The sequence below is a fragment of the Haemophilus sp. Marseille-P9675 genome (genome assembly GCF_916862695.1).
In the GTDB taxonomy this organism is placed as follows: Bacteria; Pseudomonadota; Gammaproteobacteria; order Enterobacterales; family Pasteurellaceae; genus Haemophilus; species Haemophilus haemolyticus_K.
The window spans coordinates 57,672-173,014 of record NZ_CAKASP010000002.1 but is presented as its reverse complement, the minus strand read 5'-3'; the positions used below and the strand labels follow the sequence as shown (position 1 = coordinate 173,014).

The window sequence follows — 115,343 nt, the reverse complement described above, 5'->3', positions numbered from 1 at the left end:
AGCTGAACGTCCTTTCGTTCTCGGTTTACCAACTGGTGGCACGCCATTAAAAACTTACCAAGAATTAATCGCACTTTGTAAAGCGGGAGAGGTGAGCTTTAAGCATGTAGTAACATTCAATATGGACGAATATGTGGGTTTACCAGAGGAACATCCTGAAAGTTATCATAGTTTTATGTATAACAATTTCTTCAATCATATCGATATTCAGCCAGAAAATATCAATATTCTTAACGGCAATACGGATGATCATGATGCGGAATGCCACCGTTATGAAAAAAAAATTAAATCTTACGGAAAAATTAATTTATTTATGGGCGGAGTAGGAAATGATGGCCATATCGCCTTTAATGAACCAGCGTCATCATTGAGCTCTCGCACTCGTATTAAAACGTTAACTCAAGACACGCTGATCGCAAATTCACGTTTCTTTGATAATGATGTGAATAAAGTGCCTAAATATGCTTTGACTATTGGTGTAGGCACATTATTAGATGCAGAAGAAGTGATGATCCTTGCAACTGGCCATCATAAGGCGCTTGCCGTTCAAGCAGCAGTCGAAGGTGGTGTGAACCATATGTGGACAGTGAGTGCACTTCAATTACATCGCCATTTTGTGTTAGTTTGTGATGAACCTGCACAGCAAGAATTGAAAGTAAAAACAGTTAAATATTTTACTGAATTAGAACAACGCGCCATTCATAGCGTGTTATAAGATCCTGCCGCTCAAAAGAGCGGTCATTTTTCTGATTATTTTATTTAAGGACAAAAAATGAGATATGCATTAACAAATTGTGTGATTTACACAAAATATGATGTTTTACGTGATTTTGCGGTAATTATTAACGGTGAAATTATTGAAGCGGTAGTTCCACAAGCTGAATTAGAAACAGGCATCAAAACCATTGATTTACAAGGTAATAATTTAACGGCGGGTTTTATTGATCTTCAATTAAATGGCTGCGGTGGCGTGATGTTTAACGACCAAACTAGCGTTGAAACCTTGGAAATTATGCAGGAAACTAACTTGAAATCAGGTTGTACCAGTTTCCTTCCTACTTTTATCACGGCACCAGATGAAAACATAAAAAGTGCGGTGAAAATTATGCGTGAATATTTAAACAAGCATAAAAACCAAGCACTTGGTTTACATATTGAAGGGCCGTTTATCAGTGTTGAGAAAAAAGGTGTACACCGTCCCGAATATATTCGTGAAATTACGCCTGAAATGAAAGATTTCCTCTGTGAAAATGGTGATGTCATTACAAAAATTACCATTGCCGCAGAAAACCCAACTATTAACTATACGCCTGATTTTGTGAAAGCGGGCATTATTGTCTCTGTAGGCCATTCTAATGCGACTTATGAAGTCGCTAAATCCGCATTCCACAAAGGCGCAACTTTTGCGACTCACTTGCATAATGCAATGTCGCCAATTAGTTCTGGACGTGCTATGGGCGTAGTAGGTGCAGTACTAGATTCTGATGTTTACACCGGTATTATCGTGGATGGTGTGCATATCAATTACGGCAATGTTCGCATTGATAAAAAAATCAAAGGTGACAAACTTTGTATTGTGACTGACTCTCTTGCTGCAGCAGGGGCTCCACCAGAATTGGAAACCTTCACATTCGTAGGAAAAACCATTTATATCCGAGATGGCCGCTGTTTTGATGCAAACGGTACGATTGCTGGAGCATCAATTACTATGATCGAATCTATTAAGAATGCAGTCGAGTTTGTAGAAATTCCGCTTGCTGAAGCAATTCGAATGAGTAACCTTTATCCTGCACGAGCAATTGGTGTGGATGATCGTTTAGGTTCGGTAGAAAAAGGAAAAATCGCAAATTTAGCCGTGTTTACGTCAGATTATAAAGTGACAGCAACTGTGCTTAATGGTGAATGGAAACCTAATTGATTTAAGGTGCGGTAAATTTTTCTGATCTTTTATAGCCCAACCAATCGGTTGGGTTATTTTTTGCTTTACTACTTTAATAAGAATAATTTTCATCTATAATATAAAACCAAGTTAATTACTAGGAGATAGATATGGCGAAAGATGAAGTAGGGCATAATTTTCTTGCACGTTTAGGTAAAACTCGTTTGCGTCCAGGCGGTAAAAAAGCGACAGACTGGTTAATTGCCAATGGCGATTTTGGCCAAGATAAAAAAGTGTTAGAGGTTGCCTGTAATATGGGAACGACAGCCATTGGATTGGCGAAGCAATTTGGTTGCCATATTGAAGGTGTTGATTTAGACGAACATGCGTTAGAAAAAGCACAAGCAAATATCGTCGCAAATGGCTTTCAAGACAAAATTCATGTGCAGCGTGCGAATGCGATGAAGTTGCCTTTTGCAGATGAAAGTTTTGATATTGTCATCAATGAAGCGATGCTCACGATGTTACCCGTGGAAGCTAAGAAAAAAGCCATTGCAGAATATTTTCGAGTGTTAAAACCAAATGGTTTATTGCTTACTCACGATGTTATGCTGGTGGGGAATGATCATCAAACGATTCTAGAAAATATGCGCAAAGCGATTAACGTGACGGTAACGCCATTAACGAAAGATGGCTGGAAAGGAATATTCCAAGAAAGTGGCTTTAGAAATGTTGATACTTTCTCTGGTGAGATGACTTTACTTTCACCAAAAGGGATGATTTATGATGAGGGCATTCTTGGGACGTTAAAAATCATCCGTAATGCTATGAAAGCAGAAAATCGTGAGCAATTTAAAAGAATGTTCAAAACCTTTAATGATCCTGAACATAAATTACATTTTATTGCTGTATGTAGTCAAAAATAATATAAAAAAAACAAAGGCCTACTTTTCTAGGCCTTTATCTTTTATTATTTAGCACAATTACATTCTGAATGGGCTGTTTTTTGTTCAAAACGTTCTGCAACGAAATCCCAGTTTACCACGTTCCAGAATTCTTTAATGTAGTCTGGACGACGGTTTTGGAATTTCAAGTAGTAAGCGTGTTCCCAAACGTCTAAACCTAAAAGTGGGAAACCTTCACAACCTGCCACTTCTTTACCCATTAATGGGTTATCTTGGTTTGCTGTTGATACCACGGCTAATTTACCTTCAGCAGTTAATACTAACCACGCCCAACCTGAACCAAAACGAGTTGCGGCTGCTTTTTCAAATTCAGCTTTAAATGTTTCTACAGAACCGAAATCACGTTCAATCGCATCTTTTAATGTACCTTGTAAAGTAGTACCTTTTTTCAAACTTTTCCAAAATAAACTGTGGTTTGTGTGACCGCCTGCATTATTGCGTAATGCACCACGTTTTTCTGCAGGGATTTTGTCAAGGTTAGAAACTAATTGACCTGGGCACATTTCCACTAACTCAGCGGGTAAACCTTCTAATGCAGCGTTTGCATTGTTTACATAAGCTTGATGGTGTTTGCTGTGGTGGATTTCCATTGTTTGCGCATCGAAATGTGGTTCTAATGCATCGTAGGCGTAGCCTAATTCAGGTAGAGTGTAAGCCATAATTTATTCCTTCTATGTAAAGACAAATTTCGTTGAGGGTTTTGGTCTATAACCAAAAGTGGGCAAATAATAGCAAAAATTTTGATTTAGATCATTAAATGTTTTTCCTTTTGCATTAATAGACGAATTTATTAAACCTTGTTTTAAATCAATAAACCTATCGATCTACTTCTAAAGAGTTATTTGTTTTGAGAGCTAAAATCTCGTCAAATATTTCTCTTGTGATAGAATACCGCCACTTTTTATTTTCCCTTTGCAATTATGTTTGAACCACACAAGTTATCTCTGCAAAATTTATCCTGCCAACGTGGTGAGCGAGTACTTTTTCGTGCTTTGACTTGCTATTTTAATAGCGGTGATTTTGTGCAAATTGAAGGGCATAACGGCATAGGTAAAACCAGTTTATTACGTATTCTTGCGGGTTTAGCTCAACCTTTAGAAGGCGAAGTGCGGTGGGATGCTGAAGCAATTTCTAAACAACGTGAACAGTATCATCAAAATTTGCTTTATTTAGGTCATCTTTCAGGCGTAAAACCAGAACTAACAGCATGGGAAAATTTGCAGTTTTATCAACGAATTAGCCAAGCGGAACAAAATACTGATATTTTGTGGGATTTGCTTGAGGAAGTGGGATTATTAGGTCGTGAAGATTTGCCTGCCGCACAACTTTCAGCAGGACAACAAAAGCGTATTGCATTAGGTCGCTTATGGCTGTCTCAAGCGCCCTTATGGATTTTAGATGAGCCGTTTACTGCGATTGATAAAAAAGGCGTGGAAATTCTAACCGCACTTTTTGATGAGCATGCTCAACGAGGTGGCATTGTGTTGTTAACCAGCCACCAAGAAGTACCAAGTTCTCATCTGCAAAAATTGAATTTAGCGGCTTATAAAGCGGAATAACTTAATGATTTTCTTAGAAATAATTAAACGTGAACTTCAAATTGCGATGCGCAAAAATGCGGAGATTTTAAATCCGCTATGGTTCTTTTTGCTTGTGATTACTTTGTTTCCGCTTGTTATTGGGCCAGATCCTAAATTACTTTCCCGTATCGCACCGGGTATTGCATGGGTAGCCGCATTGCTTTCAGCATTGCTTTCTTTTGAACGTTTGTTTCGTGATGATTTTATTGATGGCTCTCTTGAACAATTAATGTTAACCGCACAGCCTTTGCCGATGACTGCTTTGGCGAAAGTGGTTGCGCATTGGTTACTCACAGGCTTACCGCTTATTTTGCTATCGCCTATTGCCGCTTTATTGCTTTCTCTTGAGGTCAATATTTGGTGGGCATTGGTTTTGACATTGTTACTGGGCACTCCTGTATTGAGTTGTATCGGTGCAATTGGTGTGGCCTTAACAGTGGGATTGCGAAAAGGGGGCGTGTTGTTGAGTTTGCTTGTTGTTCCGTTGTTTATTCCTGTTTTAATTTTTGCCTCATCAGTATTAGAGGCGGCAGGCTTAAATGTGCCTTATGGCGGGCAACTGGCAATTTTAGGTGCTATGATGGTTGGCGCAGTAACACTTTCGCCTTTTGCCATCGCCGCGGCACTGCGAATTAGTTTAGATAATTAATTTCATTCTACCGTATAAAAGTGCGGTGGTTTTTCTCTTAAATTTTTAAGGATCTTTTTTATGTGGAAGTGGTTACATCCTTATGCAAAACCCGAAACTCAGTATCGTATCTGCGGTAAATTGAGTCCGCTATTTGCATTTTTAACACTTATTTTACTCGGTGTTGGCATTGTATGGGGCTTAGCATTCGCCCCAGCAGATTACCAACAGGGTAATAGTTTCCGAATTATGTATGTTCATGTGCCGACAGCGATTTGGTCAATGGGTGTGTACGGATCAATGGCGATTGCAGCTGTGGTTGCCCTTGTATGGCAAATTAAGCAAGCTCACCTCGCCATGATTGCAATGGCGCCAATTGGAGCATTGTTTACTTTCTTATCGCTTGTTACGGGCGCCATTTGGGGTAAACCAATGTGGGGCACTTGGTGGGTGTGGGATGCTCGCTTAACTGCAGAATTGATTTTATTCTTTCTTTATCTTGGTATCTTAGCGCTTTATTCTGCTTTTTCAGATCGTAACGTAGGGGCAAAAGCGGCTGGGATTTTATGCATTACAACGGTCGTGATTTTACCGATTATTCATTTTTCTGTGGAATGGTGGAACACGTTACATCAAGGTGCGAGTATCACTAAACTGGAAAAACCATCCATTGCAATTCCAATGTTGGTTCCATTAATTTTGTGTATTTTCGGTTTTTTAACCTTGTATATTTGGCTTACTTTAGTTCGCTATCGCGTGGAATTATTGAAAGAAGATGCGAAACGTCCTTGGGTTAAAGCATTGGCTCAAACACTGAAATAAAGTGCGGTTAGTTTTTTAGCGATTTTTAGAAGGAATATTTTATGTTTTTCCAGACTTGGAGTGATTTTTTTAATATGGGTGGCTACGGTTTTTACGTATGGTTATCCTATGCAGTAAGTTTAGTGGCAGTGATTGCCTTAATTGTTCAAAGTGTAAAACAACGCAAGACAGTGTTACAAAATGTATTGCGTGAGCAACAACGCGAAGAACGTTTACAACAAGCAAATAAAGGGAACACACTATGAATCCAAGACGTAAATCCAGATTTAAATTAGTCATTTTTGTTGTGCTCGGCATTGCTATTGCAAGTGGATTGATGCTGTATGCGTTACGTCAAAATATCGATTTGTTTTATACGCCATCTGAAGTGATTCAAGGTAAGGATAATAACCCGAATCAAAAACCTGAAGTGGGGCAACGTATTCGTGTTGGCGGTATGGTGGTTGAAGGCACAGTAGTGCGTGATCCAAAAAGCTTGAAAGTGCGGTTTGATTTAAATGATATTGGCCCTGCGATCACTGTTGAATATGAAGGCATTTTGCCGGATCTTTTCCGTGAAGGACAAGGTATTGTGGCTCAAGGTGTATTAACTCAGCCAACCGTTTTAACCGCGACAGAAGTATTGGCTAAACACGATGAAAATTATGTGCCACCAGAACTTGGTGAAAAAATGCAAAAAGTGCATAAACCAATGGGGATTGGTGATGCTGATTTAAAAGGCGAAAGCACACGTGATCGTCAAGAAAAAGAAGGCGCAAAATGATTGCTGAATTAGGAAATTATGCGCTGGCTTTAAGTTTAGCCGTATCGCTTATGTTGGCGATTTTCCCTTTGTGGGGGGCAGAAAAGGGCAATGTACAATTAATGGCATTAGCTCGCCCAATGACTTATGGTTTATTGGCAAGTTTAAGCATTGCTTTTGCTGCATTATTTTATTTATTCGCAGTAAATGATTTTAGTGTTCAGTATGTCGTGAATAACTCTAATACGGCTTTACCTATTTATTATCGTTTGTCTGCCGTCTGGGGTTCTCATGAAGGTTCTTTATTACTGTGGATTTGGTTACTCGCCGTTTGGTCATCTGCCGTTGCTTTGTTGAGTAAACATTTACCCCAAGAAGCGGTTGCTCGCGTACTTGGTATTATGGGGATTATTAGCGTAGGTTTTGTGTTGTTCGTCTTGTTCACTTCAAATCCTTTTACTCGTACTTTCCCAGATTTTCCAGTGGACGGAAAAGAGCTCAATCCAATGTTGCAAGATATAGGCTTGATTTTCCACCCTCCATTACTTTATATGGGCTATGTTGGTTTTTCTGTGGCATTTGCGTTTGCGATAGCATCCTTAATGACGGGAAAATTAGATTCAGCTTGGGCGCGTTGGTCACGTCCTTGGACACTTGCTGCTTGGGTATTTTTAACTTTAGGTATCGTACTTGGTTCTTGGTGGGCTTATTATGAGCTTGGCTGGGGCGGCTGGTGGTTCTGGGATCCTGTGGAAAACTCCTCGTTTATGCCATGGCTTGCTGGTACTGCATTGATTCACTCTCTTTCTGTGACAGAAAAACGTGGTTCTTTTAAAGCTTGGACGGTATTACTTGCGATTTTAGCCTTTTCACTTTGTCTGCTCGGCACGTTCTTAGTTCGTTCTGGCATTTTAGTTTCAGTTCACGCATTTGCATCGGATCCAACTCGTGGTTTGTATATTTTGGCTTACCTCGTTGTGGTGATTGGTGGTTCGCTAGCGCTCTATGCGTATAAAGGAAGTCAAATTCGTTCTCGTGATAATGCAGAACGCTATTCACGTGAAAGCATGTTGTTATTAAATAATATCTTATTAATGACCGCTCTTTGCGTTGTATTCTTAGGAACATTGTTACCACTCGTTCACAAACAACTTGGTTTAGGTTCTATTTCTATTGGTGCGCCATTCTTTGATCAAATGTTCTTAATTATTATGACACCATTTGCATTATTGCTTGGTATTGGACCTTTGGTGAAATGGCGTAGAGACCAATTTTCTGCAATTCGTACGCCTGTTGTTATCAGTGTATTTGTTATGGTGATTGCGGGTTTTGCGTTACCTTACTTCTTGCAAGATAAAGTTACAGTAAGTTCGGTGCTTGGTTCAATGATGACCGTGATTATCGCTCTACTAGCACTTTATGAATTGCAACAACGTGCGACGCATCGTGAACCATTCTTTGTGGGCGTACGCAAACTATCTCGTTCTCATTGGGGAATGATGTTAGCCCATCTGGGTGTAGCAATGACCGTATGGGGAATTGCATTTAGCCAAAACTTTAGCGTAGAACGTGATGTTCGAATGAAAGTCGGTGAGAGTGCGCAAATTGGTCGTTACGATTTTAAATTCGCAGGTGTGACGGATGTTAATGGTCCAAATTACATTGGTGGAAAAGCGCAAATTGATATTTCGAAAGATGGGCAACCAGAAGCAAGCTTATTTGCAGAAAAACGTTTTTACACAGTAAGTCGTATGTCTATGACGGAAGCCGCCATTGCTGGTGGTTTAACTCGTGATCTCTATGTGGCTCTCGGTGAAAAGATTGATGATAATTCTTGGGCGTTACGCTTATATTACAAGCCGTTTATTCGCTGGATTTGGATTGGCGGCTTGTTTATGGCGTTAGGTGGATTGTTGTGTATGTTCGATCGACGCTATCGATTTAACGCTTTATTGAAAAAATAATATGACGGCGCACCTTGATTAAGGTGTGCCTTAACTTTTAATTAGATTATGTGAACAATGCGGGCTTTTATAAAAGTCTACTTTGGTTTTTTATATTTAAAGTGCGGTAAAAAATGAAAAAAAAATTACTCGTTCCTCTTATTCTCTTTTTATCGATAACAATTGCATTTTTAGTGCAATTAAAACGTAATGCGCAAGGTGAAGATATTAAAGCATTAGAGTCTGCTTTGGTTGGAAAGCCTGTGCCAGCAAAAAATTTAACGGAGCTTTTTGAAAATAAAGCTTACACGAACGAATTGTTTCAACAAGGTAAGCCAGTTTTACTTAATGTGTGGGCGACGTGGTGTCCGACTTGTTATGCCGAACATCAATATTTAAACAAACTTGCTAAAGACGGTGTGCGAATTATCGGTTTAGATTATAAAGATGAATCACCTAAAGCAATGAAGTGGTTAAAAGATCTTGGCAATCCTTATAAAGTTGTTTTAAAAGATGAAAAAGGTTCTTTCGGTTTGGATTTAGGAGTATATGGGGCACCAGAAACTTTCATTGTAGATGGAAAAGGTGTGATTCATTATCGTTATGCTGGAGATGTAAACGAAAAAGTTTGGACTCAGACTTTAAAACCAATTTATGACAAACTTTCGGAGCAACAATAATGAAAAAAACATGGCTATTTTTGACCGCACTTTTGTTTAGCTCAGTGGCGTTTTCAGCTATTGACGCATTAAATTTTAGTTCTCCACAGCAAGAGAGTGATTACCACCAATTAACACAATCTTTGCGTTGCCCTCAATGTCAAAATAACAATATTGCGGATTCCAATGCGACTATCGCTGTGGATATGCGTGGCAAAGTATTTGAGCTTTTACAAGAAGGCAAATCGAAAAATGATGTAGTGGAGTATATGGTGGCGCGTTACGGCAATTTTGTAACCTATGATCCACCTATGACAGCGAGTACATTAGTGCTATGGATTGCGCCATTATTGCTTGTGTTGTTAGGCGTGGTATTTTTATTAAGACGTAAGCCAAAAGCTCAAAGTGCGGTGAAATCCCAAGATGTTTTAACTGATGAAGATAATGCGCGTTTGGCAGAATTATTAAACAAGGATAAATAGATGAATTTTGCATTAATTTTTATATTAACCACTTTAGTTGTGGCGTTAATTTGTTTTTATCCTTTATTGCGTCAATTCAAAGCGAAACATTGGCAAAAACGTGATGATTTAAATAAGGCGTTATATTTCTCGCGCTTGGAAGAAATTGAGCAAGATAATTCCCAAGGTTTAGTTGAAAATGTTGAGCAACTCAAACAAGAATTACAGAAGACCTTGCTTGATGATGTGCCGAGCAAGGTTCAAGAGAATGCGGATTATTCTGGCAAATCTTATGGAAAAGTGTGGTTTGTGTCTGGCGTGTTGGCGCTAGGAATTATCGCGGGCTCTTCTTATTTTATGGTGGGCTCTTGGCAAGCTGAATCGATGTTAGAGCAAACTTATGCGAAATTGCCATATTTCTATGAGCGAATGAAAGATGAAGATAAAAATCCATTTTCTGATGCAGAAATGCAGCAATTTTCTACCGCACTTCGAATCGATTTGCAGAAAAATCCAACTGATGCAAAAAAATGGTGGATGCTCGGTCAGATTGGGATGAATTTAGGTGATGTACGTTTAGCATTTGATAGTTATCAGAAGGCCAACAAGTTAGAACCAGATAATGTGCAATATAAATTAGGCTATGCTCGCGTGTTGATGTTCTCTGATGATGCGACTGATAAACTAAAAGGTGGCGATTTATTACGTGAAGTGATTCGTCAAGATCATACTAATGTTGAGGCCCTAAGTTTGCTCGCATTCCGTTATTTTGAAACGGAAGATTATAAAATGGCGGCAGTGACTTGGGCGATGATGCTGCGCTTAATGCCGAAAGATGATGAGAGGGTTCCATTAATTGAAAAAAGTATTCGTGCCGCGCGTGATGCTTTAGAAGCGCAGAACGAAGAAAAATCAAAAAGTATTACCCCTGAAAAATAACCTAGAGCATTGTAGTGCTTTCTGATATAGTGCGGTAAAAATGATTATTGATGATGAACCTATTTATTAGGTTTTCATTATGTTACTATCATAATTAATACGAACTAATTAGAATAGATAATTTATCGCTTGAAATGTTATTCTTTTTTAAGCCTGATGGTTTGACGTTAGAGCGATATCAATATAGTAAAGACTAAGGAAAAAATAAATATGAAGCATCAATCTTATATTTCGGTTCCGTTATTTTTTCTTATGGTTAGCAGCCTTGTTATTGCTCGGGTTTCTATTGCAAGTAATATTACTTATGTTGATTCGGCAGATCAAAAAAGCTTTTCGTCTGAAATTTCAGATAATGATGTACAGCTTTTGGGGCAGAGTATTGAATTAAAAGTTTATAAAATGGATGAGATGAGTTCATCTCAAACTATTTATGAATCTCCGGCTGGGATTTGTAAAGGGTTTAAGGCTAGAGGTGTAAATTATACAAATTCAACCCACAATTATCTTTCACCCAATGATAAAACAGAATATTATGGCAGCGTAACTGGCGCTACAATTTATGGTGGGAAGAATACGCAAAATTTAAGTTATGTACCCGTTTATTCTATTTCTGATAAAAAAGTATCTGAGCGTATTCAAATTATAGAAAATAAGAAATTGAAGGAAAAGGCTGTTAACAATGTATCAGAAGGGAAAGCGGTGTTAACAGAAGTAATTTGTAAATAGAGGTGGATATGAAAAAAAATATTTTAGTATTAGGTATAACATGTTTATTAGTTGCATGTTCTTCTGATAATAAGCCAGATAATGGCATTTATGATATGAAAACAGTTCAGGAATATAACGCCCGAGTGCAGAGTGGAAATACTGTTGTTGCCTCACAAAAAGCTCGGGTCTCTAAACAAGAAGAAACACCACTAAAAATGAATGCGAGTGATGAGAAAGCGAAAGTAAGAATTATTAGCCCTACTCTTCCTGTGGTCCCCGCTGTGGGTGTCGGTTATTATCATCATTATCATAATTGGTAATAGAAATTTGAGAATTTAGACAGCTATATTTTTATAGCTGTTTTTTTGATTGTAATAATTAGAAAGGACGATAATTTTATAGTAAAAAAAGCGAGCTTATGCTCGCTTTTTTATAATGAATCTAGCTCTTATAGACTCGTTACCGCAAATAACACCCAAACGGTATAAATTGTGGCTAAACCATAAAAGATAAATCCACCAGCTGGCACATGTATTTTAAGATCGTGCATACCGTGGTGAATACGATGTAAACCGCACCACATTGGGAAAATAGTAAGCACTAAAATAACTAATTTACCAATCCAAGAATAAGCAAAAGTAATTAAATTATGCGCATCGACTAAACCAAATGGTAATAACAAACCGATAATTAAAATAACGACAGGGAAAAAAATTGCACTCACTGTGCCGCCTGCACCGAACATTAACCATACTGGCGGTTCGCCGGAGCGTTTTGGATTTTGATCAACCATTTTTTCTCTCCCTTAGATATAAACTAAAACTAAAGCAATCACGCTAACTAATGCTGTTACCGCCCAAAGTGCATTTCTTACAACGCGGTGTGGTAAGCGTTCATTTTTCACAATGATATTCATTACTTTTGGTGTCATTAAGAAGTATGTCACCGTATGATAAAGCGTTGCGATAAGCGTAATAATATTTAAGAACACCACAATTGGGTTTCTTAAAAACTCAATAAAGCTCAAGATGCCTAAGCCTGGCATTGGATTGCTTGCGAGGCAAAGAACACCATAAAGCAATACAATACAAAACCATACAGCAAAGATTGAAGTCGCTTCACGTAGCATATAAGCTTTATAGAAGTCCAATTTTTGCCACCAAGTCGCTGTCATTGGACGGACATATTTTTTACGTTTACTAACTGTTACTGACATTCCTTCCCCCTTAGCTTTTTGGTTTTAGCATAGAGATAACATAATCTTTGGCACTTTCCACTTTTCCTTGGTTAATTGCAGAAGCAGGATCCACATGTTTTGGACAAACTTCTGAGCAATAGCCAACGAAAGTACAACTCCAAACCCCGTTTTTACCATTTAACAATGACATACGTTTTGCTTTACCATGGTCACGGTTATCAAGATTATAACGATGAGCCATCGTAATAGCTGCAGGACCTAAAAATTCAGGATTTAAACCAAATTGAGGGCAAGCGGCATAGCATAAACCACAGTTGATACACATTGAGAATTGACGATATTTCTCAAGCTGTGCAGGCGTTTGTTTAGTACGGCTTACTTGTAATTCTTTCGATGGATGTGGTTTACCATCTAATGCTGGTGCTTCGTTACCAATAATATAAGGTTTAATTGCCTCTAAACTTTCAATAAAGTGGCTTAAATCAACCACTAAGTCACGTTCAATTGGGAAGTTTGCTAACGGCTCAATACGCATATGGCCACTGTAATCACGTAAGAACGTTTTACAAGCCAATTTCGGTTTATTATTTACCATCATCCCGCAAGAACCACAAATCGCCATACGGCAAGACCAACGATAAGAAAGAGATGGCTCAAGTTTATCCTTAATATAACCTAACGCATCAAGCAATGAAGTTTGATTATCATAAGGTACTTGATAGGTACTTAGATGCGGCTCTTGATCGATTTCAGGATTGTAGCGTAATACTTCAACATTCATTACTGGTGAATTAGCCATTTGCTTGCTCCTTAGCTTTCGCAGCTGCTTCTTGAGCTTCTGCTTCCGCACCGTAAACACGTTTTGCAGGTTGAGATTTAGTAATTTTCACCGGACTGTATTCGATACGCGGCGCACCGTTTTCATTGTAGAAAGCAAGTGTGTGTTTTAAATAATTTACATCATCACGTTCAGTGTAATCTAAGCGTTGGTGAGCACCTCGAGATTCTTTACGTTCAATCGCTGAATTTGCAATAGATTGTGCAACATCTAGGATGTAGCCTAACTCAACTGTATAAAGTACATCTGTATTGAACACGCTTGAGTTATCTGCTACACGAATACGTTTGTAACGTTCTTTTAATTCTGCAATTTTATCTACTGCTTTTTGCATGCTTGCTTGGTCACGGTAAATACCACAGCCTTCTTCCATTACAGAACCCATTTCGTCACGGATTTCAGACCAAGATTCGTTACCTTCTTGTTTATGAAGGGCTTCTAAACGAGCGACAACATCTTTTGCTTGAGCATCAACCGCACTTTGATTTACAGATTGAGCCTCTACAGCACGTTGTGCCGCATATTCGCCAGCAACACGACCTAACACAACAAGTTCAGCTAAAGAGTTAGATCCTAAACGGTTTGCACCATGTAAACCTGAAGATGCACACTCACCTACAGCAAATAAACCTTTGATACGCGTTTCGCTGTTAAAGTCAACCTCAATACCACCCATCGTGTAGTGAACAACTGGACGAACTGGGATTGGCTCATTCACTGGATTTACACCTTCATAAGCACTTGCTAATTCACAAATGAATGGCAGACGCTCATGTAAATATTTTTCACCAAGATGACGTAAATCTAAATGCACAACATCTACGCCTTTCGCGGTTTTTAAGGTATTACCTTTTTTCCATTCTTGCCAGAATGCTTGAGAAACTTTATCGCGAGGACCAAGTTCCATATATTTATTTTGTGGTTTTCCAATTGGAGTTTCAGGTCCTAGACCGTAATCTTGAAGATAGCGATAGCCATCTTTATTCACTAAGATACCGCCTTCACCACGACAACCTTCAGTCATTAAGATGCCGGTATTCGGTAAACCTGTTGGGTGATATTGAACAAACTCCATATCACGAAGTGGTACACCATGACGATACGCCATAGATAAGCCGTCACCTGTTACAATACCGCCATTGGTATTGAATTTAAATGCACGACAACCACCGCCAGTTGCAATAACAACCGCATTTGCATTGATTTGAACAAGTGAACCTTCCATCATGTTCATCGCAACCATACCACGAGCATGGCCATCATCAACAAGAATATCTAATACGAAGTGTTCATCAAAACGTTGGATTTGTGGATATTGAATAGAAGTTTGGAAAAGCGTGTGTAATAAGTGGAAACCTGTTTTATCAGCGGCGAACCAAGTACGCTCAATTTTCATTCCACCAAAACGACGTACGTTTACATCGCCATCAGCTTTACGGCTCCAAGGACATCCCCAACGTTCTAATTGAGTCATTTCCACTGGTGAATGTTGTACGAAATATTCCACAACATCCTGTTCGCAAAGCCAGTCACCACCAGCCACAGTATCTTGGAAGTGTTTATCGTAAGAATCTTCTTCTTTGATAACTGCCGCTGCGCCACCTTCTGCTGCCACAGTATGGCTACGCATTGGGTACACTTTTGAAACTAATGCAATTTTTAAGTTAGGATTTGCTTCTGCTGCTGCAATCGCTGCACGTAAACCGCCACCACCAGCGCCAACAATCGCAATATCGACATTAACTGTTTGCACGATATCCTCCAATAAATGTAGAAAGTAAAAAATAGAAATCACCCTAAAAGGGTAATCTAGTAAGGCCATTCTGCCATTTTTTGTTACAAATTAATAACGTTTTTTATGTAGGAAAAGGGGAAAAAGTATGATTTTGTGATCTACCTCAAAAAAGCTTAGATTGAGTTGAGAAGGGCTCTCGTTTACAATGATGCAAATTTAAAAATGGGAATAAAAATGACCGCACTTACTCATTGGCAACCTTCTGCCGATATAAAAAATCTGCTTAAACGTGCAAAAATTATTGCTGAAATTCGTCAATTTTTTACAGAACGAGGCTTACTTGAAGTTGAGACGCCTGTTCTAAGTGAATTTGGCGTCACTGATTTGCACCTTTCCACATTTAGCACAGAATTTCTCGCGCCTTTTGGTGAACAATCCAAAACACTTTGGCTTTCTACAAGCCCTGAATATCATATGAAACGCTTGCTTGCTGCAGGCAGTGGACCAATATTCCAAATCAGTAAAGTGTTCCGTAATGAAGAAGCCGGTAATCGCCACAATCCAGAATTTACCATGTTGGAATGGTATCGACCGCACTTTAGTATGCATCGTTTAATTAATGAAGTGGATGATTTACTCCAACAAATTTTAGATTGCCCACCTGCAGAAAGTTTAAGCTACCAATTTGTTTTCCAAGAATATGTAGGTTTAGATCCCTTATCTGCAGAACGTTCAGAATTAATCGAAGCGGCGCGTAAACATAACTTTATGGCGGAAGATAATGAAGATCGCGATACTTTATTACAGTTTTTATTTAGTGAAGTCGTTGAACCTCAAATAGGAAAAGATCGACCTGTGGCGGTTTATCATTTCCCTTCAACGCAAGCCGCCCTAGCACAAGTGAGCCCAGAAGATCAGCGAGTTGCAGAACGCTTTGAGTTTTATTACAAAGGGTTAGAACTGGCAAATGGTTTCCATGAATTGACAGATGCACGAGAACAAAGACATCGTTTTGAATTAGATAATCAGCAAAGAAAGAAACATGGATTGCCAGTTCGAGACATTGACGAACGTTTTCTATCTGCATTGGAAGCTGGCTTACCAAATTCTTCTGGCGTTGCGCTAGGAGTCGATCGCCTGATTATGGTTGCGTTAGGTTGTGAAAAAATTAATGAAGTGATTTCTTTTGCCGTGGATAATGCCTAGACGAAAAGTGCGGTAAAGATTTACCGCACTTTTGATTTTTAGTTACTGATCCATAATGGCAATCGTATAGTAACAGCAAGCCCGCCTAGTGGGCTTTTTTCAGCCCAGACCTTTCCTTGATGCTCCTGAATAACATTAGACACAATCGCCAATCCTAGTCCTGTGCCGCCAGTCGTTCTAGTTCGAGTTTCATCAACTCGATAAAACGGTTTGAAGATTTTTTCAAATTCATCTGGATGGACTCCAGATCCGTTGTCATCTATACGGATCCTGAGAAATTCTTCTTCTTCTTCTTCTTCTTGGATAAAAATATGAAGTTCGATCTTATCCTTGGTGTATTTAAGCGCATTTGTCACAATGTTTTCAACCGCACTTTCTAGCAATCTAAAATTGCCGTTAAGTTGTAATTCATTTTTAGGTAAACGAATATTTGTGAGAAACGCTATACCACGTTGCTCAGCCTCAAATTTTGCATCCTTGATAATATCAGTCCAAAGCGTATTAGCATAAAAAATATCCCGTTCCATTTGGCTATTCATTTTCTGGCGTGAAAGTAGAAGCAATTCACTAATCATTTTATCCATGCGCCCAATTTCTCTTTCAATGCGTTTTACGCTATCTGTTTCACCACATTCATGACGAACAAGCGCTGTAGCTAGTTGTAAACGTGCTAGTGGTGTTTTAAGCTCATGTGAAATGGAAGACAGTAAAGATTGTTGATTGGAGATAAGATTGTCAATCGCCGTTGACATTCTATTAAAACTTCTTCCAACTTGTCGAAGTTCAAGAGGGCCTGATAGGGATAAGTTACGATCAATTTTAAAGTTCCCTAGGGCGACAGAATTTGCGGCTTCTTGTAAACGAGATATTGGGGTGACAATGGTTTTTGTGAACCACCAGAGTAATGGTGTAGTAATTAATAAGATTAAGAAACCAAGCATAGCTGGGTTATCAAATAAATAATTTAAAATTGCTTGTTGTGGATTTATATGATTGATGAAGAATAAAGCATATTCGTCAGGTTTATCACTAAGATAAATTTGGAATGGGCCAACAATTTGTAAATCATTGAAAGTTTTTCGTTTGGGATGAGAAAAATCATCAGAAACAACAGAGAATGCTAAAATTGCATCACGCTCTTCCGGTAATTCACCTAATATATTTTGGGTCTGTAAATTGACTAAAACAGGACGATATGGATTGTATTTATCTGTTGGCAATACGGGGGCCTCTACGAGTAGATTACTAAGTTGTTTATTCCGTATTGTATCCATGATTCTTTTCTGGTAGTTGATTACTTCAGATTCTTTTAAAGGCGTATAAATTCGAAGATCAAAATAAGGCATGATAACAATAAGTGTCATCATGGCAAAGAATGCTATCCAGAAAACTGAAAATGTACGTATGGCTAATTGGTTAATATTAAAAATCTTAGTGAGTTTCATTATTCTATGGCACTAAAAGATATCCACGTCCACGTAATGTTCTAAACCAAGGTAGATCATTCTCTCGGAGAGGGAGTTTTTTACGTAGATTTGACATATGCATATCAATGGAACGGTCAAAGGGAGTAAGAGGCTTGCCCAATACTTTCTCACTGAGTTCATCTCTGGTTGCGCTACCATTTGGAGATTGAATTAATTGGTAAAATAGTAAAAATTCTGTGCTAGTTAAATTTAAATCTTTACCTTGATAAATAGCTCGTTGAGAAATTGGATGTAATTCAATCCCGTGAAAGAATATTACTGAATTTTCATTTTCAGAATTTTTTGTAGATTTACCGTTTTCTGTTTTGAGGAGGACGCTACGGCGTAAAATAGCTTTTATACGGGCAACTAATTCACGATCATTAAATGGTTTAGGCAAGTAATCATCCGCACCCAATTCTAAACCAAGCACGCGATCGATATCGTCACCTCTTGCAGTAAGCATCATCACTGGCACATTAGAGACTTTACGAATTTCTTTTAATGTATCAAGACCATTTAGCTTAGGCATCATCACATCAAGTAAAACCAACTCATGGCCTTCATCCAGTTTTTGTAATGCCTCTAATCCATTATTTGCTGTTTGAACTTCAAATCCTTCCAGTTTCAGGAGTGCAGATAGTAATTCCGTTAATTCAATGTCATCATCAACGAGTAAGAGCTTTGACATAGGCGCTGTCCTTTTTATCAAACGTCTGTGTTTATACTGTCACTATAAGTGTAAGCTTATTTCCAGAATTGCCACCAGCTTGATTTTGGTTTCTCACCAGTTTGAATAATGGTGTTGTTTTCGCCTTGTTGCAAAACTTCTGGCAAAGGTTTATCAAGATTGGTTTCTGTCACCATACCACGTTGATCAAATTTTACAGTGAAAGTGTGTTGAACAGGTGTTTCATAAGCACGTTGTTGTAAGAACACATAGTACCAAGTCTGACTATTATAAGGATCGATTAATACTGGCGTACCCAACAAATATTGTACTTGTTGAGCTGTCATGCCTTCTTTAACTTGAGCAACTGTAGTCGCTTCTAAATAGTTGCCTTGCGGTACATCAATTCGATATACAACTTTTTCAACGGTGGAACAAGAAGCGACGCTTAATGCTAAAAAGGTTGCGCCTAAAAGTGTTTTAACTTGCATTTTCTTTACCTTATTTGTGCAAAAGTACTGTCAAATAATACCCAAGTTTGAGCATATTTCCAAATTAATTCTCTGATTTTAAAGCCTTTTGTAATTGATCTTTTAAATTCGGCGGTAAACCCTTGATAGTAAGCGTATCCGTCATTGGTTCCCATTGAATTCGAGTATTTAATAAATCGGCATCGAAACTAATACTCACCCCCTTTCCTGAACCAGTGAATTTCGTTAGGGATTTTAAAGTTGAACGTACTGGCGGAATGCTATCTTCCAAGCCATAATTCTGTTCTCCCGCAAAGGTAACAAAAGGCTGTTCGTTTAGAGTGGGTAAGGAATCAGAAAGTTCCTGCAATTCAATTTCATCACCGCCTGCAAGTTGAGCTTTGCAATATTCAAACACTTGTTTTTTCACCGCTTGAGTTTGCTCTTTGTTGAGTTCGCCTTGATCGCAGTAATCACTCACTGCTTGCAATAAACACTGATTTTGTACTTGTGGATTTAATCCTTCTTCGGCACCTAAAAAATCCATGAAAAAATCACTAATTTTTCGACCGACACGGCCTTTTATGAAAGTTAAATAACGATTAGAGTTTGCATTCACCTGCAAATCCGTCAAATTCACTCTTGCCGCAATATCAAACTGAGTAATATCAAGATATTCTGTACGGCGAATATCTAAATGCTCATCCACTAACATACTATGACGGCTATCAAGCAATGCAATAAACAAATAATCTGTTGCTAAGAAATTATATTGACATAAAATCAAAGTACCACTTTCTGCAAAGTTATATTTACCTAGCTCATCTGCAAGCAATTTTGTTGAGTATTGACTAAAACCTAAAAACTCAATTTCTTGTTCCAATAAACGATTTAAATGTTGTGCAAATATAGACTTTTCCTGAAACACACCAAAAGCCTTAGCTTTATTTTGATAGCCTTGATGAAGTTGCAACATCATTTGTTCTACTTCTGGCGTAATTGACAACAGCTCATCGCGTAATACGCTTTCCATTTTTATGCTGTCGCCATCCACATTTTTGACTAACTGATGCAAAACAATTTGATTAACGGTAATACTCATTTTTGTCACCTTTGAAAAATTTGCCGCAAATTATAACCGCACTTTTTAAGCAAGAAAAAAGAAATTATTTAGGTTCTACCAAATAATCGGGTATCATAAGCCAAATTTTTTGTTTTATTTTTAACATTATGGCTCAACATTCTAAATATTCTGATGCTCAATTAAGTGCGATTGTAAACGATATGATCGCAGTATTAGAAAAGCATAAAGCCCCTGTAGATCTATCCTTAATCGCACTGGGTAACATGGCGAGTAATTTATTAACCACCAGTGTGCCACAAACTCAACGTGAGGCATTAGCTCAAGCGTTTTCTAATTCCTTAATTAATGCGGTAAAAACACGTTAATATGAAATGGATTAAAAAAGGCACCTTCAGTGGCAAACAATACCGCGATGACGTTTCACGAAAAATCTCGTGGGGTCATTGGTTTGCCTTTTTTAATATTATTGTTGCTATTCTTATTGGCACTCGTTATGCCTTTATCATTGACTGGCCAGATACTCTCGCAGGAAAACTTTATTTCTTTGTGAGTTTGCTCGGGCATTTCAGTTTCAATGTTTTTGCGTTGTACTTACTCGTGGTCTTTCCACTGAGTTTCATTGTTAAAAACCACCGCACTTTTCGCGGATTAACCGTGATTTTTTCCACGATTTGTATAACCTTATTATTATTTGATACCGCCGTTTTCAATCGTTTTAATCTGCATTTATCCTCTGTTGTATGGAATTTGCTGGTCAATCCAGAAAATGGTGAAATGTCACGCGATTGGCAAATTTTCTTTGCACCAATGCCAATAATTTTACTGGCTCAAATGTTATTTTCTCGCTGGAGTTGGGAAAAATTACGCAGTCTTGAACGCCAAAAATGGCTAAAAAGTACTGGCATATTCTTAACCGCAACGTTCATTGCGACGCATTTAATTTATGCTTGGGCTGATGCTTATTTGTATCGTCCTATCACCATGCAACGTTCTAATTTCCCTTTATCTTATCCAATGACAGCTCGTTCTTTTTTAGAAAAACACGGTTTCTTGGATGGAGAAGAATATACGCAAAAATTGGAGCAAGAAGGTCGTTTAGATGCCTTAAAAATTGATTATCCGAAAAAAGAACTCACTTATGCACCAATTACGCATAAATCTAATATTCTGATCGTAACGGTTTCAGGTTTGCGCCATGATGCGATTTCTAGTGAAAAGATGCCAAAACTTGCTGAATTTGCGACAAGTTCAACAGAATTCACTAATCATTACAGCACAGGTAACAGTAACAACGCAGGCTTAATTGGGTTATTTTACGGGCTAAATGCAAATTACACCGATAGCGTTTTAAGCAATCATACCCAATCTGTTTTAATCGAAAAATTACGTGCTGAAAATTATCAATTGGGTTTATTTTCTGCTACGAATTTCAAAGATAGCGTCTTCCGCCAAGCATTATTTCGTGAAATAAAACTTCCATCAAATAAAACCAACAAACCCAATAATGAAAGTGCGGTAAAAAATCTCAATGATTTTATTAAAGCGCAAAAAACAGACTCCCCTTGGTTTGCTTATTTGGATTTAGCCTTGGAGGCTAAAAATCCATCAGATTATGACCGCACTTTGCAGGACATTGATTCTCTTTTAGCAAAAGCGTTAGAAAGTACACCGCTTGAAAATACATTAGTCATTATCACGTCAGAGCATGGTGTAACCTTTAATGAAATGAATGAAAAAGAGCGAGAAAACTACTTTGGGCGCGATGAAGTTCAAGTGCCATTGCTTGTATATTGGAAAGATTTACCGGTAGGCAAGCAATATGGGTTAAGCAGTCATACCGATATTTTACCTGCATTGATGAGACAAATTTTCCATGTAGAAAATAGATTAATGGATTATACACAAGGGGCTAATTTATTTGACCTGAGCGGGCGCGATTGGGTTCAAGCGTCTAATTTTAATTGGAATGTAATTATTCAATCAGATGGCACTCAATATCATATTAATCGTAAAGGTAACTACAAAAAGTTTAACCCTAACTATGAGGAGCAATCTTCGGATAGACCGCCGTTAGGCTTATTCTTGGAAACGTTTCAACTTGAAAATCAATTTTTTGAAAAATAGATAGATAAAATAATATGAACGACGAACAGCAAAATTTAAACCAATCTGAAAATACGAAAAAAACTTTTTTTCAATCTTTATTTGGTCGCTTTTTTCAAGGTGAACTAAAAAATCGTGAAGAACTTGTGGAAGTGATTCGCGATTCAGAACAAAACGATTTAATTGATCAAAATACGCGTGAAATGATAGAAGGCGTGATGGAAATCGCGGAGCTTCGTGTTCGAGATATTATGATTCCTCGTTCACAAATTATTTTTATTGAAGATCAACAAGATTTAAATACTTGTTTAAACACAATTATTGAATCCGCACATTCTCGTTTTCCTGTGATTGCCGATGCAGATGATCGCGATAATATCGTAGGCATTTTGCATGCAAAAGATTTATTGAAATTTTTACGTGAAGATGCCGAAGAGTTTGATTTATCTTTATTATTACGTCCCGTCGTGATTGTGCCAGAAAGCAAAAGAGTGGATCGTATGTTGAAAGATTTCCGCTCTGAGCGTTTCCATATGGCTATTGTGGTGGACGAATTTGGTGCGGTATCCGGCCTTGTTACCATTGAAGATATACTGGAACAAATTGTTGGCGATATTGAAGATGAATTTGATGAAGAAGAGGTCGCAGATATTCGTCAGCTTTCTCGTCATACTTATGCTGTACGTGCGCTCACAGATATTGATGATTTCAATGCGCAATTTAATACGGATTTTGATGATGAAGAAGTGGATACCATTGGTGGGCTAATTATGCAAACTTTTGGTTATTTACCAAAACGTGGTGAAGAAATTATGTTGAAAAATCTTCAATTTAAAGTCACCTCGGCAGATAGTCGCCGATTGATTCAACTTCGAGTGACTGTGCCAGATGAACATTTGGCAGAAATGGATGATGTGGAAGAAAAAGCCGAATAGCATTTTATCATCCTCAATGATGGCGCGCGTTTTCTAACGCGTGCTTTTTATTTACTTGGAATGGAATTTTAAATTTCAACACAAAAGACGCTCGTGAGGGCGTGCAAAATATAATTGAATTTATGAATAAATATTTTACTTATCTTATTGCGATTATATCTGGTTTAGTCGGTGTTTTTGCCTTCTCGCCATTTGATTATTGGCCTTTAGCCTATGTGTCTTTACTCGGTTTACTTTATGTCGCTAAAAATCCTAAAAAATCCACCGCACTTTTAGCGACGTTTTTGTGGTCGATCGGATTTTTCTGCTTTGGGGTGAGTTGGCTTAATGTCAGTATTCACCAATTTGGCGGCGCGTCTTTAGGTGTGAGTTATTTCCTTGTCGGTTTACTTGCGGCTTATCTTGCGCTATACCCGATGTTCTTTACCTATTTGGTTCAGCGTTTCAATGTTCAAAGTGCGGTAATTTTTGCCGTGATTTGGACATTGACAGAATTTTTACGAGGTTGGATTTTTACCGGTTTTCCTTGGCTTCAGTTTGGTTATACACAAATTGACAGTCCATTTTATGGCATCGCCCCGATTTTTGGGGTAACAGGATTGACGTTCTTTACCGTTTGGGCAAGTGCTGTAATTTTTAATCTCGTTTCATCTTTGTTTAAAACGAAAAATCTTAAATTAGTCTTGGCGAATGTTTTGTTATTGATCATCGTGGGGGGATTAAGTGCTTATTCATCCCGAATTCACTTTGTAAAAGCTGTTGAAGATAAGGCAATTTCAGTCACGCTTGCTCAAGGAAATATTGAACAAAATCTCAAATGGGATCCTGCTTATTTCTATTCTACTTTGGAGATTTATCAAAAATTAATTGCAGAAAATCTTGGTAAAACAGATTTAATTATTTTGCCTGAATCAGCGTTGCCAACTCTTGAAAATGCGATTACCCCATTTTTTGAAGGATTAGATCGTGCTGCTAAAGAAACGAAAACGGAGATAATGATTGGCACGGTATTCCAAGATACGAAATCTGGTAAATTGCTTAATTCTATTATGACTGCTGGAAACCCAGACTTTCCTTATCAGCCAGATACGTTAAATCGTTATAGTAAGCATCATCTCGTGCCTTTCGGTGAATATGTTCCACTAGAAAGTATTCTGCGACCACTGAATTCCGTGTTTAATTTGCCGATGTCTGCATTTCAAAGTGGAGATGCGATTCAGCCATCTTTAATGGCAAAAAAACGCACTTTTTCGCCAGCAATTTGCTATGAGATTATTTTCGGTGAGCAAGTGCGGCAAAATTTGAAACAAGATACGGATTATTTGCTCACAATTTCTAATGATGCCTGGTTTGGTGATTCGATTGGGCCTTGGCAACATTTACAGATGGCAAGAATGCGCGCTTTAGAATTGGGTAAACCACTTATTCGTGCAACGAATACGGGGATTTCAGTCTTTGTTGATGCACAAGGTAAGGTGTTAGCGCAGGCACCACAGTTTATTGAAACAACGTTGACGCAGAAAATTGCACCTGCGGAAGGCAAAACCCCTTATTTTGTGCTAGGAAATATGCCTTTATATGCTTTATCATTGTTGTTTTTAGTATTACACGGCATGATGGCGTTTGTTCGTCGTAAGATGAACCTTTCACAAAAACGATAGTCAAAACGACCGCACTTTTTATTTATAAACGAGATTTTAATGAATCAAAATCTAATTGAAGTTAAGAATCTCACCTTTAAACGCGGTGATCGCGTGATTTACGATAACCTGAATTTGCAAGTAAAAAAGGGAAAAATCACTGCGATTATGGGGCCGTCGGGGATTGGTAAAACCACCTTACTTAAATTGATAGGTGGGCAACTGATACCAGAACAAGGTGAAATTTTGTTTGATGGGCAAGATATTTGTCGCCTATCTAATAGTGAACTGTACGAAATACGCAAGCGGATGGGGATGTTATTCCAATCCGGTGCGCTTTTTACGGATATTTCTACTTTTGATAATGTCGCCTTTCCAATTCGTGAACATACGCATTTGCCTGAAAGTTTAATTCGTCAAATCGTATTGATGAAATTGGAGGCGGTTGGGTTGCGAGGCGCTGCCGCATTGATGCCTTCAGAACTTTCCGGAGGTATGGCTCGTCGAGCTGCATTAGCGCGCGCTATTGCACTTGATCCTGATTTAATTATGTTTGATGAGCCATTTACTGGGCAAGATCCAATCAGTATGGGCGTAATTTTGAGCTTGATTAAACGATTAAATGAAGCGTTAAATTTGACTTCTATCGTGGTGTCGCACGATGTGGAAGAAGTATTGAGTATTGCAGATTATGCCTATATTATTGCAGACCAAAAAGTTATCGCAGAAGGAACGTCTGAGCAGCTTTTACAGAGCCAAGATCCGCGCGTGGTGCAATTCTTAAAAGGTGAATCTGATGGTCCTGTGCGCTTTAAGTACCCAGCGCAAGATTATGTGAAGGAATTGTTTGAATGATCGTCAATTTTATTTCTGCTTTGGGAAAACAGGTGATTGACTTTTTCCGTGCCTTAGGGCGAGCAGGCTTTATGTTATTTGGCGCTTTGATCGGCAAGCCACAAATTCGTAAGCATTTTCCTTTGCTTGTGAAGCAAATGCATGTTTTAGGTGTCCAATCGTTACTCATTATTTTGTTGTCCGGTTTATTTATTGGAATGGTATTAGGACTACAAGGTTATGTTGTGTTAGTCGATTTTTCTGCTGAAACAAGTTTGGGACAGCTTGTAGCGCTTTCTCTTTTACGAGAATTAGGGCCTGTTGTTACCGCACTTTTATTCGCGGGTCGAGCAGGTTCTGCATTGACGGCTGAAATAGGCTTAATGAAAGCTACTGAACAACTTTCTAGTCTTGAAATGATGGCTGTTGATCCTTTACGTCGAGTGATTGCACCTCGTTTTTGGGCGGGAGTTATTTCCATGCCAATTTTGTCAATCTTGTTTATCGCGATTGGTATTTGGGGCGGTTCCTTAGTTGGTGTGGATTGGAAAGGTGTTGATTCGGGTAGCTTTTGGTCTGTGATGCAAAATTCCGTGAGTTGGAGCTATGATATTTTAAATGGCTTTATTAAAGCGGTTTTCTTTGCTGTTGCCGTAACTTGGATTGCGCTTTTTAATGGTTATGATTGTATGCCAACATCAGAAGGCATCAGCCAAGCTACAACACGAACAGTCGTGCATGCCTCTCTTGTTGTTCTAGGATTAGATTTTATTTTGACTGCTATTATGTTTGGAGCAGGTTAAGGATTTTTTATGAGACAAACAATTAAATATGAATTTTGGGTCGGGTTATTTTTATTACTTGGTATTGGCGCCTTAGTTTTTTTAGGTTTACGCGTAGCCAACGTACAAGGTTTTGGTGAGACGAAATCTTATACTGTGACGGCAACTTTTGATAATATTGGTGGACTAAAAGTACGTGCACCATTAAAAGTTGGTGGAGTGGTTATTGGGCGTGTGAGCGGTATTACGCTTGATGAAAAAAGCTATTTACCCAAAGTCAGTATTGCAATTAATCAGGAATATAATGAAATTCCAGAAAACAGTTCTTTATCAATTAAGACATCTGGTTTATTGGGTGAGCAATATATTGCATTGACAATGGGGTTTGATGATGGTGAATCGGCTATGCTTAAAGAAGGTAGCCAAATTCAAGATACAAAATCTGCGATGGTGTTGGAGGATTTAATCGGCCAATTCCTTTACGGCGATAAAAAATCTGATGGTAACAGTGAAAAGACTGAGCCTACAGTACAATAACAACTCACATTTATTTAGGAGATTTATGATGAAATTTTTCCAAGTGAAAAAATGGTTTGCAATTTTAACCTTAGTATTTACCGCACTTTTTGCTGCTGGTACTGCTATGGCTGAAACAAGTCCTTATGTATTAATGCAACAAGCGTCAGATAAATTGTTTTCTGATATTCAGGCAAATCAAAGCCAGATTAAAAAGAACCCAAATTATCTACGTACTATCGTTCGTAATGATTTACTACCTTATGTTCAAGTTAATTATGCTGGTTCTTTGGTGCTAGGTTCTCATTTCAAATCTACTACACCTGAACAACGTGAAAAATTCTTTAAAGCTTTTGGTGATTTTATTGAACAAGCTTATGCACAAGTATTAACGGCATATTCAAATCAACAAATCCAAATTGAGCCAGAAAAAGCATTAGGTGATAAAAACTTAGTAAATATTCGTGTGAATATTATTCAAACCAATGGTGCAGCACCAATTAAATTAGATTTTAAATGGCGTAAGAATGGTAAAACGGGTGAATGGTTAGCTTATGACATGGTTGCTGAGGGCGTGAGTATGGTTGTAACAAAACAACAAGAATGGAGTAGTATCTTACGTCAACAGGGTATTGATGCATTAACGGCTCAAGTACAAAAATCAGCCGCTCAACCTGTAACATTCAGCAAATAATTTTGTTGCCATGTTAAATTGGGATTTAAAGAAAAATGATGATAAGATAGCGCTCCTTTTGTCAGGGGAGCTATCTCGCAACACGTTGTTGCCTATGTGGCAGCAACGTGACGTTTTTTTATCTGCTAATGCGCTGGATAAAACAGTTGTTGAATGGGATTTGTCTGGTATTCAACATATTGATTCAGCTGGTTTTGCAGCGCTTTGTGATTTTTTACGAGAGTGTCAAAAGCTTAACAAAACAGTGCGATTAGTTTATCCACCAAAACAATTATTAACCCTTGCAGATCTTGTTGGTTTGTCTGATTGGATCGCAAATTTTACAGATCTTAATTAAACGGAAATCTGATGGAACTTCAAGAAATTGAACGAATTTTAAAAGATGCGCTAAACGTAGAAGAGGTTTATGCTCAAGGTGAAAACGCGCATTTTGGCGTGATTGTAGTGAGTGATGAAATTGCCGCACTTTCTCGCGTAAAACAACAACAAACAATTTATGCTCCGTTAATGGCTTATTTTACTACTGGCGAAATTCACGCGTTAACAATTAAAACTTATACCACTGAAAAGTGGAAACGTGATCGTGCATTAAACCAACTTAATTAAGGATTCAAAAATGGAAAAATTTCGTGTTTATGGGCAATCTCGTTTAAGTGGAACTGTGAATATTTCAGGTGCAAAAAATGCCGCACTTCCAATTCTTTTTGCCGCTATTTTGGCAACAAAACCAGTTAAACTCACGAACGTGCCTGCGCTTAAAGATATTGAAACCACTTTGAAAATTTTACGTAAATTAGGCGTGGTGGTAGATCGTGATGAAACTGGCTCAGTTTTATTAGATGCATCGAATATCGATCATTTCACTGCCCCTTATGAATTAGTTAAAACCATGCGTGCTTCAATTTGGGCATTGGCGCCTTTGGTTGCTCGTTTTCATCAAGGCCAAGTATCGTTACCTGGTGGTTGCTCTATCGGTGCTCGTCCAGTTGATCTCCATATTAGCGGTTTAGAAAAATTAGGCGCGGACATCGTTCTTGAAGAAGGATATGTAAAAGCACAAGTATTAGATCGCCTTGTGGGAACACGTATTGTAATGGAAAAAGTGAGCGTAGGTGCAACTTTATCTATTATGATGGCAGCAACGCTTGCGAAAGGCACCACAGTGATTGAAAACGCGGCTCGTGAGCCTGAAATTGTAGATACCGCTGACTTCCTCAATAAAATGGGCGCGAAAATATCTGGTGCAGGTTCTGATCACATTACGATTGAAGGTGTTGAATGTTTAACTGGTTGTGAGCATAGTGTCGTGCCAGATCGTATTGAAACGGGTACATTCTTAATTGCCGCAGCAATTTCGGGTGGTCGTGTTGTTTGTCAAAATACTAAGGCTGATACTTTAGATGCAGTGATTGATAAACTTCGTGAAGCTGGCGCTCAAGTTGATGTTACTGAGAATAGTATCACTTTAGATATGCTTGGAAATCGCCCTAAAGCAGTGAATATTCGTACTGCGCCACATCCAGGTTTCCCTACTGATATGCAGGCTCAATTCACCTTATTAAATATGGTGGCAGAGGGCACAAGTATTATTACTGAAACGATTTTTGAAAATCGTTTTATGCATATTCCTGAATTAATTCGCATGGGCGGAAAAGCTGAAATTGAAGGGAATACTGCCGTATGTCATGGTGTTGAACAGTTATCTGGTGCAGAAGTGATGGCGACAGATTTACGTGCATCAATCAGTTTGGTTCTTGCAGGTTGTATCGCAACAGGTGAAACCATAGTAGATCGTATTTATCATATCGATCGTGGTTATGAACATATAGAAGAAAAACTTCGTTGTTTAGGTGCTAGAATTGAACGTTTCTCTGGAGAGAGCGAAGTTTAATAAAATAAACTAACTATTAGATTCATCTAATCTAATATAGGGGCTAATTTCGAATTTTTCAGAAATTAGCCCTCTGTTTATCAGTAATTATTACTTTTTAAAAAACTTAAATTCCGTCCATTGACAATATCGTTCGCCTGCTTTTTGAATGCCACCGTAATTTTGCCATTCAGGATGATTTGGGGTGTCGGGTAAACATTGAGTTTCCAGTGCTACGCCAGAAAAATCGGCATATAATTCGCCATTTCTCGTTGGTGTATCAGCAAGATAATTACCCGTATAAAACTGCAATGCGGCTTGCGAGGTTCTTACTTCTAAACTTAAATCGCCAGTTGGAGAAGTCAGTAACACGCAAGGCTTTTGCCAAGCTTTATTGACAATAAAGGAATGATCGTAACCTTTTGTTGCTTGCTGCTCCCCTTGCAAAAAATCTTGTTTGATAGGTTTAGCAATACGGAAGTCAAAACTCGTATTCACTACGTGCTTTAATGGAGAATTAGGAATCCCCTCATTATCTACAGGCAGATAAAAATCAGCATTTAAACGTAATGTATGTTCACGCACGTCACTGCCTTGCTCTGCATTTTCTAAATTGAAATAGGCGTGATTTGTTAAGTTTAACGCGGTATCCTTATCGCAGATCCCTGCATATTCAATTTTTACGCTATTATCATCTGTTAGCGTATAGATTACAGACACATCCACATTACCAGGAAAACCTTGATCACCATCCTCTGAATGTAATGAAAAACACACAAAATTCTCACCGCACTCTTGAATTTTCCAACGGCGTTTATCAAAGCCCTCTCCTCCATGAAGCTGATGTTTACCTTGATTACTTCTCAATTTAATGAGTTCACCATTCAATTCAAATTGTGCATTTGCAATACGATTTGCATAACGCCCTATGCTTGCGCCTAAATAGCTTTGATGAGTGGGATAGTCCTCTACCTTACAACCCAATAAAACCTCGCGTAAAGTGCCATTTACTGGCACTTTACAAGAAAGCCAAGTTGCCCCCCAATCCATAAATTGAACACACATTCCATTTTCATTTTGTAGGATTATCAGCTGATAAGGTGCACCATCAGGCGCATTAAAAGTGGTTTGTTCTAACATCATTTTCTCTTAAATCACTCGAACACCTTGTGATGCAGTGCACACATAAAAAGTTTCTTTTAAACCAGTCGTTTTCTCGTAATTATCCGCAATAATTTTACGAACTGCATCGACTTTATCATGTGGTGCAAGTGCTACAATACAACCACCAAAACCGCCGCCCGTCATACGTGCCCCGCCACCTTTGCCAATAACAAGTTGGGCCAATTCAACTAAATAATCAATTTGTGGCACGGTGATTTCAAAATCATCACGCATTGAATCATGAGATTCCCCCATTAACTCACCTAAACGGGTCAAATCATTCTTCTTCAATGCTTCCACTGCATCGAGTACTCGTTGATTTTCTGTGACGACATGACGAGCACGTTTTGCTGCTAATGGTGAAAGTGCGGTCAATTCTGCTTCTCTTTTTCGGAATTGTTCAACTGAAACATCACGCAATGCTTTTACTCCAAAAAATTTTGCTGCGTCTTCACATTGCTGACGGCGAGTATTGTATTCACCCGTTACCAAATCGTGCGGTACGTTTGAGTTCACAATAATAACGGCGACATCTTGTGGCACGGGTGTTGGAATGGTTTCAAGACTACGACAATCGATCATCAGTAAGTGATTTTCCTGCCCAAGTGCGGAAATTAACTGATCCATATTGCCACAATTTGCGCCAACAAATTGGTTTTCCGCTTTTTGCCCATTCAATGCAATATCCGTGTGAGAAAGTGGTAAATCGCCAAGTTGTTGGCAAAATTTACCCACCGCAACTTCTAACGCTGCAGATGAACTTAATCCAGAAGAAAGCGGCACATTTCCAGAAATCACTAAATTTGCACCTTGTTGAAAGTGCGGGTAACGTTCTTGGATAAATTTTACAACCCCACGCACGTAATTAGCCCACTTGTGTTCACTCTTAGGAATTTCAGTATTGAGAGAAAATTCATCAGTTTCATCAAGATCCGCTGCATAAACATTCCAAATATGATCATCTCGTTTTGTACCAGAAACGGCCGTACCAAAATTAATCGCACAAGGCATAACAAAGCCGTCGTTGTAGTCGGTATGTTCGCCGATGATATTTACTCGGCCAGGTGCATAGATGGTAATTTCTGGCAAATTTTTATTCTGTTTATTGAAAATTTGTTGAGCATTTTGGATTGGGGTCATATTTCTATCCTTTATATTAAATCTGTACTCGATCTACCCCCTCTTTTGTAAAGAGAGGGACTGGCTATATTATTTAGTTCTTTCTTTATAATGAACTTCACTCAAAGCACATAATCGCTCTGCGGCCTGTTCCGCCGTTAAATCGCGTTGGCTTTCGCCTAACATTTCATATCCCACCATAAATTTACGCACGGTTGCTGAGCGTAAAAGAGGAGGGTAAAAATGAGCATGTAGCTGCCAATGTTCGTTATCTTCGCCATTAAATGGTGCGGCATGGAATCCCATTGAATATGGGAAAGAGGTCTCAAATAGATTGTCGTATTTGGTCGTCAATTTTTTCAAAATAACCGCAAGATCTTTTGATTGTTCGTCACTTAATTCAGTTAAACGTTTTACATGAGCTTTTGGTAAAAGCAATGTTTCAAATGGCCAAACAGCCCAATAAGGCACTAAAGCTACCCAATGCTCAGTTTCAACGACAATACGTTCCTGTAACTCCAGTTCTCGTTTCACATAATCAACCAACATTACAGAACCATGTTCTAGTAAATAATCACGTTGTGTGCGATCTTCACGAGCAACTTCATTTGGTAAGAAACTGTTCGCCCAGATTTGGCCATGCGGATGTGGGTTCGAACAACCCATTGCCGCCCCTTTGTTTTCAAAAATTTGCACCCATTGGTATTTCGCGCCAAGTTCACGAAGTTGCTCTTGCCATACTTTAATCACTTCTTCAATCTCAAGTGCGGTCAATAATGGCAATGTTTTACTATGATCTGGAGAGAAACAAATGACTCGACTTTCACCACGAGCTTGAGAACTCTGGAAAAGTGGATCTGAGGATTTTTCAGGGGCTGGCGTATCTTCTAAAAGCGCGGAAAAATCATTTTTAAACACATAAGGTTTACGATAATCTGGATTTAATTCACCTGTAATACGCTTATTACTCGGGCAAAGATAACAAGTTGGATCATAACTTGGTTTTTGTTCTTCATTCACTTTTTCTTGTTGCCCTTGCCATGGACGCTTAGCACGATGTGGTGATACCAAAACCCATTGATCAATTAACGGATTATAGCGACGATGTGGATGCTCTGTTGGTTCAAAAATATCACTCATAATTGGCTCCCTTTCTAAATTGTAAACGGTTACACAAAAGACTGCGCATAAGATAGCAAATTCACAAAAATAAACCGTGATCAGTATCACATAATGGGAAAATCGCTGAAAGTTTTTTGTGATCTCGGTTACAAATCAGAAAGTAACCGCTTTCAATTTTATCTAGAAAGAACATAATAAGAAACGTGATTTCATTATGGAGAGCATTCCATGAGCACCATTCATGATGTAGCCGAATTAGCCCATGTATCTATTGCGACTGTTTCTCGTGTTGTAAATCAACATCCCTCAGTCAGTGAAGATACCCGACTTACAGTAAAACAAGCAATAGAACAACTTAATTATCAACCAAATGCAAATGCTAAAGCCCTTGCGATACAAAACACAGATACTATTGGTGTGGTTGTCACCGATGTAACAGACTCATTTTTTGCTATTTTAGTGAAAGCCGTAGATAAAGTCGCAGAAGCACACCGTAAAACAATCTTGATTGGCATTGGCTATCACCATGCAGAGAAGGAACGTGAAGCTATTGATACTTTACTTCGCAAGCGTTGTAGTTGTTTAGTTGTGCATTCCAAAGCGTTATCCGACGATGAACTTAGCCATTATTTAAAAACAGTACCAGGAATGGTGATTATCAACCGAGTGATTCAAGGCTATGAAAATCGTTGCGTAAGTTTAGACAATAAAAAAGGAACCTACTTAGCAACAGAAATGCTTATCCGCTGTGGTCATAAACATATCGCATATATTGGATCTAACCATGCAATTTTCGATGAAATTGAGCGTCGAGATGGTTATCTTACTGCATTAAAAGATCACAATTATCCAATTATTGAGCATGCCATAACACATAATTCACCAGACTTCGAGGGTGGTGAAAAAGCAATGATTGATTTACTTAGTTATAACAAAGATCTCACTGCGGTCGTAGCTTATAACGATTCAATGGCGGCAGGAGCCATTTCAGTTCTCAATGAAAACAATATTAGTGTACCAAGCCAATTTTCAATCATTGGTTTTGACGATATGCCAATTGCTCGTTATTTAATTCCTAAATTGACAACCATTCGCTATCCTATTGATTTAATGGCAACTTATGCAGCCAACCTTGCATTAAGCCTTGTCGATAATGAGGTGAAAACGCCATCAACAATTCAATTTAACCCAACATTAGTACGTCGTTTTTCTGTGGAATCTATCTAAATTCGAAGGTGAACGCACGCATAAAATGTGATGGCGATCACAAATCCGAATTTTTAATGTAATCGTTTTCATTTTATGTGAGTTTGATCACAGATTCTGAGTAAATTATTCGCTAATATGGTATCAATTGCAGAATGTCATGCAATATTTATCTCTAACATCAACATTCCAAAATAGGAGCGTTATTATGAAAAAAACAGCAGTATTAAGTGCGGTTGCTTTGGCTATCGGTTTAGGAGCAGTATCTTCAAGTTTTGCAGCCGATAGTAAAATCGGCATCACTATTTACAAATATGATGATAATTTTATGTCATTAATGCGTAAAGAGATCGACAAAGAGGCTAAAGCAGTTGGCGGTATTAAACTTTTAATGAATGACTCCCAAAATGCACAATCAATTCAAAATGACCAAGTTGATGTATTACTTTCCAAAGGTGTGAAGGCTCTTGCAATTAACTTAGTTGACCCGGCTGCAGCACCAACCATTATTGGCAAAGCAAAACCAGATAACATTCCTGTTGTATTCTTTAATAAAGATCCTGGTGCAAAAGCTATCGGTTCTTATGAACACGCTTACTATGTAGGTACTGATCCAAAAGAATCAGGCTTAATTCAAGGGGATTTAATTGCAAAACAATGGAAAGCGAATCCAGCTCTAGACTTAAATAAAGATGGCAAAATCCAATTCGTATTATTAAAAGGTGAACCAGGTCATCCAGATGCTGAAGCGCGTACAAAATTTGTAGTTGAAGAACTTAATGCGAAAGGTATCCAAACCGAACAATTATTTATTGATACTGGTATGTGGGATGCTGCAATGGCGAAAGATAAAGTAGATGCTTGGTTATCTAGCTCTAAAGCGAACGACATTGAAGTAATCATTTCTAACAACGATGGTATGGCATTAGGCGCATTAGAAGCAACCAAAGCACATGGTAAAAAACTCCCTATCTTCGGTGTGGATGCATTACCAGAAGCATTACAACTCATCAAAAAAGGTGAACTTGCAGGTACGGTGTTAAACGATGGTGTGAACCAAGGTAAAGCAGTTGTTCAATTATCTAACAACTTAGCACAAGGCAAAGCAGCAACTGAAGGCACAAAATGGGAATTAAAAGATCGTGTTGTACGTATCCCTTATGTTGGTGTAGATAAAGACAACTTAGGCGACTTCTTAAAATAATTTCTCATCAATTTTTGTTGTAATCCAAGGGGAAGTTGCCCTTCCCCTTTTTAACGAGGTTGGATATGACATCTCAAACTCAAAGTCAAGACAGCCAAGTGCTGCTCACAATGACCAATGTCTGCAAGTCCTTTCCAGGCGTAAAAGCCTTAGATAACGCAAACTTAACGGTTCGTTCACATTCTGTTCATGCTTTAATGGGTGAGAACGGCGCGGGCAAATCTACATTACTAAAATGCTTATTCGGCATTTATGCCAAAGATGAAGGTGAAATCCTTTTCTTAGGTCAACCCGTCAATTTTAAAACATCTAAAGAAGCCCTTGAGAATGGTATTTCAATGGTGCACCAAGAACTCAACCTCGTGCGCCAAACTAGCGTAATGGATAACTTGTGGCTTGGACGCTATCCACTTAAGGGACCTTTTGTCGATCACGCGAAAATGTACCGTGATACTAAAGCGATTTTTGATGAATTGGATATTGATGTAGATCCTAAAGAAAAGGTCGCCAGACTTTCAGTTTCTCAAATGCAGATGATTGAAATTGCGAAGGCGTTCTCGTATAACGCTAAAATCGTAATCATGGATGAACCAACATCCTCGCTTTCTGAAAAAGAAGTTGAGCATCTATTTAAAATTATCGACAAATTAAAACAACGCGGTTGTGGAATTATTTATATTTCTCACAAAATGGATGAAATCTTCAAAATCTGTGATGAAATTACTATTTTACGCGATGGTAAGTGGATCAACACGGTAAACGTGAAAGAATCCAGCATGGAACAAATTGTCGGAATGATGGTAGGTCGTGAATTAACACAGCGTTTCCCTGAAAAAACAAACACGCCAAAAGAAGTAATTTTACAGGTGGAAAATCTTACCGCTAAAAATCAACCATCCATTCAAGACGTATCTTTTGAATTACGAAAAGGTGAAATTCTCGGTATTGCAGGCCTTGTGGGGGCTAAACGTACTGATATCGTTGAAGCTATTTTTGGCGTACGTGAATTAACCGAAGGAACTATCAAGTTACACGGAAAAACCGTGAAAAATCATACCGCACTTGAAGCAATTAATAATGGCTTTGCATTGGTAACTGAAGAGCGTCGTTCAACAGGTATTTACTCTAATTTAAGCATTGAATTTAACTCATTGATTTCAAATATGAAATCTTATCTCACACCATGGAAATTACTTAGCACGAAGAAAATGAAAAGTGATACCCAGTGGGTGATTGATTCAATGAATGTTAAAACACCATCACATAGAACAACAATTGGTTCTCTTTCTGGCGGTAACCAACAAAAGGTCATTATTGGTCGTTGGCTTTTAACTCAACCTGAAATTCTGATGCTTGATGAGCCGACACGCGGTATCGACATTGGGGCTAAATTTGAAATTTACCAACTCATTCAAGAACTCGCTAAAAAAGACAAAGGCATTATTATGATTTCATCAGAAATGCCTGAATTACTAGGTGTAACTGACCGTATTTTAGTGATGAGTAACGGTAAATTGGCGGGTATTGTAGAAACTGCAAAAACTTCACAAGAAGAAATCTTGCAACTCGCTGCGAAATATTTATAACAAAAGGAACAGATTATGAGTGCCTTACAAAAAAACAAATCCTTTGATTTCTTAAAGCAAAATGCCATTTATTTTGTGCTATTGATTTTGCTCGGTATTATTATTGCGCAAGATCCAACATTCTTAAATTTGATGAACTTTAGTAATATTTTAACTCAATCTTCAGTTCGTTTAATTATTGCACTTGGGGTTGCTGGTTTATTAATTACACAAGGAACGGACTTATCTGCTGGTCGTCAAGTTGGTTTGGCTGCAGTTATCTCTGCAACTATGTTGCAATCAATGGAAAATATGAACCGCGTATTTCCTGAAATGGGTGAAATTCCAATTCCTGTTGTTATTCTTGCCGTTTGTGCTGTGGGAGCAATTATTGGTTTAATAAATGGATTGGTTATTGCTTACTTAAATGTAACACCGTTTATTGCAACTATGGGAACCATGATTATCGTATATGGTTTCAACTCACTATACTATGATGCTGTAGGTGGATCGCCAATCGCTGGTTTTAGTGAAAATTTCTCAACATTTGCTCAAGGCTTTTTCCGAATTGGGAGTTTCAAGCTTTCTTATATTACTATTTATGCTGCAATTGCTTCATTTTTGGTGTGGATAATGTGGAACAAAACCCGTTTTGGTAAAAATATCTTTGCTATTGGGGGAAATCCGGAAGCAGCAAAAGTTTCAGGCGTGAATGTTGCACGTAATTTAGTTGTGATTTATATGATCGCCGGTGTGTTTTATGCCTTTGGTGGTATGCTCGAAGCGGGCCGTATAGGTTCTGCAACTAACAACTTAGGTTTTATGTATGAATTAGATGCGATTGCAGCTTGCGTAGTGGGTGGTGTATCCTTCGCGGGTGGTGTAGGTACTGTAATTGGTGTCATCACTGGCGTTATCATCTTTACAGTTATCAACTACGGTTTAACTTACATCGGTGTAAACCCTTACTGGCAATACATCATCAAAGGTAGCATTATTATTTTAGCGGTAGCCATTGACTCATTAAAATATGCGAAGAAGAAATAATTATTCTAGATAAAAAGAGTAGAGAAAATAACCGCACTTTGTAAAGTGCGGTTATTTTTTATATAAATCTTAAAGGTAGGTAGAATTCTGAAAGAGATACTTCTTGGTAACTATGTTGAAATCAATCATTAAGTATTTATAGTCTATATAAATAAAAAGCGACTTACTTTTACATAAGTCGCTTTTGGGAAGGCCTAATTAATGTTTAGGTCTGAAGAAAATCATTGTAAAGATTTGCCAGAAGAAGGCTAGTGCACCGAAGATGAATACCACATCACCGCCTAGACGTACCCAACGTAAGGTATCGAATAATGGCTGTTGCATAAATTCTTCACTACGTGCATACCATAAGCCTTCTGAGATACTTGCATATCCTTGGATAACGCCGATAGGTAGTAAGCTTGATACGATCATCAGTACTAAACCGCCGTTTAATAACCAGAAGCCCCATTTCATTAACTTATCGTTAAATGGTGTATCTGGACGTAAATAACGAGCGATTAAGAAGACGAAACCTAATGCCAAGAAGCCATACACACCGAATAATGCCGCGTGAGCGTGAACAGCAGTCGTGTTCAAGCCTTGAACATAGTAGAGTGAAATTGGTGGGTTGATTAAGAAACCAAATACGCCAGCACCTAGCATATTCCAGAATGCAACGGCTACGAAGCAGTAAAGAGGCCATTTTAAGCGTTCCATCCAAGGTGCTTTTTGTTTCATTGCCCAGTGTTCCCACGCTTCGTGACCTAATAACACTAAAGGTACTACTTCAAGTGCAGAGAATGATGCACCCACAGCAATAATTGGGGTTGTTGCTCCCGCGAAGTATAAGTGGTGGAAAGTACCAGGGATACCACCGATTAAGAACAACGCTGCTTCAGTAATGGTTGCCACGGTCGCAGTACGACGTGAAACTAAACCTAAACTTACAAAGATGAATGAGAGTGCCGCTACAGAGAATACTTCGAAGAAGCCTTCTACCCATAGGTGAACTACCCACCAACGCCAGTATTCCATCACAGAAATGTGAGTGTGCTCGCCGTAGAATAGTGCTGGGCCATAGAATAGACCGATCGCAATGACGGAAGCGAAGAATAACGCTAATAAGTTTTTGTCTCCAGGTTGTTTGAATGCGTTCACTGTGCCGCGAAGCATTAAGACTAACCAGAATAAGATACCTGCAAATTTTACCGCTTGCCAGAAACGACCTAAATCAATAAATTCGTAACCTTGGTGACCGAACATGAAGCTCCATTCTTCAGGAAGAATATGTGCAATTGCTAAATAGCTACCAGTAAATGAACCCACTACTAATACCACTAATGCCCAGTAGAGAAGATCTACACCCAATTTTTGGAATTTCGGATCTTTACCGCCATTAATGATTGGTGCAAGGAATAAACCACCAGCTAAGAATGCCATTGCAATCCAGAATAAGGCTGCTTGAATATGCCATGTACGTACTAATGAATAAGGTAAGTATTGAGAAATATCAATACCATAGAATTCTTGACCTTCAACGGTATAGTGAGCAACAATCGCCCCTAAGTTCACTTGCAGCAAGAATAATGCAAGCACAGTGAAGAGGTATTTACCTAACGAACGTTGAGAAGGAGTAAGTTGTAATTTGGTAAGTGGATCGAATTCAGGTGTTGCTGGTTCTTTTTCATCTTCACGTTTTTTGAATGACCAAATCCATACCACGAAACCAATACCTGCAATGAGGAATACGACACTTGCAATAGACCAAATTACGTTTTCTGGTGTTGGTACGTTGTTGATTAACGGCTCATGTGGCCAGTTGTTGGTATAACTTGCATGAGTATTTGGACGTTCAGCTGAGGCAGTCCATGCTGTCCAGAAGAAGAATTTAGCTAAGTCTTTACGAGCTTGTAAATCAGGAAGAGTATTATCCTTCATCGCAAAGTGTTCACGGGTCATTTTGGTTGCAGGATCATCACCATATAAAGAGATGTAGTATTGTGCCGTTTTTTCCATTGCTGCTAAACGGGTGTTAGAAAGCACAACGGTACCGTTTTCAACTTTACTACCGCGATATTCTTTGGTTAAACGCGCTTTTAATAAAGTTTGTTGTTCATCATTTAAATCAGCGAAGTTTTTACCAAGCTCTTGATTCGCTGTAATGTCCAACCAGTTGGTTAGTTCACGGTGAAGCCAATCCGCTGTCCAGTCTGGTGCTTGATATGCACCATGACCCCAAACTGACCCTACTTGCATACCGCCTGTAGTTTGCCAAGCGGTTTGACCATGTAAAATATCATCGTGCGTAATCACTTTTTCGCCAGATTCAGAAACATATTGTTGTGGAATCGGCGGTGCTTCACGATAAACTTCGAACCCATAGTAGCCCAGAATTGAGAATGACCCAATCAATACGGCGACTAATAGGTACCAGAACTTTTTATACTGTCCCATTTTATCACTCCTAGGTTATTGAAAAATTAACTTCCTATTTAAAATCATAGGCAAATATTTTACATAAAGTAAAATACTTGACTAATTATATCGGGTATTATAGCGTTAAAATAATACCTCAAACAAAGTAATTGACTAAATTAGTAGGTTATTTTGATTGGAATCAAAAAAAGTGTGATTAAAAAAATGATTTAACCACACTTAAATGTTTAGTAATCAGATGCTTATTCAAAATTAAAATTGGAGTGATTGGCGAGATTAAAATTGGTTTGTGTAATTCTAATACAAAGAGCGGTGAAATATCACCGCTCTTTTATCTTTAAAGTTAATTAACGCTCATTCCAACGTTTAATAGACTCACGAATCACTTCTTTTGCTTCTTCTACATTGCCCCAATGCGTTACTTTCGTTGAGCCAGGTTTCTTAAGCGCTTTATAGTTATTGAAATGGAACTCAATTTGTTTAATTAAGTTTGCCGGTAAATCTGCTAATGAATTGTATGCATTGCCTGTATCACGATCATCTGCAGGAACACAAACGATTTTGTCATCCACTTCACCATCATCAACAAATTTCATGACACCAATTACTTTAGCTTCAAGGAATACACCTGTTGCTAATGGTTGGCGAGTGATCAATAACACATCTAACTCATCGCCATCTTCATCTAAAGTTTGTGGAATGAAACCATAGTTAGTTGGTTTTGCAAAAATTGCTGGCTCAACACGATCTAATTGGAATGCCGCAACTTTACGGTTCCATTCAATTTTATGACAGCTACCTTCGGGAATTTCATTTACTACATTGATAATGCCAGCATCTACATCGCCTGGCGTTAAAATTTGATTAAAATCAGCCATTTTGTTTCCTTCATTTTATCAAGTTAAAAAACATGACAAGTATAGCAGTTTTTCTGCTGACTCGCAGTCTCATTTGTAGAGAAAATCAGCAAATAGATTATTTCATAACTATTCATAAATTTGACCGCACTTTATCCTAAACAAAACTCACGCAAACGTTTACTTCTCATTTTTATGATGTAAAATAGCGCACCTTATTCACTTCAATTTTTCACTCAACTTTAAGGAACACTATGCCAACTTTAGAAAAAACATTTGAGCTCAAGCAACGTGGTTCAACTGTTCGTCAAGAAATTATCGCAGGTTTAACCACGTTTTTAGCAATGGTTTATTCTGTCATCGTGGTACCCAATATGCTAAGTGCTGCAGGTTTTCCCGCTGAATCTGTCTTTATTGCCACCTGTTTAGTTGCGGGCTTAGGCTCTATCTTAATCGGCTTATGGGCAAATGCACCAATGGCAATTGGTTGTGCAATTTCTCTTACTGCTTTTACGGCATTTAGCTTAGTGATTGGTCAAAAGGTCGCCATTCCCGTTGCGCTAGGCGCCGTATTCTTAATGGGGATTGTGTTTACTTTAATTTCTGCCACAGGTATTCGTGCATGGATCTTGCGTAATTTACCATCCAGTATCGCTCACGGAGCGGGCATTGGTATCGGACTCTTTTTACTTTTAATTGCGGCAAATGGCGTTGGTTTAGTCGTCAGCAACCAAGCTGGCTTACCAGTAAAATTAGGCGATTTCACCTCATTCCCTGTAATGATGTCCTTAATTGGTTTAGCGCTCATTATCGGCCTTGAAAAAATGAAAATTAAAGGCGGCATTTTATGGGTAATTATCGCTATTACTATTGTAGGTTTAATTTTTGATCCAAATGTAAAATTTGGCGGAGAGATTTTTAAAATGCCAACCTTTGGTGAAAGTTCTCTTTTCTTACAATTAGACTTTATGGGCGCACTACAACCCACAATCTTACCTGTCGTATTTGCTTTGGTGATGACAGCCGTATTTGATGCAACGGGTACAATTCGCGCAGTTGCAGGTCAAGCAAACTTACTTGATAAAGATGGTCAAATTATCAATGGCGGTAAAGCCCTAACTTCAGACTCAATCAGTAGCTTATTCTCAGGCTTATTCGGTACAGCACCAGCTGCCGTTTACATTGAGTCAGCAGCAGGAACAGCAGCAGGCGGTAAAACAGGCATTACTGCAATCGTTGTTGGTGTGTTATTCCTATTAATGCTTTTCTTTCAACCATTAGCTTTCTTAGTGCCTGGATACGCAACAGCTCCAGCATTAATGTATGTTGGTTTATTAATGTTAAGCAATGTAAGCAAATTAGATTTCGATGATTTCGTTGGCGCGATGAGCGGATTAATATGCGCAGTATTTATCGTACTTACTGCTAACATTGTAACAGGTATTATGTTAGGTTTTGCGGCATTAGTAATTGGAAGAATCGTGAGTGGAGATATTAAACGCTTAAATGTAGGGACTGTGATTATTGCAATCGTACTCGTTGCATTCTATGCAGGCGGTTGGGCATTGTCATAATTAAATAACAAAAGGGAGTATCTCATTTGCTACTCCCTTTACTTATTGATGTAAATGATAAATATTATATAACTTTACTGATAATTCTTCCGTCTTTAACTTGCGTCGTGATGCATTCACCTTTCTTCACATCTTGAGTACTTATTATTGCTTTTCCTTGAGCGTTTTCCGCAATGGAATAACCTCTTGCTAATACCTTCAACGGGCTTAAGCCATCCAGTTTTCCACATAACGTTGCCAGTTTATTTTGACGTTTCGTCACTTGGCGATTTACACAAAAATTTAACCGCACTTGTAACTGCTCTAAGCGTTGTTGATGACGTTGCAATCGATATGGCAATGGATTTTGTTTCAAACGAGAAGAAAGTGCGGTGAATTTTTGTTGTGTATTTTCAAACTGACGTAATATAGCAAGTTGCAAGCGATGCGCAAGCTGTTCATTTTTCGCTTGTTGAGTGCGTAATTGATTCTGTGGATGTTGATTTTGCAATCGTAAGGTTAGCTGTTTCAAACGCTGGCTTTTTCGCGTAAATAAACGATCAAATGCCATATCTAAACGTTGTTGTTGATGGCGAAGTTGTTGCAATAATTCATCTTGATTACGACTCACTAATTCAGCCGCAGCTGAAGGGGTCGGCGCACGAAGATCTGCCACAAAATCGGCAATCGTCACATCCGTTTCATGTCCTACAGCACTGATAATGGGTAAGGTTGAACGAAAAATCGCTCTCGCCACTTCTTCTTCATTAAAACACCAAAGATCTTCTAATGAACCACCACCACGGCCAACAATTAATACATCCACTTCTTGTCGCAGATTGGCAAGTTCAATCATTTGCACAATTTCTGCGGTCGCCTCTTTGCCTTGAACCGCAGTGGGATAAATAACAACTTTTAAACTTGGATCACGACGTGCCAAAATATGCAAAATATCTTGCAATGCCGCACCTGTAGAAGAAGTAATAATCCCAACCGCTTTACTAAAGTGCGGTAGATTTTTCTTAAGATTTTGAGCAAACAATCCTTCCGCAGCCAACTTCATTTTTAATGCTTCAAACTGCTGTTGCAATAAACCTTCACCGGCGGGATGCATGGAATCAATAATAAGCTGATAATCACCACGAGGCTCATATAAACTCACATTGGCACGCACAAGCACTTGCATCCCATTTTGCGGACGAAAAGCAACACGCAAATTTTTCATGCGAAACATCGCACAACGCACCTGCGCATTTTCATCTTTCAGCGTTAAATACCAATGCCCAGACACGGGTTGCGTAAAATTGGAAATTTCACCCGTTAACCAAATTTGTGAAAAATTCCCTTCGAGCATCTGGCGCGCAGCAGAATTCAGTTGAGATACGGAATAAATATTGTCTGACATATTATTCAATTAACGCCCAACCATCATCAACCCAGTTACAAATTGAATCCAACAGTAGATCCATTGAGGTTTCAGGATCTTCGGTTTCATTCACTAGATTTGATAAAAATGCCCAATCCAAACTTTCACCATTAGATAAGCGTTTCAACACTTCGGTCTCAATCACATTAAGTTCATCTAACCACTCACCATTAGCATAAATTCGCAGCGGATTTTCGGTGTAAAGCAATTTACAATTGTTGTCTTGAGAAAGGAATGCCCCATCCTCTTCTAAAATTGACCGCACTTCATCAGGATCACACATTTCATCAGAGACTAATAACTCGTAACGACGAGAACTCACCGAACTTGCTACGGCTTGCTTAAACAACGCATCAAAAGCTTCTGAATGAGCCAATTTATCCAATAAAAGCTGTTTCATTGCTTGAATATTTTCATCCGCAAGTTTACCTGTACGTTGTACAGACTGGCTTAAACGTAGCGGTAAATCAAATTCACTTAAATTCAAATCAGGATCTTGATGACAAAAACCTTTACTTACGCCATCAATTAAATTGCTTAAATTTGGATAACGCAAGCCAAAAGAAAAGGTTAAACAATCATCTTCAGCCACACCATAATGCGCCATACGGGCCGGAATATAGAGAATATCGCCCGGATTCATCACTTCATCAATCACCAATTCACCCATATCATCAAAAATTCGAATTGGCTGATTAGATTTAAATTCGGTACTTGGATCACACCATTTACCTAATTGCCAACGGCGATGACCATATCCTTGCACTAAGAATACATCATACTCATCATAATGTTTACCAACAGAGCCTCCCTTAGGGGCATAAGACACCATAATATCGTCACGTTGCCACTGAGGTATAAAGCTAAATTTGTTCCAAAGCTGTCCTAATTCAGGAGACCATTGCTCCAAATTTTGAACTAACACCGACCATTTTTCTGGTAACTTTTGAAAATCCTTGTCACTCAAGGGACTAAAAAAAACTTTCCAATCATCATCAGAAAATGTCTTCACTAAACGAGCGGTAACATCTTCGTTTTGCGCGAGTTCAATAATATCTTGTGGCTCAAACTGCCCAACGATTTCAGGCAAACCGTTACGAATCACAAGTGGCTTTTTCTGCCAATAATCGCGTAGAAAAATTTCTGGCGTGATATGGTCAGGTAAACAAAAATCAACAGATGAAAGTGCGGTCATTTTTAAGCTCCTTTTTCTTTGTCTTTGGCTGCTGCAGCTTGCTCTGCTGCACGTTTACGGCGAATTTCTTTCGGATCAGCAAGTAATGGACGGTAAATTTCAATACGATCGCCCTTTTTTAATACATCAGTCAATTTAATTGGACGACTGAAAATCCCAATTTTATTTGTGCTCAAATCAATATCAGGAAATTGGCTTAAAATCCCTGATTGTGTAATCGCCGTTTGCACGGTGATTCCTTCATCAACTTGAAAAGATTTCAAATAATAACGTTCTGGCAAAGCATAAGCGATTTCAATGTTAATCTGATTCATTTTTACTTCTTCATAAAAAAAATTTCCGTTATTATAGCGGAAAAGTATAGCGAATTTTAGGGGCTGTGGGTAAATAAGGAAAGAGTATGAATTGGGTATTTTTTGCGATAGGTTCTGCATTTTTTGCAGGGCTCACGGCGATCTTAGGCAAGCTTGGCGTAGAAGGGATGAATAGTAATCTTGCCACCTTTATTCGAACTCTTGTCATTTTATTTGTGACGGCAGGCATTCTATCTGCTCGTAACGAGTGGCAATTGCCACAGCATATTGCAGTAAAACCGTTTAGTTTTCTGATTTTATCAGGTATTGCAACTGGGTTGTCTTGGCTTTGTTATTATCGCGCGCTCCAACTTGCTCCTGCCTCTTGGGTTGCACCAATTGATAAATTAAGTGTAGTTATTGCAATTATTCTGGGGGTTGTCATTTTAGGGGAGCCACTCAGCCTAAAATTAATTATCGGTAGTATTTTAATTTTATCAGGCGTACTTGTTTTGGCGCTATAGTAAAAATATGATAAATCAAATCAGTGTTTACGATAAAGAAAATTTCTTTGAGCTTTACCAAAAGCTTCGTTCTAATCCTCTTAGTTTAAATGAAGTTGTTGAGAAACCGACAATGCTTTCACTTTTGCCAGACTTACAAGGAAAAAAATTACTTGATCTTGGGTGTGGGGCTGGTGAACATTTAGCACTTTATTTATCAAGAGGCGCCAGACACGTAGTTGGAATCGATCTATCTACAAATATGTTAAAGCAAGCTAAAATTGATTTAGAAAAGTGCGCTGAATTTAAAGACTGTTTTTCTCTTTATCAATTACCTATGGAAAAGCTTATTGAATTACCAGAAGATAATTTTGATGTAATTACGAGTTCTTTTGCTTTTCATTATGTAAAAGAATTTCCTCAATTGTTGTCTGCAATTTTTAATAAGTTGAAAGCAAATGGTGTACTTGTTTTTTCTCAAGAACATCCTATCACGACCTGCCATAAGACGGGGGACCGTTGGGAAAAAAATGAGAATAAACAGCAAATTGCTTACCGTTTGAATCATTATCGAGATGAAGGAGAAAGAGAACGGAGTTGGTTTAAGCAGGCTTTTAAGACTTATCATCGTACGACTGCAACGATTATTAATAATTTGATTAAAGTAGGTTTTCAAATTGAGCGAGTGGAAGAACCAATGTTAGCAGATCAGGTTCAATGGCATCATGAATTTAAAGATTTACAGCATCGCCCCGTTTTGCTTTTTATACTTGCTAGGAAGGTTGTGTGATTTTATGGCTAAAAAGATAAGAAATACCCGCACTTTGATGCGGGTATTATTTTTTAAAGGTTGTTTAATTTCATTTTTGCCATTTGTTGTTCTAATTGGCTACCACTTTGTTGTGCTTGCTCAAAGCTGTTTTTAGCCGCAACTTTATCTCCTTTGGCGACTTGAATATCGCCAGTTAAGAGCGCTTTACGAGCATCAAAACTTTCACCTTTCACTTGGTTTAAGGTAGTTAAAGCATTGTCTAATTGACCCAATTGAAATTGTACCGCACTGAGACGTAATGCAACAATAGATGTTAATACTTCATCTTGAGATTGAGTTAATGCTTGATTTAAGTTTACTTCTGCAGCTGCAAAATCTTGTTTCTCAGCCGCTTTTTTCGCTTCATCTAACAAAGCAAAAACAGCGTATGCAGTTTTGCTGTTAGCTTGCACAAATTGTTCTATATTTGCTTTTTTAGCTTGTTCATCTTGTTGTGCAGAATAGATTAACGCATCATACTGTGCAGAAGCTTGAGCGATTTGCTCTGCTTGGTGCGCTTGCCAATAACGCCATCCAAACATCCCCCCCACACCTAAGATAAAAGCGACAATAATTGTTTTGCCATTCTCTTTCCACCAGTCTTTCAACTGGTTAATCTCTTGTTCTTCTTCAATGGAATAAGCCATGTTTTTCCCCTTTTAAATTAAAATTGAGTTTGAATATAGTCGATTACATTCACTAAATCTAAGGTTTGCTGATCTGCGCCACCTTGCAAGTGTTTAACAACGACTTGTTTATTTTGAACTTCGCTTTCGCCGATAACTAATGCCAATGTTGCACCAGATTTATCTGCACGTTTAAATTGTTTTTTGAAATTACCGCCAGAGCAGTGCAACATGGTATTTAAGTGCGGTAATTCTGAGCGTACTTTTTCCGCTAATTCAAAAGCGGCTAATGTTGCGCCTTCGCCTTGATAAACAACATAAATATCCACCGCACTTTTCACAGGAACATTTGGATTAACTTCTTGTACCAACAAGACTAAACGTTCTAACCCCATCGCAAATCCGATGCTTGGCGTTGCGTGTCCGCCAAGTTGTTCCACTAAACCGTCATAACGACCGCCGCCACACACGGTACCTTGTGCGCCAAGAGCGGAGGTTACCCATTCAAATACAGTTTTGTTGTAATAATCTAAGCCACGAACGAGTTTAGGATTAATTTCATATTGAATACCCACTGCATCTAATAATGAACATAATTGTTCAAAATGCTCACGGCTTTCATTATCTAGATAATCAAGTAATTTTGGCGCGTTATCTAATACTTTTTGTAATTCTGGATTTTTGGTGTCCAAAATACGAAGCGGATTTTTTACTAAACGGTCTTTTTCTTCATCGCTCATTAAATCTTGATGATTTTCTAAGAATCCAACCAAAGCTGAACGATAATTTGCTCGAGCTTCTAAAGAACCAATTGAGTTAAGTTGAAGTGTCACATGTTGATCGATACCTAATGCTTTCCATAAACGGTAGGTAAGCATGATTAATTCGGCATCGATTTCTGGATTCGCAATACCGAATACCTCAACACCTGCTTGATGGAATTGACGGTAACGACCTTTTTGTGGACGTTCATGACGGAACATTGGCCCTATATACCATAAACGTTGTTCATTGTTATAGATCCAACCATGTTCAATGGCGGCACGCACGCAACCTGCAGTGCCTTCAGGGCGTAAGGTTAATTGTTCGTCGTTATCCCAAAATGTGTACATTTCTTTTGAAACAACATCGGTTACTTCACCGATTGCACGCGCAAATAATGGTGTGCTTTCTACAACTGGCATACGCACTTCGGAATAACCATAATTGTTTAATACCTGGCGTACTTGCGCTTCAATCCATTGCCATAATGGAGATTCAGTAGGGGAGCAATCGTTCATTCCTCGGATTGCTTGAATAGTTTTAGCCACGAGCTTTCCTTAAATAATTCTGTTTTTTGGATCTTGTTGTGCGACTTTCGCACGAATTTTTGCTTCTAATTGGTTAACAATATCTTCGTTATCGAAGCGTTCTTTTTGTCGTTCGCCATTAAGATAATAACCGCTTTTTTTGTTACCACCAGTTACCCCGAGATCAGATACGAGCGCTTCTCCAGGACCATTCACTACGCAACCGATAATTGATACATCCATTGGTGTAATAATATCTTCAAGGCGTTGTTCTAACGCATTTACTGTACCGATTACATCAAACTCTTGGCGAGAGCAGGTCGGGCACGCAATAAAATTAATGCCACGAGAGCGAATTCGTAAAGATTTGAGAATATCAAAACCTACTTTAATTTCCTCTACGGGATCCGCGGCCAATGATACACGTAATGTGTCACCAATACCTTCGGCAAGTAACATACCTAAACCTATTGCAGATTTAACCGCACCTGCACGTGCACCACCCGCCTCAGTAATACCTAAATGTAATGGTTGCTTGATAGATTTGGCAAGTAAACGATAAGCTTCTACCGCTAAGAACACATCAGAGGCTTTTACACTCACCTTAAATTGATCGAAGTTAAGACGGTCTAGAATTTCTACATGACGCAATGCTGATTCTAATAATGCTTCTGGTGTTGGCTCGCCGTATTTTTCTTGCAGATCTTTTTCTAAAGAGCCTGCGTTTACGCCGATACGAATCGGAATATTTTTGTCACGAGCACAATCAACAACGGCACGGATGCGATCTTCACGACCAATATTGCCTGGATTGATACGTAAACAATCCACTCCATATTCTGCGACTTTTAGCGCGATACGATAGTCGAAATGAATATCTGCCACGAGCGGGACATTCACTTGTTGTTTAATTTGTTTAAATGCTTCTGCAGCGTCCATTGTTGGAACAGATACACGAACGATATCTGCACCAACACGTTCTAATGATTTAATTTGAGCAACAGTCGCCTCCACATCAGTGGTGCGAGTATTTGTCATTGATTGCACGGCAATTGGTGCATCACCACCAACGGGGACATTTCCTACATAAATTTTTGTCGATTCACGACGCTTAATGCTTGGTTGAAAAGCTGACATCTTTTTCCTTATTAAGGTTGTGAAAGTTTGAATTTTGCAATGCGACCATCCACTTTTAATGGATAATTTTCGCCTTTATAGGTGATACGTACATTACTTGGTGCGCCAACTATTAATGAAAACTCATCTCCATTAAAAGTTAATACTTCACCTTTTTTGTACTCTTTTTGTGCTAATACTCGGCGATTCTTATCTTTTACGCTGAGCCAGCTCGTATTATTTAAGATTTCTACAATCAAGTCTCCTTTCACAGTCGGGGCTGCTGGAGAAATTGATGGATTTTCTACCGCACTTTGAGTGTCAGAAACTGATTTTTCATCGTTTTTTGTTTGTGGAACGGCATTTTCTTGTGCTATTTCTGGTAACACATTATTTGTTATTTCTACTGGTTGTGAGACTGCTGCTGTTGTTTCTGGTGCAGTTTTATTACTCTCTTCTGTTGTCACAAGAGCTGTGGTTGGCTGATTGTTTTCGGTAGAAGCAACATAGCTTTGTACTAAGTCATCACGTTCTTGGTTATTTTGTTGGTAACTTTGCCACCACCAAAGTCCAGTCATGCCAAGGACTAAAATAAGTACAATGATAGATAAACGTCCGACCCAACGAGAGTGTGATGAATATTGATTTACTTCACGAGTTGAACGAGCATTTTTACTCAGATCGTTTTTACCGTTCTCTGCAAATGTAATATTTTCCCATACAGAATCCGGTAAGCGTAAGAACTTGGCATAGCTACGCACGTAGCCTTTTACAAAGATTGCAGGGGTAGCTTTTTGAATAAATTCGTTATTTTCAAGCTGCTGTAATATGGAGGGACGCAGCGAAATTTCTTTGGCGACGTCTTCGAGAGAAAGATTCAAGTTTTCACGTGCTTGGCGAAAAATCTCACCTGGTGAAAGTTCTTGCTCAGTTGTTGGATTCATAAATTCAATTAAATAATATGCGATAAATAAAGGCTAAATTCTAAAGTCCAACGCTTGATTTGGCAATGCTTTATTTAAAGGTATTAAATTTTTCCGCTCGTTTACTATCTGTTTGTCGCAATTTTTGTAATGCTTGTTGATAAATATCCATTTTTTTAGCGGAATAAGCACAAAGGGCCATATTTTCAAATGTATCTGCTTGATGATAATAATTAGGTGAATTCAGTGCGAGTTGAAATTGCTGCTGAGCTTGTTCAAATTGTTTTTGACGACATAAAAATGTCCCAAAATTATTATGTAAGTCCCCCTGTTGATTATTGAGTTTTAAAGCTGTTTCATATTCACGATGTGCGTTCTCAATTTCACCTTGTTGTTGATAATAATGCGCAAGCGCTGAATGCACGAGATAGTAATTTTTATCGTGTTGAAGTGCTTTATCTAAGTTGATTTTAGCGAGTTGAGGATTATTTTGTTGAAGGTAACCAAGTGCAAGTTCTACGCGAGCTTTCGCTGCTGATTGTTGATTGAAATCTTGAATGGTTGATTGGGAAACGCAAGCAGAAAAAATGAAAGGGAAAATAACCGCACTTAGTTGTTTACTTATTGTTTGCATTTTTTCTCCTTTTAACAGGGGAGGAAGAAATAGTTAATATGTTTTAATTCGTATGAAAACATAGGGCATGTGAACTTGATTCATTCACATGCCTAAAATATTAATTAACTTCTGTTACCCCAATATTTTGTCCAAATTGGCGTTTCATTGCCGTACGTTTAGTACGATCGATAACATCTCCAGCTAGCTGTCCGCAAGCTGCATCAATGTCATCTCCTCTAGTTTTACGGATAATCACGGTAAAGCCATATTCCATCAAGGTTTTTTGGAAGCGGTCAATACGCGTATTCGAGCTTTTTGCATAAGGCGCTTCAGGGAACGGATTCCATGGAATTAAATTAATTTTACAAGGTGTATTTTTTAATACTTCTGCAAGTTGATGTGCATGTTCTACACCATCATTCACATGATCGAGCATGACATATTCAATCGTAACTTTACCATGGTTTGCATTTGATACGCTTAAATAACGATTTACTGAGTCAATCAACATTTTGATATTATATTTTTTGTTGATTGGCACAATTTCATCACGCAATTCATCGTTTGGGGCATGTAATGAAATAGCCAAAGCCACATCGATCATTTTGCTCAAGTTATCTAGTGCAGGTACGACGCCAGAAGTTGATAAAGTGACACGACGTTTTGATAAACCGTAGGCAAAATCATCTAACATAATTTCCATTGCGGGAACAACGTTAGCGACATTTAACAAGGGTTCGCCCATTCCCATCATTACCACATTTGTAATTGGTCTAATGCCAGTCACCCCAAAGTTGCCAATAATTTTAGAGGCTCTCCAAACTTGGCCGATAATTTCTGAAACCGTTAAATTGCGATTAAATCCTTGTTGTGCTGTTGAACAGAATGTACAAGCCAAGGCGCAGCCAACTTGGGAAGATACACAAAGCGTAGCGCGATCTGCTTCGGGAATATACACAGTTTCAACTTGTTGTTCACCCACTTGCATTGCCCATTTTATCGTGCCATCGGCTGAACGCTGTTCAACGGCAACTTCTGGGGCTTTAATTTCTGCAACTGCCTTGAGCTTTTCTCGTAATTTCTTATTAATGTTTGTCATATTGTCGAAGTTATCTTCGCCAAAATGATAAATCCATTTAACTAATTGATCTGCTCGGAATGGTTTTTCGCCGAGTTCTTTAAAAAATTCGCGCATTTGTTGGCGCGTTAAATCCATTAGATTAATTTTTTTAGCTGGTGCATCTGATTGCACAGACAATAATTCTGACATTTTAGCCTCGTTATTACACATTGTGGCGATAGCGTTGTGCTGGTGTTTTTATCAAAAACTCACAACGAAAAATTCGCAATTAAAAAATGAACGGCGATTGTACAGATTTGTCACCGCATAATCTAGCGGAATTCAAAAATGATGGAAAATCTCACCGCACTTTTTTGCGATCTAGATCGAAAATATTTCCAATTACAGCGTAAAAAGTGCGGTAAAATGTGAGCCTATTTTCTAAGGTGACCAATAATGTTTAAAAAAGCTTTATTTCTTTTATCTTTGTGTCCTTCTTTTGCGGTGGCACAGTCTTACGTTGTGTATGATTTTACGCATAATCGAATGTTGGAAAGCCATGCGCCTGATAGTGTTCAGCCTATTGCTTCTGTAACGAAATTAATGACAGCGAACGTTTTTCTAGAGAATAATACAAATCCTAATTGCACTATTGCGATAACCAGTGACGATCGTGATTACATTAAAGGTACAAGCACAAAATTACCGATGAATGTTCCGATGGCTTGCAGAGAATTATTAAAGGCGATGCTTGTGCATTCTGATAACTATGCCGCTCATGCGCTTTCTCGTGCTGCAGGAATGAGCAGAATACAATTTATTCATAAAATGAATGAAAAAGCTCGCCAATTAGGCATGTATTCTACTCGTTTTCATGATAGTTCTGGTTTATCGAGTAGCAATATTTCCAGTCCTATGGATTTAGTTAAACTTGCTAAACATTCTTTAAATAAACCTGAAATTCGACAATTATCCAATATCAGTGCTACAAATATTCAAGCTGGAAGACATAGCATATTAATGAAAAATACAAATAAATTAGTGCGTGATGAAATTTTTGATGCTGTAGTAAATAAGACAGGCTACATTCGAGAATCTGGTTATAACCTTGTTTTCATTAATAAACACCCATGTAAAAGTTCCACCATCGGTGTAATTAGTCTCAATAATTCTTCTTCGGCATATCGTTCTAGCTTTACTAAAAGCAAATTAGAGAAATATGGTTGTACGGCATTGAATGGACGAACCATTCATGATGTTGAAGGCGAGGCACAATATGAAGAGGGCTATGATGAAGAAGGATTAAATAATTTAATTAAAAGAATTTCAGGATAATAAGTGTTATAACCATAGAGAAAACCTATCATTATTTTTGTTATGCTCTTCATAAGTTATAAGAAAAAACTTTAACTTGATAATCATTTTTATTTGAGATTAAGTTAAAAGGTGATAGTATGATATTTGATGAATAATTGTTGAGCGATTATTCAGGCATCCAACCTCTATACTTTTTTTATAAGGACATCTTATGCGAAATTCATTAAAAATTATGACCGCACTTGCACTTGGTTTGTTTGCAATGCAGGCTAATGCAAAATTCAAAGTCGTCACCACCTTCACCGTGATTCAAGATATTGCACAAAATGTGGCAGGCAATGCAGCTACAGTAGAATCTATCACCAAACCAGGTGCTGAAATTCATGAATATGAACCTACTCCAAAAGACATTGTGAAAGCACAATCTGCTGATTTAATTTTATGGAATGGTTTAAATTTGGAACGTTGGTTTGAGCGTTTCTTCCAAAATATTAAAGATAAACCAGCTGTGGTGGTGACAGAAGGTATTCAACCATTGTCTATTTATGAAGGCCCGTATAAAGATGCGCCTAATCCACACGCTTGGATGTCGCCATCTAATGCATTAATTTATATTGAAAATATTAAAAATGCATTGGTGAAATACGATCCACAAAATGCAGCAGTGTATGAAAAAAATGCCGCTGACTACGCTCAAAAAATCAAACAACTTGATGAACCACTTCGTGCAAAATTGGCACAGATTCCAGAAGCGCAACGCTGGCTTGTGACAAGTGAAGGTGCTTTCAGTTATTTGGCGAAAGATTACAACTTAAAAGAAGGCTACTTATGGCCAATTAATGCTGAACAACAAGGCACACCACAACAAGTGCGTAAAGTGATTGATTTAGTTCGTAAAAACAATATTCCTGTTGTGTTTAGTGAAAGTACAATTTCAGCAAAACCAGCACAACAAGTAGCGAAAGAAAGTGGCGCAAAATACGGTGGTGTGTTGTACGTTGATTCACTTTCTGCGAAAAAAGGCCCTGTGCCAACTTATATTGATTTGCTTAACGTCACTGTATCAACCATTGTTAAAGGATTCGGAAAATAATGGACTCTTTCTCGACATCAATTTGGGTTAATGATGTAACTGTTCGTTACAACAATGGCCACACAGCTATTCACAATATGACGTTCTCATTAAACAGTGGAACTATTTGTGCATTAGTGGGTGTGAATGGCAGTGGTAAATCTACGTTATTTAAAAGCATAATGGGGCTTGTGAAGCCACAACAAGGTGAAATCAAACTTTGTGATCTGCCAATTTCCCAAGCACTGAAACGTAATTTAGTTGCTTATGTTCCACAATCTGAAGAAGTAGACTGGCAATTTCCGGTGTCAGTGTATGATGTCGTGATGATGGGGCGTTATGGGTATATGAATTTCCTTCGTATCCCCAAAGCGATTGATAAACAAAAAGTTCAAGAGGCGATGCAGCGAGTGAACATTGAACATCTCGCGCATCGTCAAATTGGTGAGTTATCTGGCGGGCAGAAAAAACGCGTGTTTTTAGCCCGCGCTTTAGCACAACAAAGTCCAATTATTTTATTGGATGAACCTTTCACTGGCGTTGATGTGAAAACTGAAAATGCCATTGTTGATCTTCTTCAACAGCTTCGAGAAGAAGGTCATCTTATTCTTGTCTCAACTCATAACTTAGGGTCTGTTCCTGATTTCTGTGATCAAGTGGTGATGATTAATCGTACGGTGATTGCCGCAGGGAAAACGGAAGATACCTTTAACCAACATAATTTGGAAATTGTGTTTGGTGGGGTATTACGCCATATTAAATTGTTGGGTGAGGATTTACATAACGATGAAGATAAACGTGCCGTTACCGTCTTAACGGATGATGAAAAAGCCGTTGTATTCTATGGCGAAACTAAGCAAGATCCTCCAGCGCCAACAACTCAGGATTGCCATTTTGAAGACTGTCCTTGCAAAAGTGCGGTCAAAAAAGAGAAGGAGTAAGGCATGTTAGCATTATTATTAGAACCTTTCTCCTATGATTATATGCTCAAGGCGATGATCTTGAGTACGGCAGTTGGTGGGATTTGTGCTTTTTTGTCTTCATATTTAATGCTTAAAGGCTGGTCTTTGATTGGCGATGCACTTTCTCATTCGGTTGTGCCTGGTGTCGCGATAGCTTATGCCTTTTCTTTGCCTTATGCCCTTGGTGCATTTTTTGCCGGAATTTTAGCCGCACTTTCCATTCTTTGGATTAAATCCATTTCTAAACTGAAAGAAGATGCCGTTATCGGGTTTATTTTCAGTACTTTCTTTGCATTAGGTCTATTGATCATTTCTTTAAATCCAACTGCAGTAAATGTGCAAAGTATCATTTTAGGCAATATTTTAGGTATTGCCGACGAAGATATTTACCAAGTGGCAATTATCATCGGTGTTTGTTTAGTATTACTTTTATTATTTTGGAAAGATTTACTGTTGATTTTTTTCGATGAAACACAAGCAAGAACGGTAGGGCTTTCGCCATTATTTTATAAAGTTTTGTTTTTTACTCTATTAAGTGCTTGTGTGGTGGCTGCCTTGCAAACTGTAGGCGCAATTTTAGTGATTGCGATGGTCATTACCCCGGGTGCGACAGCATATTTACTGACAGATAAATTCAAAACCTTGTCAATCATCGCTATTATTTTAGGGGCGGTGACAAGTTTTGTTGGGGTCTATATTAGCTATTATTTAGATGGTGCCACAGGCGGTGTGATTGTCACATTGCAAACATTATTATTCTTGGCCGCTTTCTTATTTTCACCAAAATATGGCTTATTAACTCGTAATAAAAAGGCGGTAGAAAATGTTTGATTGGATTTTAGAACCGCTACAATTTGAGTTTATGCAAAATGCCTTATTGACCGCATTGATTGTTTCGATTATCTGTGCATTACTTTCTTGTTATTTAGTCTTGAAAGGCTGGTCATTGATGGGTGATGCCATTTCTCACGCTGTATTACCCGGTATTGTGCTTGCTTATTTAGCGGGAATCCCTTTAGCTATTGGGGCATTTTTCTCAGGCATTTTTTGCTCGCTTGGCGTGGGATATTTGAAAGAAAATAGTCGTATAAAAGAAGATACAGCAATGGGCATTGTATTTTCTGGAATGTTTGCCATTGGTCTTGTTATGTTCACCAAAATTCAAACAGAACAGCATTTAACGCATATTTTGTTTGGTAATGTATTGGGCGTAAGTCATCAAGAGCTTATTCAAAGTGCGGTTATTTCTGCGGTAATTTTTTGTATGATTGTCTTTAAACGTAAAGACTTTTTGCTTTATTGTTTTGACCCAAGTCACGCCCGTGTTGCAGGGCTTTCTCCTAAAATTTTACATTATGGCTTATTAATGTTGCTTGCTTTAACCATTGTAAGCACGATGCAAGTGGTAGGTGTTATTTTGGTGGTGGCAATGTTAATTGCACCAGGAATTACCGCACTTACGCTCACAAAATCTTTTGATAAAATGTTATGGATTGCTATTGTCAGTTCCATTACATCAAGCCTAATTGGTGTAATATTGAGCTATCATTTTGATGCGTCAACTGGTGCTTGTATTATTTTATTACAAGCGATATTTTTCATAGGAGCATTATTTTTGAGTCGCATAAAGCAAAAAACGTACTAAGTTTTTATTACTTAACTTATTATTCAAAATGATTTTTGAAATTTATTTCTTATTTTGTTAGAATTCATACACTTTTTATCTCTTATATAGGGATGAAAAGTGAGTTCGGATGAAGGTAGCTGGAGAGCGGGGAATTGACCCCACACCGACGATGTAAAATCTTTCAGGTGCGATGGCAGGGACTGTTACTGGACGAACCCTTGGAGAGATCCATTTTAGAAATGGACGCCGAAGGCGCAAAAGAGCGGTTAATTTTTCAATCGTTTTTCAAACGCTCAGGCAAAAGGACAGGGGCAAAAGACAATCTATCGTAAGTGTGGAAATTATCTATCTTTTCACCGCACTTTCTTTTCCATTGTATCTTTTCGTCTTCTTGTCGTGTTTATTTTTGATTTAAACGACGAGGAATCACATGACAATTGAGTCAATTCTTTCAGCTATTGATAGCTTTATTTGGGGCGCACCGCTACTCATACTCTTATCGGGAACAGGGCTTTATTTAACGCTACGTTTAGGCTTTATTCAAATTCGCTATTTACCACGTGCGCTAGGTTATTTATTTAAAAAAGATAAAGGTGGAAAAGGTGATGTGTCATCTTTTGCCGCACTTTGTACCGCATTAGCAGCAACGATCGGAACAGGGAATATTGTGGGCGTTGCAACTGCTGTACAAGCTGGTGGACCTGGTGCCATTTTTTGGATGTGGCTAGTCGCCTTGTTAGGAATGGCAACAAAATATGCCGAATGTTTACTCGCAGTTAAATATCGTGTTCGCGATAAAAATGGCTTTATGGCTGGCGGTCCAATGTATTACATTGAAAGCGGTCTAGGTATCAAGTGGCTAGCAAAATTATTTGCATTATTTGGTGTAATGGTTGCCTTTTTCGGAATCGGTACATTCCCACAGGTCAATGCGATTACCTATGCAATGCAAGATACTTTTAATGTTCCGGTTTTAGTTACTGCAATTATTGTGACTCTTTTAGTCGGCTTAATCATTCTTGGTGGTGTAAAACGTATCGCAACCGCATCATCGGTAATTGTACCGTTTATGGCGATTTTATACGTCACTACTTCACTGGTTATTATCCTCTTAAATATAGAAAAAGTACCAGATGCGATCTCATTAATTATTTATAGCGCTTTTGAACCGCAAGCTGCGCTAGGCGGGGCTGTTGGCTTTACCGTAATGAAGGCTATTCAATCAGGCGTTGCTCGAGGCATTTTCTCCAATGAATCAGGTTTAGGAAGCGCACCAATTGCAGCCGCAGCGGCACAAACTCGTGAACCTGTTCGCCAAGGCTTAATTTCCATGACAGGTACATTCTTGGATACCATCATCGTTTGTACAATGACAGGTATTGTATTAGTGTTAACAGGCGCTTGGAATAACCCTGAGTTAGCGGGTGCAACAGTAACAAACTACGCCTTTGCACAAGGTTTAGGGACATCAATTGGCGCAACAATTGTAACTGTCGGTTTATTATTTTTTGCATTCACAACTATTTTAGGCTGGTGTTACTATGGTGAACGTTGTTTTGTTTATCTCGTTGGTATTCGTGGCGTAAAACTATATCGTTTAGCTTATATTGTGTTGGTAGGGTTAGGGTCATTCTTACACTTAAATTTAATATGGATTATCGCCGATATCGTAAATGGTTTAATGGCCTTTCCAAATCTCATCGCACTCATTGGATTGCGAAAAGTTGTGATTGAAGAAACAAAAGATTATTTCCAACGATTGAAAATAAATCATCACGATCAAGATGAAATCGTAGAATAATCAAATGAAAAAAGGTGTAGATACAGTCAATATCCACACCTTTTTCTTATCACAATTTCCCATCTTAACAACTTATCTTAGAAAGAAAAGCAGCTTTTTTCAGAAATTAGACATAGATCATATTTTTAAAAATTACTTTGACATTTTCTCTTAAAACCCTTGAAAACCCGAATTAAGAAAGCTATTTTGTAGTTAAAGAAAACTATAAATCACGCAACAAAGAGGTAAATGCTATGACACTTAATATCACCAGCAAACAAATGGAAATCACCCCTGCAATTCGTGAACACGTGGAGGAAAGACTCGCGAAATTAGGTAAATGGCAAACACAGTTAATTAACCCCCATTTTGTTTTAAACAAAGTACCGAATGGATTTACTGTAGAGGCATCTATTGGCACGCCACTGGGCAATTTATTGGCCAGTGTAACCTCAGATGATATGTATAAAGCAATTAATGAAGTTGAAGAAAAATTAGAGCGCCAGCTTAATAAACTTCAACATAAAAGTGAATCTCGCCGAGCAGATGAACGCTTAAAAGATTCGTTTGAAAGTTAATATTGAAAATAAACTAAAGAAAGAAAAGCAAAAGAGCGGTGAAATTTTACCGCTCTTTTTTCTTACTAGGATTAGATTTGTGTTAAATCTACATTTTTGGTTTCTTTTGATGCTAATAATGCCAATAGCGTCATGAGGGCATTGATTGCTAAATAAATACCTACGCCCATCACACCAAATGATGCATTAATTTTTAAAGAAATCATCGCTGCAATCGTTGCACCAATAATTGATGCTAAATTATAAGCAAGAGATGCACCAGAATAACGCACTTCTGTTGGGAATAATTCTGGTAATAGCGCAGCCATTGGACCAAATGTCATCCCCATGATCGCCATACCAATTACTAAAAATGCAAATACACTCATTGGAGTACCATTTTCTAAGAAGAATGGCATTGTTAAACCGAGCACACCAACAGCAACAGTCACCCAAATCAACCATTTACGGCGACCAATTTTATCGGCATAAACACCAGAAATACTGATAAAAATACCAAATACAATGGCACTAATTAATAACAGGCCAGTAAAAGTATTTGCTGGGATGCCTAAGCCCAGCGCATAACCTGCTTCAGAAATCTTTGGTGCGGTTCGAGAATATGCCTGAGCAAAAGCCGTCATAATGTAAAACAAAGAATAAGTTGCCACCATAATAAATGTGCCAATAATCATTGGTTTTAAGTGTTTAGTAAAAACAACACTCACTGGTGCATTCAATTTTTTGCCTTTTTGCTCCGCTTCCACAAATACATGGCTTTCATGCAAGGTCAAGCGAACATATAAGCCGACAGCGACTAATAAAACGGAAGATACAAACGGAATACGCCATGCCCATTCCACAAGAGCATCTTGCCCGAGGAAATAGCTAACTAAGAAGAATGTTGCATTCGCTACAAATAAGCCGATTGGCGCACCTAATTGAGGGAAAGTACCATACCATGCACGTTTACCTTCCGGCGCATTTTCTGTTGCAACTAAAGCTGCACCGCCCCATTCACCACCGAGTCCAATACCTTGACCAACACGGCATACGCAAAGCAAAATTGGCGCCCAGATACCGATTTGAGCATAGTTAGGAAGTAAACCAATAACCACTGTTGAACCGCCCATTAAAACAAGGGAGGCAACCAAGGTTTTTTTACGACCAATTTTATCGCCAAAATGACCAAATAATGCAGAACCAATAGGACGTGCAAAAAATGCAAGCGCAAGCGTAGAAAGAGAAAGTAAATCATTAGAAAGCGGATCATCGCTATGGAAGAATTGCGTATTGAAAACTAATACAGCGGCAGCCGCATAGATATAATAATCAAAAAATTCGATTGCCGTACCGACCATCGAGGCTAACGCCACTTTCATCGGATTATTACGAAGTTGTGTAGACATTGTGTTTCCTTAGTAGTTTCTTATAAAGATAAAGGATCGAATCCTAGCATTTTAACTAAGGTCTAGCAATTTTTAATACGCAACTTTCGATTCTTTTAGAGAAATATTTTGAATTTTCTAAATGTGAGTTATGCCCAGCGGAAGGAATGGTTACTAAATCTATTTGATTTTCTTTGGCTAGAACCTGGAACTTATGATCTCGTTCCCCACAAAAATAAAAAAATGGCAAAGAACTTAACCGCACTTTTTCACTAAAATCAGGTTGTTTAGATAGACTTGTCGCCATCAGCATCTTGCCAATATTTTCACTGCAATTTGATTTTCGTTTTTCAACTAACTGCAGTCGTTCTTTTGCAGTCAAATGAGAAAATACGGGCTGTTGATACCAATCATTTAATACATTTTCTGGTGATTCTTGCATAAAACGTTGCGCCCAAGCAAAATCTTGCTGAAAACGAGCCTGCTTTTCTTCGTCTGTTTTTAAACCTAGATTCGCCCCTTCTAAAATAACACCTTGCAAATTAGATCTTTCCACTTGAGCTTGCAGCGCATAATACAAAGTGATCCGTCCGCCTAAAGAATACCCAACAAGAAAATAAGGTTCATTTTTCACCGCACTTTTAATTTGCTGAGCCAAATACTCCGCCGTTTCTTCAAAATTTGTGACTTCAATATCTTTAGCTTGCCCGTGAAAAGGTAAATCTAGTGCAATACAATTAAAGTGCGGTAAATTTTCAATGACTTTTTGCCAGTCGTTTTTTGTACCAAGAAGTCCGTGAAGAAAAATGATGTTTATCATTGAAAGGATTATTGATAGAAAATAATAAAATATGGCGGACTAAAGCCCGCCTACAGAATACTTAAGCACCAATCACTGCGTGGCTAATTTGCTCGATTAAGCGTTTATACAAACTGCTACCATCACTCGGATTCGTTTTAATTTCAATTAACGTTGCCTTGCGACGACTATAAGCCTGTTTAACAACAGAATTAAGATCTGCCCAAGTATAAGGATGAGCGTATTTAAGATCGAACATTGCCGCGATTTGAGAAAAATCGCCATTATGCGGTAATCGATAGAACTGATCTTTGACTTCTTCATCCACAGGTAACATATCAAAAATAGCACCGCCATTATTATTGATCACAAAGATTACCGTTGGTTGCGTAACGTTTTTGAATAATGCGAAAGAATTCAAATCATATAAAGTGGACGTATCGCCAATCACCGCAACAACAGGTTTATTTGAACCAATACCAATTCCCGCAGCAGTAGCCAACAAACCATCAATTCCACTCGCGCCACGATTCGTATAAACAGGATAACTTTCTGGTAATTGAGTTAGCGCATCAACCAGACGAACAAGTAAACTATTACCTAAAAATAAAACACCGTTATAAGGTAAAAGTGTTGGTAAACGTAATGCAAGCGAGGCTTCCGTTAAATTTCCGCCTACTTGCTGTTCAATAAAGGTCGCACAGAACTTAGATAAAGCTAACGGCTCAAGCAACCAAGGCTTTTGGCGTAAAGGAGGATGCGCACGCAACCAATGATGTGCTTTAGCATTAAATCTTGTCAATGAATGATGGTAAGGATCCAATGCTTTACCGCTTTGTTCAACCAACCAAAACTCACCTTTAAACGCCTGTAAGAATTGATTAATTCGTTTACTAATAAAGCGTGCACCAAATTGAATAACAATATCAGCTTGCAGAAGTTTTTCACGAACAGTTTGGTTTGCTAGCCAAATATCTTCATAAGGCGTCGTTGGAACAACACCGGATTGAATATCCGTCAGTAATACCCAGCCCATAGCGCTTGCCCAAGAATTAATGCCCATTGCTTGTTCTGCAGGTAATTGACCAACCACAACGACACCACGTTTGGTACGCCAATGATCCCAGTTCTCATGTATTAATACTTCGTTCTGTTGCGCTTCCACATTCATCCAAGGCTTAGTTTGAATTAACCAGCGCTGTAACGTCTGAAGCCAAGGGTGAGAATCTACTTCCTCATCAGTTGCATCATAAAGTGGCTCGGCAAATGGCACATTAATATGAACAACGCCACCCTGTTGTTTTTGTTGAAAGGCAGCCTGTTCAAGTAGAGAAATCAACCATTGCGCAGAATAATCCTCGTTCGGTTTAGGTAAATTAACATTTGCAACTGGATACTGACCAAACATATTTTGCTGCAAAATAGCCTGATTTGCACCGCACTCCCAAAGTTCTGGTGGACGATCAGCAGTTAAAACAAATAGATTAACACCAGTTTGGCGTGCTTCAATAATTGCGGGATAAAGGTTTGCAGTCGCCGTGCCTGATGTAACAATAATTGCAACAGGTGATTGAGTTGCCTTAGCAATACCCAAGGCAAAAAAACCTAAACCACGTTCATCAAAATGCGTATGACAAGTGACTGAACCCGCATTTTGCAAACGTACGGCTTCAAGAGTTAAAGGTGTCGAACGCGAACCTGGCGCGATACAAACGTGAGAAATGCCTTGGCGTACCAAGGTTTCTAAAATCACTTTCGACCAACAACGATTAAACACGCTTACCGACATTTTTTTCTCCGTTATCATTTTCTTCTGCAAACAAGGAAATCAACCCTGCCGCTTTACGTTCAATTTCTTTCCATTCTTCCAATGGCTGCGAGCCCGCCACAATGCCAGCGCCAGCAAATACTCGAATACGATGACCTTCAATAAAGGCAGAACGAATCGCCACACAAAACTCTGAACATACATCACTCATCACCCCCAATGTTCCCGCATACCAGCCTCGATCAAAGGTTTCAATTTCTGACAAACTCATTTTGGCTTGTTGCTGTGGCAAACCAGATACCGCAGCTGTAGGATGAATCGCTTTTAATATATTTACATCTGCATAATGTGCGGACAAATTTGCACGAATTTTACGAATCAAATGTTGTACTTTACGTAACGGTTTCAATTCCACATTGCTTACATCAAAACTTTCTACTTGCTTACGTAAATTCTGCGAAATATCTTCTACGACCAACCAATTTTCTTTTAAATTTTTCTCGTCATTTAATAACCAATTAGCTTGAGATTGCGTTTCTTCCTCACTTTCAGAAACCGATGCTGTCCCCGCCAAAGCTTCGGTTAGCAACAAGTTATACTCACGAGCAAATAGGCGTTCTGGCGTAGAACCGACAAAAACTGAATGAGGATGTTCAGCCCACAAAAAATGATAACAACCTTGATTTTGTTGTTCGCTTTCAGCTAAAAAATCGTACGCATTAATCGCTTGCTTTAAATGAAAAGTAGTTTCATTGGCTAATACAATTTTTGTCAGTTCCCCACTTTTAATTTCTACCAAAGCCTGATTTACCCAATCACACCAAGTTCTTTCGTTAGCTCTAGGCTCTGTATGCAAAGGAATCTGTTTTGGCAAAGCAGAAAGTGCGGTGAGATTTTCAAAAGTTTTGAGGTGGGCTAAAGTATCATTCGCACTTTGCTCATCTTTCACAAAAAATGATACCAATGCACCTTTCTCACCCTGTTCAACAAGAATTTTGGGTAATACAAATTGTGCAGCACCTTGAAATTGCAAACCACCGACTAATGGAAAACCACTTTCTTTGATAAATTCTTGAGCTAAATTTAACTGTGAAAATGACCGCACTTCACCCATAGCAGCTAATGCTTTTGCTTCATCTCGAAAATATAAATAAAATTGAGGATACGCAGATCGACCTTTCAGCCACGCCAATAAATCGACCTTGTCCAGTTTCACCTGAAAACGAACAAGTTCATTCGTTGATTGCTGTAAATATGCGTGAATTTGCGATTTTAACTCGCCTATTGCCTGCGCTAAATAACTCATTAGATTTTGTTTTAAATACACAAAAAATTAGCCATATTCTACCGCAGATTGTTAATGACAAAAAATTTTTTTACAAAATCTTTTCAATATTGAAAATTCAGCGTAAATTAACCGCACTTTTCTCGAAAAATTTATTAGAAATAAAAGGATTTCACTATGCGATTATTCCCAAAATCCGACAAATTAGAACACGTATGTTATGACATTCGCGGACCAGTGCACAAAGAAGCACTACGCTTAGAAGAAGAAGGCAATAAAATTTTAAAACTTAATATCGGCAATCCCGCACCTTTCGGCTTTGAAGCACCTGATGAAATTTTGGTTGACGTATTACGTAATTTGCCATCAGCGCAAGGCTACTGTGATTCAAAGGGGTTATATTCTGCTCGTAAAGCCATTGTTCAATATTATCAATCAAAAGGGATTCACGGCGCGACCGTCAATGATGTATATATTGGCAACGGCGTATCTGAGCTTATCACAATGGCTATGCAAGCATTACTCAATGATGGCGATGAAGTACTCGTGCCGATGCCTGATTATCCGCTTTGGACTGCTGCGGTAACACTTTCTGGCGGTAAAGCTGTTCATTACCTTTGTGATGAAGAAGCAAATTGGTTTCCCGCTATTGATGATATTAAAGCCAAGGTGAATGCGAAGACTAAAGCGATTGTCATCATCAACCCGAACAACCCAACTGGCGCGGTGTACAGCAAAGAATTATTACAAGAAATTGTAGAAATCGCTCGCCAAAATAATTTGATTATCTTCGCTGACGAAATCTACGACAAAATTTTATATGATGGCGCAGTACATCATCATATTGCCGCACTTGCTCCTGATTTATTAACCGTTACTCTGAATGGTTTATCAAAAGCTTATCGAGTTGCAGGCTTCCGCCAAGGCTGGATGATTTTGAACGGACCAAAACATAATGCGAAAGGTTATATTGAAGGCTTGGATATGCTGGCATCAATGCGTTTATGCGCTAACGTACCAATGCAACATGCAATTCAAACCGCACTTGGTGGCTATCAAAGTATTAATGAATTTATTTTACCGGGCGGCAGATTACTTGAGCAACGTAATAAAGCCTACGATCTCATCACTCAAATTCCAGGCATTACTTGCGTGAAACCAATGGGGGCGATGTATATGTTCCCGAAAATTGATGTGAAAAAATTCAATATTCATAGTGATGAAAAAATGGTGCTAGATTTGCTCCGCCAAGAAAAAGTACTACTTGTGCACGGTAAAGGATTTAATTGGCATTCACCTGATCACTTCCGTGTTGTGACCCTTCCTTATGTGAATCAACTTGAAGAAGCCATTATAAAATTAGGAAGATTTTTGGAAAGTTATCATCAGTAATGATGGTGTTGAACGGGATTTAAAAAGGGGGAGGACTAGAATCATTCCCCTTTTTATATTATAAGTCGTTGAGATATTCGGTACCTAAATTCCTCATTTGACGCAATATCCATGCTTGTTTTTTACGTATTAAAGCACTTGGTTTATTCGCATTATAAATAATCGGATTGGGTAAAATAGCTGCAAGAAGTGCAGCTTCATTTGAGGTTAAATTTTTTGCTGCCTTTTTGAAATAATAGTGACTTGCCGCTTCAATACCGAATATTCCATTACCAAACTCAGCAATATTTAAATAGACTTCTAAAATTCTTTTTTTAGACCAAGTGATTTCGAGTAGTAGGGTCGCAGGGACTTCTAATCCTTTACGTAACCAATTTTGTCCATGCCAAAGAATGAGGTTTTTTGCAGTTTGCTGAGAGATTGTAGAGGCACCACGAACCCTTTTGGGAGATTTTTCGTTGTATTTTATGGCTTGTTGAATCGCCTCAAAATCAAAACCAAAGTGATCAGGAAAGCGTTGATCTTCAGATGCAATAACAGCGAGTTGAGCAGAGGGGGATATGTTTTCTAAATTCACCCAATCATATTGCATTTTATAACGAAAATCACCTTGTAGAATATGCCCAATTTTTTGTTGTACCATATAGGCTGAAAAGGGGATCGGCAGAAAACGAAAAATGAATAAAAAAATAAAAATGGTGAGGAAAAATAGAAAGGCAACGCGTTGCCAATTTTTTTGCCACCATTGGGGAAGAGATAAGTTAGACAGTGCGGTAAAAATCCGTTTACTTTTTTTCAATGTTATCAAGATGTTCTTTCACCCATTTCATAAAATCTGAATCCATTATTTTTATCATATTAGAACCACGTGTAATAGTGGCGGCACTTGTATTCAAATTTTGTTGAATTTCACGTTGAGAAAGATTTTTATCCAATAATTGTGAAACAATTTGTAGGCGTAATCCCACTGCGTCGCGTTCGTCAGCAGTTAATAACAAGGTTAGCAATTCTTGAGCTTTGTTTTCTTTAAAAGCAGTCTGTAGCATGGACAAAAATGCATTCCATTGTTCTAAATTGCGACTAATATACATGTTATCACCTTATACTATTAAACTAGTGCGTTTAGTATAGCCGATCCCATTCTTCTTGGCTAAACATTTGTGGATTTTCTTTTTGTTGTAAAATTTGATAGTAAAAATCATAGACAATAGTATTTTGAACATAATCACGAGTTTCATAAAACGGAATTGATGTGACAAATTCATCTAATGTTAGCTTATTATTGGCACGGTAGAGCCATTGATTTACTCGATTTGTACCTGCATTGTAAGATGCGGCAATTAATATTCTATTATTTGGATATAGGTTATTAAGGTCATTCAAATGTGCCGTGCCGAGCAAAATATTATTTAATGGCTTAAATAAATCTTGTTCATTTAAATATGGAATTTGATTATTTTCAGCAGTTAATTTAGCGGTTGTTGGTAAAAGTTGCATGAGTCCTTTGGCATTTGCTGATGATAGAGCCATTGGATTCCAAGCGCTTTCCTGACGAGCAATTGCCATAGAAAAGGTTTTACTGATGTTTAAGTTCTTTAACGCAATATCAAAATAATCAGAATAAGCATTCGGCAGACGCAAATTAAGATAATCCCAAGCTTTGGCGACAATGGTACTATCAACTGACAATTCATACCATTGTTGTTCTTGTGCATATTTTGCAAGTTTTAGCTGTGTATTGAAATCAGTATTATCTAATAATACTCGCCAACGTTGTTTGGCTAATCCGTATCGCCCCAGCTCACGTAATTCAGAAATTATATTAAATGCGCTCTCAAATGATTTTTGTTCTTCTATGCTAAGATTAGGTGAGTGAGGGATGTCAATTTTATAAATTTTTTTTAATTGAGCTGCCGCCAACATAGGATAAAAACCACGTTCTTGAGAAAGAGCGGTAAGTTTTTCTGTTATATTTTGTTTATCATTTTTGGCTATCCAGTAACGCCATTCTTGTTTTTCTTTTGCTGTATCAGAAAGCAAAGAAAGCCAGGGGGTGAGGTCATTTTTTTGCCAGATAGCCATTCGTAAACGACGTTCAGTAAGATTATCGGTTTTTAATTGAGTTATTTGTGTATCCCGCCATGCTTGGAAATCAGTATTTTCATTATCAAAAAAACGTGTCAAAAATGCGATTTTCCATTGTTTTAGCTCATCTTCTGAAAGTCGCCAAATTTCAGCCCATTGTTGATAAGGTACAAAACTTGGGTTCTGTATTTTTTCTGGACGTGTTTTTAGATACCGAGGGAAGGCCTCAAGTAAAACATCTTTTTTTAAGGTAGAGGGAGCGCTATTTTCTATAATTTCAGGTAACTTAGCTGGATCCTCTATTTGAACCACTTTATCCTGTAAATCTTTATCTTGTATAGTTTTATCTGAAATATCTTTGGAATCACTGATAAGATTTTTCAATTTTTGTTTTAACTCTTTCAATGATTTGGTTATAAATAGGGGATTTTGAGCGATAAGTTTGTCGAGTTCATTGTTTGCCAGAGATATATTTTTTTCATCATTAGATTTCAAAAATCGAATTTTTGTTTCCCAAAAACGTAAAATGAGATCCATTTGTAAAGGATACTCAGGGATTGATCTAATTAAATTCTTCGTAAGCTCTTGGGTGTTTTCAGAAAATTGTTGATTTCTAACCGCACTTTTTAATAGGTTTTCAATTTGTAAGAAAGTCTCACGTTGCGCTAAGTGAGTCAAATACGATTGGTGCTGTGTTTGTTTCCAAATTTGTTTTTCTTGTTCTAGATTAATAACGGAGGGATTATTGGTTATAGTAGGCTCTTCAGCCAATGTGGAAAGTATAGTAAAAACAGTGAGGAAAATAAGAACTTGTTTTTTCATAGAATGAAACGTTTTTTATTCATGGAATCGTATATGAGTGTGTGAAATATACTGATTTCACACACATTTTTATTTTTGGATAAGCCTTTCGAATTCACATATCTAGAAATGCTAAAACACTTTTTTGAATGGTTTTATAATTACTTCACCGTATACGCCTGCTTCCACATAAGGATCTTGCGCAGCCCAATTTTTGGCTGCTTGCAGGTTTTCAAATTGTGCAATGACTGTTGAACCTGTAAAACCTGCTTCACCAGGATTTTCATCATCAATTGCTGGATTTGGGCCAGCAATGAGCAGACGATTTTCTTTTTGAAGTTGTTTTAAGCGGGCTAAATGTTGCTCACGCACAGCAAGACGTTTTTCTAACGTATTTGGAATATCTTGAGCAAAAATAACGTAGTACATAATGGCTCCTTTTATTGATTAGTTTGTTCAGATTCAAGTTCTGCAATCAAAGCGAGTGCTTTTTCTAATTCATGATTATTTTCACGCGGAATTGTACGTGATTTACCATTGCTATCGACAGCAACAAAAGTAAATACTGCATCTGTCACGCAATAGCGTTCACCAATAGGTTCACTAGCAACTTTTTTTACCCAAACTTCTACTTTTATTTTAATGGATGAACGGCCTACTTTTAGACATTGCCCGTAACAACAAACGACATCTCCAACTGAAATAGGTTTGATGAAATTCATATTTTCAACAGCAACGGTTACGACTCGACCATGAGCTATTTCTTTAGCTAAAATGGCTCCCCCCATATCCATTTGAGACATAATCCAACCGCCGAATATATCACCATTGGCGTTAGTGTTTGATGGCATTGCAAGTGTTCTTAATAAGAGAACACCTTTTGACTGTCGACCGTTTTTATCAATAAGAAAATTAGAAGACATTATTTTTCTCCGTCTTTTGAATGCGTTTTATCTTTGGGTAAATAGCGATAAATATATGCACCTGAAATAAGAGTCGCAATCACAGTCATTCCAAGAATACCAAAAGATTTGAAATCTACCCATGCCTCTTCTGACATATTATGGCTAATATAAATATTTACCAACATACAAATAATAAAAAATAGTGCCCAGCCGAGATTTAGAGTATTCCATACTTTATCTGGTAATTGCACTTCTTTTCCTAGTAACTTTTTCACTAAGGGTATTTTAAATTGGAATTGTGCAATTAATAAAATAATAGCAAATAATGCATTAATAATTGTTACTTTCCATTGAAGATAGCGAATTTCATTGAAATATGCTGTTAATAAACCGAAGAAAATAACTGAACCAGCCATGATTTTTTGTTGTTTTTCAATTTTGCTATATTTCCATTTCAAAACAATTAGCTGAATAATGGTTGCGATCACAAGCACGATAGCTGCATCGCGTACGCCGGCAAGTTTGTATGTAACAAAAAATAGTACTAAAGGGATAAATTCAAGTAGTTGTTTCATATTTATTCTTCCTTTATAAATAAACTATAAAAGCGATAAGTTATTACTAACATAAAAATATTTAATACGGCGCTAAGGATGCCGATTACCATATCAAATAGTACATTATTTGAAAATGTAGTAAGTTGGAAAACTAAGATAGGAGCTAGGAAATAAACTAATAGTGTATAAATAAATAATACATTCTTACGAGAACTTCCTTTAATCCAAATTTTTTGGATTGTTTGTTTTATATCATCTTGGGTTGAAAGGTAGTGTACTGCAGTTAAATTTAAGCGTACAAAGAACCATATTCCCACGAGCATTGCGATAAGTGATATTATTGATGGAGAGGATTTTGTTAATAATGCAGCGAATGCCTCACTTAATCCAAGTAGCATTGGGGCTGTCATGAGTAAATTAAGTACAATAACACCAAGAAAACGACGTAATGTGAGAGTAAACGCTTTAGTTAAAGTTTGGTAGTTTTGCTGGCTAATACTATGGATTGAAATGAGTCCCCATGTAGAGATAAAACTTGTTAAAAGTTGTGTGATAGCAATAGAAAAGGCTATGTTTTCAATATTTATATCGACTAGTTCACTTAAATTACTGTGGGATTCATTATTGAGTGGGGAGCTTAATAGTGCCCCTACATTTTGTGCAATAAATAAAATTAAGACAAATTGAAACATGACTTTTTGTTGGTTTCTAAAAAAATTCCAACTATCTTGTAATATGTGGGTAAAGTTGATTTGCATGGGGTGTTCTCTATAAAAATATGTGGTGATTATACAGGGTTTGTTTGGGATTGTCTTAAATTGTAAAAATTACCATATTCGTTTATCTTAAACTATAATCAAGCTTACAGGCGAAAAGATGGCTTACGAAATGTAAAAATCCCTAAGCCTTTCGACTTAGGGATTCTTCAATTCTGATGGCGGAGGAATAGGGATTCGAACCCTAGGAGGGCGTAAACCCTCGCCGGTTTTCAAGACCGGTGCCTTCAACCACTCGACCATTCCTCCGTGATTGATGGGCGTAGTATAATGAATATTTTATTGATGTAAACAGAAATCTCATGATTTAAGTTTAGGTGATGATAATTTATTCATTTTGATGAAATTAATTCTATCAATACCATTGACTTTTTTACCCCTAACCCTTACTTTACAGGAGACTTTTTACTTATTTTACAAGGAGCTTTTATGCAATCACGTCTTATTGTGGATGCTCAGCAGGAATCGCTACTCAGCACACATAAAGTGTTGCGTAACACGTATTTTTTATTGGGATTAACCATGGCATTTTCAGCGGTTGTTGCGTTTATTTCAATGAGTCTAAATCTGCCATATCCAAATATTATTGTGTTACTAGTTGGTTTTTATGGCTTACTTTTCTTAACAAATAAATTAGCTGATCGTCCTGCTGGTATTTTGGCGGCCTTTGCTTTCACCGGATTTATGGGATACACCATCGGGCCAATTTTAAATATGTATGTGGCACGTGGAATGGAAGATTTGATTATGCTTGCATTCGCAGGAACTGCAATTGTGTTCTTCGCATGTTCAGCCTATGTGTTAACCACGAAAAAAGATATGTCATTCTTATCAAGCGCAATGTTCGCATTATTTATTGTGCTATTACTTGGTATGGTGGCAAGTTTCTTCTTCCAAATTCCTGCGTTATCAGTCGCAATTAGTGCATTATTTGTTGTGTTCTCTACAATGACTATTTTGTATGAAACCAGTAATATCATTCACGGTGGTGAAACGAATTATATTCGAGCAACCGTGAATATTTATGTTTCAATCTACAATTTATTCTTGAGTTTATTAAGATTACTTTCTATCTTCTCAAGCGATGAATAATGATTGAATTTTGACATTGTGACCCCACTTTTCAGTGGGGTTATTTTTTGGAATAGGCAATGGAAAAACAAATTTTTGAACACGCAGTCAACGTTGAGGAAGAACAATATCAGCCTAAGCAAGAGTTTCATCATGTAGAAACAAAGCTGGATGAACCCTTGGAAGGGGAATTACTTGATGCTCAACTTGAACAGGCATTGAAACCAAAATCAGGTTTTGGAAAAACGGTATTAAAATTTACCGCACTTTTATTTGGTGTGGCGACGGTTGCGCAATCCGTGCAGTGGATGTGGGATAGCTATCAACAACATCAATGGATTTATCTTGCTTTTGCTTTAGTCAGTTTAATTGTCATTTTATTGGGGATTAAAGAGATTATTGGCGAGTGGCGACGTTTAGTTCGTTTAAAAAAACGTGAGCAATTGCAACAACAAAGTCAGCAGATTTGGTTAGAAAGTGCGGTAAAAAATGGCGATGTTTTTTCTGTTCAGAGCGCAGAAAAAAGCAAAGTTCTTTGCTTAGATATTGCAAAATTGCTACGTTTGGAAAATGATTCTCCCGAGGTAATTCAATGGCAACATCAATTAAATGAAACTTATTCAGCGCAAGAAATTGCTCATTTATTCAGTCGTAATGTTTTGTCTACTTTTGATGCACAAGCTAAAAAATTGATTAGTAAAATGGCCGCTGAATCAGCTGTGATTGTCGCGATTAGTCCAATTGCTATGGTGGATATGGTTTTTATTGCGTGGAGAAATCTTAGATTAATGAATAAGATTGCTGAAATTTATGGGATTGAATTAGGGTATTTTTCGCGTATTCGATTGTTAAGAATGGTATTGGTCAATATCGCTTTTGCTGGAGCAACCGAAGTAGCACAAGATATTGGAATGGATTGGCTTTCTCAAGATGTAACAGCAAAGCTTTCTGCGCGTATAGCTCAAGGGATCGGTGTGGGATTGCTCACTGCTAGATTAGGCGTGAAAGCAATGGAGCTTTGTCGCCCGTTAGCATTTCAATTAAATGAAAAACCAAAGCTCTCACATATTCAACAGGAATTACTTAGCTCGGTGAAAGATATTGTTCTCGGTAAAAATAAGATTTACAAAAAGGAGCAAGTCTGATGAAAATCGAGGTTGTTTATCAACATAGCGATTTTATTATTATCAACAAGCCTGAAGGCATTAGTGTTCATAAAGATCAAGAAGAACAAGGCTTAACAGAACTTGTTGCAAAACAACTGAATGTGCCTCAAGTATGGTTAGTTCATCGCTTGGATAAAGTGACGTCGGGGCTATTAATTTTGGCGCTGAATGCTGAAAGTGCGGCTGAATTTTCACGACTTTTTTCTGAACATAAAATTCATAAAACGTATCTGGCATTAAGTAACCAAAAGCCTAAAAAGAAACAAGGTTTGATTATCGGGGATATGAAGAAAGCCCGAGATGGCGCCTGGAAACTTTGCCAAACAAAAGACAATCCCGCAATTACGCGTTTTGAAAGTGTAAGCTGTGAGCCTAATTTACGTTTATTTATTTTAAAACCACAAACTGGGAAAACGCATCAATTACGTGTTGCGATGAAAAGTTTAGGTAGTCCGATTTTAGGTGATAGGCTTTATGGTAAAAATACTGAAAAAATTGACCGCACTTATTTGCATGCTGCCCAATTGGAATTTGATTATTTGAATGATTTTATTTCGGTAACTTGTTTACCCTCTCAAGGTCAATTTTGGATTAAATCCAGTGTGTTTGAGCAAATTAAGGCTTATCTGGCAAAGCCGTTTTTATCAAAATAGAAATCTCTGTATAATAAAGACAATTTTACTCTTTAATAGGAACAAAAATGAAATTTATCTCTTTTAATATAAATGGTTTACGTGCTCGCCCACATCAACTTGAAGCCATTATTGAAAGATATCAGCCAGATGTAATCGGCTTGCAAGAAATTAAAGTCGCTGATGAGGCTTTTCCTTATGAAATTACAGAAAACTTAGGTTATCACGTATTTCATCACGGACAAAAAGGTCACTATGGCGTAGCATTATTGACTAAACAAGAACCTAAAGCGGTTCATCGTGGTTTTCCAACAGACAATGAAGATGCGCAAAAACGCATTATTATGGCTGATCTTGAAACTGATTTTGGTTTGTTGACTGTCATTAATGGCTATTTCCCTCAAGGGGAAAGCCGTGCGCACGAGACTAAATTTCCAGCTAAAGAGAAATTTTATGCAGATCTTCAACAGTATTTAGAAAAAGAACACGACAAATCGAATCCTATTTTAATTATGGGTGATATGAATATTAGTCCAAGTGATTTAGATATTGGTATCGGAGATGAAAATCGTAAACGTTGGTTACGCACGGGGAAATGTTCTTTCTTACCTGAAGAACGAGCGTGGTATCAACGTTTGTATGATTATGGATTAGAAGATAGTTTTCGTAAGCTAAATCCAACGGCAAATGATAAATTCTCGTGGTTTGATTACCGTTCTAAAGGTTTTGATGATAATCGAGGTTTACGAATTGATCATATTTTAGTAAGTCAAAAATTAGCTGAACGCTGCGTCGATGTGGGCATTGCATTGGATATTCGAGCTATGGAAAAACCGTCTGATCACGCACCGATTTGGGCTGAATTTAAATAGGAAAGCGAAATGGATATGGCTAATTGGCAGAATTATCGTTCTACCGTGAATGGTATGCCTGCCGTGTTTACCGCAAATATTGAAGATGTTGAAAAATATCACGGTAAAGATCTCGATAAAATAGTGCAATTCACTATCGCTTATAAGGCAGATGATGAAACAGGTTTGCCCTCAGAAGTTGAATACGATAAGTTAATTAATCGTGTATTTAAAATTCTGGCTCAATTAACCGCACTTCCGAATGTATTTTTTGCGGGACATTTTATTTGTAATTCCCAAGCTAAAATGCATTTTTACTGTGAGCATGAAAATCTTGTTGTAGAAACTTTACAACAAATTGATTTTGTTAAAGATATTAATGTGCAAAAGGATTTAAGTTGGGATACTTATTTTGACTTTTTGCTTGCTTCTCCATTAGAGATTAAATTAAATGCAACGGAAGAGTTACTTGATTTGCTTAAAAATAAAGGCCGTGATTTAAGTGATACGTATCTAGTGGAGCATAGTTTTCATTTTGATGAAGAAGAGAAAATGTTCCCTTTCATGGATGAGCTTAGTTTAGGTGATTATTCTTTCACAACATTACAATATTCCGCACAAGCTATTCAGTTTAATGAAGATGATGAACCTTATTTCTTGGTGAAATTAGAGCAAGAAATTTCATTAGATAATGGTGAGATTTTTGAACAAGTAGAACGGTTTGAAAAACTGGCTGGGCAATTTGCGGGAGAGTATATCGGCTGGGAATGTGATTCTTTGATGGATGCGAATAAGCAGTTGAATTAGTTTTTTTAGATGCTCGTAAGTCATAAAAAGAGAGATATTTATCTCTCTTTTTTAATGTAATTTAACTTTTCGGCGCATTTTACGCATTAATAAAAATACCCATGGCCATAGTATTCCCGACGCTAAAGCCCCAAAGATTTCTTGCCAGTTAAAAAATGCGGTATGTAGGGAGAATTCGACTAAGAAAATAGCTAATCTGACAATAAATACGAATGCAATCACTAAAAGACTTTGAAACCAAAGCGATAAATTTCTGAGTACGAGATAGTTTTTTACCACAAAATAAATTGTCACAGAAAGGACTAAAGCATGAATGCCTAATGTGGAACCTAGGATTAAATCCCATACAAGTCCTAATAAAAATGCCCATCCAATACTGACTTTATTGGGAATAGCCAGAACCCAGTAAAGTAAAACGAGAACTAACCAAGCAGGCTTAAATGCTTGAAAACCAAGTGGCCAGGGTGCGAGTTCTAGCACTAATGCCACGACAAAGAAGCTTAAAATTGTGAGCCATTGTAAAATAAAGCGAGTTTGCATTAATCTTCTTCCCTATGTTCTTGTTGTTCTGACGGTACAGCTTCTTCATTTTGCGGTGCATCGGTTGGAATTTCAGGTTCAACCGTTGATTTATCCTTATTTTCTTGAAGATTATCGTCTGTTAATGGGGCTTTTTTTACTTTGTAATCAGCTTCATTCGCTTGGCTTTCTAAACGTTTTTGTACCAAATTACGCACTTCTTCTGGAGACATAGATTTTACTTTAGACATATCTAAATTGCTTGGCCAAAGTAGTAATACATAGCGTAAGCGTTCAAGGGCAGCGAGAGGTTTGGCTTTGACAGTCGCAAAGTAATGGGAACCATCGCGTGAAACGCTTTGTACAATCGCTACTGGATAGCCTTCAAGGAAACGACCACCAAGACCAGACGTTACAAGTAAGTCGCCTTTTTCGATATCCACAGAACGAGGTACATTATCAAGAGTTAGCTCATCGGTATGCCCTGTACCACTTGCAATGACGCGAACATCATTACGTAGAACTTGTACTGGAATAGAATGAGTGACATCAGTTAAGAGTAGTACTCGGCTTGTGTTCTCGCCCACAGAAATAATTTGACCAATGACACCTTTTTCATCAATTACAGGCTGACCTACATAAGCACCGTCTTTTTCGCCTTGGTTAATAACAATTTGTTGACGATAAATATCTGTTTCTGCAGTTAAAATTTCCGCAATCTTTTTGTATTCATCGGTGCGTAAAGGGGAGTTTAACAATAAACGTAAACGCTGGTTCTCGACTTTAAGTTGATCTAGTAAGAGTAAATCTGCATTTTTTTCACGTAATTGTTCTCGTAATACTTTATTTTCGATTTGTAATTTACTGGTATCTACTAAATTATCTGATACCCCATCTAATACGGTACGAGGGCTATTGGCAAGATAATAGAGACCACCCACTGCAGTTTCCATGGCGCTGCGAACTTTAGTCATTGAATTAGTTTGACCATCAGCTAAGATTAAAGAAAGAGAAGCGGCTATAGCTAATAATAATCGAATGCCAAGCGGGGGGGCTTTACCGAAAATAGGCTTCATTAAGCGTCCTACGTTGAGATAAAAAGATTAAAAGGAAAAGTGCGGTCATTTTTAACCGCACTTTTTATTTTTGTTCTAAATTAAATTTCGTCACTAAAAATATCGCCACCGTGCATATCGATCATTTCTAACGCTTCACCACCACCGCGAGCAACACAGGTTAATGGATCTTCAGCAATGATGACTGGCACTCCCGATTCTTTAGAAAGGAGAATATCAATATTGCGTAGTAGTGCACCACCACCAGTTAATACCATACCACGCTCAAAAATGTCTGCTGCATGTTCTGGCTGACATTCTTCAAGTGCGGTTCGAACGGCTGCAACAATACCATTTAAGGGCTGTTGAATAGCTTCTAACACATCGCGTGAGGTTAAGGTGAATGAACGAGGCGCACCTTCAGCAAGATTATGACCATGCACTTCCATTTCTTTAATTTCATCACCTTCTTGAATGTAGGCTGTACCAATTTCTTGTTTAATGCGTTCAGCAGTAGGTTCACCGATAACAGAACCAAAAGTGCGGCGAACATAAGAAATGATCGCTTCATCAAAACGGTCACCACCGATACGAACTGAAGAAGAATATACGATACCGTTTAAGGAAATAACAGCGACTTCAGTCGTACCACCACCGATGTCAATTACCATGGAACCAACCGCAGTAGAAACGGGTAATTTAGCGCCGATTGCGGCTGCCATTGGCTCTTCAATTAAATATACTTCACGTGCACCAGCACCGATTGCGGATTCTTTAATTGCACGACGTTCTACTTGTGTTGCACCTGCAGGCACACAGACAAGCACACGAGGGCTTGGACGCATAAAATTACCGCTGTGAACTTGTTTGATAAAGTATTGCAACATTTTTTCTGTAACAAAGAAGTCTGCGATTACACCATCTTTCATTGGGCGAATAGCAGCGATGCTTTTTGGTGTACGTCCAAGCATTAATTTCGCTTCTTTACCTACAGCTGCGATGCTTTTTAGTGAACCAACACGATCTTGTCGAATTGCAACAACCGAAGGCTCATCTAAGACAATACCTTGACCTTTCACATAAATTAACGTGTTTGCAGTACCTAAGTCGATAGAAAGATCGTTTGAAAAAAGTCCACGAATTTTTTTAAATAACATAATTATCCTATTCTAAAATCAGAGTTAATTTTGCTTGGCTGAAAATGTGAAATTATCTCATCGCCAAGCACGCAAAAAATTGTGCTAAATGTACCAAAAAATGTGTTGAAATTACAGTTGTTTTTCGTGTTTTTTACATCAGTTGCCACTGGCCTTTATCTTGCAGAGTCAGCTGTTGCTGATGTAAAGCTTTCAGCGTTGAACGGTGGCCAACACTGATTAGCGTGGTTTTTGGTAGCTCTTGTTTTAATAGTTGATACATCGCAAATTCTAAACCTTCATCCATGCTTGCGGTGGCTTCATCTAAGAAGGCTACGGCAGGTTTGTGTAGAATCAAACGCGCAAATGCTAAACGCTGTTGCTCACCAAGCGAAAGAATACGCGTCCAGTCTTGTTCTTTTTCTAATTGTTCAGCCAGATGTCCTAGTTGCACTTTATTTAATATTTCTATCGCTTGTGTATGTGAAATATTGTCTGGCTTATTGGGATAAGTTAATGCTGAAATCAAATTTCCTTGTGGCACATAGGGTTTTTGCGATAAGAAAAGTTGACTGTTTGTTGGGCAACTCACTTCACCTTCTGCGTAGCTCCAGAGTCCAGCGATTGTTCGTAAAAGTGTCGTTTTTCCTGCACCAGATTTTCCTTGAATGAGTAAACTACTTCCTTGCGGTAGCGTAATGTTGAGATTTTCTACCAGTGTGTGACCTAATGGATTTTTAACACTTAAGTTTTTGAAAATCACATCTGTAGGGTGATTGTGTATTTGTGTTTGCGATTCATGATTAACCATTTCAATGGCATAGCTGAAACCAGTTAAACGATCGAGTGTCGCTTTATACCCAGCAAAACTATCGTAAGTATTACGGAAAAATGAAAGATTGCTGTGCAATTTTCCAAATACTTGTAAAGTTTGCATTAAATCACCGAGTTTTATTTGTTTTTCAAAGTAACGTCCAACTTGAATTAACAACGGAAAAACAACAGAAACTTGACTTACAACTAAGTTAAATCCTGAAAATTTTAGTGTTCTAAATACGATTACCCACATGTTATGGATGACAGAATTGAATTGTTGATAAAGCTGATTTTTTTCTACCTTTTCACCTGCATAAAAAGCAATGCTTTCGGCATATTCTTTTATGCGAATTAAAGAATAACGATAGTTTGCGTTTAAGCGTTCATTAATAAAATTCAAAGAGATTAATGGACGACCGAGCCAAAATGCAATGAGGCTAGTGAAAATGACATAGCCAAACACTAAGAACACCATCATATGTGGAATTTCCACGCCAAGTACCATCATTGGACCCGCTAATCCCCATAACAAAATCGTGTAAGAGATCATCGAGGTGACCGCATCAATGACTCCAGTGCTTAAAGAAAGCGTGGTTTTTACATAAGATTGGACATCTTGTTGAATACGTTGATCGGGGTTATCTAGGTTTTCTGATAAATACTGTGTTTTGTAATAGGCTCGGTGTGCCATCCATTTATCAACAAGCTGTTCGTTAAGCCACTCAATCCAGTTGATGACGAAACGTTGCTCTAAATAATAGCTTACTAATGCCGCAGAAACAGAACTTGCGGCAATGACGCAGAACAAGCCCATTTGTTGCCAAAATACATGTTCATTAAATTCTTGCAATGATGTGTACATATTTTTGTACCACTCAGAATGTACAAGGCTGATACGCACACTGAGTAATGTCATCGCAACAATAAGCAGAAAGAATAGGATAGGTTTTATGCTGCGTTTAGGTGAAAGATAGCCACCTGCAAACATCCAAAATTGTTTTCCCCATTGGGTAAAACGTACCAAAAGAAAAATGCCAAAACTAAAGACGACTGAGGTGATAGCTAGCGTTTGTAAAATCCAAATAAGAGAAGTAATGGCTTCTTGGCCGTAATCCATAAATATTCCATCCGAGATAAAAGAGCGGTGAAAAATAACCGCACTTTTTGTAAAAGGTGCAAGAATTTTCGGTATTGTAGAGTCTATGCTCAATTTCGCAAGAAAAAATGTGACGAACGTAGCATTTTTTGAGTTTGGTTAAGGTTTTCAAAAACAACTTGGATATAATCCAAAGGAGTTAAATTTCATTTTTAAGGGGTCAATATGAGTGATATTGCAATCACGATTAGTCTTCTTGCCCTTGTTGCCGTAATTGGTTTATGGATCGGGCATTGGAAGATCCGAGGGGTTGGGCTTGGCATCGGTGGTGTGCTGTTTGGCGGCATCATTGTGGCTCATTTCACCAATCAATATGGCTTGCAATTAGATGCACGTACGTTGCATTTTGTGCAGGAATTTGGCTTGATTATGTTCGTTTATACGATTGGGATCCAAGTTGGGCCTGGTTTTTTTGCATCTTTACGAAAATCAGGTCTAAAACTCAATGCTTTTGCCATTTTAATCGTTGTACTAGGTTCTGTTGCTGCGGTGATCGTGCATAAGGTCGCGGATGTTCCGTTAGATATTGCACTTGGTATTTATGCTGGGGCGGTAACTAACACGCCAGCCCTTGGTGCCGGTCAGCAAATTTTGACTGAACTTGGTGTGCAACAAACTACAGTGACAATGGGGATGTCTTATGCGATGGCTTATCCATTCGGGATTTGTGGTATTTTGCTTGCAATGTGGTTAATACGCTTATTTTTTAAAGTCAAAGTGGACGATGAAGCCGCTCGTTTTAATGCAGAGAGCGGTCAAGAAAAAGAAAGTTTACACAATATTTCTTTAAAAGTGACGAACCAAAATCTGGATGGTCTTACGTTAATTCAAATTCCAGGATTTAGTGATGAAGAAGTCGTATGTTCACGTTTAAAACGCGATGATATGGAAATCGTTCCAAAGGCAAGTACTGAGATTCGTACCAACGATATTTTACAACTAGTTGGGGATGATAATTCGCTTGCCAAAATGCGTTTGATTATCGGGCACGAAGTTGATGCACCAACCGTTGCCTATAGTGGCGAAATTCGTTCCGAGCGAGTGGTAGTGACGAACGAAAAAGTATTGGGCAAAAAGATCCGTGCGTTAGGCATTCATCAAAAATATGGGGTGGTTATTTCACGCTTAAATCGTGCGGGGATTGAGTTGGTTCCAACTGGAAATACTACGCTGCAATTTGGCGATGTGCTACATATGGTCGGACGTACCGATGTACTAAATCAAGCCATTTCAGTGATTGGTAACGCACAACAAAAATTGCTTCAAGTGCAGATGTTACCTGTGTTTATCGGTATTGGTTTAGGTGTGCTTGTTGGTTCGATTCCATTCTATATTCCGGGTTTCCCAGTTGCGTTAAAATTAGGGCTTGCTGGCGGGCCATTGGTGGTTGCGTTGATCTTAGCGAGAATTGGTACGATTGGTAAACTTTACTGGTTTATGCCACCTAGTGCTAACTTGGCATTGCGTGAAATAGGGATTGTTCTTTTCTTGGCAGTGGTAGGTTTAAAATCAGGTGGAAGTTTCTTTGATACCTTATTGAATGGCTCAGGCCTTGAATGGATGGGATACGGTATTTTTATCACCTTTATTCCATTAATGATTACCGCTATTTTGGCTCGTCTATATGGCAAACTGAATTACCTTACAATCTGTGGTTTACTTGCTGGATCAATGACAGATCCACCAGCTTTAGCATTTGCTAATGAAATTAAAGAAGATAACGGTGCAGCAGCACTTTCTTATGCCACTGTGTATCCATTGGTGATGTTCTTGCGGATAATGTCGCCACAGTTATTGGCTGTGTTATTGTGGGCAGCATAGTCCAAATTAGTTCAATTTATACAAACAAAAGCGCGGTTAATTTCGCGCTTATTTTTTGTGTGGATTTTGCGCGAGAGGGTATTCAATGATAGAATCTCGCACTTTTATTGCGAAGCGAGAACAAAATGGCACTAGTTGAATTTTTGATGGAAACCTTAGATGGGTTAAAGGGAACAGATATTGTACATTTTGATGTACGTGGAAAATCATCAATTACGGATAATATGATTATTTGTACGGGGACATCGAGCCGCCAAGTTTCTGCAATGGCAGATAATTTAATTACAGAATGTAAAAAAGCAGGTTTTGAAACTTTTGGTGAAGAAGGTAAAAATACTGCAGATTGGATTGTGGTGGATCTTGGTCAAGCAATCGTACATATTATGCAACGTGACGCGCGTGAAATGTATCAATTAGAGAAACTTTGGGCGTAAATTTTAGTAAAGTGCGGTGAAAAATAACCGCACTTTTTAGATAAGGATGACTTGTGAAAATCACGTTAATTGCTGTCGGAACAAAAATGCCTTCTTGGGTTACAATGGGTTTTGAGGAATATCAACGCCGTTTCCCAAAAGATATGCCTTTTGAACTGATTGAAATCCCAGCAGGTAAGCGTGGAAAAAATGCTGATATTAAACGTATTTTAGAGCAAGAAGGTAAGGCGATGTTAGCCGCCTGTGGAAAAGGCAAAGTCGTGACGTTAGATATTCCAGGTAAACCTTGGACCACACCACAGTTAGCCGAGCAACTAGAAGCCTGGAAAAACGATGGCCGCGATGTATGTTTGTTGATCGGTGGGCCAGAGGGGCTTTCGCCAGAATGTAAAGCCGCTGCAGAGCAAAGCTGGTCGCTTTCACCATTGACATTACCTCACCCGCTTGTTCGTGTTGTGGTTGCTGAAAGTTTGTATCGTGCGTGGTCGCTCACGACTAATCATCCTTACCACCGAGAATAGTAAATCCTCATTTTAGTCAGATGAATTTAAAAAGATTCTTCAATACGCCAACTCATGAACCGTTCCGCGATAAAAAAGCGGAGCGTAACCTTTTTGCACGCCGAACTTTAGTGGCTTTTTTGGGGATTTTGCTACTAACGGGTGTGTTATTCGCCAATATTTATCAGCTACAGATTGTTAATTTCGATACTTACCAAACGCGTTCTAATGGTAACCGAATTAAATTATTACCTTTACCTCCAACGCGAGGCTTAATCTATGATCGTTACGGTAAATTATTAGCCGAAAATCTCACTTTTTTTGGTTTATACATTGTGCCAGAAAAAACTGAAAATTTAGACCGCACTTTAGATGAATTACGCTACATTGTAGGATTGACGGATAATGATATTGAAAATTTTAAAAAGGAACGTCGCCGCGGAACGCGTTACACGCCTATTTTATTGAAACCTAATTTAACAGAAGAACAAATCGCACGTTTTGCAGTGAGTGGCTATCAATACCCGAGTTTAGATGTACGTCCTTACTTTAAACGCTATTACTTATATGGCGAGATTATGACGCATATTTTAGGTTATGTGGGAAAAATTAATGATAAAGATGTAGAGCGTCTGAAAAAAGAGGAAAAATTTGCTAATTACTCGGGAACGAGTGATATGGGAAAATTAGGTATTGAGCGTTATTATGAAGATAGTTTACATGGTGTAACAGGATTTGAAGAAGTTGAAATTAATAACCGTGGAAAGGTAATTCGTAAATTACGAGAACAACCAGCTGTAGCAGGAAAAAGTATTCATCTCACCATTGATTTAGAATTACAACGCTATATTACGGAGCTTTTATCTGGGCAAAAAGGTGCAATTATTGTTCTAGATCCAAAAGATAGTGGCGTGTTAGCAATGGTCTCGACACCGAGTTATGATAATAATCTTTTTGTGGATGGCATTTCATCTGAAGATTATAAACGTTTATTAAATGATCCAGCTCGTCCATTGTATAGCCGGGCTACACAGGGTGTATATCCCCCCGCTTCTACAGTGAAACCTTTTATTTCCGTAGCCGCACAAACTGAAAATGTGATTACGCAAAATACAACCATTTTTGACCCAGGTTATTGGATTTTACCGAATACCTCAAAACGTTTTCGCGATTGGAAAAAATCAGGTCATGGCTATACGGATTTAAATAAGGCGATTACAGAATCATCCGATACTTATTTTTATCAAGTTGCTCATAATATGGGGATAGACCGTCTTTCGGAATGGATGAAACGCTTTGGTTTCGGCATGCCAACAGGCATTGAAATTCAGGAAGAAGCGGCTGCCAATATGCCAAGTCGTGAATGGAAACAAAAACGCTATAAACGTCCTTGGGTATTGGGTGATACGATTTCAGTTGGTATTGGGCAAGGTTATTGGACTGCTACGCCGTTACAAGTAGCAAAAGCAACAGCAATATTAGTCAATAACGGTAAAGTAAATACACCACATTTAATGAAAGCTATTGAAGGTGCGGAATTATCACCTTATAAAGATCCATTGATTTATCCTGATATTAGTGAGCCAAAACAAAATTATTGGGATGCAGCAAAACGTGGAATGTATAATGTTGTTAATTCTGCTGCAGGCACTGGACGAAAGGCATTTGCCGGTGCTAATTATAGAGTTGCGGGTAAGTCTGGTACGGCACAAGTTTTTAGTCTCAAAGAAAATGAAAAATACAATGCGGCTGGATTGAAAAAAGAATTGCACGATCACGCATGGTTTACCGCATATGCACCTTATGAAAACCCTAGATTGGTTGTGACAGTTATTTTAGAGAATGCAGGCGGTGGTTCAAGTAATGCCGCACCGTTAGCGCGTAAAGTGATGGATTACTATTTAAATCAGCGTTTACCACAAGTTGAAAAATATAATGCAAATATTCAGCAAAAAGAAGATTTACCACAAGAGGGCGAGCAGATAAATGGAAGATAAAATCCCTTTCTGGTTGCGTGTATGGCAACGTTTGCATATTGATTTTTGGCTTTTTATTGGCTTAGTTGCAATAACAGCCTATGGCATGCTTGTGCTTTATAGCGCCACTGGTGCGAGTGAAACCATGTTCCAAAACCGTATTATACAGGTGATGCTTGGATTTATGGTCATGCTGATTATTGCGCAATTTCCGCCTAAGTTTTATCAACGTATTGCGCCATATTTATATCTAATTGGATTTGCAATGTTAGTTTTAGTGGATGCGATTGGTACGACAAGTAAAGGAGCTCAACGTTGGCTCGATCTTGGTTTTATTCGTTTCCAACCCTCTGAAATTGTGAAGCTTGCAGTGCCATTAATGGTCGCTGTGTATTTAGGTAATCGTCCACTTCCACCTAAATTAAGTGAAACATTTATTGCGATTGCAATGATTATGATTCCTACTTTACTTGTAGCTATACAACCAGATTTAGGTACATCAATTTTGGTAAGTGCGTCAGGTTTATTTGTAGTATTTTTAGCTGGAATGAGTTGGTGGTTGATTTTAGCTGCAGTGATTGGCTTAGCTGGATTTATTCCGATCATGTGGCTATATCTAATGCACGATTATCAACGCACTCGCGTTCTCACATTATTGGACCCAGAAAAAGACCCTCTCGGTGCTGGCTATCATATTTTACAATCAAAGATTGCGATTGGGTCTGGTGGCCTTTGGGGAAAAGGCTGGATGCAGGGTACGCAATCTCAGCTTGAGTTTTTACCCGAACCTCATACCGATTTTATTTTTGCGGTAATGGGTGAAGAACATGGGATGATCGGTTTCCTCATTTTAATGGTAATCTATATGTTTATTATAGTGCGAGGTTTAATGATTGCTGTAAATGCGCAAACTTCTTTTGGTCGTATTTTAGCGGGCGCAACGACGCTAATTTTCTTTGTATATGTGTTTGTGAATATTGGAATGGTAAGTGGTATTTTGCCTGTGGTTGGTGTCCCCTTGCCATTATTTAGTTATGGCGGGACGTCATATGTCGCGATTATGGCAAGTTTTGGATTGCTTATGTCAATTCACACACATAAGAGCAAATTTATGAAAGGGAACTAATTTCATTTTTGCTTTTCTTATATAAGTATGAAATAAAAGAATGAGAGACGTATGAAATTAAAAATGTTATTAAATTTAACCGCACTTGCATTTTTTGTATTAGTGACGACTTTTCCATCACAAGCGGATCCTCAGAAAATGTATGGTATTCAAGGCGATAAATTATCTATTGCTACGACTGTTCCCGCTCCCAATACGTATTCTGTGAAAGGAAAAATATATACAACAAAAGATGCTGATGAAGCAAAAAATTACAGTAAAGAGGGCTTAGCTAGTTATTATCATTTAAAGTTTAACGGAAACAAAACTGCAAGCGGAGATATTTATAATTCATCTCTATTTACTGCAGCACATAAAACGCTTCCAATCAATTCTTATGCCTTGGTGACGAATTTACATAATAATCGAAAAGTGATTGTACGTATTAATGATCGAGGACCTTTTAGTGATAAACGTTTAATTGATCTTTCTCATGCCGCGGCTAAAGAATTAGGGTTAATTGCTCGAGGCACAGGACAAGTAAGAATTGAGGCTTTACATGTAGCGAAAAATGGACAATTGTCAGGGGCTGCAACCAAAACTTTAGCAATGCATGCTAAAACAAAAGAGGCTGCAGAACGTTTGGGATTAAATAAAAATATATTAGTCAGCCAGATAGCCGCAAAAAATATCTCTGAAAAAGATAGTTATAGATTAAAAATGCTTGAGCTAACTTCACGTAGTCAGGCTGATAAGTTGATCACACAATTATCTTTGGAAAATGTGAAAACTGAAGTCAATCGTGCTGGAGGTAAATATGAAATTCATATTGGACCTTTTGATAATAAGGAACAACTGACTCAGGTTAGAAGCCAATTACAAAAAATGGTGAGCAATAAGCCATTAATTGTTTATACATATAAAAACTAAGTTATTGTAGGAATGCATTATGTTAACGAAAACAACAAGAATTTTAATTTTATCAGGATTAGTGGCAAGTGTAACTTTTGCTGCTTCTGCAGAAGATATGCAATATGGCATAACACCACCACAGATTACAGCGCAAACTTATGTATTGATGGATTACAATTCAGGTGCGATTCTGACCGCACTTAATCCGGATCAGCGTCAATATCCTGCATCATTAACAAAAATGATGACAAGTTATGTGGTAGGGACCGCTTTAAAACAGGGTAAAATTCACAATACCGATATGGTAACTATTGGTCAGAGTGCGTGGGGGCGTAACTTCCCTGACTCATCAAAAATGTTTTTAGATTTAAATACACAGGTATCAGTGGCTGATTTGAATCGTGGAGTGATTGTGGTATCAGGCAATGATGCAACAATAGCATTAGCTGAATATATCTCCGGCAATGTACCGAACTTTGTAGAAACAATGAACAAATATGTTCAACAATTTGATTTGAAAAATACAAATTTCACCACGCCGCATGGTTTGGATGATCCTAATCAATATTCTTCTGCTCGTGATATGGCGCTTATTGGAGCACATATTATTCGTGATTTACCTGAAGAATATAAAATTTACTCAGAAAAAGATTTTACATTTAATAAAATTAAACAGCCTAACCGTAATGGTTTATTATGGGATAAAACCATCAATGTTGATGGAATGAAAACAGGCCATACTAGCCAAGCCGGATATAACTTAGTTGCTTCAGCGACTACACCAAACAATATGCGTTTAATTTCTGTAGTAATGGGTGTGCCAACTTACAAAGGTCGTGAAGTAGAAAGTAAAAAACTTTTACAATGGGGCTTTGCTAATTTCGAAACATTTAAAACGTTAGAGGCAGGCAAAGAAGTTTTAGAACAACCTGTTTATTACGGTAATAAAGGTAGTGTGAAATTAGGAACCTTACAAGATAGTTTTATCACTGTTCCGAAAGGCAAACAAAATGAGCTTAAAGCTCGATATGAGTTAGAAAGTAAAAACTTACAAGCGCCTTTAGCAAAAGGCCAAGTCGTTGGTAAAGTCATTTATCAATTAGAAGGTAAAGATATTGCTGCGGTAAACTTACAAGTGATGGATGAAGTGGGCGAAGCTGGTATTTTCGGAAAAGCTTGGGATTGGCTCGTGCTCACTGTAAAAGGCTTATTTGCATAAAATATGCCAGAAACTTACCGCACTTTTTTCATTTTTAACTGAGGCATTCATAATGTGTGGGTGGTGTATCATCCACACATCATTTTTATTATTGGGTAATAATATGACAACAGAAAACGATTACGCAAAACTTAAAGAATTAATGGAATTTCCAGCAAAAATGACATTTAAAGTTGCTGGAATTAATCGCGAGGGATTAGCGCAAGATCTAATTCAAGTCGTTCAAAAATACATTAAAGGCGATTATATTCCTAAGGAAAAACGGAGTAGTAAAGGTACCTATAATTCGGTTTCAATCGACATTATTGCTGAAAACTTTGAGCAAGTAGAAACACTTTATAAAGAACTTGCTAAAGTTGAAGGCGTAAAAATGGTTATCTAGTATGAATAATTCCCTTATCGTTCGTCAGTTAGGGTTGCAAGATTATCAAGAAATTTGGCATAAAATGCAGAATTTTACAGATAGCCGCACCGAGGAAACGCAAGACGAAATTTGGTTGGTACAACATCCTCCTGTATTTACCCAAGGGCAAGCAGGTAAACCAGAGCATCTTTTACAACGTAGTGAAATACCTGTAGTGCAATCGGATCGTGGTGGGCAAATAACCTATCATGCACCCGGTCAGCAAGTGATGTATGTGCTCATTGATATTAAGCGTCATGAGAATTTAAATGTACGTCAATTAGTTACCGCACTTGAACAAACGGTGGTAAAAACTTTAGCTGAATATGGTATTGAAAGCTATCCAAAAACTGATGCACCAGGCGTGTATGTGGATGGAAAAAAGATTTGTTCTCTTGGACTGCGTATTCGTCGTGGGTGCTCTTTTCACGGGTTAGCATTGAATATCAATATGGATCTGAATCCATTTCATTATATTAATCCATGTGGCTATGTTGGTCTTGAAATGTGTCAATTAGCGGATTTTGTTAATCAAGATGAAGCTAATTGCGATAAGGTTTCACCAAAATTAATTAAACACTTTGCTGAGCTTTTAGGCTATAATGTAACAAATTTGTAATATTTAATGATCAAAAATGCCCTGTTTGGGCATTTTTATTTAGGAACGCTTATGTCAACGCCTTTCAAAATGGAACGCGGTGTAAAATATCGCGATGCGGCAAAAACGTCGATTATTCCAGTAAAAAATATTGATCCAAACCAAGAGCTATTGAAAAAGCCTGAATGGATGAAAATTAAACTTCCGGCAAATTCACTTAAAATTGAAAGCATCAAAAATGGAATGCGTCGTCATGGTTTGCATTCTGTGTGTGAAGAAGCTTCTTGTCCAAATTTACACGAATGTTTTAATCATGGAACAGCAACTTTTATGATTTTAGGTGCAATTTGTACGCGCCGTTGTCCATTCTGTGATGTCGCGCATGGGAAGCCATTACCACCCGATCCTGAAGAACCACAAAAATTAGCTGAAACAATTCAAGATATGAAACTTAAATATGTGGTGATTACATCGGTGGATCGCGATGATTTGCCTGATCGTGGCGCAGGTCATTTTGCAGAATGTGTAAAAGCTGTGCGCGAACTTAATCCTGACATTAAGATTGAAATTTTAGTGCCCGATTTCCGTGGTCGCATTACACAGGCATTGGAAAAATTAAAAGATAATCCGCCAGATGTTTTTAACCATAATTTAGAAAATGTCCCGCGCCTATATAAAGAGATTCGTCCTGGGGCAGATTACGAATGGTCACTTAAATTATTGCGTGAATTTAAAGAAATGTTCCCGAATATCCCAACTAAATCTGGTTTAATGGTGGGATTAGGTGAAACTAACGAGGAAATTTTAAAAGTCATGCAAGATTTACGTGATAATGGTGTGACAATGCTCACGTTGGGGCAATATCTTCAACCTAGCCGCCATCATTTGCCTGTTGCGCGTTATGTACCGCCAGCTGAATTTGATGAATTCCGTGAAAAAGCCAATGCAATGGGATTTGAACATGCGGCTTGTGGGCCATTTGTTCGTTCTTCTTATCATGCTGATTTACAAGCCAGTGGCGGATTAGTGAAATAATTTAAAACTGCTCTGAATTAAGCCGCACTTTTTGCTTGTCACGAAAGTGCGGTTTATTTTTGATGTTTTTTTTCACCGAATATTTACTAGCCAGAATTATTGCAAGCCTGTAAAATAGCCGACCGCTTTATTCAACTAATTATTTATAACACCTGACGATATTGTAGAAAATGACTCAAAAATTACATATTAAAACTTGGGGCTGCCAGATGAATGAATACGATTCATCTAAAATGGCAGATCTTTTATTAAGTACTCATGGATTAGAACTTACCGAAATTCCTGAAGAAGCAGACGTATTATTATTGAATACCTGTTCTATTCGTGAAAAAGCACAAGAAAAAGTTTTCCACCAACTTGGTCGTTGGAAAGAGTTAAAGAAAAATAATCCAAATTTAGTGATTGGCGTGGGCGGCTGTGTGGCTTCTCAAGAAGGGGAACATATTCGTCATCGTGCGCCTTATGTAGATATTATTTTTGGTCCACAAACTTTGCACCGTCTGCCCGAAATGATTAACCAAATTCGTGGTGGTAAGAGTTCTGTTGTAGATGTAAGTTTCCCTGAAATTGAGAAATTTGACCGCTTACCTGAACCTCGAGCAGAAGGTCCAACGGCATTTGTTTCGATTATGGAAGGCTGTAATAAATACTGTACTTTCTGTGTTGTACCTTATACACGCGGTGAAGAAGTCAGCCGTCCTGTGGATGATGTCTTATTTGAAATTGCGCAACTTGCGGATCAAGGTGTGCGTGAGGTTAACTTACTTGGTCAAAACGTGAATGCTTATCGTGGTCCGACACATGATGGTCAAATTTGTAGCTTTGCTGAGTTGCTTCGTCTCGTGGCCTCTATCGATGGTATTGACCGTTTACGTTTCACAACTAGTCATCCAATAGAATTTACAGATGATATTATTGATGTATATCGTGATACGCCTGAATTGGTGAGTTTTTTACATCTCCCAGTCCAAGCAGGTTCTGACCGTGTATTAACGATGATGAAACGTGGTCATACAGCATTAGAATATAAATCTATTATTCGTAAACTTCGTGCTGTGCGCCCAGATATTCAAATCAGCTCAGACTTTATTGTTGGTTTCCCTGGTGAAACGGCGGAAGATTTTGAGCAAACTATGAATTTGATTGCACAAGTGAACTTTGATATGAGCTTTAGTTTTGTGTACTCAGCCCGACCAGGTACGCCAGCTGCAGATATGCCAGATGATGTGACGGAAGATGAAAAGAAACAGCGCCTTTATGTGTTACAAGAGCGTATTAATCAACAAGCTGCACAGTTTAGCCGTCGTATGCTTGGCACAGAACAACGCGTGTTAGTTGAAGGACCATCGAAGAAAGATATTATGGAATTAACAGGACGTACTGAAACGAATCGTATTGTCAATTTCCAAGGTTCTCCGGAAATGATTGGTAAATTTGTGGATGTGAAAATCACTGATGTTTATACTAATTCTCTACGTGGTGAAGTGGTGCGTACTGAAGATGAAATGGGATTACGTATTGCGCAATCTCCGCAAGAAGTGATGAATCGCACACGTAAAGAAGATGAATTAGGTGTAGGGCGTTATCACGGCTAATTGAAATCTTGAAATATTTAACCGCACTTTGAGAAATTAAAGTGCGGTTATTTTTTGTTGAATATTCAGGGCTTCAATTATTTAGAGAGAAATGTATGACGATATTTTAAATGTGACCCAATAAAAAGAATAAGACTACATAATCCTAACATTGCGCCAATATAGCCAATTTTGTCTAGCCCTATATGGGTTGCCACAAGATTTCCAAATAATGCCCCAGTGCCGATACCTGCATTATAAATACCAGAGTAAATAGCCGTAGCCACATCTGTTGCATCAGGTGCAAGTCTTAATACGCGTATTTGTAAAGCAAGACCAATACAACCAACACCAATTCCCCAAAGAAAAGAAAGAGCAAGCATTGTGATGATATATTCTGTTGAAAGGAGTAATAGTAAGAGAGAAAGGCTTTGCAAAGCCATTGCGACAACAACAAATTTAGTCGGGCCAAAACGGTGTAATCGATTGAATAAAAGGCTAGCTAAAATGCCAGATATACCAAAAATAAGAAGTACAAAAGTTGCAAAATTTGGATCCAAATGGCCTATTTCAATCATAAAAGGCTCAATATAAGTATAAGCCGTAAAATGTGCGGCAACAATCAGCATTGTGGAGATATAAAGCCCAATGAGTAACGGACGCTTAGCGAGTATTGGTAAGCTTGCAATAGAACCTGCGTTTTTACTTGGTAGTTTTGGTAAGAGTTGAATTATTAGTAGCATAATAAAGAATGCTAAAAGCGCAATAATTCCGAAAGTAACACGCCAGCCTACGAGTTGTCCTATAATTCTTCCAATAGGCAACCCTAAAATTGTTGCAAGGGATGTTCCTATAGCAAGCATTCCTAGCGCTTGTGTCTTTTTATCTTTCGGTGCGATTCGCATCACAAGAGAAGCCGTAATAGACCAGAAGACAGAATGGGCAATAGCAATGCAAACTCGAGCAATAAGTAGAATCCAGAAATTCCATGCTATAACAGATAAAATATGCCCTATGATGAAAATAATAAAGAGCTTGGTAAGTAAATTTTTCCGCTCCATTTCACCTGTTAGAAGCATTGCTGGAAGAGATACAATAAGTACTGTCCAGGCATATACAGTCATCATTAGTCCTGTATCGGCAGTTTGCATATCAAAACTGGTTGCTATATCACTTAACATTGCAACAGGGACGAATTCAGTTGTATTAAAAATAAACCCTGCGAATGCCATTAATAGGACTCGCCATAATTGAATTTTTCTTATATTTAGTGATGACATTAATGTAGCTTCTCTTTTATGATGTCTATGAGTTGATGACGAAATTCTTTTGTAAAATTAAATTTATATTGAGGTGAATAACAATCCCCAAAGAATCGGATTGGTAAGATAAGATTTTGATAATTTTTATTTATAGAACGTACTGTAAGATTTATATCACATTGCATTTGATTTAATGAGACAACCCCCGTACCACTTCCCAAAAGTGTGGGGGTTTTTAATTCAAATTTTTCAGCATTTAATTGATCTTTTAACAGTGAGAGTTGTATTTGAAATTGTTCAAACTGTGTATTTAATTCTTTATTCGCTAATAAATCATTGCTGTAATTAATCGGGAAATATTGTGAGACAATATCTAACAAATTTATACCGATAATTTCGCCATTTTTTGCCTGAAAATTGAATTTTCCTTGTGTTATTTCAGAATTTTTAAAACCTAAATTGATTTTAAAATCAGTGTAACCACTCAAGGCTTCAGGAAAGCTCAATAAGCTAAGCAATGGCTTGACAGGAAAATCCTTACCAGAAAAATTGATCATGCTTTGATCACCCACACCCTGATAATTAACTACAGCTAAACAATTATTATCACATTGTGGTTTGATATAGGTAACAAGCCGTTTTAATGGCTTGTTAAAATCACCATGAGCTTCAATATAACCAAGTGATTGATTATTTAATTTGGCATTGACAAACTGAATGATCGATGATTTTTCATTAGAGAGGTCAATATTAGCTTTAGTAAAAGTAAAATCAAAGATTTTATTTTTCCCATAAAATGGTTTTTCTAACTTAATAGATATTTGATTATTACCATTTAAAATTATTTTTTTTGCCAATAATTGCGTTAAAGAAAGCGCTGAAAAATGCATTTTTATATCGGCTAGATTTTGTGCTTTATTGCTTAATTTGAGCTGTTTAAGTTGAAGTGAGGAAAGGTTAATATTACCGTAAAAAAGTGGCAAAAGGTTGAATTGACTTTCGATCTTTTGCACAGAAAATTGTTCAGACTGAACTTTCTCGAGAGAAAGTGCGGGTGGAAATAGAGATAGATTGACTGATTGAACCGTAATATTTTGTTGTGCTAGTTGTTTATCGATGGAATTTTGTACTCGATAAAGTTGGATATACAAAAAAGAAAAGATCGCCAAAGCGACGATCCCTAAGCCAAGCGCGAGCTTTTTCATCGATTATTCCTTGTCTTCGTCAATTCGACTCGCAACCGCACTTTGTTGATTTTTATATTTTGCATCTTTGCGGCTACTGTATGGTCGTTTCGCTTCGCCACTTAATATTTCAAAGCTTAATGCACCAATCACCATGTTTGGACGTAATGCTAATGGTAATTTCCCTGAATTATAAAATTCTAACACGATTCTTCCTTCCCAACCTGGATCAATACGGTGTGCCGTGACGTGTACCATTAAGCCTAAACGCGCTAAAGAAGATCGACCATCTAACCAACCGATAATATTGGCGGGTAATTTCACCGATTCAAGTGTAGTTGCTAATGCTAAAGTACCTGGATGTAAGAAAAATGCTTCGCCTTCAGGCACAATAATTTCATCGCTCATCACCGATTCAAGCTGGGCGGACACTTCTTCTTTCGGGCCACTTAAATCAATGAAAGGCGCAGAATGTTCACGAAATACGCGGAAAGAATTACCTAAGCGAACATCAATCGTCGCGCCGTTGATTTTGTCATTATTTGGACGTGGCGTTAAAGAAATAATGCCATCATCGAGATAGCGTTCAATATCAGTATCGCAAAGACGCATAAGATTTCCTATTTTTGATTCAATAAATGAAGGATTTGAGCTTTTAACATATTGATTGCAATACGGTTTTTACCTCCGCGAGGAATGACAATATCCGCATATTGTTTAGATGGCTCTATAAATTGTAAGAACATTGGGCGCACGGTTGCACGATATTGATCAATAACCGATTGTAGGGAACGACCGCGTTCTTCCATATCACGTTGTAAACGGCGAATAAAACAAATGTCTAATGGTGTATCCACGAATACGGAGATATCCGCAAGTTGACGAACACGTTCATCAGTAAGCAGTAAAATCCCTTCTAAAATCACAATACGTTTTGGTGTAAATGTTGTGGTTTCACCTGTACGAGTATGATCAACGTAGCTATAAACAGGCACATCAACCGATTTTCCTGATTTTAAATCTTTTAAATGTTGAATGAGCAAATCGCGATCCATTGAGCTTGGATGGTCGTAATTTGTTTTTATGCGTTCGCTCATTTCTAAATGGCTTTGATCTTTGTAGTAACTGTCTTCGGCAATAATCCCAATTTCTTGGCAGCCTAATTCATTACAGAGTTCTTTGTGAACGGTAGAGGCGATAGAACTTTTTCCTGATGCGGATGCGCCAGTGATGGCGATGATGATACAAGAATCTGACATAGTTTTGCGAGGTATAGAAAAATTTGATGAATTATAAAGAAAAGTGCGGTGAATTTCACGTTTATTTTTTTACTTGAATTTTTAAAACTGTGAACTTCATCACGGTATTACTTCCTCTTTTCGAGTAGGATTCAAACATTCTATCCAATAAGGAGTATTTATTATGAAATTCAACAAAATTTCTCTTTCTGTTTCTGCCGCACTTTTAGCTGCGGGCTTGGCTATTTCTGGTTCTGCTAATGCTAAAGGTCGTTTAGTTGTGTACTGTAGTGCAACCAATATTTTGTGCGAAACGACTACAAAAGCATTTGGCGAAAAATATGATGTGAAAACATCCTTTATTCGTAATGGTTCAGGCAGTACTTTTGCTAAAGTTGAAGCTGAAAAAAATAACCCTCAAGCGGATGTTTGGTTTGGTGGTACCTTTGACCCTCAAGCACAAGCGGCTGAATTAGGCTTAATTGAACCTTATAAATCTAAACACATTGATGAAATTGTGGAACGTTTCCGCGATCCTGCGAAAACAAAAGGTCACTATGTTTCCTCAATTTATATGGGGATCTTAGGTTTTGGTGTGAATACTGAACGTTTGGCAAAATTAGGCATTAAAGAAGTGCCGAAATGCTGGAAAGACCTAACAGATCCTCGCTTAAAAGGCGAAGTTCAAATTGCAGACCCTCAAAGTGCGGGTACAGCTTACACGGCATTGGCAACTTTTGTTCAATTATGGGGCGAAAAAGAGGCATTCGATTTCCTAAAAGCATTACATCCTAACGTTTCTCAATATACTAAATCGGGTATTACGCCATCACGTAACTCTGCGCGCGGTGAAGCGACAATTGGGGTCGGTTTCTTACACGATTATGCATTAGAAAAACGCAATGGTGCTCCGTTAGAATTAGTCGTACCTTGCGAAGGAACCGGTTATGAGTTAGGTGGCGTGAGTATCTTAAAAGGTGCGCGTAATATTGATAATGCAAAATTATTCGTCGATTGGGCTTTATCAAAAGAAGGTCAAGAATTAGCTTGGAAACAAGGGGATTCTTTACAAATCTTAACTAACACGACTGCAGAACAATCACCAACCGCGTTTGACCCAAATAAACTCAAATTAATCAATTATGACTTTGAAAAATACGGTGCAACAGAACAACGTAAAGCCTTAATTGAAAAATGGGTACAAGAAGTTAAATTGGCGAAATAGCGGTGAATAAGTGCGGTAAAAAATACTGAATTTTTTGACCGCACTTTTTCGTATTTTAATGTGATTTCGTTTCCCTCTAAGAGATTGCAAAATTTTCATTCATAAGGGAGTTATAATCTGATGAAACTATCAAAAATCGCAGTAACCTTGTCTGGAGTGATGCTAAGTGGATTGGTGTTAAGTAATCCATCTTTTGCAAAAGGACGCTTAGTCATTTATTGCAGCGCGCAAAATACGATGTGCGAGCAAGAAGCGATGGCATTTGAGAAAAAATTTGATGTTAAAACAAGTTTTATTCGTGGTGGCACGGGAACCATTTTAGCAAAAATTGATGCTGAAAAAGATAATCCACAAGGCGATGTTTGGTATGGTGGAACAATGGATCCTCATTCTCAAGCAGGGGAAATGGGGTTATTAGAACCTTATAAATCATCCAATCTTCCTCAGATCGTAGAAAAATTCCGTGATCCAGCCAAAATGAAAGGGAATTATTCTTCAGCCATTTATTTAGGCGTGTTAGGTTTTGGGGTAAATCCAGAACGGTTGAAAAAATTGAATTTACCTATTCCAAAATGCTGGAAGGATTTAGCTAACCCAATTTACAAAAATGAAATTCAAGCCGCAGATCCACAAAGTTCTGGTACAGGTTACACTCAGCTAGCCACTTATATGCAACTTTGGGGAGAAGACGAGGCGTTTAAATTCTTAAAAGAGTTGAATAAAAACGTATCGCAATATACCAAATCTGGTAATACGGCAACACGTAATACAGCGCGTGGGGAAACGGCAATTGGCATTGGTTTCTTACATGAATATTCTTTAGAAAAAGCGAAAGGCGCGCCAGTAGAATTAGTTGTACCTTGTGAAGGTACCGGTTATGAAATTGGCGGTGTGAGTGTTATTAAAGGTGCGCGTAATTTAGATAATGCGAAACTTTTTGTTGATTGGGCATTATCCAAAGAAGCGCAAGAATTAACTTGGCAAAAAGGTGAGGCGTATTCCATTTTAACGAACACCACCGCACAACAATCGCCTTATGCGTTAGATTTTAAATCTATTAATTTAATTAACTATGATTTTGATAAATACGGTGCGACTGATTTACGTAAACGCTTAATCACAAAATGGGTTGATGAAGTAAAATTAGCCAAATAATGATGTCACTAACGAAGTGATATGTCGCATATCGCTTCGTTTTTTTACCTTATGCGAGGTTGTATGAACGCAAAAAAACTTTCCATAATGCATTCTGCTTATTTTTGGATTATTTTATCCTTGTTGGCGTTTGCGCTCCTGCCTTCCAATGCACTTGATTACGGTTTGTTTGAAAGTACTTCAGATGAATATTTAGATGCAATGGGCTGGGCTTCTTTCAATTTAACTTGGGCTTGGTTCCTGCCTGTTATTGTATATGGTGCTTTGCCGTTATTTAGATTGCCACAGCAAACCCAAGCAAAAACAGAGCTATTTTTGACCGCACTTTCTGTACTGTTTATGTTTATCAGTGCGACGGTGTACAAAATTAGTATGGGCTATTCCGTGATTGTGTTACTTGTGGGATATACCGCATTAGCAACACTTTCATTAGCAAAACTAAAAGTGATGCAAGGTGATAAGTTTATCATCGCTTCTTTGCTTTGCATTATCTTGCTCATTTTCTTCTTTATCGTTTATCCAACATTGGCGATTTTCGTTTCAATGTTTTATGACGGTGATACGTTTGCGCCACAACAAGTGATGCGAATTTTAACGCAGAGCTATATTGTTCGAGTAATTACCAATTCTCTTTTCTTATCGGGTTTTGTGGGCATAGTTTCGACTGTATTTGGTTTAGCCTTTGCGCTTTATACCACGCGTATCGCTCGTAGAACGGCATTTATCGGAAAAATTTTCTCTATTTTGCCAATTGTTACGCCACCATTTGTTGTGGGATTAGGGGTAACTTTAATGCTTGGCCGTTCTGGTTATGTAACCGAATTTTTAAGTACGAATTTTGGTTTCACCAATCATAACTGGCTTTATGGTTTTAATGGGATTGCGATTGCCCAAATTCTCGCATTTGCCCCTATTTCTTTTATGATTTTAGATGGCGCATTAAAATCCGTACATCCTTCTATTGAAGAAGCCTCTTATACGTTACGAGCCAATCGCTATCAAACTTTTTATAATATTATTTTTCCATTGTTACGCCCCGCATTGGCGAACTCATTTTTAATTGTATTTATCCAATCGCTTGCAGATTTTAGTAACCCATTGGTATTGGGCGGTAGCTTTGATGTGATTGCAACACAGATTTATTTCTATATTGCGGGTTCACAATTAGATTACGCATCAGCAAGTACCTTAGGTTCAATATTATTAATTTTCTCTCTAGCGATTTTTATCATTCAATACATTTGGATTGGTAACCGCTCTTATGTCACCGTTTCAGGTAAATCTTATCGTGGTGATGTGCAAGATCTTCCAACTGGTTTGAAATATACCATCATCGGCATGCTTGGATTCTGGGTAATCTTTAATATGGCGCTTTACGGTAGTATTTTCTACGGAAGTTTCACTGTAAACTGGGGCGTCGACTACACTTTAACCTTGAAAAACTATGCCATGTTATTCGGGCAAGGATTGAGCGATGGGGCATGGCCGTCCCTGATCAATACCTTAATCTATGCAGGTATTGCCGCACCATTAACCGCATTCTTTGGATTATTGATTGCGTACATTGTGGTACGTAAAGATTTCCAAGGTAAAAAATCCCTTGAGTTCTTAACCATGCTTTGCTTTGCCGTGCCGGGTACAGTGGCGGGGGTATCTTACATTTTAGCCTTCAACAATGCACCGCTTTATATTACGGGTACTGGTATTATCGTGATTATTTCAATGGTTATGCGTGACTTACCAATTGGTATGCGGGCAGCGATTGCAGGATTAGGTCAGCTTGATAAATCTCTTGATGAAGCATCGCTTTCTTTAAAAGGAAGTTCGTGGAAAACCTTATGGTATATCGTCTTGCCATTATTAAAACCAGCATTGCTTTCAGCGCTTGTTACCAGCTTCGTTCGTGCAATGACGACAGTGAGCGCAATTATATTCTTAGTGACAGCAGATACTCGGGTTGCAACAGCTTATATCCTAAATCGCGTTGAAGATGGTGAATACGGTGTTGCTATTGCGTACGGCTCAATCTTAATTGTTGTCATGATGGCAATTATTTTATTCTTCGACTGGATTGTAGGTGATACACGTATCTCTCGTTCTAAAGCGAAAAAAATGAATTAACTCGTTAAGTTGTAGGTAAAAATTATGAGTAATAATGATTTCTTAGTATTAAAAAATATCACCAAAGCATTTGGTAAAGCGGTCGTCATTGATAATTTGGATTTAACGATCAAACGTGGCACGATGGTGACATTGTTAGGGCCGTCAGGTTGCGGTAAAACCACCGTATTGCGTTTGGTTGCGGGGTTAGAAAATCCAACATCAGGTCAAATATTTATTGATGGCGAAGACGTAACAAAATCCTCTATTCAAAATCGAGATATTTGTATCGTCTTCCAATCTTATGCGCTATTCCCGCATATGAGCATTGGTGATAACGTGGGCTACGGTTTAAAAATGCAAGGCATTGGCAAAGAAGAACGTGCTCAACGTGTAAAAGAAGCTTTAGAATTGGTGGATTTAGCAGGGTTTGAAGACCGTTTCGTGGATCAAATTTCGGGTGGTCAACAACAACGTGTCGCATTGGCTCGTGCTTTAGTATTGAAACCTAAAGTCCTATTGTTTGATGAACCATTAAGTAATTTGGATGCAAACTTACGTCGTTCAATGCGTGAAAAAATCCGTGAATTGCAACAACGTTTAGGCATTACCTCGCTTTATGTGACACACGATCAAACAGAAGCATTCGCTGTATCTGATGAAGTTATCGTTATGCATAAAGGTAAAATTATGCAAAAAGCGCCAGCGAAAGAGCTTTATCTCCGACCAAATTCCTTGTTCTTAGCTAACTTTATGGGGGAATCCAGTATTTTCGATGGGAAATTAGAAAATAGTGTGGTGGATATTAATGGCTATCATGTGTCTTTAAAAGATGCTGCACAGTTTAATTTACCCGATGGTGAATGCTTAGTAGGTATTCGCCCAGAAGCAATTTATCTTGCTGTAGAGGGCAGTGATGCACAACGTTGCGAGATTAAAAGTGCGGTTTATATGGGCAACCATTGGGAAGTCGTCGCAAATTGGGCAGGAAAAGATTTATTGGTGAATTGTAAGCCAGAAGATTTTAATGCCGATTTAAAACAAGCTTATGTAAATTTATCTGATCACGGTATTTTCTTATTGAAGAAAGAGTAGTACAGCGCATAAAAATGCGGTGAATAATAGCCGTACTTTTTTGTTATCGTGCGAATTGACTAAGACGTAATATGATGAAGTACTTCAGGATATGTTAGTTGAATAAAAATGCGTTCTTACATCGCCTATCCTAACAATCGGATAGGCGAGAGTAAGATTATTTTGAAAGGAACAACGCTGCCGCGCCTCGCACGCCACCAGAATCGCCGTGTTTCGCTTTTTTAATTGGTGGCACTTTTGCTGTTCGCATCAAGTGAGGCGGTAATGCTTTTGGTAAAGCCTCATAAAGGTAATCAAAATTAGATAATCCACCACCTAACACAATCATATGTGGATCAAATGCCGTAATGATATTGCCAATAGAAATCGCCGCCAATTCAACAAAAAGATTCACAAAATCTACCGCACTTTCATTGCCTTGATAGAACAAATCAATAATTTCACGAGCAGATAATGTTTCGCCTTTCAAATCTTGATAAAGCATTTCAAAACCGCGACCAGACAGATAATTATCCAAACAAGCCTTGTTGCCACAACCGCATTGATAAATGGGGGCTTTATCCCATCCCAATAATTTCAAGGCATGATAATTTAGTTGTAAATGACCAAGCTCTCCCGCCATTCCAACTTGACCTGAATGAACTTTACCATTTAGGACAAAGCCGCCACCAAAACCAGTCCCAAGAATTAAACCAAGTACAGTCGGATATTGCTGATTTTCCGCATCCCATGCTTCAGATAACGCAAAACAATTTGCATCATTTTCTGCCCGCACTTCACGCCCTAAACGCGCAGACAAATCGCGTAAAATTGGTTTATTATCTGCCACACGAATATTGGTAATTTCGGCTAATCCAGTTTGTTGATTCACAAAACCTGGTATGCCCAAACCTACGGTGCTTATCTCACCAAACTTTTCATCAGCACGATTCACTAAATCTACAATCGTGTTAAGCCATTCATCATAGTCGGTTTTAGGTGTTGGTACCCGTTCAGAGTATAATTTTTCTAATTTTTCATTGAATACGGCAAGCTCTATTTTCGTGCCACCAATATCTAAACCATAATACATAGTCTGCTCCTTTATAAAGAAGTGCGGTTAAAATTAGGAAAAACTTTAACCGCACTTAAATCATTATTTTATGACGAAGATCGCCTTTTTCTTTAAAAAAGTAAAAATAATGCTATTAATCAACCATGCCAGTAATGTCGCCACCAATAAATCTATTGGGTAATGCATGCCTAATCGCACACGGCTAATCAACATCAATAAGCCCCACACCGCAATGCCCGCCACCAGCAATTTTGCTTTAAAAGAACGGTTACCTAATAATTGAGTAAAGCCAACAGCAAGCATCAGCCAAGTTGCTGCAAAAATCGTATGCCCTGAGGGAAACGAATACCCTGTTTCATTTTCATAATGATGAACTAACCAAGCTGGCGTGATGGCATCCATCGAATAAAAATCCTTAGCGATTTCTGCACGCAAAGTGCGGTCATTTTTATAAAAGTTTTCAGGTGTTGAATGAGTTTGCTCAGCTAGATAAACGGTGAACGGACGAGGTTCTTCAAATAATGCTTTTGCCCCCGTTTTTGCAGCTTGAGTAGCAATAACTGAAATCCCCATCACAATTACACCTAATATCCATTGTTTTGGATTTTTGAATAAAAACGCAAACAAAAGCGCAAATAACACACAGGTGATCAACGCATAAGGTACACTTCCTGTTTCGGTGAGTAAATAAAGCCAATAATCAGCTTCAGTTAATTGGCTATTGCCATGCCACTGATAGGAAATACCCCAGATAAAAAATGGTACAAGACAAAGTAATAACGTATATAATGACAGCCTTTTTAACATGCTCGCCCCTTGAGAATAAAAAATAACGCGCGCATTTTAGCAGAAATGATGACGAATAAGGATCACTTTATGGCAAAAATTCAGTTAGTTACGCAAGCCAATTTACCCACTGAATACGGTCTTTTCAGAATGGTGGGGTTTGAATTTCCAGATACTAAAAAAGAGCACGTAGCCTTAGTGATGGGCGATATTTCTAATGTGGATGAACCTGTATTAGCGCGCATCCATTCTGAATGTTTAACTGGTGATGCGCTCCACAGCTTAAAATGCGATTGTGGTTTCCAACTAGCGACAGCATTGAAACAAATTCAAGAAGAAGGTCGCGGTGTCTTAATTTATCATCGTGAAGAAGGCCGCGGAATTGGTTTGATTAATAAAATTCGCGCGTATTCTTTACAAGATAACGGAATGGATACGATTGAAGCTAATCTTGCTTTAGGTTTCAAAGCAGATGAACGCAACTTTGAAGTCTGTGCCGATATGTTCGAGCTACTTGGTGTCAAAAAAGTTCGCTTGATGACCAACAACCCAGAAAAAGTAGAAACCATGAAAAAAGCAGGTATCAACGTGGTTGAACGAGTACCGCTTAATGTAGGCGAAAACCGCTACAACACAAAATATCTTGATACAAAAGCGAAAAAAATGGGTCATTACATTGTACATAACAATGACGAACAACATTTAATGGCCTGTCCACATTGCCAAGAAGAGATTATTTAATAAAATAATACATGTTAAAAAAGCCATACTGTTGTATTGAACAGTATGGCTTTTTTATTTAAACTTTATGCCACGGAATAATCAAAAGATTTTTTAGCATATTGCTAAAAACGAGAAACCCCGTCTCGTATTCCAAAGATCGGGGCTTATCAGGAGTAAGTAAAATGAAAAAAATGCTCTTTTTCATTTTCTTGATTATCTGTTGTTTAGTTAGCTGTTCAGGCACAGTTATCTAAGATAATCGCTACGGGGACGATGTCGGAGTTGTCCCCAATGCCTCCAATCTTAAAGAATTCTTTCCTTGATTGCAAGCTAGATTACTAATTTTTAACCTTTCGCCATAAATCTTTACTATAAATGGTTCCAACAGAATTTACTTGCGCGCCCATTATGCTTGGCGTGAGATAAACGGGCGTACTATATTGAAAAATGGGTAACACTAAATATTCTTGTTGAACTATCCTTTTTAATTTCGCGTAATTTTCTAACCGCACTTTTTCGGATGTCGCCGTCATTGCAGCTTCAAATAAACGATCAAATTCTGCATTTTTATAGCCATTTTTGTTATCAGGGCTTTTAGAATAGAACAAATTTAAGAAAGCGATGGGATCATTAAAATCAGCACACCAGCCAGAACGAATTAATTGAAAATCGCCTTTTGTGCGAGCTGTTTGCAATTCTTGCCAACTCATCCCTTGATTTTCAACTCGTAATAAATCTGATTGCGATAATTGGCGATTTAATCTTGTTGCAATGGTTTGATTCAGAGACGAATCATCATAACGAATGCGTAATTTCAACGGGTGAGTTTCAGTAATTTGGTTTTGGGAAAGAAGCTGTTCTGCAACAACTGGCTCCCAAACCGATTCTTGCTCACCTAGCATAGATTTAGGTAAAAAAGTATTACTTGGATAAAGATGAGCAATATCAGCAACCAAATTTTTCGTAGAAATCATCGAAGCAATCGCTTTTCTTACCGCACTTTTTTGCAACATAGGATCGGCAAGATTAAACTCATAGAAGTAAGTACAAAGTTGCGGATAATCTTGGATATTTTGAACTGTTTTTTGCGGATTTATTGCAATATCAAAATCAGACAAATCTCTATCTGCTTCAATTTTTTGATACTGCACTTGCTGAAATATCACTTTTTCTTTCGCCCAATAATAAGGATTGGCAGTTAAAATGTGCTGATTTTCAGTCTGACTTTGTAATTGATAGGCACCATTACTGATAAACGTTTCAGTCGATTTCGTATAGCGAGGAAAAAGGCTGACGTGCGCCAGCATAGAAGGTAAATATGGCGATGCTTTATCTAATTCAATGCGTAAAGTGCGGTCATTTTCAACGAATAATCCAAGAGATTCAACGATTAGCGTTTTTTCCAATACTGCCTTCGCATTTTTCAGATTCATAAAAGCCAAATAATTTTTAAGTGGACTTTCAGATTGAGAAAGTGCTTGCCAAGATTGCATAAAATCTGATGCTGTTACTGCTTCACCATTTGACCATTTGGCATTTTCACGCAAAGTGAAAATCCATGTTTTATTATCTTTAGTTTGCCAGCTTTCTGCCACGGCAGGAACAAGATTACCTTGCGCATCATAAGCCGTTAAGCCTTCAAAAAGATCGCGTAATAATTGGGTTTGCTCTTCGCTTTGTGCTTGCCAAGGTTGCAAAGTAAGATCGCCATAAACACCACGTTTTAATTCAACTCGGTTAGATTCCAATTGAGTATTTTTCGGTGACTCAACTTGTATCGAAACAGGCTTGGGATTATCTAATTTATCACAAGCCATCACCGTAAAAACAATGGAAAAAATAACCGCACTTCGTTGGCACAAAGCGAGAAAATTATTCATTTTCAGTTTTAATCCAAAACAAGAAGAACCAATACTTAATACAAATCAATGCAGCAATAATGCTACGCCCTATTACGCTTGGCGTGAAATAAAAACCAATAAGTAACATTGTGGTCGAAAAACTCAAAATATAAATTTTGGTATTTTTCTTTAATGATCGATTTTCATTAAAAGACTTAAGATGTTTTTGATAAATACTTGTGCCTAAAAACCATTGTTCTAAGCGTTTTGAACCTTTTGCAAAGAAAAATAAAGTAAGTAATAAAAAAGGCGTGGTAGGTAAAATAGGAAGGAAAATTCCAATAATGCCAAGTGCAAGAGAAAGAAAACCTAAAGCAATGTAAATAAACTTCATAATGTTCCTAATAAAAAGAAAATGCGAACCATTATTACTGATTTTTTAGATTTTTCAACCTTGATATTATAGAATTTGCCGTCACATAAAAAGTAGTTTTCAAAAAAGGAACATTTATGTCTATGTCAAATCCATTACTTAACATTCAAGGCTTACCGCCATTTTCACAAATCAAGCCAGAACATATTCAACCGGCTGTTGAAAAATTAATTCAAGACTGTCGCGATACGATAGAACAAGTGTTAAAACAACCGCACTTTACTTGGGAAAATTTGATTTTACCTTTAATGGAAACCAATGATCGCTTAAATCGTGCTTGGTCACCCGTTTCTCATCTCAATTCAGTAAAAAATAGTGCTGAATTACGTGAAGCCTATCAAGCGTGCTTACCATTACTTTCTGAATACAGCACTTGGGTTGGCCAGCATAAAGGGCTTTATAATGCCTATTTAGCGTTAAAAAACAGTGCTGAATTTGCTGATTATTCTATTGCGCAAAAGAAAGCCATTGAAAATTCACTGCGTGATTTTGAACTTTCAGGTATCGGGCTTACCGAAGATAAACAACAACGTTATGGCGAAATTGTGGCGCGCTTATCGGAATTAAATTCACAATTTAGCAATAATGTATTAGATGCCACCATGGGTTGGGAAAAACTCATTGAAAACGAATCAGAACTTGCAGGCTTACCAGAGTCCGCACTGCAAGCAGCACAACAATCTGCCGAAAGTAAAGGATTAAAAGGCTATCGTTTTACGTTAGAAATCCCAAGTTATTTGCCTGTTATGACTTACTGTGAAAATCGTGCATTGCGTGAAGAAATGTACCATGCTTATGCAACACGCGCCTCAGAGCAAGGCCCTAATGCTGGCAAATGGGACAACAGTAAAGTTATGGAGGAAATTCTTACATTACGCGTGGAATTGGCAAAATTGCTCGGTTTCAACACTTACACCGAACTTTCACTTGCCACAAAAATGGCAGAAAACCCACAACAAGTGCTTGATTTCTTAGATCATCTTGCCGAACGAGCCAAACCACAAGGCGAAAAAGAATTGCAAGAATTGAGAGATTACTGCGAAAAAGAATTTGGTGTCACTGAACTTGCACCTTGGGATATTGGTTTTTACAGCGAAAAACAAAAACAACATTTGTACGCCATTAATGATGAAGAACTTCGCCCTTACTTTCCTGAAAATCGCGTGATTTCGGGATTGTTTGAATTAATTAAACGTATTTTCAATATTCGTGCAGTTGAACGAAAAGGCGTGGACACTTGGCATAAAGATGTGCGCTTCTTTGATTTAATTGATGAAAACGATCAACTCCGTGGCAGTTTCTATCTTGATTTATATGCACGCGAACACAAACGTGGCGGTGCTTGGATGGATGATTGTATTGGGCGCAAGCGTAAACTGGATGGCAGTATTCAAACCCCAGTGGCTTATTTAACTTGCAACTTCAACGCACCGATAGGGAATAAACCAGCGTTATTTACGCACGATGAAGTCACCACGCTATTCCACGAATTTGGTCACGGCATTCATCATATGCTCACACAAATTGATGTCTCCGATGTGGCGGGTATTAACGGTGTGCCTTGGGATGCCGTGGAATTACCAAGTCAATTTATGGAAAACTGGTGTTGGGAAGAAGAGGCTTTGGCGTTTATTTCAGGACATTACGAAACAGGCGAGCCGTTGCCAAAAGAAAAACTCACGCAATTGTTAAAAGCGAAAAATTTCCAAGCGGCGATGTTTATTTTACGTCAGCTTGAATTTGGGATTTTTGATTTCCGTCTGCATCACACCTTTGATGCGGAAAAAACCAATCAAATATTAGAAACACTTAAGGCAGTGAAATCACAAGTTGCCGTCATAAAAGGCGTAGATTGGGCAAGAACCCCGCATAGCTTCAGCCATATTTTTGCAGGGGGCTACGCCGCAGGTTATTACAGCTATTTATGGGCAGAAGTATTATCGGCTGATGCTTATTCACGCTTTGAAGAAGAAGGTATTTTCAACCCAATCACCGGCAAATCATTCTTAGATGAAATTCTCACCCGTGGCGGCTCAGAAGAACCAATGGAACTCTTCAAACGCTTCCGTGGTCGTGAACCGCAATTAGATGCATTGTTAAGACATAAAGGCATTATGAATTAATATATCAATCTATAGGGCATGCACGACATGCCCTTTTTCAAATATTTTCCGCTAAAAAAGCCCTTCATAAAAACATTGCAAATTTCAACCGCACTTTATCAAGACAAAACCTGCAAACAAGACATTATTTTTACAAATAGCCACAAGATAAACTCATAGAAATTCACGTAGAATAGACTAATTTCCTGTATAATTTTTCACATCTTTATTTAACTCATTACATAAAATATTTTGAGGATTTTATGACAATAGCAATGCAACAACGTGCCGAACTCCAACGCAAAATTTGGCAAATTGCTAATGATGTGCGTGGTTCCGTCGATGGTTGGGATTTTAAACAATATGTGCTTGGCACACTTTTCTATCGTTTTATTAGTGAAAACTTTACCAATTATATTGAAGCGGGTGATGAAAGTGTGAATTACGCTAAATTGCCAGATGAAATCATCACACCTGAAATTAAAACGGATGCCATAAAAACCAAAGGTTACTTTATTTATCCAAGCCAGCTATTTAAAAATGTTGTAGCGACAGCCAATACTAATCCGAATTTAAATACAGATCTGAAAAGCATTTTTACTGATATCGAAAACTCCGCTACTGGCTATCCTTCCGAACAAGATATTAAAGGCTTATTTGCCGATTTTGATACCACCAGCAACCGCTTGGGCAATACCGTTGCTGATAAAAACAGCTGTCTAGCCGCCGTGTTAAAAGGCGTTGCCGAGTTAGATTTTGGTGACTTTGAAGATAATCATATTGATTTATTCGGTGATGCTTACGAATTTTTAATTTCCAACTATGCTGCCAATGCGGGTAAATCAGGTGGCGAGTTCTTTACGCCACAATGTGTTTCCAAGCTAATTGCTCGACTGGCTTTATATGGACAAGACAAGGTCAATAAAATTTATGACCCTGCTGCAGGTTCAGGTTCTTTATTATTGCAAGCGAAAAAACCATTTGATGAACATATCATTGAAGACGGATTCTTCGGGCAGGAAATTAATCACACTACTTACAACCTTGCCCGTATGAATATGTTTTTGCATAACATCAACTACGACAAGTTTGATATCGCCCTTGGCAACACTTTAATGAACCCGCAATTTGGTGATGATAAACCCTTTGATGCTATCGTTTCTAACCCGCCTTACTCCGTGAAATGGATTGGCTCAGACGATCCAACGCTAATTAACGATGAACGCTTCGCCCCTGCCGGCGTGCTTGCGCCAAAATCGAAAGCGGACTTTGCCTTTATTTTACATGCACTAAGTTATCTTTCAGCAAAAGGCCGCGCGGCGATTGTCTCCTTCCCCGGCATTTTTTATCGCGGCGGTGCCGAGCAAAAAATTCGTCAATATTTGGTGGATAATAACTATGTGGAAACGGTGATTGCGCTTGCGCCAAATCTCTTTTTCGGCACCAGTATTGCGGTGAATATTTTGGTGCTTTCCAAACATAAATCCAATACCCAAACCCAATTTATCGATGCCAGCGGTTTATTTAAATCCGCCACCAATAACAACATTTTGGAAGAGGAACATATTGAGCAAATTCTCAAACTGTTTGCCGATAAAGAAGATGTACCGCATTTGGCAAAATTAGTTCCCATTGAAGAAATCGCCAAAAATGAATACAACCTTGCAGTGAGTTCGTATGTGGAACAAAAAGACACCCGAGAAGTGATTGATATCGATAAACTCAACGCAGAAATTAAACAAACCGTTGCCAACATCGACCGCTTGCGTGCAGAAATTGACAAGATTGTGGCGGAGATTGAGGGGTAAAACACCATGAAAAACAACCGCACTTTTTTAGAAAAATTATTGGATGGGGCTGAGGTTGAGTGGAAGCCACTGTCTTTAGTCTCAGAAATGCAACGCGGAAAAACAATAACTGCAAAATCTACAAATGAGGGAAAAATTCCTGTCATTAGTGGAGGGCAAAAACCAGCTTATTATCATAGCGAATCAAACCGTGACGGTAAGACTATTACGGTTGCTGGTAGCGGAGCTTATGCTGGCTATATAATGTACTGGGAAGAACCTATTTTTGTTAGTGATGCCTTTTCAATTAAAACAGATGAATCTTTATTACAAATAAAATACGTTTACCATTTTTTATTGCAAAATCAGCAAAAAATTTATGCAATGAAGAAAGGTTCTGGTGTTCCCCACGTTTATCCTAAAGATATCGGAACACTAACCATCCCCATCCCCCCACTCCCCGTCCAAACCAAAATCGTAAAAATTTTGGACGCATTGACAGCGCTTACCAGCGAGCTTACCAGCGAGCTTACCAGCGAGCTTATACTACGCCGGAAGCAGTATGAATACTATCGAGAAAAATTATTATCTTTTGATAGTTTAGAGCAATTAAATTCGGGGGGGGGGAAGAAGAAACTTATTGATGTATGTATCAATATCTTCTCTGGCAAAAATAAAGAGAGAAATGATAGCGGGCTGTATCCAATTTATGGATCAACTGGAATTATTGGGAAAACCAACAAAAAAGAATTTTCTAATGAACAAATTTTGGTTGCTCGTGTTGGTGCTAATGCTGGCTATGTTCATATCGCTAAAGGGGAATATGATGTTTCGGACAATACCTTAATTGTTCAAAATAATGAGAATATTGATCTTAAGTTTCTTTATCATACTTTGGTTAATATGAAGTTAAATCAATATGCAAAGGGTGCAGGGCAACCACTTATTACAGCTGGACAATTAAAATCAATGGAGATAAATGTTCCCTCACTCGAAGAACAACAATGCATCGTTTCAATCCTAGATAAATTTGAAACCTTAACCAATTCCATCACCGAAGGCTTACCTTTAGCGATTGAACAAAGCCAAAAGCGGTATGAGTATTATAGAGAATTGTTATTAAATTTTAATAACACGTAGGGTGGGCTTCAGCCCACCAATTAATCACAACAAACTGTGGGCTAAGCCCCCCTACAAATTCGAGAAGAAATAATGAATGACTTAATCATCTACAACACCGACGACGGTAAATCTCACGTTGCTTTATTGGTTGTCGAAAATGAGGCTTGGCTGACCCAAAATCAGCTTGCGGAACTTTTTGACACCTCTGTACAAAATATCGCCTTACATATAAAAAATATATTAGAAGACAATGAATTAGATGAAAATTCAGTTATCAAGGATTACTTGATAACTGCCCAAGATGGCAAGCAATATCAAGTAAAACATTATTCCCTTGATATGATTCTCGCCATCGGCTTTCGTGTGCGTAGCCCTCGTGGTGTACAGTTTCGCCGTTGGGCGAATACGCAATTACGTACTTATTTAGATAAAGGTTTTCTATTAGATAAAGAGAGGTTGAAAAATCCGCAAGGTCGATTTGATCATTTTGATGAATTACTGGAACAAATTCGTGAAATTCGAGCCAGTGAATTGCGGTTTTATCAAAAAGTACGAGAGTTATTTAAATTATCTAGTGACTACGATAAAACAGATAAAGTCACTCAAATGTTTTTTGCAGAAACACAAAATAAGTTGATCTATGCCATTACACAACAAACCGCTGCAGAACTCATTTGTACTCGTGCAAATGCTGAATTGCCTAATATGGGCCTCACCTCTTGGAAAGGTACTGTTGTACGTAAAGGGGATATTATTACCGCTAAAAACTATTTAACCCGTGATGAATTAGATTCCTTGAATCGTCTAGTGATGATCTTTTTAGAAAGTGCAGAATTACGCGTTAAAAACCGTCAAGATCTCACATTAAATTTCTGGCGTAATAATGTCGATAATTTAATTGAATTTAACGGTTTTCCGCTGCTTATCGGTAATGGAACCCGAACCGTAAAACAAATGGAAACCTTTACCAAAGAACAATATGCCTTATTTGATCAAGTCAGAAAACAGCAAAAACGCATACAGGCTGATAATGAAGATTTAGAAATTTTAGAAAACTGGCAAAAAGAGCTGAAAAAGTAAAAGAATTAAGGAACCACTCATGACCCAATACAAAACCATCGCTGAATCCAATAATTTTATCGTTTTAGATCAATATAATAAATTTGTGGAAGAGCCTAACGCTGGTTACCAAACGGAAGGGAGCCTTGAGCGTGAATTTATTCGTGATTTACAGGCGCAAGGTTATGAGTATTTACAAGGACTTAATCATCACGATGAACTGATTAAAAACTTACGTGTTCAATTACAACGGTTGAATAATATGGTTTTCTCCGATGCAGAATGGCGACGTTTTTTAGAAGAATATTTGGATAAACCGAGCGATAGTCTGATAGAGAAAACCCGCAAAATTCATGATGACTATATTTATGATTTTGTGTTTGATGATGGGCACATTCAGAATATTTATCTGCTAGATAAGAGAAATCTTGCCAATAACGCTGTGCAAGTTATCAATCAATTTGAACAAACCGGCAGCTATGACAATCGTTATGATGTGACAATTTTGGTGAATGGTTTACCGCTTGTACATATTGAATTAAAAAAACGTGGCGTGGCCATTCGTGAAGCCTTTAATCAAATTCACCGCTACAGCAAAGAAAGTTTCAATAAAGAAAATTCGCTCTTTAAATATATTCAGATTTTTGTCATTTCTAATGGCACGGACACCCGCTATTTTGCCAATACCACCAAACGCGATAAGAATAGCTATGACTTCACAATGAATTGGGCAACGGCAAAAAATACTCTGATTAAAGATTTAAAGGATTTTACAGCGACATTCCTACAAAAACATACTCTGCTCAATGTATTGGTAAATTACTGCGTGTTTGATGTTTCTGACACCCTATTGATTATGCGCCCATATCAAATTGCCGCTACCGAGCGTATTTTATGGAAAATTAAAAGTTCATATCTGGCGAAAAATTGGAGCAATAAAGAAAGCGGAGGCTATATTTGGCATACCACAGGCTCAGGCAAAACCCTCACCAGTTTTAAAGCCGCACGCCTTGCAACAGAATTAGACTTTATTGAAAAAGTATTCTTCGTAGTAGATAGAAAGGATTTGGACTATCAAACTATGAAAGAATACCAACGTTTTTCACCAGATAGCGTGAATGGTTCGGAAAGTACGGCAGGATTAAAACGCAATATCGAAAAAGACGACAATAAGATCATTGTTACTACCATTCAAAAACTCAATAATCTGATGAAATCGGAAGATAAATTGCCGATTTACGATAAGCAGGTCGTCTTTATCTTCGATGAATGTCATCGTTCTCAATTTGGTGAAGCGCAAAAAAATCTGACGAGAAAATTCAAAAAATACTATCAATTCGGTTTTACCGGTACGCCGATTTTCCCAAGTAACGCATTAGGTGCAGAAACCACGGCGAGTGTTTTTGGCATTGAACTTCACTCTTACATTATCACCGATGCGATTCGTGATGAAAAAGTGCTGAAATTTAAAGTGGATTACAACGATGTTCGCCCACAATTTAAAAGCATTGAAACCGAAAAAAATCTTGAAAAACTGACCACACTTGAGAAGAAACAAGCTTTTTTACACCCAGAACGTATCAAGCAAATTGCCCAATATGTTTTAGATAATTTCAAACAAAAGACTCATCGCTTTAATGCCGGTAACAATGGCTTCAATGCCATGTTTGCCGTAAGCAGTGTCGATGCGGCTAAAATCTATTACGAAACGTTCAAACGGTTGCAAAGTGCGGTCAAAAATCCACTTAAAATTGCAACAATTTTTTCCTTTGCCGCTAATGAAGAGCAAGATGCGATTGGCGATATTGTCGATGAAAGTTTTGAAGTGGATGCGATGAACTCCTCAGCCAAGGAATTTTTAAAATCTGCCATTGATGATTATAACGGCTATTTTGCCACCAATTATGATGTGGATGGTAAATCCTTCCAAAACTACTATCGTGATCTTGCTAAACGCGTTAAAAACAAAGAGGTGGATTTACTGATTGTTGTTGGAATGTTTTTAACTGGTTTTGATGCCCCAACCTTAAACACGTTATTTGTGGATAAAAACTTGCGTTACCATGGCTTGATTCAAGCTTATTCACGCACAAACCGCATTTATAACAGCACCAAAAGTTTTGGCAATATCGTCACTTTCCGTGATTTGGAACAAGATACCATTGATGCGATTACCCTTTTCGGTAAATCCAATACGCGCAATGTCGTTTTGGAAAAAAGTTACCAAGAATATATGGAAGGCTTTACCGATGCAGGTGTTGCCTGTCGTGGGTATTTAGACGTTATTGCAGAGTTACAAGAACGCTTCCCGGATCCAGATGTAATTCAAACGGAAAAAGACAAGAAAGATTTTGTGAAATTATTTGGTGAATATTTGCGAGTTGAAAATATTCTGCAAAACTACGATGAGTTCTCTGCTTTACAAGCATTTCAATCGCTCGATACCAACGATGCAAAAGCCGTTGAAGCCTTTAAAGAAAAATATTATTTAACGGATGAGGCTTTTGCTGAAATGCAACCTATTGATATGCCAAGCGAACGTAGCATTCAGAATTACCGTTCAACTTACAACGATATTCGGGATTGGCTCCGTCGTCAAAAAGATGGCGAGGAAAAAGCAAAATCGACCATTGATTGGGACGATGTGGTGTTTGAAGTGGATTTATTAAAATCCCAAGAAATCAATTTAGATTACATTTTAGAATTAATATTTGAGCACAATAAAAAAACTAAAAACAAATCTGAGCTTATTGATGAAATTCGTGCCATTATCCGCTCTAGCCTTGGAAATCGAGCGAAAGAAAGTTTGATTGTGGATTTTATTAATCAAACTGATTTAG

113 protein-coding genes, 1 tRNA gene and 1 riboswitch (2 of these 115 cut by a window edge) are annotated in these 115,343 nt (G+C 38.0%); of the genes, 67 read left to right on the top strand and 47 right to left on the bottom strand.

The annotated features are described in order from the left end of the window. From nagB to LIX50_RS04445, 3 genes are all read left to right on the top strand, one after another. A protein-coding gene (nagB, locus tag LIX50_RS04455; RefSeq protein WP_048953896.1) for a glucosamine-6-phosphate deaminase crosses the window boundary here: on the top strand, positions 1-715 show its 3' portion. It extends 89 nt beyond the left edge of the window; 715 of the gene's 804 nt are visible here — the last part of the coding sequence; its start codon lies off the left edge, out of view; it ends in the stop codon at positions 713-715. A gap of 57 nt (positions 716-772) precedes the next feature. Further along, positions 773-1,918: an N-acetylglucosamine-6-phosphate deacetylase gene (nagA, locus tag LIX50_RS04450; protein ID WP_048953895.1), complete on the top strand. Its 1,146-nt coding sequence runs from the start codon at positions 773-775 to the stop codon at positions 1,916-1,918. A 131-nt stretch (positions 1,919-2,049) separates the two neighbouring features. Continuing rightward, positions 2,050-2,805: a class I SAM-dependent methyltransferase gene (locus LIX50_RS04445; RefSeq protein WP_048953894.1), complete on the top strand. Its 756-nt coding sequence runs from the start codon at positions 2,050-2,052 to the stop codon at positions 2,803-2,805. A gap of 44 nt (positions 2,806-2,849) precedes the next feature. Here the strand turns inward: LIX50_RS04445 and sodA are convergent, their stop codons facing one another. Further along, a complete protein-coding gene (gene sodA, locus LIX50_RS04440; protein WP_048953893.1) occupies positions 2,850-3,503 on the bottom strand; it encodes a superoxide dismutase [Mn] in 654 nt (217 codons plus the stop codon). Positions 3,504-3,764: 261 nt separating this feature from the next. On the opposite strand from sodA, the gene ccmA reads away from it, so the two are divergent. The 11 genes from ccmA to LIX50_RS04385 all read left to right on the top strand — a co-directional run bounded on the left by ccmA (position 3,765) and on the right by LIX50_RS04385 (position 11,646). After that, positions 3,765-4,403, top strand: a complete 639-nt coding sequence (ccmA, locus tag LIX50_RS04435; protein ID WP_048953892.1) for a cytochrome c biogenesis heme-transporting ATPase CcmA — start codon at positions 3,765-3,767, stop codon at positions 4,401-4,403. A 4-nt stretch (positions 4,404-4,407) separates the two neighbouring features. Then, a complete protein-coding gene (gene ccmB, locus LIX50_RS04430) occupies positions 4,408-5,073 on the top strand; it encodes a heme exporter protein CcmB (RefSeq protein ID WP_005637214.1) in 666 nt (221 codons plus the stop codon). 60 nt (positions 5,074-5,133) lie between these two features. Beyond that, on the top strand, positions 5,134-5,874 hold the full coding sequence (locus LIX50_RS04425; protein WP_005634316.1) for a heme ABC transporter permease: 741 nt from the start codon (positions 5,134-5,136) through the stop codon (positions 5,872-5,874). Between the two features lie 41 nt (positions 5,875-5,915). After that, positions 5,916-6,119, top strand: a complete 204-nt coding sequence (gene ccmD, locus LIX50_RS04420; RefSeq protein WP_005634314.1) for a heme exporter protein CcmD — start codon at positions 5,916-5,918, stop codon at positions 6,117-6,119. Further along, positions 6,116-6,637, top strand: coding sequence for a cytochrome c maturation protein CcmE (gene ccmE, locus LIX50_RS04415; protein WP_005631161.1), 522 nt, complete (start codon positions 6,116-6,118; stop codon positions 6,635-6,637). The genes ccmD and ccmE overlap by 4 nt, the downstream gene beginning before the upstream one ends. Next, a complete protein-coding gene (locus LIX50_RS04410) occupies positions 6,634-8,580 on the top strand; it encodes a heme lyase CcmF/NrfE family subunit (RefSeq protein WP_048953891.1) in 1,947 nt (648 codons plus the stop codon). The genes ccmE and LIX50_RS04410 overlap by 4 nt, the downstream gene beginning before the upstream one ends. Positions 8,581-8,693: 113 nt before the next feature. Beyond that, positions 8,694-9,239, top strand: a complete 546-nt coding sequence (locus LIX50_RS04405) for a DsbE family thiol:disulfide interchange protein (protein WP_046942240.1) — start codon at positions 8,694-8,696, stop codon at positions 9,237-9,239. Then, the gene (locus LIX50_RS04400) at positions 9,239-9,700 is read left to right on the top strand and encodes a cytochrome c-type biogenesis protein (protein ID WP_048953890.1); all 462 of its coding nucleotides are present in this window, start codon (positions 9,239-9,241) and stop codon (positions 9,698-9,700) included. The genes LIX50_RS04405 and LIX50_RS04400 overlap by 1 nt, the downstream gene beginning before the upstream one ends. Next, complete coding sequence (gene ccmI, locus LIX50_RS04395) at positions 9,701-10,618, top strand: c-type cytochrome biogenesis protein CcmI (protein ID WP_048953889.1); 918 nt, start codon at positions 9,701-9,703, stop codon at positions 10,616-10,618. It begins immediately after the preceding gene. 210 nt (positions 10,619-10,828) lie between these two features. Beyond that, the gene (locus tag LIX50_RS04390; RefSeq protein ID WP_048953888.1) at positions 10,829-11,344 is read left to right on the top strand and encodes a hypothetical protein; all 516 of its coding nucleotides are present in this window, start codon (positions 10,829-10,831) and stop codon (positions 11,342-11,344) included. Between the two features lie 8 nt (positions 11,345-11,352). Next, positions 11,353-11,646, top strand: a complete 294-nt coding sequence (locus LIX50_RS04385; RefSeq protein WP_048953952.1) for a hypothetical protein — start codon at positions 11,353-11,355, stop codon at positions 11,644-11,646. Between the two features lie 128 nt (positions 11,647-11,774). Here the strand turns inward: LIX50_RS04385 and frdD are convergent, their stop codons facing one another. The 4 genes from frdD to frdA are packed head-to-tail and all read right to left on the bottom strand — an operon-like array spanning position 11,775 to position 15,115. Beyond that, positions 11,775-12,119, bottom strand: a complete 345-nt coding sequence (gene frdD, locus LIX50_RS04380) for a fumarate reductase subunit FrdD (protein WP_048953887.1) — start codon at positions 12,117-12,119, stop codon at positions 11,775-11,777. A 12-nt stretch (positions 12,120-12,131) separates the two neighbouring features. Next, entirely contained in the window at positions 12,132-12,542 is a 411-nt protein-coding gene (frdC, locus tag LIX50_RS04375) for a fumarate reductase subunit FrdC (protein ID WP_048953886.1), read from the bottom strand. Positions 12,543-12,552: 10 nt separating this feature from the next. Continuing rightward, complete coding sequence (locus tag LIX50_RS04370; RefSeq protein ID WP_005645965.1) at positions 12,553-13,323, bottom strand: succinate dehydrogenase/fumarate reductase iron-sulfur subunit; 771 nt, start codon at positions 13,321-13,323, stop codon at positions 12,553-12,555. Continuing rightward, positions 13,316-15,115 carry a fumarate reductase (quinol) flavoprotein subunit gene (gene frdA / locus LIX50_RS04365; protein WP_046942098.1) on the bottom strand — a complete coding sequence of 600 codons (1,800 nt, stop codon included), beginning with the start codon at positions 15,113-15,115 and terminating at the stop codon, positions 13,316-13,318. Before frdA ends, LIX50_RS04370 begins: the two co-directional genes overlap by 8 nt. A gap of 216 nt (positions 15,116-15,331) precedes the next feature. Here frdA and epmA point away from each other — a divergent pair, with 216 nt between their 5' ends. Then, the gene (gene epmA, locus LIX50_RS04360) at positions 15,332-16,303 is read left to right on the top strand and encodes an elongation factor P--(R)-beta-lysine ligase (RefSeq protein ID WP_048953885.1); all 972 of its coding nucleotides are present in this window, start codon (positions 15,332-15,334) and stop codon (positions 16,301-16,303) included. Positions 16,304-16,341: 38 nt separating this feature from the next. On the opposite strand, the gene cpxA is transcribed toward epmA, so the two are convergent. The 4 genes from cpxA to yejK form a co-directional block, all read right to left on the bottom strand. Continuing rightward, positions 16,342-17,748 carry an envelope stress sensor histidine kinase CpxA gene (cpxA, locus tag LIX50_RS04355; RefSeq protein WP_048953884.1) on the bottom strand — a complete coding sequence of 469 codons (1,407 nt, stop codon included), beginning with the start codon at positions 17,746-17,748 and terminating at the stop codon, positions 16,342-16,344. Between the two features lie 4 nt (positions 17,749-17,752). After that, positions 17,753-18,460, bottom strand: a complete 708-nt coding sequence (locus LIX50_RS04350) for a response regulator (RefSeq protein ID WP_048953883.1) — start codon at positions 18,458-18,460, stop codon at positions 17,753-17,755. Between the two features lie 56 nt (positions 18,461-18,516). Then, a complete protein-coding gene (bamE, locus tag LIX50_RS04345) occupies positions 18,517-18,930 on the bottom strand; it encodes an outer membrane protein assembly factor BamE (protein WP_048953882.1) in 414 nt (137 codons plus the stop codon). A gap of 64 nt (positions 18,931-18,994) precedes the next feature. Beyond that, positions 18,995-20,011 carry a nucleoid-associated protein YejK gene (gene yejK, locus LIX50_RS04340; protein WP_048953880.1) on the bottom strand — a complete coding sequence of 339 codons (1,017 nt, stop codon included), beginning with the start codon at positions 20,009-20,011 and terminating at the stop codon, positions 18,995-18,997. A 128-nt stretch (positions 20,012-20,139) separates the two neighbouring features. On the opposite strand from yejK, the gene LIX50_RS04335 reads away from it, so the two are divergent. The 11 genes from LIX50_RS04335 (at position 20,140) to murA (ending at position 29,388) form a co-directional block, all read left to right on the top strand. After that, on the top strand, positions 20,140-20,358 hold the full coding sequence (locus LIX50_RS04335) for a YejL family protein (protein ID WP_005625990.1): 219 nt from the start codon (positions 20,140-20,142) through the stop codon (positions 20,356-20,358). A 1-nt stretch (position 20,359) separates the two neighbouring features. After that, a complete protein-coding gene (locus tag LIX50_RS04330) occupies positions 20,360-22,117 on the top strand; it encodes a DUF3413 domain-containing protein (RefSeq protein ID WP_048953878.1) in 1,758 nt (585 codons plus the stop codon). A 14-nt stretch (positions 22,118-22,131) separates the two neighbouring features. Further along, positions 22,132-23,031, top strand: a complete 900-nt coding sequence (corC, locus tag LIX50_RS04325; protein ID WP_048953876.1) for a CNNM family magnesium/cobalt transport protein CorC — start codon at positions 22,132-22,134, stop codon at positions 23,029-23,031. Between the two features lie 122 nt (positions 23,032-23,153). Then, positions 23,154-24,692 carry an apolipoprotein N-acyltransferase gene (gene lnt, locus LIX50_RS04320; protein ID WP_080351571.1) on the top strand — a complete coding sequence of 513 codons (1,539 nt, stop codon included), beginning with the start codon at positions 23,154-23,156 and terminating at the stop codon, positions 24,690-24,692. A gap of 39 nt (positions 24,693-24,731) precedes the next feature. Further along, positions 24,732-25,526, top strand: coding sequence for a phospholipid ABC transporter ATP-binding protein MlaF (mlaF, locus tag LIX50_RS04315; RefSeq protein WP_226385900.1), 795 nt, complete (start codon positions 24,732-24,734; stop codon positions 25,524-25,526). Next, entirely contained in the window at positions 25,523-26,308 is a 786-nt protein-coding gene (gene mlaE, locus LIX50_RS04310) for a lipid asymmetry maintenance ABC transporter permease subunit MlaE (protein WP_005628334.1), read from the top strand. Before mlaF ends, mlaE begins: the two co-directional genes overlap by 4 nt. 9 nt (positions 26,309-26,317) lie before the next feature. After that, positions 26,318-26,824 (top strand): outer membrane lipid asymmetry maintenance protein MlaD, encoded by a 507-nt coding sequence (mlaD, locus tag LIX50_RS04305; protein ID WP_005636837.1) that lies wholly within the window; start codon positions 26,318-26,320, stop codon positions 26,822-26,824. Positions 26,825-26,852: 28 nt separating this feature from the next. Then, on the top strand, positions 26,853-27,497 hold the full coding sequence (gene mlaC, locus LIX50_RS04300; protein ID WP_179222720.1) for a phospholipid-binding protein MlaC: 645 nt from the start codon (positions 26,853-26,855) through the stop codon (positions 27,495-27,497). A 10-nt stretch (positions 27,498-27,507) separates the two neighbouring features. Then, positions 27,508-27,834 (top strand): lipid asymmetry maintenance protein MlaB, encoded by a 327-nt coding sequence (locus LIX50_RS04295; protein ID WP_065265308.1) that lies wholly within the window; start codon positions 27,508-27,510, stop codon positions 27,832-27,834. A gap of 11 nt (positions 27,835-27,845) precedes the next feature. Beyond that, entirely contained in the window at positions 27,846-28,103 is a 258-nt protein-coding gene (locus LIX50_RS04290) for a BolA family protein (RefSeq protein ID WP_005631356.1), read from the top strand. Between the two features lie 10 nt (positions 28,104-28,113). Continuing rightward, positions 28,114-29,388, top strand: a complete 1,275-nt coding sequence (gene murA, locus LIX50_RS04285) for a UDP-N-acetylglucosamine 1-carboxyvinyltransferase (protein WP_140523813.1) — start codon at positions 28,114-28,116, stop codon at positions 29,386-29,388. Between the two features lie 90 nt (positions 29,389-29,478). Here murA and galM read toward each other — a convergent pair whose 3' ends face one another. The 3 genes from galM to galT form a co-directional block, all read right to left on the bottom strand. Then, positions 29,479-30,507, bottom strand: coding sequence for a galactose-1-epimerase (gene galM, locus LIX50_RS04280; RefSeq protein WP_140523809.1), 1,029 nt, complete (start codon positions 30,505-30,507; stop codon positions 29,479-29,481). Positions 30,508-30,516: 9 nt separating this feature from the next. Continuing rightward, a complete protein-coding gene (galK, locus tag LIX50_RS04275) occupies positions 30,517-31,671 on the bottom strand; it encodes a galactokinase (RefSeq protein ID WP_140523805.1) in 1,155 nt (384 codons plus the stop codon). A 69-nt stretch (positions 31,672-31,740) separates the two neighbouring features. Then, on the bottom strand, positions 31,741-32,790 hold the full coding sequence (galT, locus tag LIX50_RS04270; RefSeq protein ID WP_048953858.1) for a galactose-1-phosphate uridylyltransferase: 1,050 nt from the start codon (positions 32,788-32,790) through the stop codon (positions 31,741-31,743). Positions 32,791-33,000: 210 nt separating this feature from the next. Between galT and LIX50_RS04265 the strand changes: the two genes are divergently transcribed. From LIX50_RS04265 to mglC, 4 genes are all read left to right on the top strand, one after another. Then, positions 33,001-33,999: a substrate-binding domain-containing protein gene (locus LIX50_RS04265; protein WP_140523800.1), complete on the top strand. Its 999-nt coding sequence runs from the start codon at positions 33,001-33,003 to the stop codon at positions 33,997-33,999. A 187-nt stretch (positions 34,000-34,186) separates the two neighbouring features. After that, positions 34,187-35,182, top strand: a complete 996-nt coding sequence (mglB, locus tag LIX50_RS04260; protein ID WP_140523797.1) for a galactose/glucose ABC transporter substrate-binding protein MglB — start codon at positions 34,187-34,189, stop codon at positions 35,180-35,182. Positions 35,183-35,247: 65 nt separating this feature from the next. Then, a complete protein-coding gene (mglA, locus tag LIX50_RS04255; RefSeq protein WP_140523794.1) occupies positions 35,248-36,768 on the top strand; it encodes a galactose/methyl galactoside ABC transporter ATP-binding protein MglA in 1,521 nt (506 codons plus the stop codon). Between the two features lie 15 nt (positions 36,769-36,783). Next, positions 36,784-37,794 (top strand): galactose/methyl galactoside ABC transporter permease MglC, encoded by a 1,011-nt coding sequence (gene mglC / locus LIX50_RS04250; protein WP_048953854.1) that lies wholly within the window; start codon positions 36,784-36,786, stop codon positions 37,792-37,794. A gap of 198 nt (positions 37,795-37,992) precedes the next feature. Here the strand turns inward: mglC and LIX50_RS04245 are convergent, their stop codons facing one another. Beyond that, positions 37,993-40,230: a nitric-oxide reductase large subunit gene (locus LIX50_RS04245; protein WP_140523791.1), complete on the bottom strand. Its 2,238-nt coding sequence runs from the start codon at positions 40,228-40,230 to the stop codon at positions 37,993-37,995. 329 nt (positions 40,231-40,559) lie between these two features. After that, complete coding sequence (locus tag LIX50_RS04240) at positions 40,560-41,090, bottom strand: inorganic diphosphatase (RefSeq protein ID WP_048953851.1); 531 nt, start codon at positions 41,088-41,090, stop codon at positions 40,560-40,562. A gap of 233 nt (positions 41,091-41,323) precedes the next feature. Here LIX50_RS04240 and LIX50_RS04235 point away from each other — a divergent pair, with 233 nt between their 5' ends. Continuing rightward, a complete protein-coding gene (locus LIX50_RS04235) occupies positions 41,324-42,643 on the top strand; it encodes an NCS2 family permease (protein WP_140523787.1) in 1,320 nt (439 codons plus the stop codon). Between the two features lie 64 nt (positions 42,644-42,707). On the opposite strand, the gene xseA is transcribed toward LIX50_RS04235, so the two are convergent. From xseA to LIX50_RS04220, 3 genes are read right to left on the bottom strand one after another with little or no spacing between them, the layout of a single operon-like run. Continuing rightward, the gene (gene xseA, locus LIX50_RS04230) at positions 42,708-44,027 is read right to left on the bottom strand and encodes an exodeoxyribonuclease VII large subunit (RefSeq protein ID WP_226385899.1); all 1,320 of its coding nucleotides are present in this window, start codon (positions 44,025-44,027) and stop codon (positions 42,708-42,710) included. A gap of 1 nt (position 44,028) precedes the next feature. Next, on the bottom strand, positions 44,029-45,243 hold the full coding sequence (locus tag LIX50_RS04225; protein ID WP_048953848.1) for a cupin domain-containing protein: 1,215 nt from the start codon (positions 45,241-45,243) through the stop codon (positions 44,029-44,031). A 2-nt stretch (positions 45,244-45,245) separates the two neighbouring features. Continuing rightward, positions 45,246-45,557, bottom strand: a complete 312-nt coding sequence (locus LIX50_RS04220; RefSeq protein WP_048953846.1) for an RnfH family protein — start codon at positions 45,555-45,557, stop codon at positions 45,246-45,248. 86 nt (positions 45,558-45,643) lie between these two features. On the opposite strand from LIX50_RS04220, the gene LIX50_RS04215 reads away from it, so the two are divergent. Both LIX50_RS04215 and LIX50_RS04210 read left to right on the top strand, forming a co-directional pair. Continuing rightward, complete coding sequence (locus tag LIX50_RS04215; RefSeq protein WP_048953844.1) at positions 45,644-46,060, top strand: EamA family transporter; 417 nt, start codon at positions 45,644-45,646, stop codon at positions 46,058-46,060. Between the two features lie 7 nt (positions 46,061-46,067). Next, on the top strand, positions 46,068-46,829 hold the full coding sequence (locus LIX50_RS04210; protein ID WP_140523781.1) for a class I SAM-dependent methyltransferase: 762 nt from the start codon (positions 46,068-46,070) through the stop codon (positions 46,827-46,829). A 53-nt stretch (positions 46,830-46,882) separates the two neighbouring features. Here LIX50_RS04210 and LIX50_RS04205 read toward each other — a convergent pair whose 3' ends face one another. The 6 genes from LIX50_RS04205 to LIX50_RS04180 form a co-directional block, all read right to left on the bottom strand. Beyond that, the gene (locus LIX50_RS04205; protein WP_140523778.1) at positions 46,883-47,497 is read right to left on the bottom strand and encodes a YfgM family protein; all 615 of its coding nucleotides are present in this window, start codon (positions 47,495-47,497) and stop codon (positions 46,883-46,885) included. 17 nt (positions 47,498-47,514) lie between these two features. Continuing rightward, entirely contained in the window at positions 47,515-48,786 is a 1,272-nt protein-coding gene (hisS, locus tag LIX50_RS04200; RefSeq protein ID WP_140523775.1) for a histidine--tRNA ligase, read from the bottom strand. A gap of 9 nt (positions 48,787-48,795) precedes the next feature. Next, the gene (gene ispG, locus LIX50_RS04195; protein ID WP_005630108.1) at positions 48,796-49,902 is read right to left on the bottom strand and encodes a flavodoxin-dependent (E)-4-hydroxy-3-methylbut-2-enyl-diphosphate synthase; all 1,107 of its coding nucleotides are present in this window, start codon (positions 49,900-49,902) and stop codon (positions 48,796-48,798) included. A gap of 11 nt (positions 49,903-49,913) precedes the next feature. Further along, the gene (locus tag LIX50_RS04190; RefSeq protein WP_048953838.1) at positions 49,914-50,825 is read right to left on the bottom strand and encodes a helix-turn-helix domain-containing protein; all 912 of its coding nucleotides are present in this window, start codon (positions 50,823-50,825) and stop codon (positions 49,914-49,916) included. 70 nt (positions 50,826-50,895) lie between these two features. Then, positions 50,896-51,438 (bottom strand): type IV pilus biogenesis/stability protein PilW, encoded by a 543-nt coding sequence (pilW, locus tag LIX50_RS04185; RefSeq protein WP_048953837.1) that lies wholly within the window; start codon positions 51,436-51,438, stop codon positions 50,896-50,898. A gap of 100 nt (positions 51,439-51,538) precedes the next feature. Next, positions 51,539-52,690 carry a bifunctional tRNA (adenosine(37)-C2)-methyltransferase TrmG/ribosomal RNA large subunit methyltransferase RlmN gene (locus LIX50_RS04180; protein ID WP_005630119.1) on the bottom strand — a complete coding sequence of 384 codons (1,152 nt, stop codon included), beginning with the start codon at positions 52,688-52,690 and terminating at the stop codon, positions 51,539-51,541. A gap of 246 nt (positions 52,691-52,936) precedes the next feature. On the opposite strand from LIX50_RS04180, the gene LIX50_RS04175 reads away from it, so the two are divergent. The 7 genes from LIX50_RS04175 to hpf all read left to right on the top strand — a co-directional run bounded on the left by LIX50_RS04175 (position 52,937) and on the right by hpf (position 59,816). Next, positions 52,937-53,815, top strand: a complete 879-nt coding sequence (locus LIX50_RS04175) for a D-alanyl-D-alanine carboxypeptidase family protein (protein ID WP_048953836.1) — start codon at positions 52,937-52,939, stop codon at positions 53,813-53,815. Positions 53,816-54,008: 193 nt separating this feature from the next. Then, positions 54,009-54,890 carry a metal ABC transporter substrate-binding protein gene (locus tag LIX50_RS04170; RefSeq protein ID WP_005637458.1) on the top strand — a complete coding sequence of 294 codons (882 nt, stop codon included), beginning with the start codon at positions 54,009-54,011 and terminating at the stop codon, positions 54,888-54,890. After that, positions 54,890-55,810 carry an ATP-binding cassette domain-containing protein gene (locus tag LIX50_RS04165; protein ID WP_048953835.1) on the top strand — a complete coding sequence of 307 codons (921 nt, stop codon included), beginning with the start codon at positions 54,890-54,892 and terminating at the stop codon, positions 55,808-55,810. The genes LIX50_RS04170 and LIX50_RS04165 overlap by 1 nt, the downstream gene beginning before the upstream one ends. Positions 55,811-55,813: 3 nt before the next feature. After that, positions 55,814-56,662, top strand: coding sequence for a metal ABC transporter permease (locus LIX50_RS04160; protein ID WP_048953834.1), 849 nt, complete (start codon positions 55,814-55,816; stop codon positions 56,660-56,662). Continuing rightward, on the top strand, positions 56,655-57,476 hold the full coding sequence (locus tag LIX50_RS04155; RefSeq protein WP_048953833.1) for a metal ABC transporter permease: 822 nt from the start codon (positions 56,655-56,657) through the stop codon (positions 57,474-57,476). The genes LIX50_RS04160 and LIX50_RS04155 overlap by 8 nt, the downstream gene beginning before the upstream one ends. 190 nt (positions 57,477-57,666) lie before the next feature. Further along, a riboswitch (glycine riboswitch) is annotated at positions 57,667-57,777 on the top strand. A 111-nt stretch (positions 57,778-57,888) separates the two neighbouring features. Then, positions 57,889-59,259, top strand: coding sequence for an alanine/glycine:cation symporter family protein (locus LIX50_RS04150; RefSeq protein ID WP_048953832.1), 1,371 nt, complete (start codon positions 57,889-57,891; stop codon positions 59,257-59,259). Positions 59,260-59,492: 233 nt separating this feature from the next. Then, positions 59,493-59,816: a ribosome hibernation-promoting factor, HPF/YfiA family gene (gene hpf / locus LIX50_RS04145; RefSeq protein ID WP_048953831.1), complete on the top strand. Its 324-nt coding sequence runs from the start codon at positions 59,493-59,495 to the stop codon at positions 59,814-59,816. Between the two features lie 71 nt (positions 59,817-59,887). Here the strand turns inward: hpf and LIX50_RS04140 are convergent, their stop codons facing one another. From LIX50_RS04140 to LIX50_RS04125, 4 genes are all read right to left on the bottom strand, one after another. Beyond that, positions 59,888-61,204: an MFS transporter gene (locus LIX50_RS04140; protein WP_046942200.1), complete on the bottom strand. Its 1,317-nt coding sequence runs from the start codon at positions 61,202-61,204 to the stop codon at positions 59,888-59,890. Positions 61,205-61,259: 55 nt separating this feature from the next. Beyond that, positions 61,260-62,003, bottom strand: coding sequence for a 2-succinyl-6-hydroxy-2,4-cyclohexadiene-1-carboxylate synthase (gene menH, locus LIX50_RS04135; RefSeq protein WP_048953828.1), 744 nt, complete (start codon positions 62,001-62,003; stop codon positions 61,260-61,262). A 61-nt stretch (positions 62,004-62,064) separates the two neighbouring features. After that, positions 62,065-63,771: a 2-succinyl-5-enolpyruvyl-6-hydroxy-3-cyclohexene-1-carboxylic-acid synthase gene (menD, locus tag LIX50_RS04130; RefSeq protein ID WP_048953826.1), complete on the bottom strand. Its 1,707-nt coding sequence runs from the start codon at positions 63,769-63,771 to the stop codon at positions 62,065-62,067. After that, positions 63,752-65,056: an isochorismate synthase gene (locus LIX50_RS04125; RefSeq protein ID WP_048953824.1), complete on the bottom strand. Its 1,305-nt coding sequence runs from the start codon at positions 65,054-65,056 to the stop codon at positions 63,752-63,754. Before LIX50_RS04125 ends, menD begins: the two co-directional genes overlap by 20 nt. 156 nt (positions 65,057-65,212) lie before the next feature. Here LIX50_RS04125 and LIX50_RS04120 point away from each other — a divergent pair, with 156 nt between their 5' ends. Then, positions 65,213-66,427, top strand: a complete 1,215-nt coding sequence (locus LIX50_RS04120) for a pyridoxal phosphate-dependent aminotransferase (protein ID WP_048953823.1) — start codon at positions 65,213-65,215, stop codon at positions 66,425-66,427. Positions 66,428-66,485: 58 nt separating this feature from the next. Here the strand turns inward: LIX50_RS04120 and mtgA are convergent, their stop codons facing one another. From mtgA to LIX50_RS04080, 8 genes are all read right to left on the bottom strand, one after another. After that, positions 66,486-67,235, bottom strand: a complete 750-nt coding sequence (gene mtgA / locus LIX50_RS04115; protein WP_373455022.1) for a monofunctional biosynthetic peptidoglycan transglycosylase — start codon at positions 67,233-67,235, stop codon at positions 66,486-66,488. Further along, complete coding sequence (trpR, locus tag LIX50_RS04110; RefSeq protein WP_048953822.1) at positions 67,213-67,518, bottom strand: trp operon repressor; 306 nt, start codon at positions 67,516-67,518, stop codon at positions 67,213-67,215. Before trpR ends, mtgA begins: the two co-directional genes overlap by 23 nt. Positions 67,519-67,549: 31 nt before the next feature. Next, on the bottom strand, positions 67,550-69,334 hold the full coding sequence (locus LIX50_RS04105) for a transglycosylase SLT domain-containing protein (RefSeq protein ID WP_048953821.1): 1,785 nt from the start codon (positions 69,332-69,334) through the stop codon (positions 67,550-67,552). 111 nt (positions 69,335-69,445) lie between these two features. Continuing rightward, entirely contained in the window at positions 69,446-69,742 is a 297-nt protein-coding gene (locus LIX50_RS04100; protein WP_048953820.1) for a YciI family protein, read from the bottom strand. Positions 69,743-69,753: 11 nt separating this feature from the next. Beyond that, complete coding sequence (gene yciA, locus LIX50_RS04095) at positions 69,754-70,236, bottom strand: acyl-CoA thioester hydrolase YciA (RefSeq protein ID WP_048953819.1); 483 nt, start codon at positions 70,234-70,236, stop codon at positions 69,754-69,756. Further along, a complete protein-coding gene (locus tag LIX50_RS04090; protein ID WP_048953818.1) occupies positions 70,236-70,793 on the bottom strand; it encodes a septation protein A in 558 nt (185 codons plus the stop codon). The genes yciA and LIX50_RS04090 overlap by 1 nt, the downstream gene beginning before the upstream one ends. Positions 70,794-70,795: 2 nt before the next feature. Then, positions 70,796-71,533, bottom strand: coding sequence for a hypothetical protein (locus LIX50_RS04085; RefSeq protein WP_048953817.1), 738 nt, complete (start codon positions 71,531-71,533; stop codon positions 70,796-70,798). 177 nt (positions 71,534-71,710) lie between these two features. Beyond that, positions 71,711-71,800, bottom strand: a tRNA-Ser gene (locus tag LIX50_RS04080). Positions 71,801-71,980: 180 nt separating this feature from the next. Between LIX50_RS04080 and LIX50_RS04075 the strand changes: the two genes are divergently transcribed. Genes LIX50_RS04075 through LIX50_RS04055 form a run of 5 tightly spaced genes read left to right on the top strand, consistent with a single transcriptional unit; the run spans position 71,981 to position 76,078 of the window. Continuing rightward, positions 71,981-72,643 carry a Bax inhibitor-1/YccA family membrane protein gene (locus LIX50_RS04075; RefSeq protein ID WP_005635459.1) on the top strand — a complete coding sequence of 221 codons (663 nt, stop codon included), beginning with the start codon at positions 71,981-71,983 and terminating at the stop codon, positions 72,641-72,643. Between the two features lie 59 nt (positions 72,644-72,702). Further along, complete coding sequence (locus LIX50_RS04070) at positions 72,703-73,767, top strand: YcjF family protein (protein WP_048953815.1); 1,065 nt, start codon at positions 72,703-72,705, stop codon at positions 73,765-73,767. Next, on the top strand, positions 73,767-74,441 hold the full coding sequence (locus tag LIX50_RS04065; RefSeq protein WP_048953813.1) for a TIGR01621 family pseudouridine synthase: 675 nt from the start codon (positions 73,767-73,769) through the stop codon (positions 74,439-74,441). Before LIX50_RS04070 ends, LIX50_RS04065 begins: the two co-directional genes overlap by 1 nt. Positions 74,442-74,488: 47 nt before the next feature. Further along, positions 74,489-75,292: an exodeoxyribonuclease III gene (gene xthA / locus LIX50_RS04060; RefSeq protein ID WP_048953811.1), complete on the top strand. Its 804-nt coding sequence runs from the start codon at positions 74,489-74,491 to the stop codon at positions 75,290-75,292. Between the two features lie 9 nt (positions 75,293-75,301). Next, positions 75,302-76,078, top strand: a complete 777-nt coding sequence (locus tag LIX50_RS04055; protein WP_009766796.1) for a TIGR01619 family protein — start codon at positions 75,302-75,304, stop codon at positions 76,076-76,078. A gap of 51 nt (positions 76,079-76,129) precedes the next feature. On the opposite strand, the gene mreD is transcribed toward LIX50_RS04055, so the two are convergent. From mreD to LIX50_RS04035, 4 genes are all read right to left on the bottom strand, one after another. Next, a complete protein-coding gene (gene mreD / locus LIX50_RS04050) occupies positions 76,130-76,618 on the bottom strand; it encodes a rod shape-determining protein MreD (RefSeq protein ID WP_048953809.1) in 489 nt (162 codons plus the stop codon). Further along, entirely contained in the window at positions 76,618-77,673 is a 1,056-nt protein-coding gene (gene mreC, locus LIX50_RS04045) for a rod shape-determining protein MreC (RefSeq protein ID WP_048953807.1), read from the bottom strand. The genes mreD and mreC overlap by 1 nt, the downstream gene beginning before the upstream one ends. A gap of 80 nt (positions 77,674-77,753) precedes the next feature. Beyond that, positions 77,754-78,809, bottom strand: coding sequence for a rod shape-determining protein (locus LIX50_RS04040; RefSeq protein WP_005637582.1), 1,056 nt, complete (start codon positions 78,807-78,809; stop codon positions 77,754-77,756). 133 nt (positions 78,810-78,942) lie between these two features. Then, complete coding sequence (locus LIX50_RS04035) at positions 78,943-80,721, bottom strand: ABC transporter ATP-binding protein/permease (RefSeq protein ID WP_048953806.1); 1,779 nt, start codon at positions 80,719-80,721, stop codon at positions 78,943-78,945. 204 nt (positions 80,722-80,925) lie between these two features. On the opposite strand from LIX50_RS04035, the gene LIX50_RS04030 reads away from it, so the two are divergent. The 11 genes from LIX50_RS04030 to miaB all read left to right on the top strand — a co-directional run bounded on the left by LIX50_RS04030 (position 80,926) and on the right by miaB (position 92,358). Continuing rightward, complete coding sequence (locus tag LIX50_RS04030) at positions 80,926-82,581, top strand: putative transporter (protein ID WP_048953805.1); 1,656 nt, start codon at positions 80,926-80,928, stop codon at positions 82,579-82,581. A gap of 125 nt (positions 82,582-82,706) precedes the next feature. Next, entirely contained in the window at positions 82,707-83,015 is a 309-nt protein-coding gene (gene rsfS, locus LIX50_RS04025) for a ribosome silencing factor (RefSeq protein ID WP_005635481.1), read from the top strand. Between the two features lie 53 nt (positions 83,016-83,068). Beyond that, entirely contained in the window at positions 83,069-83,536 is a 468-nt protein-coding gene (rlmH, locus tag LIX50_RS04020) for a 23S rRNA (pseudouridine(1915)-N(3))-methyltransferase RlmH (protein WP_048953804.1), read from the top strand. 20 nt (positions 83,537-83,556) lie between these two features. Further along, complete coding sequence (mrdA, locus tag LIX50_RS04015) at positions 83,557-85,512, top strand: penicillin-binding protein 2 (protein ID WP_048953803.1); 1,956 nt, start codon at positions 83,557-83,559, stop codon at positions 85,510-85,512. Then, positions 85,502-86,617 carry a rod shape-determining protein RodA gene (gene rodA, locus LIX50_RS04010; protein WP_048953802.1) on the top strand — a complete coding sequence of 372 codons (1,116 nt, stop codon included), beginning with the start codon at positions 85,502-85,504 and terminating at the stop codon, positions 86,615-86,617. The genes mrdA and rodA overlap by 11 nt, the downstream gene beginning before the upstream one ends. Before the next feature lie 51 nt (positions 86,618-86,668). After that, the gene (locus LIX50_RS04005) at positions 86,669-87,526 is read left to right on the top strand and encodes a septal ring lytic transglycosylase RlpA family protein (RefSeq protein WP_048953800.1); all 858 of its coding nucleotides are present in this window, start codon (positions 86,669-86,671) and stop codon (positions 87,524-87,526) included. 19 nt (positions 87,527-87,545) lie between these two features. Next, positions 87,546-88,727 (top strand): serine hydrolase, encoded by a 1,182-nt coding sequence (locus LIX50_RS04000; RefSeq protein ID WP_048953798.1) that lies wholly within the window; start codon positions 87,546-87,548, stop codon positions 88,725-88,727. A 103-nt stretch (positions 88,728-88,830) separates the two neighbouring features. Next, the gene (ybeD, locus tag LIX50_RS03995; RefSeq protein ID WP_006995721.1) at positions 88,831-89,109 is read left to right on the top strand and encodes a DUF493 family protein YbeD; all 279 of its coding nucleotides are present in this window, start codon (positions 88,831-88,833) and stop codon (positions 89,107-89,109) included. A gap of 1 nt (position 89,110) precedes the next feature. After that, complete coding sequence (gene lipB / locus LIX50_RS03990; protein WP_048953796.1) at positions 89,111-89,749, top strand: lipoyl(octanoyl) transferase LipB; 639 nt, start codon at positions 89,111-89,113, stop codon at positions 89,747-89,749. 51 nt (positions 89,750-89,800) lie between these two features. Further along, positions 89,801-90,763, top strand: coding sequence for a lipoyl synthase (gene lipA, locus LIX50_RS03985; protein ID WP_048953794.1), 963 nt, complete (start codon positions 89,801-89,803; stop codon positions 90,761-90,763). Positions 90,764-90,933: 170 nt separating this feature from the next. Beyond that, on the top strand, positions 90,934-92,358 hold the full coding sequence (miaB, locus tag LIX50_RS03980; protein WP_005630294.1) for a tRNA (N6-isopentenyl adenosine(37)-C2)-methylthiotransferase MiaB: 1,425 nt from the start codon (positions 90,934-90,936) through the stop codon (positions 92,356-92,358). 77 nt (positions 92,359-92,435) lie between these two features. Here miaB and LIX50_RS03975 read toward each other — a convergent pair whose 3' ends face one another. The 4 genes from LIX50_RS03975 to udk are packed head-to-tail and all read right to left on the bottom strand — an operon-like array spanning position 92,436 to position 96,042. Further along, entirely contained in the window at positions 92,436-93,617 is a 1,182-nt protein-coding gene (locus tag LIX50_RS03975) for a sugar transporter (RefSeq protein WP_048953791.1), read from the bottom strand. Further along, complete coding sequence (locus LIX50_RS03970) at positions 93,617-94,804, bottom strand: hypothetical protein (RefSeq protein WP_048953790.1); 1,188 nt, start codon at positions 94,802-94,804, stop codon at positions 93,617-93,619. The genes LIX50_RS03975 and LIX50_RS03970 overlap by 1 nt, the downstream gene beginning before the upstream one ends. Positions 94,805-94,807: 3 nt before the next feature. Next, positions 94,808-95,395, bottom strand: coding sequence for a dCTP deaminase (gene dcd / locus LIX50_RS03965; RefSeq protein WP_005637479.1), 588 nt, complete (start codon positions 95,393-95,395; stop codon positions 94,808-94,810). A gap of 8 nt (positions 95,396-95,403) precedes the next feature. Next, entirely contained in the window at positions 95,404-96,042 is a 639-nt protein-coding gene (gene udk, locus LIX50_RS03960) for a uridine kinase (protein WP_005627960.1), read from the bottom strand. Between the two features lie 163 nt (positions 96,043-96,205). Between udk and LIX50_RS03955 the strand changes: the two genes are divergently transcribed. The 4 genes from LIX50_RS03955 (at position 96,206) to fbpC (ending at position 101,596) form a co-directional block, all read left to right on the top strand. Then, entirely contained in the window at positions 96,206-97,246 is a 1,041-nt protein-coding gene (locus LIX50_RS03955) for an ABC transporter substrate-binding protein (RefSeq protein WP_005668523.1), read from the top strand. Positions 97,247-97,366: 120 nt separating this feature from the next. After that, on the top strand, positions 97,367-98,401 hold the full coding sequence (locus LIX50_RS03950; RefSeq protein WP_005627956.1) for an ABC transporter substrate-binding protein: 1,035 nt from the start codon (positions 97,367-97,369) through the stop codon (positions 98,399-98,401). Between the two features lie 63 nt (positions 98,402-98,464). Further along, positions 98,465-100,522 (top strand): ABC transporter permease, encoded by a 2,058-nt coding sequence (locus tag LIX50_RS03945; RefSeq protein WP_048953949.1) that lies wholly within the window; start codon positions 98,465-98,467, stop codon positions 100,520-100,522. A gap of 24 nt (positions 100,523-100,546) precedes the next feature. Further along, entirely contained in the window at positions 100,547-101,596 is a 1,050-nt protein-coding gene (gene fbpC / locus LIX50_RS03940; RefSeq protein ID WP_048953788.1) for a ferric ABC transporter ATP-binding protein, read from the top strand. 157 nt (positions 101,597-101,753) lie between these two features. Here fbpC and nagK read toward each other — a convergent pair whose 3' ends face one another. Both nagK and LIX50_RS03930 read right to left on the bottom strand, forming a co-directional pair. Next, the gene (nagK, locus tag LIX50_RS03935; protein WP_048953787.1) at positions 101,754-102,668 is read right to left on the bottom strand and encodes an N-acetylglucosamine kinase; all 915 of its coding nucleotides are present in this window, start codon (positions 102,666-102,668) and stop codon (positions 101,754-101,756) included. A gap of 63 nt (positions 102,669-102,731) precedes the next feature. Then, entirely contained in the window at positions 102,732-103,457 is a 726-nt protein-coding gene (locus LIX50_RS03930; protein ID WP_048953785.1) for a phosphatase PAP2 family protein, read from the bottom strand. 69 nt (positions 103,458-103,526) lie between these two features. Here LIX50_RS03930 and ribA point away from each other — a divergent pair, with 69 nt between their 5' ends. Beyond that, entirely contained in the window at positions 103,527-104,177 is a 651-nt protein-coding gene (ribA, locus tag LIX50_RS03925; RefSeq protein ID WP_111407506.1) for a GTP cyclohydrolase II, read from the top strand. Between the two features lie 320 nt (positions 104,178-104,497). Here ribA and LIX50_RS03920 read toward each other — a convergent pair whose 3' ends face one another. Both LIX50_RS03920 and LIX50_RS03915 read right to left on the bottom strand, forming a co-directional pair. Continuing rightward, a complete protein-coding gene (locus LIX50_RS03920; RefSeq protein WP_140523765.1) occupies positions 104,498-106,039 on the bottom strand; it encodes a peptide ABC transporter substrate-binding protein in 1,542 nt (513 codons plus the stop codon). Next, positions 106,032-106,394 carry a YbaN family protein gene (locus LIX50_RS03915; RefSeq protein WP_048953779.1) on the bottom strand — a complete coding sequence of 121 codons (363 nt, stop codon included), beginning with the start codon at positions 106,392-106,394 and terminating at the stop codon, positions 106,032-106,034. The genes LIX50_RS03920 and LIX50_RS03915 overlap by 8 nt, the downstream gene beginning before the upstream one ends. Before the next feature lie 122 nt (positions 106,395-106,516). Between LIX50_RS03915 and prlC the strand changes: the two genes are divergently transcribed. From prlC to LIX50_RS03890, 5 genes are all read left to right on the top strand, one after another. Beyond that, the gene (gene prlC, locus LIX50_RS03910; RefSeq protein ID WP_048953948.1) at positions 106,517-108,556 is read left to right on the top strand and encodes an oligopeptidase A; all 2,040 of its coding nucleotides are present in this window, start codon (positions 106,517-106,519) and stop codon (positions 108,554-108,556) included. A 242-nt stretch (positions 108,557-108,798) separates the two neighbouring features. Beyond that, positions 108,799-110,343, top strand: a complete 1,545-nt coding sequence (locus LIX50_RS03905) for a type I restriction-modification system subunit M (RefSeq protein ID WP_048953777.1) — start codon at positions 108,799-108,801, stop codon at positions 110,341-110,343. 6 nt (positions 110,344-110,349) lie between these two features. Beyond that, positions 110,350-111,462, top strand: a complete 1,113-nt coding sequence (locus LIX50_RS03900) for a restriction endonuclease subunit S (protein WP_048953775.1) — start codon at positions 110,350-110,352, stop codon at positions 111,460-111,462. Between the two features lie 72 nt (positions 111,463-111,534). Beyond that, entirely contained in the window at positions 111,535-112,524 is a 990-nt protein-coding gene (locus LIX50_RS03895) for a virulence RhuM family protein (protein ID WP_048953774.1), read from the top strand. A gap of 19 nt (positions 112,525-112,543) precedes the next feature. Further along, positions 112,544-115,343 carry the 5' portion of a type I restriction endonuclease subunit R gene (locus tag LIX50_RS03890; protein ID WP_048953773.1) on the top strand. It continues 296 nt past the right edge of the window, so only the first 2,800 of its 3,096 coding nucleotides appear in the window; it begins with the start codon at positions 112,544-112,546; its stop codon lies off the right edge, out of view.

Bases quoted from the DNA above. Each gene is read 5' to 3' on its own strand.
- LIX50_RS04035 (WP_048953806.1), bottom strand. From the start codon at position 80,721: ATGGATTACGGCCAAGAAGCCATTACTTCTCTTATTTGGATTTTACAA.
- LIX50_RS03915 (WP_048953779.1), bottom strand. From the start codon at position 106,394: ATGAAGTTTATTTACATTGCTTTAGGTTTTCTTTCTCTTGCACTTGGC.
- cpxA (WP_048953884.1), bottom strand. From the start codon at position 17,748: ATGAAACTCACTAAGATTTTTAATATTAACCAATTAGCCATACGTACA.
- bamE (WP_048953882.1), bottom strand. From the start codon at position 18,930: ATGCAAGTTAAAACACTTTTAGGCGCAACCTTTTTAGCATTAAGCGTC.
- LIX50_RS04335 (WP_005625990.1), top strand. From the start codon at position 20,140: ATGGCTCAACATTCTAAATATTCTGATGCTCAATTAAGTGCGATTGTA.
- LIX50_RS04235 (WP_140523787.1), top strand. From the start codon at position 41,324: ATGCCAACTTTAGAAAAAACATTTGAGCTCAAGCAACGTGGTTCAACT.
- LIX50_RS04410 (WP_048953891.1), top strand. From the start codon at position 6,634: ATGATTGCTGAATTAGGAAATTATGCGCTGGCTTTAAGTTTAGCCGTA.
- ccmE (WP_005631161.1), top strand. From the start codon at position 6,116: ATGAATCCAAGACGTAAATCCAGATTTAAATTAGTCATTTTTGTTGTG.
- LIX50_RS04210 (WP_140523781.1), top strand. From the start codon at position 46,068: ATGATAAATCAAATCAGTGTTTACGATAAAGAAAATTTCTTTGAGCTT.
- galT (WP_048953858.1), bottom strand. From the start codon at position 32,790: ATGAGTGATATTTTTGAACCAACAGAGCATCCACATCGTCGCTATAAT.
- ccmI (WP_048953889.1), top strand. From the start codon at position 9,701: ATGAATTTTGCATTAATTTTTATATTAACCACTTTAGTTGTGGCGTTA.
- LIX50_RS03945 (WP_048953949.1), top strand. From the start codon at position 98,465: ATGAACGCAAAAAAACTTTCCATAATGCATTCTGCTTATTTTTGGATT.
- LIX50_RS03930 (WP_048953785.1), bottom strand. From the start codon at position 103,457: ATGTTAAAAAGGCTGTCATTATATACGTTATTACTTTGTCTTGTACCA.
- frdC (WP_048953886.1), bottom strand. From the start codon at position 12,542: ATGTCAGTAACAGTTAGTAAACGTAAAAAATATGTCCGTCCAATGACA.
- LIX50_RS04100 (WP_048953820.1), bottom strand. From the start codon at position 69,742: ATGTACTACGTTATTTTTGCTCAAGATATTCCAAATACGTTAGAAAAA.
- ccmB (WP_005637214.1), top strand. From the start codon at position 4,408: ATGATTTTCTTAGAAATAATTAAACGTGAACTTCAAATTGCGATGCGC.
- sodA (WP_048953893.1), bottom strand. From the start codon at position 3,503: ATGGCTTACACTCTACCTGAATTAGGCTACGCCTACGATGCATTAGAA.
- mlaE (WP_005628334.1), top strand. From the start codon at position 25,523: ATGATCGTCAATTTTATTTCTGCTTTGGGAAAACAGGTGATTGACTTT.
- LIX50_RS03955 (WP_005668523.1), top strand. From the start codon at position 96,206: ATGAAATTCAACAAAATTTCTCTTTCTGTTTCTGCCGCACTTTTAGCT.
- LIX50_RS04140 (WP_046942200.1), bottom strand. From the start codon at position 61,204: ATGTCTACACAACTTCGTAATAATCCGATGAAAGTGGCGTTAGCCTCG.
- LIX50_RS03950 (WP_005627956.1), top strand. From the start codon at position 97,367: ATGAAACTATCAAAAATCGCAGTAACCTTGTCTGGAGTGATGCTAAGT.
- LIX50_RS04075 (WP_005635459.1), top strand. From the start codon at position 71,981: ATGCAATCACGTCTTATTGTGGATGCTCAGCAGGAATCGCTACTCAGC.
- yciA (WP_048953819.1), bottom strand. From the start codon at position 70,236: ATGTCTTCTAATTTTCTTATTGATAAAAACGGTCGACAGTCAAAAGGT.
- ccmA (WP_048953892.1), top strand. From the start codon at position 3,765: ATGTTTGAACCACACAAGTTATCTCTGCAAAATTTATCCTGCCAACGT.
- corC (WP_048953876.1), top strand. From the start codon at position 22,132: ATGAACGACGAACAGCAAAATTTAAACCAATCTGAAAATACGAAAAAA.
- rsfS (WP_005635481.1), top strand. From the start codon at position 82,707: ATGGCACTAGTTGAATTTTTGATGGAAACCTTAGATGGGTTAAAGGGA.
- LIX50_RS04000 (WP_048953798.1), top strand. From the start codon at position 87,546: ATGTTAACGAAAACAACAAGAATTTTAATTTTATCAGGATTAGTGGCA.
- mlaD (WP_005636837.1), top strand. From the start codon at position 26,318: ATGAGACAAACAATTAAATATGAATTTTGGGTCGGGTTATTTTTATTA.
- menH (WP_048953828.1), bottom strand. From the start codon at position 62,003: ATGATAAACATCATTTTTCTTCACGGACTTCTTGGTACAAAAAACGAC.
- LIX50_RS03970 (WP_048953790.1), bottom strand. From the start codon at position 94,804: ATGAAAAAGCTCGCGCTTGGCTTAGGGATCGTCGCTTTGGCGATCTTT.
- LIX50_RS04190 (WP_048953838.1), bottom strand. From the start codon at position 50,825: ATGAATCCAACAACTGAGCAAGAACTTTCACCAGGTGAGATTTTTCGC.
- frdD (WP_048953887.1), bottom strand. From the start codon at position 12,119: ATGGTTGATCAAAATCCAAAACGCTCCGGCGAACCGCCAGTATGGTTA.
- LIX50_RS04120 (WP_048953823.1), top strand. From the start codon at position 65,213: ATGCGATTATTCCCAAAATCCGACAAATTAGAACACGTATGTTATGAC.
- lnt (WP_080351571.1), top strand. From the start codon at position 23,154: ATGAATAAATATTTTACTTATCTTATTGCGATTATATCTGGTTTAGTC.
- mlaC (WP_179222720.1), top strand. From the start codon at position 26,853: ATGAAATTTTTCCAAGTGAAAAAATGGTTTGCAATTTTAACCTTAGTA.
- LIX50_RS04175 (WP_048953836.1), top strand. From the start codon at position 52,937: ATGTTTAAAAAAGCTTTATTTCTTTTATCTTTGTGTCCTTCTTTTGCG.
- LIX50_RS04350 (WP_048953883.1), bottom strand. From the start codon at position 18,460: ATGTCAAAGCTCTTACTCGTTGATGATGACATTGAATTAACGGAATTA.
- miaB (WP_005630294.1), top strand. From the start codon at position 90,934: ATGACTCAAAAATTACATATTAAAACTTGGGGCTGCCAGATGAATGAA.
- LIX50_RS03905 (WP_048953777.1), top strand. From the start codon at position 108,799: ATGACAATAGCAATGCAACAACGTGCCGAACTCCAACGCAAAATTTGG.
- trpR (WP_048953822.1), bottom strand. From the start codon at position 67,518: ATGTATATTAGTCGCAATTTAGAACAATGGAATGCATTTTTGTCCATG.
- mreC (WP_048953807.1), bottom strand. From the start codon at position 77,673: ATGAAGCCTATTTTCGGTAAAGCCCCCCCGCTTGGCATTCGATTATTA.
- ispG (WP_005630108.1), bottom strand. From the start codon at position 49,902: ATGTCAGCTTTTCAACCAAGCATTAAGCGTCGTGAATCGACAAAAATT.
- LIX50_RS04070 (WP_048953815.1), top strand. From the start codon at position 72,703: ATGGAAAAACAAATTTTTGAACACGCAGTCAACGTTGAGGAAGAACAA.
- LIX50_RS03920 (WP_140523765.1), bottom strand. From the start codon at position 106,039: ATGAATAATTTTCTCGCTTTGTGCCAACGAAGTGCGGTTATTTTTTCC.
- ccmD (WP_005634314.1), top strand. From the start codon at position 5,916: ATGTTTTTCCAGACTTGGAGTGATTTTTTTAATATGGGTGGCTACGGT.
- murA (WP_140523813.1), top strand. From the start codon at position 28,114: ATGGAAAAATTTCGTGTTTATGGGCAATCTCGTTTAAGTGGAACTGTG.
- epmA (WP_048953885.1), top strand. From the start codon at position 15,332: ATGACCGCACTTACTCATTGGCAACCTTCTGCCGATATAAAAAATCTG.
- LIX50_RS04170 (WP_005637458.1), top strand. From the start codon at position 54,009: ATGCGAAATTCATTAAAAATTATGACCGCACTTGCACTTGGTTTGTTT.
- lipB (WP_048953796.1), top strand. From the start codon at position 89,111: ATGAATAATTCCCTTATCGTTCGTCAGTTAGGGTTGCAAGATTATCAA.
- nagK (WP_048953787.1), bottom strand. From the start codon at position 102,668: ATGTATTATGGTTTAGATATTGGTGGCACGAAAATAGAGCTTGCCGTA.
- LIX50_RS04155 (WP_048953833.1), top strand. From the start codon at position 56,655: ATGTTTGATTGGATTTTAGAACCGCTACAATTTGAGTTTATGCAAAAT.
- xthA (WP_048953811.1), top strand. From the start codon at position 74,489: ATGAAATTTATCTCTTTTAATATAAATGGTTTACGTGCTCGCCCACAT.
- LIX50_RS04205 (WP_140523778.1), bottom strand. From the start codon at position 47,497: ATGGCTTATTCCATTGAAGAAGAACAAGAGATTAACCAGTTGAAAGAC.
- pilW (WP_048953837.1), bottom strand. From the start codon at position 51,438: ATGCAAACAATAAGTAAACAACTAAGTGCGGTTATTTTCCCTTTCATT.
- hpf (WP_048953831.1), top strand. From the start codon at position 59,493: ATGACACTTAATATCACCAGCAAACAAATGGAAATCACCCCTGCAATT.
- dcd (WP_005637479.1), bottom strand. From the start codon at position 95,395: ATGCGTCTTTGCGATACTGATATTGAACGCTATCTCGATGATGGCATT.
- mglA (WP_140523794.1), top strand. From the start codon at position 35,248: ATGACATCTCAAACTCAAAGTCAAGACAGCCAAGTGCTGCTCACAATG.
- LIX50_RS04125 (WP_048953824.1), bottom strand. From the start codon at position 65,056: ATGAGTTATTTAGCGCAGGCAATAGGCGAGTTAAAATCGCAAATTCAC.
- LIX50_RS04400 (WP_048953890.1), top strand. From the start codon at position 9,239: ATGAAAAAAACATGGCTATTTTTGACCGCACTTTTGTTTAGCTCAGTG.
- LIX50_RS04385 (WP_048953952.1), top strand. From the start codon at position 11,353: ATGAAAAAAAATATTTTAGTATTAGGTATAACATGTTTATTAGTTGCA.
- LIX50_RS04290 (WP_005631356.1), top strand. From the start codon at position 27,846: ATGGAACTTCAAGAAATTGAACGAATTTTAAAAGATGCGCTAAACGTA.
- LIX50_RS04040 (WP_005637582.1), bottom strand. From the start codon at position 78,809: ATGTTATTTAAAAAAATTCGTGGACTTTTTTCAAACGATCTTTCTATC.
- LIX50_RS04245 (WP_140523791.1), bottom strand. From the start codon at position 40,230: ATGGGACAGTATAAAAAGTTCTGGTACCTATTAGTCGCCGTATTGATT.
- LIX50_RS04005 (WP_048953800.1), top strand. From the start codon at position 86,669: ATGAAATTAAAAATGTTATTAAATTTAACCGCACTTGCATTTTTTGTA.
- lipA (WP_048953794.1), top strand. From the start codon at position 89,801: ATGTCAACGCCTTTCAAAATGGAACGCGGTGTAAAATATCGCGATGCG.
- LIX50_RS03895 (WP_048953774.1), top strand. From the start codon at position 111,535: ATGAATGACTTAATCATCTACAACACCGACGACGGTAAATCTCACGTT.
- LIX50_RS04295 (WP_065265308.1), top strand. From the start codon at position 27,508: ATGTTAAATTGGGATTTAAAGAAAAATGATGATAAGATAGCGCTCCTT.
- LIX50_RS04105 (WP_048953821.1), bottom strand. From the start codon at position 69,334: ATGAAAAAACAAGTTCTTATTTTCCTCACTGTTTTTACTATACTTTCC.
- mreD (WP_048953809.1), bottom strand. From the start codon at position 76,618: ATGCAAACTCGCTTTATTTTACAATGGCTCACAATTTTAAGCTTCTTT.
- galM (WP_140523809.1), bottom strand. From the start codon at position 30,507: ATGTTAGAACAAACCACTTTTAATGCGCCTGATGGTGCACCTTATCAG.
- LIX50_RS04090 (WP_048953818.1), bottom strand. From the start codon at position 70,793: ATGAAACAACTACTTGAATTTATCCCTTTAGTACTATTTTTTGTTACA.
- mrdA (WP_048953803.1), top strand. From the start codon at position 83,557: ATGAATTTAAAAAGATTCTTCAATACGCCAACTCATGAACCGTTCCGC.
- galK (WP_140523805.1), bottom strand. From the start codon at position 31,671: ATGACCCCAATCCAAAATGCTCAACAAATTTTCAATAAACAGAATAAA.
- LIX50_RS04180 (WP_005630119.1), bottom strand. From the start codon at position 52,690: ATGTCAGAATTATTGTCTGTGCAATCAGATGCACCAGCTAAAAAAATT.
- fbpC (WP_048953788.1), top strand. From the start codon at position 100,547: ATGAGTAATAATGATTTCTTAGTATTAAAAAATATCACCAAAGCATTT.
- LIX50_RS04160 (WP_048953834.1), top strand. From the start codon at position 55,814: ATGTTAGCATTATTATTAGAACCTTTCTCCTATGATTATATGCTCAAG.
- LIX50_RS04055 (WP_009766796.1), top strand. From the start codon at position 75,302: ATGGATATGGCTAATTGGCAGAATTATCGTTCTACCGTGAATGGTATG.
- LIX50_RS04225 (WP_048953848.1), bottom strand. From the start codon at position 45,243: ATGACCGCACTTTCATCTGTTGATTTTTGTTTACCTGACCATATCACG.
- LIX50_RS04150 (WP_048953832.1), top strand. From the start codon at position 57,889: ATGACAATTGAGTCAATTCTTTCAGCTATTGATAGCTTTATTTGGGGC.
- LIX50_RS04085 (WP_048953817.1), bottom strand. From the start codon at position 71,533: ATGCAAATCAACTTTACCCACATATTACAAGATAGTTGGAATTTTTTT.
- LIX50_RS03900 (WP_048953775.1), top strand. From the start codon at position 110,350: ATGAAAAACAACCGCACTTTTTTAGAAAAATTATTGGATGGGGCTGAG.
- LIX50_RS03975 (WP_048953791.1), bottom strand. From the start codon at position 93,617: ATGTCATCACTAAATATAAGAAAAATTCAATTATGGCGAGTCCTATTA.
- LIX50_RS04065 (WP_048953813.1), top strand. From the start codon at position 73,767: ATGAAAATCGAGGTTGTTTATCAACATAGCGATTTTATTATTATCAAC.
- ybeD (WP_006995721.1), top strand. From the start codon at position 88,831: ATGACAACAGAAAACGATTACGCAAAACTTAAAGAATTAATGGAATTT.
- LIX50_RS04330 (WP_048953878.1), top strand. From the start codon at position 20,360: ATGAAATGGATTAAAAAAGGCACCTTCAGTGGCAAACAATACCGCGAT.
- LIX50_RS04240 (WP_048953851.1), bottom strand. From the start codon at position 41,090: ATGGCTGATTTTAATCAAATTTTAACGCCAGGCGATGTAGATGCTGGC.
- LIX50_RS04030 (WP_048953805.1), top strand. From the start codon at position 80,926: ATGAGTGATATTGCAATCACGATTAGTCTTCTTGCCCTTGTTGCCGTA.
- LIX50_RS04390 (WP_048953888.1), top strand. From the start codon at position 10,829: ATGAAGCATCAATCTTATATTTCGGTTCCGTTATTTTTTCTTATGGTT.
- mlaF (WP_226385900.1), top strand. From the start codon at position 24,732: ATGAATCAAAATCTAATTGAAGTTAAGAATCTCACCTTTAAACGCGGT.
- ribA (WP_111407506.1), top strand. From the start codon at position 103,527: ATGGCAAAAATTCAGTTAGTTACGCAAGCCAATTTACCCACTGAATAC.
- mglC (WP_048953854.1), top strand. From the start codon at position 36,784: ATGAGTGCCTTACAAAAAAACAAATCCTTTGATTTCTTAAAGCAAAAT.
- menD (WP_048953826.1), bottom strand. From the start codon at position 63,771: ATGTCGGTAAGCGTGTTTAATCGTTGTTGGTCGAAAGTGATTTTAGAA.
- LIX50_RS04265 (WP_140523800.1), top strand. From the start codon at position 33,001: ATGAGCACCATTCATGATGTAGCCGAATTAGCCCATGTATCTATTGCG.
- rodA (WP_048953802.1), top strand. From the start codon at position 85,502: ATGGAAGATAAAATCCCTTTCTGGTTGCGTGTATGGCAACGTTTGCAT.
- LIX50_RS04215 (WP_048953844.1), top strand. From the start codon at position 45,644: ATGAATTGGGTATTTTTTGCGATAGGTTCTGCATTTTTTGCAGGGCTC.
- LIX50_RS04425 (WP_005634316.1), top strand. From the start codon at position 5,134: ATGTGGAAGTGGTTACATCCTTATGCAAAACCCGAAACTCAGTATCGT.
- udk (WP_005627960.1), bottom strand. From the start codon at position 96,042: ATGTCAGATTCTTGTATCATCATCGCCATCACTGGCGCATCCGCATCA.
- LIX50_RS04370 (WP_005645965.1), bottom strand. From the start codon at position 13,323: ATGGCTAATTCACCAGTAATGAATGTTGAAGTATTACGCTACAATCCT.
- LIX50_RS04405 (WP_046942240.1), top strand. From the start codon at position 8,694: ATGAAAAAAAAATTACTCGTTCCTCTTATTCTCTTTTTATCGATAACA.
- nagA (WP_048953895.1), top strand. From the start codon at position 773: ATGAGATATGCATTAACAAATTGTGTGATTTACACAAAATATGATGTT.
- xseA (WP_226385899.1), bottom strand. From the start codon at position 44,027: ATGTCAGACAATATTTATTCCGTATCTCAACTGAATTCTGCTGCGCGC.
- LIX50_RS04445 (WP_048953894.1), top strand. From the start codon at position 2,050: ATGGCGAAAGATGAAGTAGGGCATAATTTTCTTGCACGTTTAGGTAAA.
- LIX50_RS04165 (WP_048953835.1), top strand. From the start codon at position 54,890: ATGGACTCTTTCTCGACATCAATTTGGGTTAATGATGTAACTGTTCGT.
- yejK (WP_048953880.1), bottom strand. From the start codon at position 20,011: ATGAGTATTACCGTTAATCAAATTGTTTTGCATCAGTTAGTCAAAAAT.
- prlC (WP_048953948.1), top strand. From the start codon at position 106,517: ATGTCAAATCCATTACTTAACATTCAAGGCTTACCGCCATTTTCACAA.
- LIX50_RS04220 (WP_048953846.1), bottom strand. From the start codon at position 45,557: ATGAATCAGATTAACATTGAAATCGCTTATGCTTTGCCAGAACGTTAT.
- mglB (WP_140523797.1), top strand. From the start codon at position 34,187: ATGAAAAAAACAGCAGTATTAAGTGCGGTTGCTTTGGCTATCGGTTTA.